The 85,873-nt window shown below is 33.4% G+C and carries 74 protein-coding genes, 4 pseudogenes and 1 riboswitch (1 of these 79 running past the window's edge); of the genes and pseudogenes, 62 read left to right on the top strand and 16 right to left on the bottom strand.

All coding sequences use genetic code 11. The features are described from left to right. Window positions 1-346: 346 nt before the first annotated feature. On the bottom strand, window positions 347-1,042 hold the full coding sequence (locus SLH52_RS06225) for a 5'-methylthioadenosine/adenosylhomocysteine nucleosidase (protein ID WP_320208406.1): 696 nt from the start codon (window positions 1,040-1,042) through the stop codon (window positions 347-349). A gap of 128 nt (window positions 1,043-1,170) precedes the next feature. Between SLH52_RS06225 and SLH52_RS06220 the strand changes: the two genes are divergently transcribed. Then, on the top strand, window positions 1,171-1,632 hold the full coding sequence (locus tag SLH52_RS06220; protein WP_320208421.1) for a DinB family protein: 462 nt from the start codon (window positions 1,171-1,173) through the stop codon (window positions 1,630-1,632). 666 nt (window positions 1,633-2,298) lie between these two features. Here SLH52_RS06220 and aroA read toward each other — a convergent pair. Next, the gene (aroA, locus tag SLH52_RS06215; protein ID WP_320208405.1) at window positions 2,299-3,642 is read right to left on the bottom strand and encodes a 3-phosphoshikimate 1-carboxyvinyltransferase; all 1,344 of its coding nucleotides are present in this window, start codon (window positions 3,640-3,642) and stop codon (window positions 2,299-2,301) included. Window positions 3,643-3,789: 147 nt separating this feature from the next. Here aroA and SLH52_RS06210 point away from each other — a divergent pair, with 147 nt between their 5' ends. Both SLH52_RS06210 and SLH52_RS06205 read left to right on the top strand, forming a co-directional pair. After that, window positions 3,790-4,659, top strand: a complete 870-nt coding sequence (locus SLH52_RS06210) for a LysR family transcriptional regulator (protein WP_320208404.1) — start codon at window positions 3,790-3,792, stop codon at window positions 4,657-4,659. A gap of 838 nt (window positions 4,660-5,497) precedes the next feature. Beyond that, entirely contained in the window at window positions 5,498-6,796 is a 1,299-nt protein-coding gene (locus tag SLH52_RS06205) for an S-layer homology domain-containing protein (protein WP_320208403.1), read from the top strand. Between the two features lie 72 nt (window positions 6,797-6,868). Here SLH52_RS06205 and ald read toward each other — a convergent pair whose 3' ends face one another. Both ald and SLH52_RS06195 read right to left on the bottom strand, forming a co-directional pair. After that, a complete protein-coding gene (ald, locus tag SLH52_RS06200; RefSeq protein WP_320208402.1) occupies window positions 6,869-8,002 on the bottom strand; it encodes an alanine dehydrogenase in 1,134 nt (377 codons plus the stop codon). Between the two features lie 189 nt (window positions 8,003-8,191). Further along, a complete protein-coding gene (locus SLH52_RS06195) occupies window positions 8,192-9,433 on the bottom strand; it encodes a PucR family transcriptional regulator (RefSeq protein ID WP_320208401.1) in 1,242 nt (413 codons plus the stop codon). Between the two features lie 186 nt (window positions 9,434-9,619). On the opposite strand from SLH52_RS06195, the gene SLH52_RS06190 reads away from it, so the two are divergent. Continuing rightward, a complete protein-coding gene (locus SLH52_RS06190) occupies window positions 9,620-10,549 on the top strand; it encodes an alpha/beta hydrolase (RefSeq protein WP_320208400.1) in 930 nt (309 codons plus the stop codon). 328 nt (window positions 10,550-10,877) lie between these two features. On the opposite strand, the gene SLH52_RS06185 is transcribed toward SLH52_RS06190, so the two are convergent. After that, entirely contained in the window at window positions 10,878-11,243 is a 366-nt protein-coding gene (locus SLH52_RS06185) for a VOC family protein (protein WP_320208399.1), read from the bottom strand. 277 nt (window positions 11,244-11,520) lie between these two features. Beyond that, the gene (locus SLH52_RS06180) at window positions 11,521-12,603 is read right to left on the bottom strand and encodes an AI-2E family transporter (protein ID WP_320208398.1); all 1,083 of its coding nucleotides are present in this window, start codon (window positions 12,601-12,603) and stop codon (window positions 11,521-11,523) included. A gap of 467 nt (window positions 12,604-13,070) precedes the next feature. Between SLH52_RS06180 and SLH52_RS06175 the strand changes: the two are divergent. The 19 genes and pseudogenes from SLH52_RS06175 (at window position 13,071) to SLH52_RS06085 (ending at window position 31,629) form a co-directional block, all read left to right on the top strand. Continuing rightward, window positions 13,071-13,881 (top strand): annotated as a pseudogene (locus SLH52_RS06175) (class I SAM-dependent methyltransferase). A gap of 58 nt (window positions 13,882-13,939) precedes the next feature. Next, the gene (locus SLH52_RS06170; RefSeq protein WP_413785492.1) at window positions 13,940-14,482 is read left to right on the top strand and encodes a hypothetical protein; all 543 of its coding nucleotides are present in this window, start codon (window positions 13,940-13,942) and stop codon (window positions 14,480-14,482) included. Window positions 14,483-14,527: 45 nt separating this feature from the next. After that, window positions 14,528-16,090 carry a flotillin family protein gene (locus SLH52_RS06165; RefSeq protein ID WP_320208397.1) on the top strand — a complete coding sequence of 521 codons (1,563 nt, stop codon included), beginning with the start codon at window positions 14,528-14,530 and terminating at the stop codon, window positions 16,088-16,090. 574 nt (window positions 16,091-16,664) lie between these two features. Continuing rightward, a complete protein-coding gene (locus tag SLH52_RS06160; protein WP_320208396.1) occupies window positions 16,665-17,468 on the top strand; it encodes a FixH family protein in 804 nt (267 codons plus the stop codon). A gap of 179 nt (window positions 17,469-17,647) precedes the next feature. Continuing rightward, complete coding sequence (locus SLH52_RS06155; RefSeq protein ID WP_320208395.1) at window positions 17,648-17,854, top strand: hypothetical protein; 207 nt, start codon at window positions 17,648-17,650, stop codon at window positions 17,852-17,854. Next, window positions 17,835-18,149, top strand: coding sequence for a YbjQ family protein (locus SLH52_RS06150; RefSeq protein WP_214483494.1), 315 nt, complete (start codon window positions 17,835-17,837; stop codon window positions 18,147-18,149). Before SLH52_RS06155 ends, SLH52_RS06150 begins: the two co-directional genes overlap by 20 nt. Window positions 18,150-18,518: 369 nt before the next feature. Then, window positions 18,519-18,625: riboswitch (TPP riboswitch) on the top strand. 395 nt (window positions 18,626-19,020) lie between these two features. Continuing rightward, entirely contained in the window at window positions 19,021-19,638 is a 618-nt protein-coding gene (tenI, locus tag SLH52_RS06145; RefSeq protein ID WP_320208394.1) for a thiazole tautomerase TenI, read from the top strand. After that, complete coding sequence (gene thiO / locus SLH52_RS06140; RefSeq protein ID WP_320208393.1) at window positions 19,635-20,744, top strand: glycine oxidase ThiO; 1,110 nt, start codon at window positions 19,635-19,637, stop codon at window positions 20,742-20,744. Before tenI ends, thiO begins: the two co-directional genes overlap by 4 nt. 169 nt (window positions 20,745-20,913) lie before the next feature. Then, a complete protein-coding gene (gene thiS / locus SLH52_RS06135; protein WP_214483497.1) occupies window positions 20,914-21,117 on the top strand; it encodes a sulfur carrier protein ThiS in 204 nt (67 codons plus the stop codon). A 1-nt stretch (window position 21,118) separates the two neighbouring features. Continuing rightward, window positions 21,119-21,886, top strand: a complete 768-nt coding sequence (locus tag SLH52_RS06130; protein WP_320208392.1) for a thiazole synthase — start codon at window positions 21,119-21,121, stop codon at window positions 21,884-21,886. After that, window positions 21,883-22,902, top strand: a complete 1,020-nt coding sequence (locus SLH52_RS06125; protein ID WP_320208391.1) for a thiazole biosynthesis adenylyltransferase ThiF — start codon at window positions 21,883-21,885, stop codon at window positions 22,900-22,902. The genes SLH52_RS06130 and SLH52_RS06125 overlap by 4 nt, the downstream gene beginning before the upstream one ends. Before the next feature lie 290 nt (window positions 22,903-23,192). After that, the gene (thiD, locus tag SLH52_RS06120) at window positions 23,193-23,996 is read left to right on the top strand and encodes a bifunctional hydroxymethylpyrimidine kinase/phosphomethylpyrimidine kinase (protein ID WP_320208390.1); all 804 of its coding nucleotides are present in this window, start codon (window positions 23,193-23,195) and stop codon (window positions 23,994-23,996) included. A gap of 1 nt (window position 23,997) precedes the next feature. Continuing rightward, entirely contained in the window at window positions 23,998-24,654 is a 657-nt protein-coding gene (thiE, locus tag SLH52_RS06115) for a thiamine phosphate synthase (protein ID WP_320208389.1), read from the top strand. Between the two features lie 575 nt (window positions 24,655-25,229). Continuing rightward, on the top strand, window positions 25,230-26,987 hold the full coding sequence (locus SLH52_RS06110) for an ABC transporter ATP-binding protein (protein ID WP_320208388.1): 1,758 nt from the start codon (window positions 25,230-25,232) through the stop codon (window positions 26,985-26,987). After that, on the top strand, window positions 26,984-29,008 hold the full coding sequence (locus tag SLH52_RS06105) for an ABC transporter ATP-binding protein (protein WP_320208387.1): 2,025 nt from the start codon (window positions 26,984-26,986) through the stop codon (window positions 29,006-29,008). Before SLH52_RS06110 ends, SLH52_RS06105 begins: the two co-directional genes overlap by 4 nt. A 116-nt stretch (window positions 29,009-29,124) precedes the next feature. Then, a complete protein-coding gene (locus SLH52_RS06100) occupies window positions 29,125-29,361 on the top strand; it encodes a hypothetical protein (RefSeq protein WP_320208386.1) in 237 nt (78 codons plus the stop codon). Window positions 29,362-29,376: 15 nt separating this feature from the next. Then, a complete protein-coding gene (locus tag SLH52_RS06095) occupies window positions 29,377-30,318 on the top strand; it encodes a phosphotransferase (RefSeq protein WP_320208385.1) in 942 nt (313 codons plus the stop codon). A 250-nt stretch (window positions 30,319-30,568) separates the two neighbouring features. Beyond that, complete coding sequence (locus tag SLH52_RS06090) at window positions 30,569-31,363, top strand: serine hydrolase (protein ID WP_320208384.1); 795 nt, start codon at window positions 30,569-30,571, stop codon at window positions 31,361-31,363. 11 nt (window positions 31,364-31,374) lie between these two features. Beyond that, window positions 31,375-31,629: a hypothetical protein gene (locus SLH52_RS06085; RefSeq protein WP_320208383.1), complete on the top strand. Its 255-nt coding sequence runs from the start codon at window positions 31,375-31,377 to the stop codon at window positions 31,627-31,629. A 351-nt stretch (window positions 31,630-31,980) separates the two neighbouring features. Here the strand turns inward: SLH52_RS06085 and SLH52_RS06080 are convergent, their stop codons facing one another. Continuing rightward, on the bottom strand, window positions 31,981-32,367 hold the full coding sequence (locus SLH52_RS06080; protein ID WP_320208382.1) for a globin: 387 nt from the start codon (window positions 32,365-32,367) through the stop codon (window positions 31,981-31,983). A 579-nt stretch (window positions 32,368-32,946) separates the two neighbouring features. On the opposite strand from SLH52_RS06080, the gene qoxA reads away from it, so the two are divergent. From qoxA to qoxD, 4 genes are read left to right on the top strand one after another with little or no spacing between them, the layout of a single operon-like run. Further along, window positions 32,947-33,939 carry a cytochrome aa3 quinol oxidase subunit II gene (gene qoxA / locus SLH52_RS06075; protein WP_320208381.1) on the top strand — a complete coding sequence of 331 codons (993 nt, stop codon included), beginning with the start codon at window positions 32,947-32,949 and terminating at the stop codon, window positions 33,937-33,939. Further along, window positions 33,929-35,911: a cytochrome aa3 quinol oxidase subunit I gene (qoxB, locus tag SLH52_RS06070; RefSeq protein ID WP_320208380.1), complete on the top strand. Its 1,983-nt coding sequence runs from the start codon at window positions 33,929-33,931 to the stop codon at window positions 35,909-35,911. Before qoxA ends, qoxB begins: the two co-directional genes overlap by 11 nt. Then, the gene (gene qoxC, locus SLH52_RS06065; protein ID WP_214483511.1) at window positions 35,895-36,497 is read left to right on the top strand and encodes a cytochrome aa3 quinol oxidase subunit III; all 603 of its coding nucleotides are present in this window, start codon (window positions 35,895-35,897) and stop codon (window positions 36,495-36,497) included. Before qoxB ends, qoxC begins: the two co-directional genes overlap by 17 nt. 3 nt (window positions 36,498-36,500) lie before the next feature. Continuing rightward, on the top strand, window positions 36,501-36,803 hold the full coding sequence (gene qoxD, locus SLH52_RS06060) for a cytochrome aa3 quinol oxidase subunit IV (protein ID WP_214483512.1): 303 nt from the start codon (window positions 36,501-36,503) through the stop codon (window positions 36,801-36,803). Window positions 36,804-37,157: 354 nt separating this feature from the next. Here qoxD and SLH52_RS06055 read toward each other — a convergent pair whose 3' ends face one another. Continuing rightward, window positions 37,158-37,382: a hypothetical protein gene (locus tag SLH52_RS06055; protein WP_320208379.1), complete on the bottom strand. Its 225-nt coding sequence runs from the start codon at window positions 37,380-37,382 to the stop codon at window positions 37,158-37,160. A gap of 569 nt (window positions 37,383-37,951) precedes the next feature. On the opposite strand from SLH52_RS06055, the gene SLH52_RS06050 reads away from it, so the two are divergent. The 6 genes from SLH52_RS06050 to SLH52_RS06025 all read left to right on the top strand — a co-directional run bounded on the left by SLH52_RS06050 (window position 37,952) and on the right by SLH52_RS06025 (window position 43,007). Then, complete coding sequence (locus SLH52_RS06050; protein WP_320208378.1) at window positions 37,952-38,794, top strand: amino acid ABC transporter substrate-binding protein; 843 nt, start codon at window positions 37,952-37,954, stop codon at window positions 38,792-38,794. Continuing rightward, window positions 38,781-39,482 carry an amino acid ABC transporter permease gene (locus SLH52_RS06045; RefSeq protein ID WP_320208377.1) on the top strand — a complete coding sequence of 234 codons (702 nt, stop codon included), beginning with the start codon at window positions 38,781-38,783 and terminating at the stop codon, window positions 39,480-39,482. The genes SLH52_RS06050 and SLH52_RS06045 overlap by 14 nt, the downstream gene beginning before the upstream one ends. 23 nt (window positions 39,483-39,505) lie before the next feature. After that, window positions 39,506-40,240, top strand: a complete 735-nt coding sequence (locus SLH52_RS06040) for an amino acid ABC transporter ATP-binding protein (RefSeq protein WP_320208376.1) — start codon at window positions 39,506-39,508, stop codon at window positions 40,238-40,240. A gap of 91 nt (window positions 40,241-40,331) precedes the next feature. Next, window positions 40,332-40,754: a universal stress protein gene (locus SLH52_RS06035; RefSeq protein WP_320208375.1), complete on the top strand. Its 423-nt coding sequence runs from the start codon at window positions 40,332-40,334 to the stop codon at window positions 40,752-40,754. Window positions 40,755-41,273: 519 nt separating this feature from the next. Continuing rightward, on the top strand, window positions 41,274-41,429 hold the full coding sequence (locus SLH52_RS06030; protein WP_320208374.1) for a YflJ family protein: 156 nt from the start codon (window positions 41,274-41,276) through the stop codon (window positions 41,427-41,429). Between the two features lie 657 nt (window positions 41,430-42,086). Next, window positions 42,087-43,007, top strand: a complete 921-nt coding sequence (locus SLH52_RS06025) for a cation diffusion facilitator family transporter (RefSeq protein WP_320208373.1) — start codon at window positions 42,087-42,089, stop codon at window positions 43,005-43,007. A gap of 66 nt (window positions 43,008-43,073) precedes the next feature. Here SLH52_RS06025 and SLH52_RS06020 read toward each other — a convergent pair whose 3' ends face one another. Then, window positions 43,074-43,589, bottom strand: coding sequence for an undecaprenyl-diphosphatase (locus SLH52_RS06020; protein WP_320208419.1), 516 nt, complete (start codon window positions 43,587-43,589; stop codon window positions 43,074-43,076). 1,016 nt (window positions 43,590-44,605) lie between these two features. Here SLH52_RS06020 and SLH52_RS06015 point away from each other — a divergent pair. The 3 genes from SLH52_RS06015 (at window position 44,606) to SLH52_RS06005 (ending at window position 46,420) form a co-directional block, all read left to right on the top strand. Then, window positions 44,606-45,901 carry an AimR family lysis-lysogeny pheromone receptor gene (locus SLH52_RS06015; protein ID WP_320208372.1) on the top strand — a complete coding sequence of 432 codons (1,296 nt, stop codon included), beginning with the start codon at window positions 44,606-44,608 and terminating at the stop codon, window positions 45,899-45,901. Then, window positions 45,894-46,082 carry a hypothetical protein gene (locus SLH52_RS06010; RefSeq protein WP_320208371.1) on the top strand — a complete coding sequence of 63 codons (189 nt, stop codon included), beginning with the start codon at window positions 45,894-45,896 and terminating at the stop codon, window positions 46,080-46,082. The genes SLH52_RS06015 and SLH52_RS06010 overlap by 8 nt, the downstream gene beginning before the upstream one ends. Window positions 46,083-46,270: 188 nt before the next feature. Then, window positions 46,271-46,420: a hypothetical protein gene (locus SLH52_RS06005; RefSeq protein WP_320208370.1), complete on the top strand. Its 150-nt coding sequence runs from the start codon at window positions 46,271-46,273 to the stop codon at window positions 46,418-46,420. Between the two features lie 743 nt (window positions 46,421-47,163). On the opposite strand, the gene secA2 is transcribed toward SLH52_RS06005, so the two are convergent. After that, window positions 47,164-49,461: an accessory Sec system translocase SecA2 gene (gene secA2, locus SLH52_RS06000; RefSeq protein WP_320208369.1), complete on the bottom strand. Its 2,298-nt coding sequence runs from the start codon at window positions 49,459-49,461 to the stop codon at window positions 47,164-47,166. Between the two features lie 836 nt (window positions 49,462-50,297). Here secA2 and SLH52_RS05995 point away from each other — a divergent pair. The 14 genes from SLH52_RS05995 (at window position 50,298) to SLH52_RS05930 (ending at window position 64,991) form a co-directional block, all read left to right on the top strand. Then, window positions 50,298-50,753, top strand: coding sequence for an NUDIX hydrolase (locus SLH52_RS05995; protein ID WP_320208368.1), 456 nt, complete (start codon window positions 50,298-50,300; stop codon window positions 50,751-50,753). Between the two features lie 502 nt (window positions 50,754-51,255). Next, the gene (abc-f, locus tag SLH52_RS05990; protein ID WP_320208367.1) at window positions 51,256-52,896 is read left to right on the top strand and encodes a ribosomal protection-like ABC-F family protein; all 1,641 of its coding nucleotides are present in this window, start codon (window positions 51,256-51,258) and stop codon (window positions 52,894-52,896) included. A 557-nt stretch (window positions 52,897-53,453) separates the two neighbouring features. After that, complete coding sequence (locus tag SLH52_RS05985; protein ID WP_320208366.1) at window positions 53,454-53,747, top strand: hypothetical protein; 294 nt, start codon at window positions 53,454-53,456, stop codon at window positions 53,745-53,747. Between the two features lie 410 nt (window positions 53,748-54,157). Then, window positions 54,158-54,523, top strand: coding sequence for a VOC family protein (locus SLH52_RS05980; protein WP_320208365.1), 366 nt, complete (start codon window positions 54,158-54,160; stop codon window positions 54,521-54,523). A gap of 280 nt (window positions 54,524-54,803) precedes the next feature. After that, the gene (locus tag SLH52_RS05975; protein ID WP_320208364.1) at window positions 54,804-55,217 is read left to right on the top strand and encodes a GNAT family N-acetyltransferase; all 414 of its coding nucleotides are present in this window, start codon (window positions 54,804-54,806) and stop codon (window positions 55,215-55,217) included. Between the two features lie 371 nt (window positions 55,218-55,588). Next, entirely contained in the window at window positions 55,589-55,933 is a 345-nt protein-coding gene (locus SLH52_RS05970) for a cell division protein FtsK (RefSeq protein WP_320208363.1), read from the top strand. 1,226 nt (window positions 55,934-57,159) lie between these two features. Continuing rightward, window positions 57,160-57,450 carry a GNAT family N-acetyltransferase gene (locus tag SLH52_RS05965; protein ID WP_320208362.1) on the top strand — a complete coding sequence of 97 codons (291 nt, stop codon included), beginning with the start codon at window positions 57,160-57,162 and terminating at the stop codon, window positions 57,448-57,450. 157 nt (window positions 57,451-57,607) lie between these two features. Continuing rightward, window positions 57,608-58,255 carry a metalloregulator ArsR/SmtB family transcription factor gene (locus tag SLH52_RS05960; protein WP_320208361.1) on the top strand — a complete coding sequence of 216 codons (648 nt, stop codon included), beginning with the start codon at window positions 57,608-57,610 and terminating at the stop codon, window positions 58,253-58,255. 235 nt (window positions 58,256-58,490) lie between these two features. Further along, window positions 58,491-59,792: an MFS transporter gene (locus SLH52_RS05955; RefSeq protein ID WP_320208360.1), complete on the top strand. Its 1,302-nt coding sequence runs from the start codon at window positions 58,491-58,493 to the stop codon at window positions 59,790-59,792. Window positions 59,793-60,832: 1,040 nt separating this feature from the next. Continuing rightward, a complete protein-coding gene (locus SLH52_RS05950) occupies window positions 60,833-61,288 on the top strand; it encodes a GNAT family N-acetyltransferase (protein WP_320208359.1) in 456 nt (151 codons plus the stop codon). A 194-nt stretch (window positions 61,289-61,482) separates the two neighbouring features. Next, window positions 61,483-62,298 (top strand): alpha/beta hydrolase, encoded by an 816-nt coding sequence (locus SLH52_RS05945; RefSeq protein WP_320208358.1) that lies wholly within the window; start codon window positions 61,483-61,485, stop codon window positions 62,296-62,298. Between the two features lie 167 nt (window positions 62,299-62,465). Then, window positions 62,466-62,990: a GNAT family N-acetyltransferase gene (locus SLH52_RS05940; protein WP_320208357.1), complete on the top strand. Its 525-nt coding sequence runs from the start codon at window positions 62,466-62,468 to the stop codon at window positions 62,988-62,990. Between the two features lie 523 nt (window positions 62,991-63,513). Continuing rightward, entirely contained in the window at window positions 63,514-64,740 is a 1,227-nt protein-coding gene (locus SLH52_RS05935) for a multidrug effflux MFS transporter (RefSeq protein ID WP_320208356.1), read from the top strand. Window positions 64,741-64,805: 65 nt separating this feature from the next. Next, complete coding sequence (locus SLH52_RS05930) at window positions 64,806-64,991, top strand: hypothetical protein (RefSeq protein ID WP_320208355.1); 186 nt, start codon at window positions 64,806-64,808, stop codon at window positions 64,989-64,991. A 399-nt stretch (window positions 64,992-65,390) separates the two neighbouring features. Here SLH52_RS05930 and SLH52_RS05925 read toward each other — a convergent pair whose 3' ends face one another. After that, on the bottom strand, window positions 65,391-65,522 hold the full coding sequence (locus tag SLH52_RS05925) for a hypothetical protein (RefSeq protein ID WP_320208354.1): 132 nt from the start codon (window positions 65,520-65,522) through the stop codon (window positions 65,391-65,393). Window positions 65,523-66,444: 922 nt separating this feature from the next. On the opposite strand from SLH52_RS05925, the pseudogene SLH52_RS05920 reads away from it, so the two are divergent. The 7 genes and pseudogenes from SLH52_RS05920 (at window position 66,445) to SLH52_RS05890 (ending at window position 75,286) form a co-directional block, all read left to right on the top strand. Next, a pseudogene (locus SLH52_RS05920) lies at window positions 66,445-68,417 on the top strand (S9 family peptidase). Window positions 68,418-69,291: 874 nt separating this feature from the next. Further along, window positions 69,292-70,065, top strand: a complete 774-nt coding sequence (locus tag SLH52_RS05915) for a GNAT family N-acetyltransferase (RefSeq protein WP_320208353.1) — start codon at window positions 69,292-69,294, stop codon at window positions 70,063-70,065. A 1,086-nt stretch (window positions 70,066-71,151) separates the two neighbouring features. Beyond that, window positions 71,152-71,412: a hypothetical protein gene (locus SLH52_RS05910; protein WP_320208352.1), complete on the top strand. Its 261-nt coding sequence runs from the start codon at window positions 71,152-71,154 to the stop codon at window positions 71,410-71,412. Window positions 71,413-72,051: 639 nt separating this feature from the next. Continuing rightward, window positions 72,052-72,318 (top strand): CD3324 family protein, encoded by a 267-nt coding sequence (locus SLH52_RS05905; protein ID WP_320208351.1) that lies wholly within the window; start codon window positions 72,052-72,054, stop codon window positions 72,316-72,318. 417 nt (window positions 72,319-72,735) lie between these two features. Then, window positions 72,736-73,605: a phosphotransferase gene (locus SLH52_RS05900; RefSeq protein WP_320208350.1), complete on the top strand. Its 870-nt coding sequence runs from the start codon at window positions 72,736-72,738 to the stop codon at window positions 73,603-73,605. Between the two features lie 384 nt (window positions 73,606-73,989). Beyond that, the gene (locus SLH52_RS05895; RefSeq protein ID WP_320208349.1) at window positions 73,990-74,421 is read left to right on the top strand and encodes a hypothetical protein; all 432 of its coding nucleotides are present in this window, start codon (window positions 73,990-73,992) and stop codon (window positions 74,419-74,421) included. 552 nt (window positions 74,422-74,973) lie between these two features. Beyond that, a pseudogene (locus SLH52_RS05890) lies at window positions 74,974-75,286 on the top strand (RNHCP domain-containing protein). A gap of 379 nt (window positions 75,287-75,665) precedes the next feature. Here the strand turns inward: SLH52_RS05890 and SLH52_RS05885 are convergent. Both SLH52_RS05885 and SLH52_RS05880 read right to left on the bottom strand, forming a co-directional pair. Continuing rightward, window positions 75,666-76,556, bottom strand: a complete 891-nt coding sequence (locus SLH52_RS05885; RefSeq protein WP_320208348.1) for a DUF4097 family beta strand repeat-containing protein — start codon at window positions 76,554-76,556, stop codon at window positions 75,666-75,668. 240 nt (window positions 76,557-76,796) lie between these two features. Continuing rightward, window positions 76,797-78,011 (bottom strand): serine hydrolase domain-containing protein, encoded by a 1,215-nt coding sequence (locus SLH52_RS05880; protein WP_320208347.1) that lies wholly within the window; start codon window positions 78,009-78,011, stop codon window positions 76,797-76,799. A 616-nt stretch (window positions 78,012-78,627) separates the two neighbouring features. On the opposite strand from SLH52_RS05880, the gene SLH52_RS05875 reads away from it, so the two are divergent. Together SLH52_RS05875 and SLH52_RS05870 are read left to right on the top strand one after the other, a co-directional pair. Continuing rightward, window positions 78,628-79,575, top strand: a complete 948-nt coding sequence (locus SLH52_RS05875) for an RNA polymerase sigma factor (RefSeq protein ID WP_320208346.1) — start codon at window positions 78,628-78,630, stop codon at window positions 79,573-79,575. A gap of 154 nt (window positions 79,576-79,729) precedes the next feature. Continuing rightward, window positions 79,730-80,563, top strand: coding sequence for a hypothetical protein (locus SLH52_RS05870; RefSeq protein WP_320208345.1), 834 nt, complete (start codon window positions 79,730-79,732; stop codon window positions 80,561-80,563). A gap of 146 nt (window positions 80,564-80,709) precedes the next feature. Here the strand turns inward: SLH52_RS05870 and SLH52_RS05865 are convergent. Further along, a pseudogene (locus SLH52_RS05865) lies at window positions 80,710-81,024 on the bottom strand (HAD family hydrolase); the annotation flags it as partial. Between the two features lie 305 nt (window positions 81,025-81,329). Next, window positions 81,330-82,487 (bottom strand): MFS transporter, encoded by a 1,158-nt coding sequence (locus SLH52_RS05860; RefSeq protein WP_320208344.1) that lies wholly within the window; start codon window positions 82,485-82,487, stop codon window positions 81,330-81,332. Window positions 82,488-82,565: 78 nt separating this feature from the next. Here SLH52_RS05860 and yeiL point away from each other — a divergent pair, with 78 nt between their 5' ends. From yeiL to SLH52_RS05845, 3 genes are all read left to right on the top strand, one after another. Further along, on the top strand, window positions 82,566-83,237 hold the full coding sequence (gene yeiL / locus SLH52_RS05855) for a transcriptional regulator YeiL (RefSeq protein WP_320208343.1): 672 nt from the start codon (window positions 82,566-82,568) through the stop codon (window positions 83,235-83,237). A 270-nt stretch (window positions 83,238-83,507) separates the two neighbouring features. Then, window positions 83,508-84,731, top strand: a complete 1,224-nt coding sequence (locus tag SLH52_RS05850; RefSeq protein WP_320208342.1) for an MFS transporter — start codon at window positions 83,508-83,510, stop codon at window positions 84,729-84,731. 291 nt (window positions 84,732-85,022) lie between these two features. Beyond that, window positions 85,023-85,544 (top strand): YfiT family bacillithiol transferase, encoded by a 522-nt coding sequence (locus SLH52_RS05845; protein WP_320208341.1) that lies wholly within the window; start codon window positions 85,023-85,025, stop codon window positions 85,542-85,544. 194 nt (window positions 85,545-85,738) lie between these two features. On the opposite strand, the gene SLH52_RS05840 is transcribed toward SLH52_RS05845, so the two are convergent. Then, on the bottom strand, window positions 85,739-85,873 hold the final stretch of the coding sequence (locus SLH52_RS05840; protein WP_320208340.1) for a SulP family inorganic anion transporter. 1,317 nt of this gene lie beyond the right edge of the window; the window shows 135 of its 1,452 coding nt (coding positions 1,318-1,452); the start codon falls outside the window, past its right edge; the stop codon is at window positions 85,739-85,741.

Raw genomic sequence — 85,873 nt, 5'->3', positions numbered from 1 at the left:
CGAAGGTGGCTTAATAGCTTGTTTTGTACTCTATTTAAGACAAGGGATGCTCCATCAAATTGTACAATAATTAGTTGGAGAGGTTCACTGAGAGATAGAAAGATGTACAATGCGTCATAATCCCATTTTCTTAGATGAAAATTAGCTTAGTTTTGTTTAAATGTCTGACATTTAAAATTTGACTAATAAATAGGATTTTAACCCTGCTATCATTTTTTTATGTTGTTTTTATTTTGAAAAACAATCAATAAATAACCCACCTATTCAGGTGGGCATAATAATAAATTGGAATGTGATTATTTTAGCCAATGCTAAATTGTAAGTTAAATCAGTATTGTCATGCCAGTTAAATTACTACAGATGATATATTTTTTATCATATTCATTACTATTGTTGAAGACTTTTCTCCTGCAATTTTTTCAAAGGAATCATAAGATAATGAAGCTTGTTCATCAGCATTATCGGATATACATCTAATGATAAGAAATGGGATATCGTTTAAAAAGGCTACATGACCAATTGATGAACCCTCCATTTCTACACAAGCAGGTGAGTATGTATCGATGATTGTTTCTTTTATTTTACTACCTTCAACAAAACATTCTCCGCTAACAATTCGACCTATATGATATGTTGTCGATTTTAGTGAATCACAGGTTGTAATCGCGCAGTCTATTAGTTGTTTATTCGCATAAAATGCTTCTTGGTAAGGGAAAAGATTTTTCATTTGTGAACTTCTCACATCATGATGAGTTACATCTGACGATACAACAATGTCACAAACTTTTATATCATCTCGTAAACTACCAGCCACGCCAGTATTAATTATCGCGTCAATCTCAAACTTATCTATTAAAATCTGTGTACAAGAAGCTGCATTTACTTTGCCTACGCCACAGCGTGTGAGTATAACAGGCTGATGAAAAAGAGTTCCTTCATAAAAAGAAAAGCCTGCAATTTTGTGTTCAAAGAGGATTTCCATTTCATTTTTTATTAGGTCAATCTCAACCTGCATTGCTCCGATTATAGCTATTTTTTTCAATGACTATTCACCTCAGTTTATACTTGACGTATTTACAATATATTAAAGATTGACGTAGGATGCAAAAAATATTTAACTTCATAGATTATAAATTATAGATTGGAGCTATAAGAGTGGAGTCAAATAACATATTTAATTTATTCAAATACAATTGGCAGGTAAGAGATGAATGGTTCAATTGGTGCAAGCAATTAACTGTTGAAGAATTATTATTAGATCGTGTTGGAGGCGTTGGGAGCATTCTTTATACGTTATTTCACATTATCGAAGTTGAGTACAGTTGGATTCGTGCAATTCAAGGTGAAGAGGATAAGGTGATAGAATTTAAAAAATATTATACGCTTGAAAACATTATTTCACTTTCAGATGCTTGTCGCTCTGACATTGAGGGCATTATTGAGAAGAACTCACAATGGTTAGATGATGAACATGTTACCGTGTCGTGGGATAACGAGGAATTTACGAAGATAGAAATTTTAAATCATGTCATTGTTCATGAGATACATCATCTCGGTCAACTATCTGTTTGGGCCAGAGAGCTAAATTTAGTACCTGTTGGCGCACATTACATTGGAAGGGGGCTGAGATAAGCTAGATTTTTCACGGCTACTTAATCAAATCTCACCCCGTTCATTGAACTACTCACCACTTAGCTACGCTTGAAGTGGGAGATTCCTGCGAACACTAGCGTAACTGCAAGTTATTTAGCAGGCTCTACGGGTAGTCCCTACCCTAAAAGCAAAGCTTGTACGTTTACTCACACGCTCCCTACTTTAGCTTGGTTTTCGCAACTTCGGCGAGCGTGGGCGATGGAACGTTGAAGATTTTACGTTGCAGACGAATTCCTACAACAACCTCATATCTTCAGTTTTCAAAGAGCAATCTGTACAAGTATATTCTACCAATAGTTTTGGCTGACACCAACCGACATTCATCTCACACCTACTCATTAGGCTTTGCCCTTCTCATTCCTTGAGGTGAGAGTCTTCTGCCGGAAAAAGATAAAAACGAAAGAACTTTCTGTTCCTAGACTTACTGAATGACTACAGTTGTTTGAGATATTTCCGAACCTTACTATTTAATAATGGCTATTTTCGTAAACTTTTGTTGATTTATTCTCTTAATTTTGACTATCTGATGTAAATTATATAATTTATATAGTTTTTAGAGGAGAAATGGTGCCATATGGGTTTATTTCTATAGCGAAAAACAACTATAAATGTAAAAACAGCCTTTGATAAATACCATTATACGGTCTAGGAAACATCTAATCCTAGCTCTCGTAATAAATCAAAATAAGTTGGACATGTTTTTGAAACACATCCCGGATTATCTATCATTATCCCCTCAACACGAGAACCAATCAGTGATAGAGCCATGGCGACTCTATGGTCATCGTAAGAATGTAATAATGTTGGGGTTGGTTCTCCTGGATAGACAGTTAAACCATCTTCAAATTCTGTCACTTTAATATTTAGTTTTGAAAGAGAAGTACAAATGGCAGTTATTCGATCTGATTCATGATGTCTAATATGAGCTACTTCTTTAATGGTAATTGGTCCGTCAGCAAACGGTGCAATTGCTGCAACGGTTAATGCTTGATCTGACATCTCTTTCATACTTATTTCGAAGCCACCCTTTAACTTCGGTGGTCCTTGTAATTCGATATAATTAGCTCCTTTCGTAACCTTACAGCCCATACGAGCTAATATATCAGTTAATTGAATATCTGGCTGCTTCGTTTGATAATTGATATTTGGTATACGTATTCTGCCGTTAGTTATCGCAGCTAAAGCTAAGAAATAACTTGCTGTAGATACGTCGGGCTCTATATGAATGTGTTGAGCTACATATCTCTTTGGCTCAATTTTTATATGGCTAAGGTTTTTATCATATTGAATTTCTGCACCAAATTCTTTCATTAAATCTAATGTAATATTTACATAGGACTTTTGAACAATGTGATCTAATATTGCTATGTTAACAGTTTCTTTTGCATAAGGTGCTGCTATTAATAAGCCACTAATAAATTGACTTGATAATGCACCTGAAATTGAAATATCTCCTCCTTTCAAGCCTGATCCTTTTACCATTAGAGGATAGTATCCATCTTGTCCCAAGTATTTTATGCTAGCCTCAGTTCGTAATAGCGCATCTATTAATGGCTTTATAGGCCGCTCACTCATTCTTTTGCTAGCATGTATTTCCCAAGATCCTTTATTGGCAATCGCTAACACAGCTGGTAAAAATCTTGCAATGGTGCCAGCAGCGCCGATGTAAAGAGGTTCATTTCTTTCTGACCACGTGCCATTTAATCCTTCGATAGACACTATATCATCATTTATCGAAATACCTACCCCTAAATTACGTAATGTTTCTAGGCACCAATAAGAATCGTCGCTTTTTAGTACACCTGAAATGACAGATTTCCCAGTAGCTAAAGCACTTAAAATCAATGCTCTATTAGTAAAGCTTTTACTACCTGGGATTGTTACTATCCCATTTATGTTACCGATTTTTGGAGAAATCTTTATTACATTTGTGTCTTTTAATGAGGACCAAGGAGATCTAGCCTTCATGTCTATTAATGAGTTCTTCATATTTTGCACTCACCTCATATAATAATATTTTATCTTACACGTATGTCACTTCCCATTTTGTATATTATAATTAACTTCTAGATATAAATATAATTAATGTTATTTATAGCAATCATAGAGGTGATTTATATCATTGAGAATTTAGATTTGTATCGTGTTTTTTATATTACTGCAACAGAAAAAAGTTTTTCACTAGCAGCAAAAAAAATGTTTCTAACACAACCTAGTGTTAGTCATTCAATAAAACAATTAGAGGAGAAGTTAGATACATTGCTGTTTGTAAGGACATCAAAAGGAGTTAGGTTAACAAAAGAAGGGGAAATGTTATTTCATTTTGTAGAGCAAGCCTTTCATTTTATTGAAAAAGGTGAGAAGAAAGTTAATGAGTTAAAAAACTTAATGAGTGGAGAAATAAGTATAGGTAGCAGTGATTCTCTATGTAAACATTATTTACTTCCTCATATTAAAACGTTTACTGAGAAGTATCCACAAGTTCAAATTCAATTAAAACACGGGACGACACCTAACATCATTGAGTTGTTAAAAATAGGGAAAATTGACTTCGGGATTGTCCACTTGCCAATCGAAGATAATCAAGTGGATGTTACTGAGTTCATTAATATCCATAGCTGTTTCGTCGTAAGTTCAAAGTATAAAGAGATATTAAAAACTAAAGTATCATTTAAAGATCTTTCGACTTATCCACTTATTACATTTTCTAAAAACAGTAGTTCTAGGAAGTTTATAGAAGGCTTATTTAAAAAACATGACTTAACTTTTGAACCTGAAATTGAACTGGGGAGTGTAGATTTGCTCATTGAATGTTCCAAAATTGGTCTAGGGGTTGGGTTCGTGACTAAGGAGTTTGTTATGGAAGAGTTAGAACAAAACTTACTTTATGAAGTGAATTTACAGGAAGATATGCCGGTTAGGAAACTTGGCATCGTAACGTTAAAAAATACGCCTATTTCAACCGGCTCTAAAAAATTTATAAAATCGATGAAGTTGAAGGGATAATTAAGAGCAATCATTATAAGAGCATACAATTAAAGTGACAAATGAATGTAGTAGAGGATTGTTTCAACTATCATATAATTACATCGTTTCAGAGTTACTCATGCTATCGATCCTAACGAATTCGTCCTTACAGGGTAACATTAAAATTATGTATTGATGGAGCTAACTACATGGGTGTTAGAGGATGCATAAATCCAAGAGAAGGATGACTCTTTTTTATTAGAGGCATCCTTCTCTTCAAATTTTGCACATGTTAAATAGTTGTAAATTCAATTTGGAGTGCTTGACCATCTGAATATACTCGTAGCCTAAGTCTGTTTCGACTGTTTATGTTACCGAACCTTCTCAACATTCACACTAAACTATAAGGACGTATTTTTTGCGATGACCTAATACTTTTATAAGAGATTTGTAGTGCATATAGAACGATATATTCGTTAAGGGCATCGTAGATGTGCGTGTCACGGCATAAGGCATTTTTGCAACTGTGTAATGAGCAACACCCAGTTTCAAGTTCAAGTATGTTGGATTAGATGATCAACTGTTTAAAAAAACCACCTTAATCGATTGTAACATCACCAATACGTAAACGATTTTTCATCGTAGCAACCATGTCTTCTGTAACTAACTCAAGCGCTTTCGTACCATAGATCAAAACACCCCCATAATTAGATTGGATTCCTATACTGCTTTTGTGAAAATGAATTTGACATTAGAGTTTGTATGCTATTTCCTAAGGAATTCTCAGCATTAACTAAGTGTAATCTTTTATAGCACGTAGCGTATACATGTTAAAGTAAGTTTAGATTAAGAGATAAAAAATTTGAAGGGAGAAAAAATGATCAAATCGTTTAAAAAGAGTTATATTGTATTAATGAGCTTTTTACTCATGTTTGTTGGAGTATTATCTCCAGTATCTGCTGAGGAGTCTCAAGAAACTGTTAATTACATAGCATTGGGAGATTCATTGGCAGCTGGTATTACTCCTAATAAGGAGCTAGGGAATAGTTATGCTGACCTAATTGGTAATCAATTTATTGAAGAAGGTATTATAGACACATTTACGAAAGAATTTAGTTTTCCAGGTTATACTTCACAGGATGTACTAGATAATCTCGAAAATGAATCACTTAAAGAAAAGTTAGCAGAAGCAAATCTTGTTACAATATCTGCTGGTGCGAATGATTTATTACAACTTGTAGAAATTAATACAGATACGAGGGAGATTAGTATAGATCCAGCTGTTGTACCGCCTGCTCTTGCCAGCATTCGTTCAAATATGTCTAATATTATTTCTAAAGTAAATGAGCTAAGCCCTGAAGCTGAGATTTATATTATGGGTTATTATTTTCCTTATCCACATGCTTCGGATGAACAGAAGGCTCAGCTTATAGAACTGAGTAAGACATTAAATGAAACACTTGAATCAATAGTGCAGAATGAAAATGCATTTTTTATACCAGTATTTGATAGCTTTGGGACAGATGCTACACATTTAATTCCTAATCCATTAGACGTACATCCGACTGAAGAAGGGTATCAATTAATGGCTGATGCTTTTTTTGAGTATTATAATTCAGTTGAAGATACACCTCCTAATGCCCCTGAATATGTTGATGTACCAGAAGCTCATTGGGCATATGAAAAGATCATGACATTAGCCAATGCGGGCTTGTTAGTTGGGTTACCTGAAGGTGAGTTTCAGCCTGATAGGGGTGTGACGCGTGCCGAAGCAGCATTTATCCTTGCCAATGCCATTCCACTTACAGAAAATATACCTGCTAACCCTGGGTTTACAGACATTTCAGAAGACCATCCTGCATATTATGCAATCGCCAAACTAACTGAAATGGGGATATTCGTCAAGGCAAATACATTTAATCCTGATGGCACCTTAACAAGGTCACAGATGTCAAAAATCATTACGTTATTGTTTCAGTTAGAAGGAGGTGGTACATCATCGTTTATAGATATTTCGTCTGACCACTGGGCAGCTGATTACATCGACGCACTTGCAACAAACGGTATTGTAGGAGGATATTCAGACGGTACATTTAAACCGAATGGTGATACGACAAGAGCTCAGCTTGCTGTTGTTGTATGTAATACATTACAAGCATTAGATCAATTACCTTAAAACTATTCTTGGCTACTACAAGAGGACGACCTATTAATAAGTCGTCCTCTGTTTTTTTATTAACATCTGTTGTTAAATAGTTGTTAATTCTTTATTGAGTGCTTGATCAACTGAAATGTACTCGTATCCTAAGTCTGTTGCGACTGCTTCATATGTTACTGAACCGTTCGCAACATTCACACCAAGCTTTAAGGACATATTATCTGCGATTGCTTTTCCAACGCCTTTATTAGCGATTTGTAATGCATATGGAACTGTTACATTCGTTAATGCGATCGTAGATGTGCGCGGTACAGCACCAGGCATGTTTGCAACTGCATAGTGGACAACGCCATGTTTCGTATATGTTGGATTATCATGTGTTGTAATATGATCAACTGTTTCAAAAATCCCACCTTGATCAATCGCAACATCAACAATAACAGAACCAGGTTTCATCGTAGCAACCATGTCTTCTGTAACTAGTTTGGGAGCTTTCGCACCAGGGATCAAAACAGCCCCGATAACTAGATCGGATGCCCTTACTGCTTCCGCAATATTTAACGGATTTGACATTAAAGTTTGTATGCTATTTCCGAACAGGTCATCCAATTGGCGAAGACGTTCTGGACTTAAATCAATTATCGTTACATCAGCACCAAGTCCAGCAGCAATTTTTGCCGCATTTGTACCAACTACGCCACCACCTATGACAGTAACTTTTCCGCGTGAAACACCTGGAACTCCACCAAGGAGAATACCTTTTCCGCCTTTCGGTTTTTCTAAGAATTGCGCACCTATTTGTGAGCTCATGCGACCAGCAACCTCACTCATTGGTGTTAATAACGGTAATGTACGATTTACTTCAACTGTTTCATAAGCAATCGCTGTTACTTTTTTATCAACAAGAGCTCGTGCGAGTTCTGGTTCAGCTGCAAGGTGAAGGTATGTGAATAAGATTAAACCTTCGCGAAAGTAATTGTATTCAGATGGCAGTGGTTCTTTGACTTTCATAATCATATCTGCACTGTCCCATACCTTAAGAGCAGAATCAATTATTTGTGCACCAGATGCTTTGTAATCTTCATTTGTGAATCCGCTTCCAACGCCTGCATTCATTTCAACTAATACACTATGCCCAGCATTCGTTAATGCTACAACTCCAGCTGGAGTGATGGCAACACGGTTCTCATTGTTTTTAATCTCCTTAGGTACCCCTATAATCATCCTTTTATCCCCCTTGATAAATGTCACTAAATAACATGATCATATATTTAAGGTTAGTATAAATGTAAAAAAATATTTTTTCTTTGTGTAAAAACAAAAATGTAAAATTGACCATTTGTGGATTTCCACAAATGATATAGGTCTGCCCCTCACTACTTTTAAAACGTTCGAGTATTGAGGGGCAGACCCTTACATTAAGCGGCTTAATTTCATTTCGATATAGAGGGTAAGTTTTTGGTTGGGGTCCTTTAGATTTATACCACCAACCGCTGAAATACGTTTTAATCGGTAAGATAATGTGTTGACGTGAATATGGAGATGTTTTGCTGTTTCATTAATATTCCCGTCAAAATCTAAATAAGCTTCTAATGTCTGAAGTAAATGGTTATTTTGTTGGCGATCATATTCTACAAGCTTGTTTATTGAATGATTCTCAATACCATCCTTACGTTTCTTTTCTAATAAAATATCGAAGTATTGATAGATGCCAATATCCTGGTAACTTAAAATATTATTCATTTCATTAGGATAACGTTCCTTTAGATCAAGTACATTTAACGCTTCTTTATAGCTAGTTTCAACTTTTTCATACTTATCATAGACTTGTCCTGCGCTTCCAATAATATTTGTGACGTTGAAGCGTTCTTTCATTCGTTTTATAAAAAGTTCGATAAAGTTAGTCAGTTCATGTTTTTGCTCGTTGTTCTCTTCTTTAGGTGATGTGAATAATATTAATTTATTATAATCAATAGTGTAAAAAATAATTTTTACCCGTTGTGATGTAGTTAAAATATATGTAATGTTTTTTTCTATATTATGATCAATACTACTTTCAAATTGAAAGACGATGATTGAAAATAATTTAGGAGGATTTAGTTGTAATTGATAGAACTCTTTATCGATTTCATCCTTTGATAACATATGACCAGTTAATAATTTCCAATAAAATTCTTGATAGCCCTCTTTGTTTTGTTGCTTACGAATTTGGAGCTGTAACAGATGATTCTTTGCTAATTGTGCTATTTTTTGTAAATAAACCAAGTCATCTTCAGCTAGGGGATTCTCTACTTCTAATGCCCAAATAAAGCCTAATACTTCTTTGTTTTTGCGAATCGAAATTGCGACACGCGACCCTAAACCGACTTCACTGATACTTTTAACACGCAGCGGTTCGTCCCGTGCTAATAAAGCAGGAATTACACCGTTTTTCCATAGACTGTTAATAATTTTTTCAGGAACTCTTCTTCCAATGATTGTCTTGATTCTTGCAGGGTCTGTTCGTTCATCATGTGTACTATAAGCTATTAATCGGTGGTTAGCATCCTCAATGGTTATAGGGCATTGAAGTACGTCACTTATATGATCAACGAACGATTCCATATCACCTAGTACACCTTTATATGAATGGTTTTTAGAAGAATAACCTGTCATACAATCGCTCCTATTCATAATATTTCTCATTTGATTTCATATGGAAAAGCAGTATGCCTTAAATATAACTAAAGCTAATGAAATATTATGTTATTTGCATATATTTTAATTGATTAGAAGGATTAATTCTATGTGTAGTCAAAATAAAATATAACAAAGTGAAAATTACGCCAAGGGGATGTTATGATGCACGTTGCAACCTTTACTTATTCAGCAACCGATAGTGAGCAGATTTATGCTAAAAAATGGATTCCTGAATTATCCGAGTACCGAAGAGGAATTGTCCAAATTGCACATGGTATGGCAGAACATATCGGTAGGTATGATAAATTTGCTCAAGCACTCGTCAATGAGGGATATATTGTTTATGGTAATGATCATCGAGGTCATGGACATACTGCAAATAATGAAGAGGACATTGGATATTTTGCAGATAGAAACGGCTTTGATTTAGTTGTAGACGACATGTTTCAACTCACTAACCTGATCAAGGAACAGCATGAACAACTGCCAATATTTTTATTTGGTCACAGCATGGGATCGTTTTTATCTAGAAGATTTATACAATTACATGGTGAAGAGATCACCGGTGTAATACTTTCTGGGACAGGCGGAGACCCAGGAATCTTGGGGAAAATTGGGGCGAGATTAGCAAAAAATGAAATGATTAAGAAAGGACGGCGTCATCGTAGCAAGCGGTTAGATAAACTGTCTTTTGGTAGCTATAATAAATCATTTAAACCGAAACGAACTGATTTTGATTGGCTATCACGGAATCAACAAGAAGTAGATAAATATGTCGACGACGCTTTATGTGGTGAAGTATTTACTTCTAGTTTCTTTTATGATTTATTTACAGGCCTTGAGGTCATTCATAAAAGGGAAAATATTTTAAGAATACGAAAAGATTTACCGATATACTTATTTTCGGGTACAAAAGATCCCGTGGGTAATTTTTCGAAAGGTGTATCGAAAGTATATGAAGCGTATAAGGCGGCAGGTATTGAAGACGTTACTTGTAAGTTATATAAAGATGGACGGCACGAAATGTTGAATGAAATAAACCGGGATGAGGTGTATGAAGATATTATTACATGGCTTACAAATCATACTTGAATTAAGTTTTAAGTAGTATCTAAATACCTACTGCAAATAAAGAAGAATACCAAGCTTCTTTACAAGTAGAAAAGGTGTCACGGAACAATGGTTATAAGGGTTTTTTATTACCCTTAGTATGAAAAACACCATTGAATGCGAATACACCTTTAGCAAAAAAAGGTGTATATAGCTAGCTTTGCTTTAATGTTAGCTATCTGCTCTATACGTTTTTCAATCAGGTGGAGTAAGTCTCCACCTGACTTCTTATGTTTCAGCTTTTGGTTAAGAAGCTGGGTTGATGATGAAAAATGACCTTACATTATGAATGCTAATATGTATATCTATATTATTTCTTTTGAATAAGACCTAGACCAATTCCTGTAGGGTCTACTAAATAAGCGAGGTAATACTCATCAAATTCCATCTTATCTCTTACGACCATTGCACCGTTTTCTTTTGCTTTGGAAATAGCATCGTCAATCGCTTCAACTTCAATTTGTATACGTGTTCCGTGAGGATAATCATTTGGGCCTTTTGCAATCCCCCCACTTATTCCTTCATTTGCTTCTTCACTAGTCGAAACAGCGTGATACCCCCATTGTGGTGCAGCAATTTCCCAACCGAATACATTAGCATAAAATGCCTTGGCTTTTTCAGGATCTTGACTATTTAACTCAAATCCAATTACTTTGCCAGTTAGTTTTTTCTTCAAAACCTCACCCCTGTATGAATTCAATAAAGTTTACAGTAGTTCTATAGTGTGTTGGAATTAATAATACCATAAATTTCTAATTTTAAGTTAATTGGGTTTGTTAGTTTTATACTCTTAAAGCATAATTTACTGCTAATTGTACTAAACTAGGTCAGTAAGGTGCTTTTTTGATATGTATAGTAGTTAAAACCAACTATAGATAACATAAATAAGTAGTTCATATTGGAAATGATTAATTATAATCCAACTGAACTACTTAATGTTAAGGTATTTGTTCTTATTTAGATAATCTAGCTTCTACTAAATCTTCAAGCGTAGTTTTTATGACGGCTACAATTGGTACTGCAATGAACATCCCTATTACACCAAATGTACCACCACCGATTATAATAGCTAAAATGATCCATACTGGGCTTAAACCAACCTTATCTCCTAAAATTTTTGGTCCTAAATAGTAACCATCAAATTGCTGAAGTGCAAAGATGAAAATGGCTACCCATAGTGCTTGGATTGGATCACTAAATAATGTAATGATAACAGCTGGTACCATTCCAATAAATGGACCAAAATATGGAATCATATTAGTAATACCTACAATTAAGCTGATTAATAGTGCGTACGGTACATTTAATATTAAAAGACCTATAAAACATAATATTCCTATAATAAGGGAGTCTAACAATTTTCCAACTAGAAACTTTGAGAAAACTTCATCTAAATGACTGAAAAATTGTAGAACAGATTTCGCATAGCGTTCAGAGAGTAATGCTTTAACCAATTTTTTTGCTCCGGCACCAAAAGCCTCTTTGTCTTTTAGCATATAGATCGAAATAATAATTCCTATTAAAATATTGAAAGCTGTGGATGTAAGGGATATTAACCAGTCAGCAAGCTTATTTAAAAACAAACTAGTATATTCTCCAATTTTCAAAAATAGATCATTAGTATATGTATTTACATTTGACGTAATACCGTATTTTTCTAACAGTTCATTCTCAACGATATATTTTGTTATCCATTTGTTTGTATCTTCTATATACTTAGGTAGGTTGCTAATTAGGTTACCTATATTATCAATAATAATTGGCGTTATAAAAGTGAAGATTAAGCCTATAAATGAAAAGAATAACAAATAAACAGTAGTAATACTTATAATGCGGTTTACTTTGAACTTTCCTTCAAAATAATCAACTAGCGCCTTTAATAAATAAGCAATTCCAAAGGCGACAAAAAATGGAGAGAGTAACGATAAAAATGAAGAGACCGTCAGCTTCACCAATTCATAATTATCTACAAATTTCCATAATACTAATGCTGCGAATAAAAACAGCAAATATTGATACCACTTACGATCCTTCAATGCACAAATCTCCCTACAATTATTTTATGTACTTCTATATTAGACTGTTTTATCGCAATAGTCCATTTATCTGCTAAACTACATGTACAAAGTTGTTTTTGCATAAATTGTAACTTTTTACTAAAGTGTAAACACGATTACATTAAGCATTCGTAATATCATTGCTACCATCAAATAAGATGTAAGAATCAAGACTTATCTTACGTTTCGTTTTCAGTTAAATAGAAAAGATCCTTTTATAAACTTAAACAGTGTAAATAATTGAGAATATTTTCGTGCTAATAAATATACTTATTTTACTATTAAAATTCATGCAGTGTTTATTATAAAAATGACAATCGAATACCAGTAAGAAAATGGAACTAAGTTATTAAAGTAACCTAATGTATTCGACTTAAAAAAAGTTAAAGGATTAAAACAGCAACATGACGAATATTATTAAACTTAGTAGAATGGGGGGATACGAAATAAAACAGGATGTAGTTAGTTTCTATAATCAAGTGGCATGGAATGAGAAAGCTTACGAAGCTTGGTCTGCAAGATATGGCACACCGAAAGAGTACGCTTTGCAGTTAAAGAAAAATCCAAAAAATAAAGTATCTCACTACTTAAGATTTATGGGTGATGTAAAAGGTAAAAAGCTAGCAAATTTATTAGGATCTAAAGGTAATAAAGCTGTGTGTTTTGCATTATTAGGCGCTGAAGTAACCGTTGTTGATATTTCAGAAGAAAATAAAAAATATGCAGTAGAGTTGGCACACGAAGCTAATGTGAACATCGAGTACATCGTTTCAGATGTATTAGCAATTCCAGATGAAAAAAAGCTAGCAGAGTACGATTTTATTTTGCTAGAATTAGGAGTGCTGCACTATTTCATTGATATAACCTTTATTTAAGCTTGTCTTCCAATCACTTAAACATGGGGGGAAGTTGATAATTAGAGACTATCACCCAGTCGTATCGAAGTTGATTCAATGAGAAAATAAACTGAAAGCTGCGGGAGATTATTTTCAAGAAGAAGTAATAGACGAAGATGTTGCATATCGGATCTTATTACCTGAAGATCATCGTAATACGTTAAATAAAGTGAAAATTCGCAGGTGGAATATAGGAGAAGTCGTGACAGCTGTCTCACAAGCTGGCTTCATAATAAACTGTTTAGAAGAAGAAAAGGGAATCAAGTGGGCGATGCCATACGATTCAGATGATGGAATTGAAAATAGGATTCCGGGATTATTCACTTTAGTAGCTTCTAAACAAAATATTAAAGAATTTTGAAACTATTCTTGCATAAGATCGTATTATTAATTAGGCAGCCTAAAGAAAGGAGGAAAAAATGATGGAGGTTTTGGGATATCCCTTACAAACTATTTATTTGTATTGTTTAATAGGTGGAGGCATATTAACGGTTATTTATATTTTATTTGGTGATATTCTTGATGGAATATTGGATGTTGATCCCGGAGGATATTTAAATCCATCTTTGTTGTTATCATTTTTCACTATTTTTAGTGCGGCAGGATACTTATTAGAAAGGTTAACTTCCCTTACAAGTATTGTTTCAGCAATTATATCTTTTGTTACGGCTCTTGTTTGTTCAATTATTTTGCATTTATTTGTTTTTGTACCATTAAAGTCAGCTGAAAGTTCAATTACTATATCTGAAGACGATTTAAAGGGGAGAATTGGTAAAGTTATTATTTCAATTCCAAAAGGTGGCTATGGGGAGGTAATTTTGGAAGGTAAGAGTGGCAATATTGCAAAATCTGCACAGAGCTTTGATGAACAGCCGATTGCTTCTGAACAACAAGTCATTATCATTGATGTCAAATCCGGTGTATTACAAGTAGCACCTTATGAGGAAAATTATGAGTTTTAAAAATAAATTTATTGTAAGATAGAGAATAATAGAGGAGGAGATAAAATGAGTGGTCTTAGCACAATATTTATCGTAATAGGAGTTGTAGTGTTATTAATTCTTGCTTTAATTGCTGTATTTGTTAGCAGATACAGAACAGTTGGCCCAGATGAAGCACTAATCGTTACTGGAAGCTACTTAGGGAGCAAAAATGTTAATGTCGATGAAGGTGGCAATAAAATAAAAATAGTCCGTGGTGGAGGTACATTTGTATTACCAGTATTCCAACAATCCGAACCGCTAAGTTTGTTATCTAGTAAACTAGATGTGCAAACACCTGAAGTATATACAGAACAAGGTGTTCCTGTTATGGCAGATGGTACAGCGATTATTAAGATTGGAAGCACAATTGGCGAAATTGCAACAGCAGCAGAGCAGTTTCTTGGGAAAACAAAGGATGCACTTCAAAATGAAGCGCGAGAAGTATTAGAAGGACATCTTCGTTCTATACTAGGATCAATGACTGTAGAAGAAATTTATAAGAATCGGGAAAAATTCTCTCAAGAGGTACAACGGGTAGCATCTCAAGACTTAGCAAAAATGGGTTTAGTTATCGTATCATTTACGATTAAAGATGTGCGCGATAAAAACGGCTACTTAGAATCATTAGGTAAACCTCGTATTGCACAAGTAAAACGTGATGCTGACATCGCGACGGCAGAAGCAGACAAAGAAACACGCATTAAGCGTGCTGAAGCGGATAAAGATGCTCAGAAAGCTGAATTAGAACGTGCAACAGAAATTGCTGAAGCAGAAAAAGAAAATCAAATGAATATTGCTGATTACCGTAGAGAGCAGGATATTGCGAAAGCACGAGCTGACCAAGCGTATCATTTAGAGGAAGCACGTGCTAGACAGGAAGTTACAGAACAACAAATGCAAATTAGAATTATAGAGCGCCAAAAGCAAATTGAGCTTGAAGAAAAAGAAATTACACGTCGAGAAAAGCAATATGATTCTGAGGTGAAAAAGAAAGCAGATGCTGATCGCTATGCTGTTGAGCAGTCAGCAGAAGCGGAAAAAGCTCAACAAATTGCACAAGCAGATGCACAAAAGTACCGTATTGAAGCGATGGCTAGAGCGGAAGCGGAAAAAGTACGAATTGACGGTGTTGCAAAAGCAGATGCAGAACGTGCACAAGGGGAAGCAGAAGCGGAAGTTACACGTCTTAAAGGTCTTGCAGAAGCAGAAGCGAAACAAAAAATTGCTGAAGCATTTGAGTTGTACGGCCAAGCAGCAACACTTGATATGATTATTAGCATGCTTCCACAATATGCGAAGGAAGTTGCAAGTCCATTATCAAATATTGATAAAATCACTGTCGTTGACACAGGTAGTGGAGAAAATGGTGGTGCCAACAAAGTAACAGGCTATGCTACAGATTTGATGTCAACACTACAGGAATCCCTAAAGGCTTCTTCTGGCATCGATGTCAAAGACTTAATTGAGAATTTCTCAGGAAAAGGAAATATAAAAAATAGTTTAGACGAATTAAAAGAAGAATTTGTAAAAGAGCCTATTTTGGTTGAAGGAAAGTCGAAAGATCTAGTGACAAGTGAACAACAATAATATTGATTTGACAGACAAATAAATAATTATAAAAAAAGGAAATTGACATATTATCAACGGTATGTCAATTTCTTTTTTGTCGTGTGTTTATGAATGAGTACATCATGAATCGTTTGTTACATATATACAGAAACTTAACTAGTTGTTCTCACTCTAAAGCAACAGAATTAATATGAACATTTAGAAAAAGTAAATAGATAAGCTGGCTTCTTTATAACAACTTTTGATATAAAGGTAATTTTGAAAGAAAACTATTACAAGTTAACGATCGACTATTTTGTCATCATCAATCTATACTTTGTGTTCAAAATCATGCGTTTGAAGATGTTGTATACTGTTGTCATCGTTTTGTAGAAAAAATACTACTAACTTTAGTTGGAAACTTGTTTATTTCTATGGACGAAACACGACCATCAAAGTTTAAACAAATTCTATTTGTGAAAAAAGAAATACATTTGCGTTAATTTCACAGATCTAACACAATTTTATTGTAAAATGACTGTTAGATATTTTTTACATAATAAAATTGGTAATAATGGACTTATCAATGATAGAAGGGGAGATAAATTAAATAATGAAGAAGTTACTTGTAATGGTTTTAATGTTAATCATTGGGTTAGTTGGTTGCTCTAAAACAGAAGAACCACCTGTACAATTGGAATTGATTGAGGTAGTAATTCAAACGAAGCCAGATATAATTAATCCACAGGATGAAGTTGAAATATCCGCAACAGTAACACAAGGAGAAGGTTTTGTTAATGATGCTGATAGTGTGACTTTTGAAATTAAAAAAATGGGTGAAGAGGAATCAGAGGAAGTAGAAGGAAAGCTCAAAGGAGACGGGGTTTATTTTATTAACAAAACCTTTGCAGAAGCAGGTGTTTATGCTGTTACAGCACACGTTACAGCAAGAGGATTACATACAATGCCCACAGAAGATATAACAGTCGGTTCTGCTGATGTTCAGCAAGAGAGTGAAAGCGTAATGAATAATGACTCAAATGAGAGTATGGATATGAAAGATGAAGATAGTCATGAGAACATGGAAAGTGAATCTAGCGAGCATGAAGAAGCAAATCATGGGGAAGGGCTCAAAATTCATTTTATGTCAATGGATAATGTGAAATTAAATACTGAAGTAGCATTAATCGCTCACCTCCAGGTAGATAATAGCTCATTATCTAAAGCTGAGGTTCAGTTTGAAGTTTGGCAGGACGGACAGGAAAAGCATGATTATATTGACGCTATTGAAGGCAATGCAGGAGAATATAAGGTGCTAAAAACCTTTGAAAAAATCGGTGAATATAATGTGACTGTCCATATGAAAAAAGATGAGCTCCATGACCATATAGAAGAAACAATTCAAGTAATAGAATAACACGTTGAGTAGGCTATAAACGAATGGTTTGTAGCCTTTTCTATTCCCAACTATTTCACCGCTTTAAAACATTGGGGGATTGACACTAAAAATTTATTTGAACTTTTTTATAGGTTTGTGCGTACTATGTTTGATTAGTATTTTATTTGGAGTTTATGGGCTATGAGGTGGTGAACAATTTGATTACAAAAACAAAGTATGTGTTAGTTTTCATTATTGTTTGTTTTCAACTTCTCGGATATGTCTACCTATTTATCAATGTGAAAATAGCTCTACTTCTTTTAGGTAGCGCGTTTGTAATTTTTTTGTTGTTATTCATTTTGTTATTTATTGACCGTTTAAAAGAGAAGAAGGAGGAAGATCAAGATGATCTTAGTAACTACTGATTTTGTCCCAGGGAAAGAGATTAAACAATTAATAGGATTTGTTAGAGGAAATACTGTGCAAACGAAGCACATTGGTAAAGATATCATGGCAGGGCTTAAGACACTTGTTGGAGGAGAAATTAAAGAATATACAGAAGTCATGGATGAGGCTCGGCAGCGAGCGATTAGCAGGATGGTAGAAGATGCGAAAAGTAAAGGGGCGAATGCCATTATATGTTTACGCTTAGAAACCTCTAATGTGATGACAGGTGCATCTGAAATCATAGCATTTGGAACAGCTGTAGTAGTTGAATAGTTTGTTTATTTCGTGAAATATGTTGCTTTTACTATATTAGCACAGTTTCATCAGGGTTTATGAATCTCCTTCGTTATAAAGAGAATTAGGTGCTATGATATTCCTTTTGTGAAAAAGCAGTTATTCAATTAACTGTTGCTTTTCTTAAAATGATCTAAACACAAATATAACTAAATTTCAGGGTATCTCTTTTTCTCGAAAGACTATAAAAAATTCTATACGTTTTAAAAAGCTGAGAGTCATGTTATTCACTTAACTGTCATATATATTAATTGAGAAATCTAGTACATGTGTTATACTATGAAAAGGAATAACTAAAGGCTCTCTTCGGAAACTTTGTAGTGAACTATGAGACAGCCTAACTAAATATATTAACACTAGGGGAGTCTGATTGAAGACTGAGATGGAATCTTGTTTCCAGACCCTTTGAACCTGATCTGGCTGACACCAGCGTAGGGAAGTGGACAACATGTGATAATGACTTTGTCTTCATGCTTAATTTATGAATTAGGTATGAGACATATTATTCATGAATTGGATTAATAACGTCAAATATTCATGCATTCGATACATGTAAACCCACTCTTACGCAAGAGTGGGTTTTTTAGTTGCTTATGTTTATGACTGTTGAAGGCTACATGTACATTTCAATATTGTTATTTTCTTATTTGACGATCGCGTCTTTTGAGATAGGGCACTAATTATAGTATATGGGTAATTCTCAATATCGATGAGCTGTTTGGATTGCTGAGTAAATTTACGTTAGTACATCTCTCATCTTTATATGTGCGACCGTTTATTAGGGAGTAATGTCTAGAGCTGAATAAACTAAGCTCAAATACTTGACTAAATTTATTTACAAGGAGGTCTTATGGCAAACAAAGAGCTACATATTGTTTCAACTGGGATACAATCAATCAACACGTTTGTTTCGATTATTAGTGAGATTCATCCTTTTGCAACTGCTATACACTTACGTGAAAAACAAATGTCAGCGAGAGACTTATATCAAATGATTAATCAACTAATACAACGAAGTGTACCACTTAATAAGATAGTCATAAATGACCGAATTGATGTTGCTTCAGTTGCTGAAGTTGGTGGTGTTCAGCTAGCATATCATAGCTTATCGGTAAGCGATGTGAAAAGGGTATTTCCAAAGCTTCGCATAGGGAAGTCTGTTCATTCATTAGAAGAGGCTGTTGAAGCAGAACTGCAAGGGGCTGATTATGTGATGTATGGTCATATTTATCCTACCTCCTCCAAAAAAGGAGTGATAGCTAAAGGGGTTGATAGTGTCAAAGAATTTAAAAAACAGCTATCGATACCTTTAATCGCCATTGGAGGAATTAAACCAATTCATATTCCTGAACTGATAGATAGAGGAGTAGATGGAGTGGCAGTATTGTCAGGTGTATTATTAGCCCAAACGCCTATAGAAGCAGTAAAAGAATATTCAAAAATGTTATCGAAAGAGATGATTACATGAAGAAAACGTATGATGCCATCGTTATTGGTGGGGGCATAAATGGTGGTTCAATCGCTTATCATCTAGCAAAGCGAGGGCACCATGTGCTGGTCATTGAGAAAGATCAATTAGGTAGTAAATCTTCTGGTGCTGCTGCAGGGATGTTAGCAGCTCAAGCGGAATTAACTGAGGATGGGCCATTGTTTCAATTAGCTAAAAAAAGCAGGAGCATGTTTCCTACAACGATCGAGGAATTAGAAAGCAAATCGAACGTCCATATTGGATATGTGAACAAAGGAATGCTCAAGATTGCAATAAGTGAAGAAGAGGAGCAGCAATTAAAACAAATTATTCAACTGCAAAAAAATATTGGAGAACAAACTGAATATTTAACATCTGAAGAAGTGAGAGCAAATGAACCTTCACTGTCTTCAATTGTCAGAGGAGCTATGAGTATACCTAAAGATGGTCAAGTGTCTGCTTATGATTTAACGATTGCATTTTTTAGGGCAGCAAGGGTGCTAGGAGCTATGATCAAAGAGGAAACGAATGTTTATTCATTAATCATAAAAAACGATAAAATCCAAGGTGTTGTTACAAACGAGGGTGAATTCCATTCCGAAAGGGTTATTGTAGCTAGCGGTGCTTGGACGGACATGGTTATCAAGCAAACTGGGTTGTCATTGCCTAGCTATCCGGTAAAAGGGGAATGTTTATCTGTCAAGACTGACAAACCTTTGTTAACACAAACAATCTTTTCTCACCATTGTTACCTAGTTCCAAAAAAGGGTGGAAGAATAATTATTGGAGCAACAATGTACCCAAATACTTTCAATACGACAGTATCTACGGGTTCCATTTGTAGTCTAATAGAAAAAGCTTCGATCATTTTACCAGAAATCATCAACACTCAATTTGAAAAAGCATGGTCAGGCATTCGTCCTCAAACTCATGATGGTATGCCTTTATTAGGGGAGCATCCACATGTGATGGGCTTAATTATAGCTACAGGGCATTATCGAAATGGGATTTTGTTAGCCCCTATAACTGGCAAAGTTACTGCTGATTTAGTTGAAGGAATCGACCATGATTATGAGTTAATGCAGCATTTTCGAATTGATCGTTAAATGCTTGGTTTTTTAAATGTAGGTTCTTTTTCCGTATGCTTTGTTGTTGAGATATACAGCTAGCTTACGTAAACAGATTGGATGTTGTACGCCAATCAACAACGGTTTTAGAAAATATGAAAATAACAATCTATGATTAGACAATGTTGTTAGAGAAAGGAGTGTGAGAATGAAGTTATTTATTAATGGTGATCGGGTTGATGTACCTGATACTTTAGAAAATATATCAGATGTACTCGCCCACTTCGAGCTTGAGGATAACATTGTTATTGTTGAAATAAACTCTACTATTTTACAAAAGCAGGATCATAAAGATACACAAGTAAATGATAATGACAGAATTGAGATTGTACATTTTGTAGGAGGCGGTTAATATGTTAAAAATTGGACCATATGAATTTTCATCACGTTTATTTTTAGGAACAGGTAAATATTCTAGTTTTGAAGTACAAAAGGATGCTGTTGATGTATCGAATACAGAGGTGTTAACTTTTGCAGTTCGAAGAATGAATATTTATGAAAAAAGTCAACCTAATTTTTTAGAACAGTTAGACGTTAGTAAATATAAGTTATTACCAAATACGGCTGGCGCAGCAACTGCTGAAGAAGCTGTTCGGATTGCAAAGCTAGCAAAAGCTTCTGGTCTTTGTGATATGATAAAAGTAGAAGTAATTGGAGATTCAAAAACGTTGCTACCAGACCCAATAGAAACATTTAAAGCATCTGAACAATTACTTGAGGAAGGCTTTATTGTCTTGCCTTATACGTCTGATGATGTTGTACTAGCAAGAAAATTACAGGAGTTAGGCTGTCATGCAATTATGCCAGGTGCATCACCGATTGGCTCTGGACAAGGTATTATCAATCCGTTAAATTTAAGCTTTATTATTGAACAGGCAACGGTTCCAGTAATCGTAGATGCAGGAATCGGTAGTCCGACAGATGCAAGCTTAGCAATGGAGTTAGGTGCTGACGGCGTATTGTTGAATACAGCAGTATCTGGTGCAAATGACCCGGTTAAGATGGCACAAGCAATGAAGCTGGGGATTGATGCAGGACGGTTAGGTTATGAGGCGGGGCGTATACCAAAAAAACGATATGCTACTGCTAGCAGTCCGATGGAAGGAATGAGCATTGGTTGAGTGAACGTTATTCACGACAACAATTATTTTTACCGATTGGCGAAACAGGTCAACAAAAAATCTCCAACAAGCATGTACTCCTTATAGGGGCTGGAGCATTAGGAACAGGCAATGCTGAAGCCCTCGTACGAGCAGGGGTTGGAAAATTAACAATCGTTGATAGGGATTATGTTGAATGGAGCAATTTACAAAGACAACAACTTTATAGTGAAATAGATGCACAAGAGAGAATACCTAAGGCTGTTGCAGCAAAAAGCCGATTGCAAGCGATAAATTCACATGTGGAAATTAATGCACATGTTGCAGATGTGTCTGTACAAGAAATGGAAGAATTGGTTTTAGGAGTAGATCTCATCCTTGATGCAACGGATAATTTCGATACGAGATTGCTAATAAATGATATTTCGCAAAAATACGAAATTCCGTGGATATATGGTGCTTGTGTTGGGAGCTATGGGATTAGCTATACAATTGTCCCTGGCATCACTCCATGTTTACATTGTTTACTGGAAACAGTCCCTTTAGGAGGGATGACATGTGATACTGCTGGAATAATTAGTCCAGCAGTTCAAATGGTGGTCGCATATCAGACATCTGAAGCTTTAAAGATATTAGTCGAAGACTGGGCTGCATTAAGAAAAAAGCTAGTATCTTTTGATCTTTGGAAAAATCAACATTCAGCAATTAGTGTTGATAGAGTAAAGAAGACTGAATGTTCATCTTGTGGTGAAGGTAGAACCTATCCATTTTTATCTTACGAAAATCAAACGAAATCAGCCATTCTTTGTGGTAGAGATGCGGTACAAATTCGACCACCCAAAAAAATTGATCGAGATTTGGAAAAAGTAGCTGAGCTACTGAAATCTCAAGGTGGTACGGTCGAGCGTAATCCATATTTAGTTGCATTTGAGACAGGTCAACATCGGCTCGTTATTTTTAAAGACGGTCGTGTTCTTGTCCATGGCACAAAGGAAATATCAGAGGCAAGGTCGTTATATCACAAATATTTAGGATGAAAACTTGTAATGAAATGAAGAACGCTCATTGCCAATACAGTTAAACAACATACTGTTTTGCCTTGATTTGCCTTGAGTGTTGTTTTTAGCGATAAGCAAAGCATTGTTACTTCTTTCAAATGAGGATGTATAAACCTCAAATAGCTGCTCTAATTTAGTATCGATAACAAAATTTATGAAATGAGCTAAATAATATAGTGTATGTTCAAAAAGTCCTACTTATCGATGAGCCAAGAAATCATCGTGAGCTAATATCTTTGAACATCCTAGAAAAGTTGGAGATGGAACAAATGAATGTATATAAAGCATTAACCATTGCTGGATCTGATAGCGGAGGTGGAGCTGGGATTCAAGCCGATTTAAAAACATTTCAAGAGCTTGATGTGTTTGGTATGTCTGCTATTACAGCAGTGACCGCACAAAATACTCTCGGTGTTCAAGGGGTCTTCCCATTAACAGTAGAAGCTACGATTCAACAAATAGACTCTATCGCTATCGATTTAGCTCCAGACGCCATAAAAACTGGCATGCTATTTTCAAGTGAATTAATCAAAGCGGTAGCTAATAAAATTTCTGAATATAGATGGCAACATGTAATTGTTGACCCAGTAATGGTTGCAAAGGGTGGTGCCGCCTTGCTTCAAGAAGAAGCGGTTACGACTCTTAAGAAGTACTTAATCCCATTAGCATATGTTATTACTCCGAATATCCCTGAAGCAGAAATAATTGCAGGCATAAAGATAAACAATTTGGATGATCGACAAAACGCTGCAAAAATGATTTATGAACTAGGGGCACAGAATGTAATCATTAAAGGTGGTCATGACGAAGAAGATATTGTTGTAGACCTATTATTTGATGGTGACGAGTTTTATGAGTTTCATAACAAAAGGATAGAAACGAGACATACACATGGAACTGGCTGTACTTTTGCAGCAGCAATTACAGCAGAAATTGCCAAAGGAAAAGCTATTTACGAGGCTATTGAGACTGCAGAAGCTTTTATCCAAGCAGCGATACAGCATGAGTTAGGCATTGGTTCAGGGCATGGACCTACGAATCATTGGGCATTTGACAAGAAAGGAGCTCTTTAAAATGTCTAATAAAAAGGTTCAAGAAATGTTACCACTTTATTTCGTGATGGGTAGTCAAGATTGTTTAGGTGATCCTTGTGTTGTTCTACTGGAAGCAATACGAGGTGGTATCACTGCTTTTCAATACCGTGAAAAAGGTGTTGGCGCAAAAAGTGGGATAGTAAGATATGATCTAGGAATTGAACTTCAAAAGATATGTAAAGATCACAACATCCCTTTTTTCGTTAACGATGATATTGAACTAGCAATTAAGCTTCAAGCAGATGGCGTACATATTGGCCAAGAAGATGAGCCAGTCGAAAATGTACGTAATAAATTAGGCTCGACAATGATATTAGGCGTATCCGCTCATACTGTTGAGCAAGCAAAAGATGCAACTGCAAAAGGAGCCGATTATTTAGGTGTAGGCTCAATCTATCCGACTAATACAAAAGAAGATGCGACAAATGTAAATGGACCTTCGATTATTCAAGAGATGAGGGACAACGACATTTCGGTACCGATTGTTGCAATTGGTGGGATAAAAGCTGGAAAGATACAGCCTATTATTCAAGCTGGTGCAGAGGGTGTTGCAGTCATTACAGCGATTACACACGCAGAGGATAAAATGAGTGCTACAAGCAAATTAATTGAAGAAGTTAGCTCAGCAATGAATTAAATCGTTTACACTATTTGTTGATTCACATATTTTTTAAAAAATAAGAATTGACAGAACAAGCCAGTTAATGATAATCTAGCAAAGTATTAACTTTAACTATTAACAAGGAGGGTTACGAAATGATGAAGAAAATTGTATTCATTACTGATATCAAAGATGTAGACGTGAACAATAACAATAACTTCATAATGAAAAACGTGACCTATCCAATGACGGCTTTTTATAATTAAACTAAGAGAATTTTAATAAAAATCTCAGAAGTTGAAAAACAATTGTTCTCACAAGGTATAGGTCATGGAATTAATCCGTGGTTTGTGCCTTTTTATATTGCTATACAATATAATTGGATAATTAGGGCATATCTGGAATCATTCGGATATGCCCTTTTTATATATAACTATTGTTCAACATAACAGAGCAAAGGTATTTCTGTTAATTGAACACTAAAACAACATACTTAAACAAATTATTGAGGAGGACATGAAATGGAATCGAAACAATCATTGAGAACGATGAATACTGGAGATCTCGAAGGTGGTTAGCGTACAGACAACTAAGAAAAGGAGGATGATCACATGTTTTCAGTTTTATTAAAATTAAAATGGTTTTTTAAGGAAGAATGGAAACGCTACGCAGTGGCAATTACATTATTGTTTATCGTGAATATTTTAGAGGTGATTCCACCTTGGCTAATCGGTGGGGCAATTGATGATATTTTTGTAGGTAGTTTGACTGTACAAAAACTGACTCAATATTTACTGTTGTTATTGGCAATTATGGTTGTTGGATATGTAATGACATATAAATGGATGTACAATTTATTCGGTGGAGCGTTCGTCGTTGAGCGAACGTTACGTTCAAAATTTATGAATCATTTATTAAAGATGACCCCAACATTTTATGAAAAGAAACGCACAGGGGATTTAATGGCTCAGGCTACGAATGATTTAAAAGCCATATCAATCACAGCCGGCTTTGGAATACTTACACTCATAGATTCTTCTGCTTATATGTTGACGATATTATTTACGATGGGCTTTATGATTAGCTGGAAGTTAACTCTTGCGGCAGTGTTACCAATGCCAATCATGGCGATTGCGATGAAAATTTATGGAAAAAAAATCCATGAACGGTTTACGGAAGCTCAGGATTCATTTGGTGATATGAATGACCGTGTGTTGGAATCCATTTCAGGTGTTCGAGTTGTGCGCGCATATGTACAGGAACAAGCTGACCGACAACAATTTGAGTCTCAAACTAACGATGTTTATAAGAAAAATGTAAAAGTTGCAGTCATTGATGCACTTTTTGATCCAACGATAAAAGTATTAGTTGGTATGAGTTATTTAATAGGTCTAGGTTACGGAGCGTATCTTGTCTTTCATAAGGCAATTACATTAGGTGAGCTCGTTTCATTCAACGTTTATTTAGGAATGCTTATATGGCCAATGTTTGCAGTGGGAGAATTAATGAATGTAATGCAACGTGGTAATGCTTCATTAGATCGTGTTAACGAAACACTTTCATACGAAGCAGATGTAATGAACGATAAGCAACCTCGTTCGCTTGAATATCCAGGAGCAATTTCATTTGACAATGTGACATTTAAATATCCTTCTTCAGAGGTTAATAATTTGGAGGGGATATCATTCAAACTATCCCGTGGAGAAACGTTAGGGATTGTTGGTAAAACAGGAAGTGGGAAGACAACGTTAGTAAAACAACTTTTACGTGAATACCCACTTGGTACTGGAAATATTGCTATTTCTGATGTGCCACTTGAGCATATTGATATTGAGCAAATTCAAGGATGGCTCGGTTACGTTCCTCAGGATCACGTGCTGTTCTCTAGAACTGTAAAAGAAAATATCATATTTGGTAAGAAAGACGCAACAGACCAAGAGATTGATAAAGCGATTGATTTAGCTGCTTTCCGTAAAGATTTAGCTCTTATTCCTGAAGGATTAGAAACATTAGTAGGAGAAAAAGGAGTGTCATTGTCAGGGGGACAAAAACAGCGGATTTCTATCTCTCGAGCGCTCGTAGTTAATCCAGAAATACTAATTTTAGACGATTCTCTTTCAGCAGTTGATGCTAAAACAGAAACTAAAATTATTGAGAATATCCAGCAAGAACGAGCTGGCAAAACTACAATTATAACAACACACAGATTGTCTGCTGTACAGCATGCTGACAGAATACTCGTTCTTGAAGATGGAAAAATCACTGAAGAGGGTACCCATTTTGAATTACTACAACAAAATGGATGGTACAAAGAGCAATATGACCGACAGCAACTAGAAGAACATATTGAAGAGGAGGTGGTTGTATGACGATAGGAAAACGCTTATTTAATTATGCTCTTATATACAAAAAAACAATCATCTTTGCACTGCTCATGCTAATGGTTGCTGTTGCAGCTGATTTAGCTGGTCCATTTATTGCAAAGCGGATGATTGATCAGCACATTTTAGGAATTGATAGTTATCCGTGGTATGAAACAGATGAAGGGGAAAACGCTGTATTATATCAAGATACATGGTACAAACGGGAGGATCATTTTTCTGTCGATGATGTAAAAGGAAAAGAGGTCCGCGTCTTACAAGTAGGTAGAGATTATGTGTTTGTTGACCAACCAGTCACGACTCCTGAGGGTGAACGAACATATGAGGACGGCACATTGACCATTACCCGTAGTAATGAAGAGATGAGCTATCCAGCTGTTGAACTAACAAATGATGAGCTATTATCTTTTTACATGCCAGAAGTAGACGATTTATTCAAATTAATTTTAGTGTACTTTGCTTTGCTTGTCGTCGCTTCAATATTCACATATGGGCAAAAGTTTTTTCTAGAAACTTCGGCGAATCGTATTATTAAGAAAATGAGAAACGATGTATTTACACATATTCAAAAACTGCCAATTAAATATTTCGACAGCTTACCAGCTGGAAAAATAGTTTCAAGGATTACTAATGATACTGAAACGATAAAAGAATTATTTGTAACCGTGTTAGCAACATTCGTTACTAGTATCATTTATATTACTGGTATTTATATTGCGTTATTTTTATTAGACGTAAAACTTGCGCTCATTTGTTTAGTGCTTGTTCCAATACTAGTCGTTTGGATAAAATTTTATCGAAAGTATGCGTCAAAATACAACCATATCATACGATCACGCTTAAGTGATATTAATGCAATGATCAATGAATCTATACAAGGAATGACTATTATTCAAGCATTTCGAAGAAAATCTGAAACAAAAGAAGAATTCGAAGAAATTAATAAAGATTATTTCGACAATCAAAATAAGTTACTACGCTTAAATTCTTTAACGTCTCATAATTTAGTTGGCGTACTACGTAATATAGCCTTCGTTGCTTTGATTTGGTATTTTGGTGGCCAATCATTAACAGCGAATTCGGCTATATCCCTAGGTGTGCTATATGCGTTTGTTGATTATTTGAATCGTCTATTCCAGCCGATCACTGGATTAGTAAACCAATTAGCAAATCTTGAGCAAGCATTAGTATCTTCAGAACGAGTGTTTGAACTTCTTGACAAAGATGGCACAGAAGTATGTGAGGATAAAATGCCACGCTATAAAGGTAATGTTACATTTGATAAAGTTTCTTTCGGTTATAAAGAAGGGGAAACAGTTCTCCATGATATTTCCTTTGAGGCGAAGGAAGGAGATACGATTGCTCTCGTAGGTCATACAGGTTCAGGAAAAAGCTCAGTTATGAATCTTCTGTCCCGCTTTTATGATACGAAAGAAGGAAAAATACTCATTGACGGTCAAGATATAAATACTATCCCAGTACAAATGTTAAGGCAGCATATGGCAATCGTTTTACAAGATCCATTTTTGTTTACAGGTACAATAGCTTCTAACGTTAGCTTAAATGATCCAATGATTACTCGTGAACAAGTAGAAAAAGCTTTACAAGATGTTGGGGCGGATCGATTGCTTAAAAACTTACAAAATGGCTATGACGAGAAGGTAATTGAAAAAGGTAGTACGTTATCTACAGGGCAGAGACAGTTAATATCTTTTGCACGTGCACTTGCTTTTGACCCAGCAGTTCTCATTCTTGATGAGGCTACGGCAAATGTAGATACAGAAACCGAAAAGATTATTCAAGACGGGTTAGAAGTGTTGAAAAAAGGACGTACAACATTTATTATCGCTCATCGTCTATCAACGATAAAAAATGCGAATCAAATTTTAGTACTTGATCGAGGACGAATTGTTGAACAAGGTAATCATGATGATCTCATGCAAATGAGAGGCAAATATTATCAGATGTACCAGCTACAACAAGGTAAACAGTCATCTTTAGCAGGATAAACTTTAACTCAATGTCATAGATGACCCATTTAAAACATGTTTTTTACATCGTACGAGAAGTTTTCAATCAAAAACATGTTTTATGGGTCAAAATCGACAAATGGTGGTGAACGACCATGGAGGAAATTGATAAACGTGGTAGATTAGATGAAGAAATGTTTAATTACCGTGTAACAAAGAACAACACAGTTTTTATTAATTGGCATGGAAAACAAGTAAAAACATTAAAAGGTAAAGAAGCAGAAAAAATAATTACTAAGCTTCAGCAAGCGACTAGTAATCATGAAGTTCAATTAATTCTTGCTAAGGTAACAGGAAATTTCAAAAGAGGTAATGAACGTACAATAAATTAGGAAAAGGTGATATAAGTGAATACTCTAGAAACACAAGACTTGTTCAGACAATGGAATGTGGAATGGACAGAGGAAGCTGCTAATTCTATATATAAATATTCTCCTGTATATAAATGTCAGTATCGGGGGCAGGATGTTATTATTAAACGAACGCGAAGAACGATAGATACTGCACAAAAGCTTGCAGAATGGACTACGAGTTTACATTCTAATGGAATAAAAGTGGTTACCCCAGTCAATGTGGAAAATCCATTCATTCAATATAAAGACCATACTTGGACAATGTACCCATTTATTAAAGGTCGTAAATATGATGGTTCTCTTCAAGACATCTATGAAGCAGGAAGATTATTAGGTCAAATTCACAGTAAAGTAGATACGTTTGAATGCGCTCGGTTTGATTGGCTAAATTTTGATGATGAATTTACGAGTGATGTAACGAATGACTTGCAAGAAATCTCCTCTAATTTATTAAAAAACCGTTCTGAGAAAAAAGAGTTTAATATATTAAAAGGTCGCATTGAAGATTTCTTAACAAGTGATTTTTCCCGTTTAAAGAAAAAGACACTACCAATGGTTAATGCAAGCTGGGATTATAAAGCAAGTAATTTAGTGTACGAAACAGATAATCGACCTGTTTTAATTGACCCAGACAATGGGGGAATTGTTCCAAGAATTGTAGACTTAGCATTAGCATTAATTTTATTCCATACAGAGATAGAAACCGCACCTAGCAGGTTGTTTACAGAAGAGGAATGGACTGAATTTAAAAAAGGATATTTTGAATATATTACATTAACGGATGAAGAAACAATGTTATGGGAAGACGTATTGTTATTCGTTTATTTTGATGAAGCGTTGTGGGCAATCGTTGATATGGAAGACGATGAAACTGAGCGACAAAAGCAGTTTATATATTCTTTAACAGCATTTAATCCAGTAAAATACTCACTATAATTTGAAGGTTACTCAACAAGCGATAATAACTACAACCTTAGTAGTTATTATCGCTTCTTTAGGTTAGCCCTTTTTAAGCGCATATGTAAGTAATACGTCTTGCTGGAAAGTTTTATTTTCCTTGCTATATTAATATATATATATGTAATATTATGTAAAGTGCGAGAAGGTGAAGAAATGGAATTAGTTTTTAAAATTCTGGGTTTAGCAGTTATCATATTTCTTGTTATTATGTGCGATAAGGCGCTGGATGTATACACCAAGCACTGATTATGTCTTAAAGTTCCTAGATGAAAATAAAGAAAAATCATCTCTTTATTTAATTCAGAATGGTCAGGTAATAGGGGATATTCGGTCTGGTCAAAGCATGCCTTTAGCTAGTACAGTAAAAACGATTATCGCTATAGAGTATGCGGAACAAGCAGCTGAAGGTTTAGTCAAAACAAATGAAACTGTACAAATTAGTGAGCTAGAAAAATTTTATGTTCCCAATACAGATGGAGGTGCCCACAATGCTTGGCTAGAGCATATGAAAGAACAAGACTTAATGCAAAACGACACTGTTAGTCTTAAAGAAATTGTAAAAGGTATGATACAGTTTAGTTCAAATGCAAATACAGAATTTTTGATGATGAAGCTTGGATTATATCAAATTAATGACCGATTAAAAAAATTAGGACTGGATAATCATGGAGAAATCTATCCATTCGTATCTAGTTTATATATTCCTTACGAAGTGATGGTTAATAACTATGGAGGAATAACAAGCAAAAAAGAGCTCCAACAAGTGAAAGAAACGCTTAAAGAGTTACCTTCAGTAGAGTGGAAAGAGATAGCTAATCAGATACATAGTAAGCTAAAAAGTAATGATGCGAGCATTTATAAACAAAAGCAGATCTTTCAACTTGGCATGATAGTGACTTTGATCGAATGTTTTCAGAGCGGTTTAGTACATCTACAACATTTGACTATGCACATATTATGGAAAAGATTAATAGTCGTGCATATTTTTCACCTGAAGTACAAGAGCAATTACATCCTGTAATGGAAGGATTAATGGAAAATACAGTTAATCAACAATGGTTGAAACATGCAGGGCAAAAAGGTGGTTCAACTTTATATATATTTACAAAAGCGCTATATGCGACTGATAAAAATGGGAATCAAACAGCGCTAGCCATCTTTTTTAATCAATTAAATATCTATGAATCAATTAAACTTTCAAGTAGTTTAAATGAGTTCGAATTATCGGTTTTACGTGACAGTCAATTTAGAGATAGAATTAAAACACTAACAAATAAACTTGAATAGGTTCAAATAATTTTCACATTATTGACATAAAACGTTTGAATTTCCCTGCCAATTGTTATGATAGTTCATGCTAACCTTATTATAAATAGAAGTAAAGTACTTTATGAGCACGTAATAAATATAATTAATGTACATAATGGGGGATCATGATGGAAGAATTATCAGTGACACTATTCATCGCAAGCTTTATGGTGTTAGGGCTACTAATTGGGACTAATATATGGGATTCTTAAGCTGCTACATTGCATAGCAGCTTAATTTTATTATTCAACATTCTTTGAGTATGCTTCTGAGATAGATTTTGCGAAGTATGTGGAGGTTAATTTCCACTTCATTCACAAAAACTCAGGTTTATTCGGTATGTGTATTTATCATTATTGCTGCCACTTGTCTCAGTCGGTCGTAGAACATGTCAGCAGCATGTCCAGTTAACTTCGTTTCCTCAAACGCCTCTTTCATACAATTCAGCCAAGCTTGAGCTCTGACAGGAGTAATTTCAAATGGCAGATGTCGATGCTGCATAGCAGGTGGTCCGAATTCATTACTGTATAGGGTGGGTCCACCTAAAAACTGTGTTAAAAACATTTGTTGCTTTCTTTTTATTTCATTTATATCCCCACTAAACAACGGTTGTAAATCTTTGTTTGCATAAACCTTTGGATAGAATGCATCTACAAGACGTTGAACAGCCTTTTCTCCACCAATTAATTCATAGAGTGAATGCATACCTTTGTTCATAAAATCCACCAACTTTATAAAATACACATCATTGTGTAAGTTTTTTTTTATTCACTTTAATACTATACCAATTGTTAATACGTGATTTAGTGATATGAATCACTACAGAGTATATAAGTTTTAGATGATGAACGCTGATTTTATAAATCATAACGTTTTCACAGTGATTGTTGTTTTCGGTACGAATTTCATCTATAAAAAATGGGTTAGAATATTGCCACAAAGGCTTCGTATCAAGTAGCAACTATCCATTTCACTCTTACAAGAAGAGTCATATCAAGCCGAAGTGGACATTTTTTATTTGCGAAAATAGGCAAGACGGGAAAATTAGAATCGGTAAAATGACTTTAAATATCATGGTGAAATTAAATGTAGTTTCTCCAGTAAATTCCTTGCGTATTTTGTCACAATTACAGACTTAAGTGTTCATAAAATCATGTTATCATTATTTACACAGTGTTAATGTTCTTATTGATATAGATTAGCAAAGTTTGTGAAAAACCGAACAATCGGTTGTGAAGAAATGAACATATTCATGGTATTTTTAGTAAGTATACTTAACTTTTGGGGTGAATTAACATGAAGTTTAACAAGGGACTTGTCTTGTTGTTTTTAACAACTCTCCCAGTGTTGTTTCTAAGTGGTTGTGAAACAAATTTGGTTGTGCTTGATCCACAAGGACCTGCAGCACGAAGTATCGCTAACTTAATTAATCAGTCAATTTTATGGATGCTTTTAATTGTTGTTGTTGTGTTCGGTTTATTTGCTTATATCGTCTGGAAATATCGAGAAAAACCAGACAATATGGATTATGAACCGCCAGAAGAACACGGTAGTACATTGCTAGAGATTATTTGGACCGCTATTCCAGTCCTTATTCTTGTTGCTCTAACAATTCCTACGGTAACTACGCTGTATGACCTTGAAAAAATTCCTGAAGGCTACGAAGATCAAGAGCCAGTTGTCATTCATGTGACATCTGCCGACTGGAAATGGATTTTTAGCTATCCAGAAGATGGAATTGAAACGGTTAATTATGTAAATATTCCAGCTGATAGACCAGTTCACTTTAAATTAACATCAGCTTCAACGATGCAATCATTTTGGGTGCCTGCTTTAGCTGGACAAATATACACAATGAATAAAATGGAAACAGATTTATTTGTTGTAGCGGATAATCCTGGTTCTTTTGAAGGTAGAAATACGAACTTCAATGGACGGGGTTATGCGAAAATGGAATTTGAAGTATTAGCACAGACGCCACAAGACTACGAGGAGTGGAAAAAGGAAGTGCAGGAAACGGCTCCTAAATTAACTGAGGAGGAGTATGAAGAGCTTCTTTTGCCAACACATTTAGGTAGATTAACATATTCTAATACTCACTTAGAGTGGGTTAACCATGCTGATATGGACTCTAAAACGTATACAAATCCTGAATTATATAAGAATCATAGCTATCAAGGAAAGATATTCTCAGAAGAAGACAATTATAAAAACGATTCTACTGACACTCAAAAAGATGATGATATGAACATAGAAGAAACACACGGGGGTGATCAAGGTGGGCATTAAATGGGATGAGTTTTTTATAACTGGTGATCCTTTAATTCTTGGATCACAAATTGCAATTTTACTCACCATGGTTGGAATAATAGGTGTCGTAACCTATTTGAAAAAATGGCGCTGGTTATGGACTGAATGGATCACTACGGTTGACCATAAGCGAATAGGTATTATGTATATTCTTGCCGCAGTACTAATGTTTTTCCGTGGTGGTATGGATGGTCTGTTGATGAAAGTCCAAACATCTAGACCTGAAATGGAATTTTTAGATGCTCAACATTATAACGAAATATTTACAACTCATGGTGTGATCATGATTTTGTTTATGGCTATGCCGTTTTTAATCGGTTTAATGAACGTGATCATTCCTCTCCAAATTGGAGCAAGGGACGTAGCATTTCCACAATTAAATGCTTTAAGTTTCTGGTTATTCTTTAGTGGAGCTATGCTATTTAATATATCATTCGTCATAGGTGGATCACCTGATGCAGGTTGGACATCGTATTTCCCGCTAGCTGGTAAGGAGTTTAGTCCAGGCATCGGTAACAACTATTATGCCATTGCGATTCAAATTGCGGGTATTGGTACTTTAATGACCGGTATCAACTTTATTGTCACGATCCTAAAAATGAGAACAAAAGGCATGACATTGATGAAAATGCCAATGTTTACTTGGACATCTTTCATTACATCAGTCATTATCGTTGCTGCATTTCCTATTTTCACGGTCGCGCTTGGCTTAATGACATTTGACCGTTTGTATGGTACTCACTTCTTTACACTGTCTGCTGGTGGGTCAGATATGTTATGGGCAAATCTATTCTGGCTATGGGGACATCCAGAAGTGTATATTGTAGCATTACCTGCCTTTGGTATATTCTCAGAGGTAATCGCAACCTTCTCAAGAAAATCACTATTTGGCTATAAATCTATGGTAATTTCAATTGTCGGGATAGCATTTTTAAGTATGCTTGTTTGGGTCCATCATTTCTTTACAATGGGTGTCGGAGCAGCAGTTAATTCATTTTTCTCTATCTCAACGATGTTAATTGCTGTACCTACAGGTGTAAAGATATTTAACTGGTTATTTACGATGAGAAAAGGAAGAATTAAATTTACTAATGCGATGTTATGGGCTTTAGCATTTGTGCCAAACTTTGTTATCGGTGGTGTAACTGGAGTTATGCTTGCGATGGCAGCAGCAGATTATCAGTACCATAACACTTTGTTCCTTGTCGCTCATTTCCATTATGTATTAATACCTGGTGTCGTGTTTGCCGTATTTGCAGGTTTATATTATTGGTGGCCTAAAATCTTTGGCTTTAAGCTAAATGAGAGACTAGGAAAATATCATTTCTGGTTATTTGTGATTGGTTTTAACTTAACCTTCTTCCCAATGTTTTTATTAGGATTAGATGGTGCAGTAAGACGCTCATATACTTTTTCAGTAGAATCAGGTTTTGCACCACTGTTCTTAGTTTCAGCGATCGGATCAGCCATACTTGCTATTGGATTTGCTGTATTCTGCTATAACATTTATTGGAGCATACGCCATGCTGATCGCAATGTTTCAAATGATCCGTGGGATGCTAGAACATTAGAATGGGCAACAGCTTCGCCAGCACCATACTATAATTTTGCAAAACTACCAGAAGTAAAATCATTGGACGTTTTTTGGCACATGAAGAAGAACAAAGAAGGACTAGATCTGAAGGATAATGAGATTGAAGAAATTCATATGCCGAGCAATTCAGGGCTTCCATTTTACATGGCTGTTGTTTTCGGTATAGCAGGATTCTTCCTCGTATTTGAATGGCATATTGCTGCAGCAATAGCGGCAGTGGGTATTTTCGCGGGGCTGATTATTCGTTCGTTTGATTATAACGATGGTTATCATATACCTGTAAAAGAAATAAAAGAGACTGAAAAATCTTGGAGAAATAAAGCAGAAGAGGTGAACAATCATGTCAGCAAAGGTTGATACTTCCTTACCACTTGAATATCAAACAGAGCAAGATCGTATGAATATTTTTGGTTTTTGGATTTTCTTAGGTGCTGAGATTGTTTTGTTTGCTACATTGTTTATGGTATACGGTGTTCTGGGGGGACGTACAGCAGGTGGACCAGGACCCGAAGATATTTTTCAAATTAAGGATGTCATGATTGAAACTTTATTGCTATTAACGAGTAGCTTTACTTGCGGATTGGCCATATTTGAAATGAGAAGACAAAACTTAAAAGGCCTGCTTACATGGCTTATTATTACAGTATTACTTGGCGTAGGGTTCGTATATATGGAGATTACTGAATTCATCCATTATGTTAGTGTAGGTGCTACGATGCAAACGAGTGCTTTCTTATCAAGCTTCTTCGTGCTCCTAGGTACACACGGACTCCATGTAACGGTTGGAATCGGCTGGGTGACGATCATTATTATACAGTTACTAAGAAGAGGCTTAACACCTGTTACTGCTAGAAAAACATTCATCATTAGCTTGTACTGGCACTTCTTAGATGTCGTCTGGATTTTTATTTTCACATTTGTGTATTTAAAAGGGATGGTGTGATTTATGGCAAGTAAAACAAATCGTTTTCCTACTGGTCACGTATTAGGTTTCATATCTTCCATCGTACTAACCTTTATAGCTACGGGAGTAGCTCTTAAAACGAACTTATCGTTTAATGTAATTATGTGGATTATCGGTTCTTTAGCAGTTATTCAAGCAGGGCTACAATTGTTCATGTTTATGCATATGACCGAAGGGGAAGATGGGAAGGCTAACATTATTAATATTGGCTATGGAGTTTTTATAGCTGTTGTTATTGTTGTAGGCTCTATTTGGGTGTTGACAGCAGGTCATGCAGCACATTAATGACTAGCCAAATTAGTTAAAGGCTTTTTCATAAGGCTCTTTTACTACTGTTACTAAAATGGACAGTAAGTTGGGTCTTTCTATGAAATCCATCATTCTTAGTACGAAAAGAAACAGCCTTTCATCAACATCATTACTGAATGGCACGGGTCTTCATGACACTAGATTCTAACAATATTAACGTTATAAACATAACGAAAAGGGTCAGATCTTATATTCTATATCGGTATACTAGGTTTGCTACTACCTAGCATGCTTTTCGAGATATAGAGTAAGGTCTGACCCTTTATTATTTGTGAGCATCGTATATGGCTATACGATTCATTACTATCTAAAAATGAATATTAAAAATCATTAAGAGGTACTGCGATCACTTACTGCTTCCATGAGATTTAAACTAAGACCAAACCCGAAAAGGATCATTGAAGATATCATAATGCTAAGCCCTATTGATAATACGTAATCACCTTTGATACCGCTTACAAAAAAACTAAATAAAAAAACAATACAACCTAATATTAATCCAACACTTGTTATTTTTTTCATAAACAATAGTGACTCAAGTGGTTTATTCCTCATATATTTTCATCCCCTTATAAGAATATTCTATCTTTTGTCACAAAATTGTCAAACTTTTTTTAGAAATAAATATGTTAATTCACGAACAAGAACGTAAGGGATATCGAATAAGTGAGTGGAATTGATCTATTAGTACAGCAACGCTTGGTTATATAAATGGTGTATTTCCGTTGGCAATCAAAACCTGCAAACATTTAGTTACTTTCGTGGCAACTTAACGTTAACAATAAGTAAAAAAAATTTTCAAAAAAAGCCTTTTTAATTACTATTTTCACAGCGATTGTTTCTTTTCATACTTAGATATAAGCACGTCTACACCTAACGTTCGTAGCATCTTCTATTTATAAAACCTAGGAGTCCTAATAAAGCTCATCATACTGTCCATATTTAATAAAATAGCAACAAAGTATACGAAAAGATCCTTTGTAAAATAAAAATATTAAACACTGGAAATAATAATATTTGTTTCGAAAAGTCTGTATAATTCAAATCCGTTGACAAAAGATTAAATCTAGCTATACTTAATTAACATATTGTTAAAATCCGATAAAATTACTGGGGGATTAAAAATGAAAAAGCTAATATTAGGATTAACATTCATATTCGGACTAACTCTCGTTCTAGCTGCATGTGGAACAGCTGAACAAAATGAAGGAACGAGTGGAAGTGGAAATACAGAAAATAATGAAGCTACTAATGAAGAAACAACCGACCTTCTACAGAAAATCCAAGAAGATGGCGTATTAAAGATTGGAACAGAGGGAACATACCCTCCATTTACTTTTCATGATGATAGTGGTGAGTTAACAGGTTTTGATGTAGAGATTGCAAAGGAAGTTGCTAAGCGCTTAGAGGTGGAAGCAGAATTTTTAGAAACACAATGGGATGCTATGTTTGAAGGCTTAAATTCAAAAAGATTTGATATGATTGCAAATCAAGTTGGAATTAGAGAGGATCGCTTAGAAAAGTATGATTTCTCTGATCCTTATATTACATCTGCAGCTGTTTTAGTAACGAGTGAAGATAATGATGCAGTAGCTAACTTTGCTGATATTTCTGGGCTGAAGGCAGCGCAATCATTAACTAGTAATTATGCTGATATTGCAAAGGAAAATGGGGCAGAACTTGTAGGAGTTGAAGGATTTAACCAAGCAATTGAACTGATTACATCTAAACGTGTAGACGTAACGATTAACGACAAGCTTTCAGTTCTAGATTTTCAAGTGCAACGTCCTGATGCACCAATCAAAATTGTAGCTACATCTGAAGACGCTGGTGAAAGTGGACTAACATTTAGAAAAGGGAATGAAACACTCGTCGAAGCAGTAAATGAGGCTTTAGCTGAAATGATTGATGATGGTTCGTACGAAAGAATTTCAGTGAAATGGTTTGGTGAAAATGTACTTAAGTAATATTCTAACTAATCCAGAAAGATTAGAGAAAATAGTAGATATCGCTCAAAGTTCCCTTCTCCCATTGGTGAAGGGAGCTTTGGATTCTACGATTCCATTAACACTTTGGTCGTTTTTTTTCGGAATTTTGTTAGCAATCCTTACAGCCTTAGCGAGAATATCTAATATTAGAGTCTTGGAAATTGTAGCTCGAATTTACATTTCGATAATAAGAGGTACACCACTTTTAGTGCAATTATTCATCATCTTTTACGGTTTACCTAATATTGGGATTATTGTTGACCCATTTCCGTCTGCTGTTATTGGCTTTTCATTGAATGTAGGTGCATATTCATCAGAAATCATTCGCGCAGCAATATTATCTATTCCTAAAGGTCAGTGGGAAGCTGGGTATTCGATTGGTATGTCATACTCTAGAGTATTAACAAGAATTGTTTTACCCCAAGCTACAAGAGTATCGATTCCACCATTATCAAATACATTTATTAGTCTTGTAAAAGATACATCACTAGCATCGTTAATCTTGGTAACCGAAATGTTTCGAAGGGCTCAAGAAATTGCTGCAACAAACTACGAGTTTTTACTGCTATACACTGAAGCTGCACTATTATATTGGGTCATTTGTTTTATTCTTTCATTAATTCAAGACAGAGTAGAGCGCAGGCTAGATAGGTATGTAGTGAGATAATACATTAAGAAGGGGCAAAGTAGATGATTTCAATCAGCGGATTATATAAGTCATTCGACCAGTTAGAAGTGTTAAAAGGAATCGATTTAGATATTCCTAAAGGGAAGGTTGTCGTCGTCGTCGGTCCATCGGGATCAGGAAAAACAACACTTTTACGTTGTTTAAATGTACTAGAAACTCCGACTAAGGGTCGTATAACAATAGCTGAGGATACATTAGATTTTTCTAACAAGTTGAAGCAAAAGCAAATAGCTTCTTTTAGAAAAAATACAGGCATGGTATTTCAAAGCTATAATTTGTTTCCGCACAAAACAGCACTTGAAAATGTAATGGAAGGGCCTGTCATTGTAAAAGGGCTTCGGAAGGACAAAGTGAGAAAAACAGCCGAATCTCTCCTAACTAAAGTTGGATTAGCTGATAAGATAGATTATTATCCATTTCAACTGTCTGGCGGGCAGCAACAAAGGGTAGGTATTGCGAGAGCACTCGCGATGGAGCCCAATGTTATGCTTTTTGATGAACCTACTTCTGCATTGGACCCAGAAATTGTTCAAGAAGTCCTTAAGGTGATGAAAGATTTAGCTAGTGAAGGTATGACGATGGTTGTAGTTACTCATGAAATGAGATTTGCAAAAGAGGTTGCCGATAAAGTCATCTTTATGGATGACGGCAAGGTTATCGAATCTGGCAAACCTGAAGAAATATTCAGTAGACCAAAAGAAGAGCGTACTAAACAATTTTTACAACTTATACAATAGAGTGGGAACTAAAAACCTACTCTATTTTCTTTTATTCTATAAGTTGTTCTTATATACTTAACTTATCCATTTGTGAAGGGTTGTGTATATATTGTTTGAAAAAATATTACTAGCTTCTGACGGTTCTGATCACGCAATACGTGCGGCAGAAAAAGCAGCATTTTTAGCAAAAGAAATTGAAGGCGGAACAATTGAGATTTTATATATTGTGGACAATGAGACAGCAAAATCAGACGCGTTAAGAAACATTGAATCTTCCGATATTGAATCAACAAGAAATGAAAGATTACAAGCAACAAAGGATATATGTTATCGGATAATGAACAAGGAAGTAAAGACAACAATGATTCACGGCGAACCTGGACCAAGCATAGTAAAATATGCGAATAATGGCGAGTTTGATCTTGTTGTTATTGGAAGTAGGGGGCTCAATTCATTTCAAGAAATGGTATTAGGAAGTGTGAGCCATAAAGTTGCCAAGCGAGCTAACTGTCCTGTTATGATAGTAAAGTAATAGTTCTTGTTGTAAGCTGTGTTGTTATTGTTACCAAATTAGTAGATCCTCAAGTGTTGTTTTCATAATTTAGTTATCGTTATGCTATGTACTCTAGTTGTGTACGTGTATATTATTACGGTAAAAAACACTGGGAAACAGGGATAAAACAAACTATGCAAGTGATGTGTAAACTAATACTTGATAAGAAAATCTACCTTGAACACTTCCATACATATAATTTTCAAGTAAAGGTGTTCGAGAGTTTACTCCATCTTTTTAATAGGCTCTTTTCCTAAACTGTGTTGCTATTGAAAACAGCAATTAATAATTTCGTGAAATTGACTTCAATTTAAATTAGAAAAGATGCTACGAACACTAGATGTATACGTACTTATATTTTAGAGGGAAATGCAGCAAGCTTTAACAACTGATAGTCTAAAACGACTGAAATAAAATGATAAAAAAATATGATGGTCATTCTCCTGTTCCTTGTTGCATATATATAGGACAAGCGATAAGGAGAAAGGAGAATGATGTATGGCATATCCTGGTTCAAAAGGTTGGTACGTAAAGCAATTGAAAAACATGGGGATAAATATCCATCCGACTGAAATGAGAAGGTTAGAGCTTTATAAGACATCAACCTTACGTAACTTATATTTGGATCAAATAAATAAAACAAAAAATAAATAATATTTCACATCTGCAATGATGTAATCAGTACGTTTTCAACATTAACATGTTATGTGAAGAATGTTTAACCACATCACCTTGTGATGTGGTTGAGCTTTATTTACTCTTTTCTTATAGCGTCTTGTTTTGCATTTTCCCAATAACAGATTTGTGGAATTCTAATGTAAGTGACGTATTCATGGAATAATGTATATGAGACAAAGGAGATAAGTTTCCAATCGATCGTATCGAGCATACGGAATACTCCTTTCAATGTAATAAGAAGCTTATTCATATATATGGTATGAAACTTTGTCTCATACGTGTGTAATAAGATATACTTACTATATGATTTAAACGCTAAAGCTGTATAATAAATCATTGACTTCTAAAGATGAAGACTTTATATTTAATATATGAATAAATGATCATATATTAAATAAGTGTGTAATGAAGTAATAATTGAAAGGCTCTTTTCGTAAACTTTGTTGCTATTGTTATCCAATTAGCACCAAAAAAAAGTGGTTTTACATGGTTAGTCATTGTTGTACAGAAGGAAAGATGCCACGAACTCTCGTTGTGTACGTGTTTGGCTCTTAGTACGAAAAGCAACAATTAATGAGAAAACAGCCAATTGAAAAGAATAATACTAACACAAACTTTTTGGGAGGTAACGCCATGGGACATTCACATGCTCATCATGATCACGGACATAGTCACACGCATAATGTAAATAAAAAGACGTTAAAAATATCTTTTTTTATCATTAGTACGTATATGATTATAGAAGTAATCGGAGGAGTGCTAACAAATAGCTTGGCACTATTATCAGATGCAGGGCATATGTTAAGTGACGCAGCAGCACTAGGGTTAAGCTTTTTGGCAATGAAGTTTGGAGAAAAGCAACCAACATTAGAGAAAACTTTTGGATATAGGCGATTTGAAATATTAGCTGCACTATTAAACGGAGTTACTTTAGTTATTATATCTATTTATATTTTTTGGGAGGCATATAACAGACTTTTGGCACCACCTCATGTAATTAGTAAAGGTATGCTAATTATTTCATCAATTGGACTACTCGTAAATATTATCGTAGCCTTTATTCTTCTAAAAGGGGATACGAGTGACAATCTAAATATCCGAAGTGCATTTTTACACGTGTTAGGGGATTTGTTAGGATCAGTTGGTGCGATCATAGCTGCCTTACTTATCATGTTCTTTGGTTGGAATTTGGCCGATCCAATTGCTAGTGTTGTTGTTGCAATTCTTATCATTATAAGCGCATGGAGGGTAACGAGAGATTCTTTACACATATTAATGGAGGGTAGCCCTCCAGGGGTTGATGTAGGGGATATTAAAGAACAGCTATTGTCTATCTCTCATGTCATTGATGTTCATGACTTACATGTGTGGGCAATAAGCTCCGACTTTTTGTCTTTAAGTTGTCACATTAAAATAGGAGATTGTGATAATTATGAGAGGGTATTGAATGAAGCAACAAAATTATTAAAAGATAAGTACCACATTAACCATACGACGATACAAATTGATCATTTAAATTCAGATTGTTCTACATCAGAAGTGCATTGTAACTAATAATAGCATAAGGAAGATGATTGCATTTTTAAAGCAATCATCTTCTTTTTAAGCTAAGTATATGGCTCAATAACAATTTTTGTACATGAAACGTTTATAAATCCTAGAAGCTTTGTTAACTATAATGCTTGTTAAGCTTCCAATAAATGCACTTCCAATCACATCAGAAAGATAATGATGACCAACCCATACGCGAGAAATACCTGTTAACACTGAAAGACCTAACATGAGACACCCAAGGGTTCGTTCATAGAGGAGGATAGAAGTTGATACGGCAAATACTAAAATAGTATGTTTACTTGGAAACGAAGAATCCTTTTTAGAGGGTATGAGTATTCCTACACGGTTATAAATAAAAGGTCGAGGCTTATAGACAAATAACTTTATTAAAGAGTTCGTAATTAAAGTGATCACAACTGATACAACTGAATTTATAACGATTTTTTTGCTGAAATGATCACGAAACCACAGCACACCAAGTATGAAAATAAATATAAAACGCACGTTATTTGAAATGAAAATCATTAGTATATCCAACAAAGAAGAATGTCTATTACAAGATTTGTTTGTCAAAAAAACCACCTCATTAAGCATATATATTTACTATTCCCTCTAATGAAATATACATGTAATAAAGAGATTTATTATCTTCCATACATTACACAACCAAAACAATTGTATGGTACTTCATATTCTGCTACTTTAACAAAACCATTTTCAGCTACATGGCATTTTACTAATAGGGGAACACAAATCCCATATGTAGGTCCATTGGGGTTGTTTCTGTCTTGATACACACAGCATTTATTATTTTTAAATGGATAGTTTTGAGGTGTTTGATAACGGGGACTTTGCCACCGACTGTTGAACATGCTATTCACCTTTTTCCTCAATGTTTTATTTTTGCGTACAAAAAATTTACAACTAACAATTGTAGTACTTCATTTCAACGAACCTCAACAAATTGTTTTAATTGTAAACAAGCAACCAACTATACACAAAACAGCTTCCTTATAGAATACGATCATTAGGCTAACATAGTGCATAAAAAGACTATGTGAAAGTTTGTTTTTTAATTCATCGGAAAAATCGAATGTTTAACATTGAAATAAATAGGAAGTTTAAAATATACCCCTTGTACCTATTAAGGTTAATAAAAATTCCGTTTATGCTAAAGAAGAAGTTAAGTTAATCGTGGAATTTAACGATCTGAATATTCATCGTATTCAAGTTGGGGTTATACTTCATAATTTACATCTTTTGTAAGATTGACTCCTGGGAAATAAATATATTGATTATATTTTAAGGAAATCAAAGGAAAAACATAAAAACCTTCACTAAATGACATAAAATGGTCTCTCAGCGTAAAATATGACGTTTTCAATGGATTATATGGTGTACTAGAATTATTATATATAGCAAAATTAATATTCTCTTAAGAATAATATGTAATGAATGAATTTTTAACATAAAATTTAAGTACTCAATTATAAACACAGTTAGCTTCATATTCCTTATATAAGCGACGGCTAAGCTAATCTTATCAGTAAAGGATAAGATTAGCTTGTTAAATTTTTGACTTGAGAGGGTGCAATGTTTTGAGTAATACGTTGATTAATGGAGAACTAACGTCTGGTCAAATTTTAAAAGAATTGATGTTAAAGCATCGGATAACACAAGTGAAAATTAGAGAAATGGTCGGTAAAGATAAACATGAGAACGATTTAATAGAAGAAAAGTGGTTAAATAAGTATTTAAACGGGAAAAAAGTTGCTAAGTTTTACTGGGTTTTAGCTTGTGTACGAGCCTTTGATACTCTTGCAGGCACTTTCCATGAAAAACAGATTATGCTAAAATTTATTAAGGAGATAGATGAAAAACCAGAATTGATTATGTCAGCGATGATGTACTGCGACCAAAATAACTATCTTAAGGAACTTAAGAAACTAACGAATATTGCATTAAACTATCAAAATAATCCGAATTTAAAGCGATACGGAACCTTAACTCATATAAATTACAAGCGAAAAATAGAGTTAGAAAAAAGCATGAAAAGTTGGAACGACCCTAGAAATGCTGAAAATAACCATGAAGAACAAAAAAACAAGCTACTAGAATTATGTGATGAAGCTGCAAACTATAAGATACCTGATAGTGATCTAGTTAGTACAGTTTATAAGCGAATACTTATTGCATACATATATCATGATTTACAGTACTTTACTGAATCGCTGAAAGAGCTAGTAGGAGTCGAAGCATTAATTAATGGTATTCAAGACTCCCATTACAAGTCTTTCTCAGAAACTAAGTATTATGTGTTACAACAAACAATAAATTTAAGAAATTGCAATTTTGAGGAAGCTAGAAATTTTTCATATAAACCCTTAGAATTTGCTTTAGATTTAAAAACAAATGCTTATAGCTATGTTACATTGGGATGGACTTGGGCATATATTAATGCTCAAAAAGCAATAGAGTATTTTGAAAAAGCATTAGATATTTATACAAAAATAGGGATGGATAGCGCTGCATTATTAGTAGTTAAAAAAATTCAATTCTTTAAAATTCATGTAAGCATGGACATAAAGATAGAAGAAATAGAACATGAACAAAACAAGGCTTATTGGCTAATAAAACATTCTAGGAATGAAGAAGCTATACATATTCTAGATCAACTTGATAATAAAGAAGGAACTAGAGCCCAACGACTTTGGTTGAGAGGTCTTGCTACTGACGATTCAAAATATCACTGGATGTCGTTAGAACTATATATAAAGCAAGGAGGAGACAGGTTTTTTGGGATGTTACCAAAAGAAGCTCTTCTAAAGCTCGGGCAAGACAAGTATCCTGTAAATGCATTATACTACGCGGAGGTGAAAAGTCTTTATGTTTAAGAAAGTGATATTTTTTACGATGACTTTATGTATAGTTGCTACCTTAGCATTAACTATAAATACTCAAAACGCAAGTGCAGCAAATGGTGAACTTAAAGAAGATTCTTTAATTATCAATATTGATAAACCAAAGGTAAAAATTGTACCATTAAAAGCTGATGAAATACTCCCAGCTGGTTGATAAGTTATTAATTTAATATTTTAGGTTTGAAAGACGTTACTCTTTATAGAGTAACGTCTTTCGTACTTTTACGGGAGTAGGACATTTTTCTATAAGTGCATAGAAAAAAATTACATCCTAAAAATTACTTTAAATAAGCGTAACCAACATGATGTTGGCAAAACCCTATACAGGAGTTGATAATTAATATGGAAAATCCTAAAACTGAAGTACAAAAAAACACTCATATTAATAATGTTCAGGAAGAAAAAAACTCAAAAATCTTATGTGAAATAGACGAAATCTCAAAAAAAGTGATTGAAATAATGGATAAAGATATATGGAAATTTCATAAATGATTCTTTGACTAAAATGAGGTAGCTAGACTCGAAGAGAGCATGTAATAAAACTGAATTAATAGAACAAGCAACGAAGATACTCGGAGCTCACTGTAATGAAATGGTTAGAATGAAGATACTAGTTTCCTTCTAGTATCAACCTAGCTACTCGAAAAACAGGTCAGTTAGAGTTTATTCAATTCACTTGTTTTTAGTAATTATTAGAGTTATATACCTTAAAGTAAAGAATCAAATTATACAGATTAAAGATGATTTAATGAGACAAAAATACCGAGACTAATGATTAGTGAAGTAACTGAAAAGTATCTCCTAGAACATTTATGAGACTTTGCTAATTTAATGATCCTGACCACGAAGGTAGAGCAAATAGAACTTCATTAAGATTAGTGCGAAGAAATTATTGAGAATTTTAAGCTTGTGAAGAACAGTCGGGAATTTTATAAGGACTTATGCTAAGTGGTTTCAAATACCCCGACTGGACTATGTTATCAAGTAAGGAATTAACTGCATAATATGTAACGAAATTAGTGGTATCAAAAATACGTCTTTCTTAGGGAACATTTTTGAAATTCTTAACATTACTATATAAGATTGGTTATTACGGCTCTAGTTAGGTATCAATAGTAACAAAGTTTAAATAATTCCTTATAGTTGTAGATACATTTTTTCTTAACTTTACGACATAGGAAAGGTATTAACTAAACCTAATATTGTCTAAATAAAATGAAGGGTATCCCCCGTATTTATAACAATTTAAATAAAGAGTCTTTTCTAGTAACAAAGTTATCATTTACGATATACGTCCAAGTTGCCGAAGGATGCTTTAAAATTTTCATTTCCATATTAATTTCTTTTTTAGGGACAATAGCATGAAATTGATTCATCATTCCTTGTTCAATCTTATCGGACAACTTATCAAAAGCTGATATGAGCAATTTGTGAAATTCATCTAACGGATTTTTTTTAGCTACACTTTCAAGATGTATCCCCTCCCTAATATATTCAATATAATCCAAATGTTCAGCCCAACACAGATCTATTTGGAGCAATGTAATACGTTTTTCAATGTGATGCATTTTCGTTTTTCCTAATTGTTTACATAGATTTTCATACTTTTCAGGTTCTTTTGTGGAGAATAAATTCCCGACTGCACGATCCAATAAAATATCGTGACGTTTTTTAAGAATTATACAACGTTGTTGTTCAAGAATATCTGAGTACTTATTTAATGTTTTTCGTATCTCGAAATTTTCCCCATCCACTACTCGTTGGATATGATCTATTTTTTGAATCACCTTTGAACTTGTTAAAGGTGTATCTTGTTTTAATGTGCGATGCTTTGGGGGTATTACTTTAGAAATGCCAAAACGGATAAGTAAATCATCTTCTAGACTAATGAAAAATTTTGTAGCACCAGGATCACCTTGTCTACCCGCTCTCCCCCGTAGCTGATTGTCGATTCGACTGCTTTCGTGTAGGTTTGTTCCTATAACATATAGCCCACCAAATCCTACTACCTTTTCATACTCATCAGCACAGCCCCCACCTAACAATATATCAACGCCACGACCTGCCATATTAGTTGAAACTGTAACTGCCCCTAACCTTCCTGCTTGTGAAATAATCTCGGCTTCCAACTCATCATTTTTTGCATTGAGAACATTACACTGTATACCCGTTGCGTTTAAATTAATTGCCAAGTTGTTAGATTCCTCTACACTACTAGTTCCAATTAAAATAGGACGGCCTGTTAGATGAACTGTTTTAATTTCCTTCACCAACGCTTTTTGTTTTGCTTCCTTGTGAGTAAACACACAATGTGGGTAGTCCGTTCTTAAACATGTCTTATGAGATGGAACCGTAATCACTTCTAAATTGTAGATTTCTGTAAATTCATTAATGGATGAATTTGCGGTTGCAGTCATCCCACTTATTTTTGGATATAAATTTAAAAAATTGTGCAAAGTAATTGAACCTAATATTTTTCCACTGGATTGAATATTCAATTCTTCCTTTGCTTCTACTGCAGCTTGTAATCCATCTGGCCAATGTCTTTTATCTGCAATCCTGCCAGTAAGTTCATCGATTAACTCGATCCTACCTCCTCGAATAATGTAATGGATATCTCTTTTTAGTAAAACTTCAGCATGAAGAGCGCAATGGAGTGAGGCCATCGTATCGACGTTTTCATTCCTAAATAAGTTCTCACAGGATAACAATTGTTCTGCTTTTTTTATTCCTAATTCTGTTAAATACACATTTCGTTCATTTTCGTCAGTTGCATAATCTATCCCTTGTTGTAAATTTCTTATGATTGCTGTGAATTGTTTCCGATCTTCCTGTGAAGTAGATTCTTTGTCTGCAATGACAAGAGGAACCCTTGCTTCATCAATAAGAATAGAGTCTGCTTCATCTACTAATGCAAAGTGAAAAGGGCGATGAACTATTGATTTGTTATCATAACAAATGGAATCTTTCAAGTAATCAAAACCTGCTTCTTTAGCGGTCAAGTAAGTAATATCAGCATCATACGCTTCCTTTCTAGCTTTTTTATCCATCCCTTCTTTAATAAAACCAACTGATAAACCTAAATAGTTATAAATAACACCCATCCATTTAGCATCTCTTGTTGCTAAATAGTCATTAAAGGTTAGAATATGTACGCCTTTTCCCAGCAATGCATTTAAATAAGCAGGGAGAACAGCTGCAACTGTTTTACCCTCCCCAGTTTGCATTTCAATAACTTTTCCTTCATGAAGAGCCATCCCTGCTATAAGCTGTTCATCAAAGAGCTGAAATCCCAATACTCGTTTTACTGTTTCGTAAACTAATGCATAGGCTTCAATTAATAATTCTTCAAGAGATGTACCGCTTTTCGCTTGCTGCATTAATGTTAAAGAGCGTTGTTTCATTCGATTTTTTTTCCAGGTTTCGAAACGAAATGTTTTAATCTTTTTTACATTTTCTTTATATTTTCTAAGTTTATGTTTGTTGTAAGCAAAAGTGATTTTATCCAAAACAGAATTAGTATTTTGATTCATCCGAAGAAAACCTCCTAAATATGTAGCTTCTTTAATTAGTGACTTTTATAAGGTTTAAGTTTTTCAGTCCAAATTGTTTACTTTAAATAAAGCTGTTTTGGCATTGATTGTTGTTATACGTTCTATGATGTAAGCACGTATACATCTAAATTTCGTGGCATCTTTTCTTCTATAAAACGATGATTGTTGAGTAAAGCGACATCTTAATTTTCTATTGTAGGAACTATAGTAACAAAGTTTACAAAAAGAGCCTTTGGTAGGACTGTTTTCGAATAGAATGTTGTTTTTCGTACTAAAAATTATACACGTATTCGCCTAAATTTCGTGGCATCTTTTCTTCTATAAAACGATGATTGTTGAGAAAAGCGACATCTTAATTTTATTGTAGGAACTATAGTAACAAAGTTTACGAAAAGAGCCTTTCGTATAGTAATTAGAAACAAACAGGAAATTTATTACTCAAAGTATAAATCAAACGTACAAAAGAGTATGATGATATCATAATAAAACTGAATAGTGTTTCATCATATTTGTTTAAAAAGGATTGATTCTCAGAGGACATTATTCTGTTATTGTTTTTTTCCAAGAGGATGAGGTAGTGAATTTTAGATTTTATAAAAATACACAACATAGAATAATAATAAAATATTTTATCATGATTAGTTTATTTTTACCATTTTAAAACTTCTAGAAATTCAAATTGGAAATGGGATATATTTCTTATTATGAAAAACAACTATAATATGGAAGAAAAGATTGTTTGGAAAAATTTAAATAATTGATGTTAGTGAAGCAGTGTTTAAGAAGAATTTTAGAACAAAAGGGGAATTAATTTCGTGGATATTATAACATTTGGAAAAAAAGAAGCAGGAATAGAATACAATTTAAGACGTGCGGTTTATTGTGTAATCTTCAATAGACACAACAAAAGAGTAGCCATAATTAAAACAGCCGATGGAAATTACTTTCTTCCTGGTGGTGGAATAGAAGGAAACGAGACACATGAGGAATGTTTAAGAAGAGAATCTAAAGAAGAGATGGGAATGGACATTAATATTGGTGCTTTTATAGGATGTGCTAATAGGTATTTTTATTCAACTAATGAATTAAAGTACTTTTTCAGTGAAGGTTATTTTTATATATGTGATATTGGTAAGGAAACAAGTGAACCAATAGAAAAAGACCATTTTCTAGAATGGATTGAACCATCAAAAGCAATTAAGGACTTATTTCATGAACATCAAAGTTGGGCAGTTAATGAAGCTTTGAAGCGATTATATGTAATCTACTAATAGCGCGTTTAAGAAATAATAAGAGCCCATTTCAAATAAAAATAGGTATTCCTCAAATTGAAGTAGTTTCATAGCAATAATGGCCATATCCATTACAATTGACATCACCTCCAAAAATAAGTTAAGTGTTGTAAATCAAGAGAGAAATCATATTTGAAGCATCTAATTCAAACAAACTGGAACTAGTCTAGAAAAAGATAGGCTTCATTGTTTCAAAATTTGCAAATTGTTGAATAACCCTTGGTATAGTGTTAAAATTGTATTTACTATTAAACGAAAGGAATGATGGGTGGACAATGGTTAACTAACCTAACTTTTAGTTTTTGAAATTATATATTTCAAATAATAAAAACTTAGGATTAGTCTGCCCATTTTTCTATATACTAAAGAGCTGTAATGATAAGTAGCTTTTTTGAGTACGGCAAAAATGCTTTTTGACTAATCCTTCCAAAATTATTTGGGAGGATTTTTTATTCTCCCTGAAAAAGAAGGGTGATGTTTTATGTTAGAACTACTGCAGTTACAAAATATAAAAGCTGAAATTGAAGATCATAATATTTTTGAAAATATAAATACGAATGTACAACAAGGGGATATTATCGGAATCATAGGTAAAAACGGTGCTGGTAAATCAACTTTATTACAATTACTGAACGGTGACCTTCCATCAACAAGAGGACATATAAAACACGTACAAAATGATCTTACAATTACTATGATTGAACAAGAAAAAGAGTCTTATTTTCTTGGTGAGGTTACACCCCAAGAGGAAGTGTTATTAAAGAGTTGGAATGTTCCAAACTGTGACTACTTAAGTTTAAGTGGAGGAGAAAAATTAAAAGCACGTCTTGCCAAAGGTCTAGCCAAAAATGCTGACATTTTATTGCTCGATGAACCAACAAACCACTTGGATGAACAGAGTTTGGATTTCCTTATAAGAAAACTTAATAGTTATAAGGGTACTATTATTCTCGTATCACATAATCGTTATTTTTTGGATAAAGTTGTAACAAAAATATGGTCAATTGAAAATCAAACACTTATTAGTCATTGTGGTAACTACACCAGTTTTTTGGAATATCGTGAAAGAGAGCGACTAACTCAACAGCGTGAATATGAGAAACAACAAAAAATGATAAAACGAATAGAAGGTCAAATGAACCAACTAACATCATGGGCAAAGTCTGCTCATGCTCAATCAACAAAACAGGAAGGTTTTAAAGAATATTATCGAGTAAAAGCTAAGCGAATGGATTCACAGGTAAAATCAAAAGAAAGACGTCTTGCAAAAGAACTTGAAAAAATGAAAGTTGAGGCACCTAAGGCTGAGTACCAAATTAATTTTTCATTAATAGCAAGCAATAAAGTCGGGAAGCGGTTCTTAGAAGTAAAAGATTTAGCAAAATCTTTTGAAGGACAAAAGCTTTTTAAAGATGCTAATTTTACCATTCAGCATGGAGAAAAGGTTGCAGTTTTAGGCCCAAATGGTAGTGGAAAAACTACCTTTTTAAATATGATTGCTGGAAAAGAAGTAGTTACTAAAGGAGATATATGGGTTTCTTCAGCAGCAAATATCGGCTATTTAACTCAAGAGGTATTTGACTTGCCTCTTTTTCAAACTCCCAAACAGTTATTCGACAAAGAGTCATTTGCAGAGAGAGGACACGTACGTAATTTAATGAAACATTTAGGGTTCCTTGACCGTCAGTGGACAGAACCGATTGAGAACATGAGTATGGGTGAGCGTGTGAAGTGTAAATTAATGAAATATATTCTAGAAGAAAAAGATGTACTCATCCTAGATGAACCCACGAACCATTTAGATTTGCCTTCTCGTGAACAACTTGAAGAAACATTAGAAATATATAATGGCACTCTATTGGTTGTGTCACATGATCGTTATTTTCTTGATAGAACAACAAACGCTAAACTCGTATTTTCAAATCATACTATTTATAAGCAAATTAATGGGAAAGAATCTTTATACACAAGAGATGATAATGAAGAATTACGTTTAACACTTGATACCGAACGACAAGAAGTTTTAGGGAAGCTTAGCTGTATGGCTCCAAATAACAAAGAGTATGAGGAACTTGATGTTAGATTTAAAGAGCTTACAAAATTAATAAAAGATCTTCAATGATTCGTTGTAGAATCATCTAGCATCATGTTTTAGTTATTCTTTGTGGCGTGTTTCTGTTATAAAAAAGACATTTTTTTTATAAAAAATTTTTGGCTTATATAAACACAGTAGGTATGATTATAGATTACAAACAATTACATTTGTTATAAAATACATGTTGTAATAAGAGAATTTCATTGTAGGTGAGGTCATAAGCTCAAATTGAGAACAATTGGATCAACTGATAATGCGGATTTTAACTGACTTTTTTTGCAAAGGCTTTTATCGTAAACTTTGTTACTATAGTTCCTACAATAGAAAATTAAGGTGTCGCTTTACTCAACAATTATCGTTTTATAGAAGAAAAGAGCCACGAAATCTAGATGTATACGTGAATAAATTTTGTACGAAACTATTTTTTGAATACAGAATATCATTCTAGCTCTTTAATCTTCGCTTGAGAAGAGAATGGGGTATTTTGTCATAGAAATATCTTGTCCCAATAGTTAGTGGCAATATTTAAAGTTATAGTGTTACGAATAGAAAGTATTTCGTAAATAATGAGGGGGAATTTTATAATGAAGATCGCACTAAAACAAATAATTCAGTTAGAAGACGATAGCAAATATGAGAAGATCTACAAGCATTTTAGTTCCAATGTAATCCCCCACAAAGGTGATTTTATTTGTGACCATCTTTATGAAGATGCCTCTGAGAGTGAGATTATAAGGGTAGCAATTAATTATACCTCAAACGTATGCTATGTTACGCTTGCCCCCATTCAGCTTGAGTCAAACGATGTAAAATACTTGAGAGAATATGTAGATGCTGCAATTAGATTTGATTGGGATTGTCCATTAAGGAAGTATTAAGCAATAATATTTTTGTAGTATGTGATTCTATTAGGCTACCAAAGCGGGCTATCAATATCATAGAAGTATATAAAATTTGAAAGGTTTTAAATTACGAAAACCAGGGATGTTTCATCGTTTATTTTGTGGAAGTTTGCTGGATCTGCAAAATGGTTAAATTGTCTAGCTTAGCAATCGTTGTTTTCTTATTCTTATTTTTTATTTCAGTATATAAAGTAATCCATGCTACTGCTTAGTAATTATAAACTGAATAGCCTAATTTCTTTATTTGATATTAAGAAATTAGGCTTTTTTATATTATCATCTCAATTAGAACGTACATTTTGTCCATTTTAATTACGACATAAATTGTCGTTGTTGGATGGTACATTATTGTTATAAGTAAAATATACCATTTAGGGGGAGAATTTATGTTTAAGAAATTAGAATGTGTTGCAATTTATACAGATGATATTCAAAAATCTACCAATTTTTATCTTTCTTTAGGATTAAAACAAAACTGGAAGGTAGAAAGAAAGTTAGATAGTGGTGGAACGTGGACAATCATAGGGTTGAAATTCCCAGAAGAAAATAGTTCAGAGCTTGTTTTACAAAATGATCCAAATATCAATGTCACAGATGTTGAAATTCTAGTAGATGACGTCAATATAACTTATCAAGAACTTAGCAAAAATACAGAGATAACATGGATTAAAAAGCCGTTTTCAACTGAGTCTGGTCATGTTGCTGTAATGGAATCACTTGATAAAAATGTATTTGTGCTAGTTGGAAAATAAGAGGTTGCGATTATTGTGATGAAGCTATATAGAACTGTAATTAGAGACAACATGTTACTAGTTTTTCAGTTCTTTTAGCTAGGTTTTTTTCGTATAATTTATAGCTATCGCACTGAAACTAGAAGCTAAAGATGTCATTTTACCCCACCGTTTTATAGAAGAACAGATTCCAAAAAAATCTAGTTTTTTCATGGTTATTTATTAATACGAAAAAACAATCTAATTGAAAGCAGCCTTTCGAAAAGATAAGAGAAAGCTACATAATTAAGGAGGAAAAACGGTGAAGGTAGCCTTAGGACATATAACAGATGCACCAAAAATCGTGTCATTCTTCAAAAGAAATTTGTGTCGCAATAATAGTGGTATTTATTCTGAAGAATTTTTTTGCCCTCTTGGAATTCAAGCAGCCATATGGAGAAAGCAGCTGATTGTGGCTATAGTAGATAATCAAATAGTAGGCGCTTTTCGATTTTATAGAAAAAAAACATCCAATAGCATTTCGTTATATCAATTTGCTATAAATGAAGATTTTCGGGGGCAAGGGTTGTTGAAGAAGATGTTACGCACTATCAATGATTTACCAATCTATGCATTATGCCCTATCGAATCAAAATTTAATGAATATTATTTTAAATCAGGTTGGCATTTACAAGAACAAAATATTAGTTTTAAAGTTTGGATATTTAAAAACTAAAAACCTTTAGTTTTAGTTAATGACTATGTTCTGTCTAAGTACTACTGAAAGTTCAAAATACATAATTAGATCTAAAACAACATTTTGGACATAAAAAAGTTAAGTGATAGTTCAGTTGTTAGATTTTGGGTCTTAAGTTATACTAGTTTCACATAATACCTCTATGGACATGCCTATTAATGTTTGGGCTGGTGCGTTTATCTAAGTCGTGCCTTTTTTATAGTACTTAACATAGACCAACACAGTTTGTTATTAAAGTAATAGAAGGTTTGGAAATGTGAAATTTTAACATATAACATGTATCATTAATTGCTATATTATGGTTTGTAATTTAAAGTAATGTAATAAGGGAAGAAGTTGGAGGAAAAATTTTGAGTAACTTCAAAAGAACCATTGTATTACTTAATACATTAAAACAAAAAATCTATAAGTATGAAGATGAGGGGTTATCAAGTACTGAACAAGCCTCTATTGAAAAAATTAAGAGGACAAACCCCTATGGATTAATAGTGATGACCTTAGGAGGCATTTCTTTTGCTTTCGGATATAAATTGCTGGTTTTACCTATTGTAACGCTTATGTTCGGTATCATTGCTTATGGTACTTTTGAAAAGGCAAGTGAAGATAACCCTTGGACTTTTTATATAGGGTTAATATTGGCTCTAATTGGTTTGTATATGTATGTGCGAGGATTTGATCATAAACTCATAATATAAAAATATACTGTGTTAACCAATTTTCTTCTTTAATAGATCTAGGAATCCATTATCATTTGAGGACTATGTAAAGAACACAATCAAATGATAATGGATATTAATATTATTATCCTTTGGCAGGAACGGTTTAAGAGATTTACTTGCACTATAACTTTTCAACATTCTATATATTTTATAATACCGTAACTCCTTCGATATTCTAAGAGTATATTTGACCACTTTATTTGCGGTTTAGAAATAGAAAAATCCTCTATTATTGGCTTTTGAATTTTCTTATGAACAGGATCGTTTTTAAAGCTCTAATCGTAAACTTTTTAACTATCGTTCCTATGCTAGAAGATAAAAGCGAGAAGCATACGTGTATATTTAACGTACTAAATACAACAATCTATACGAAATCAGTCTAAATTAATACAAATGGAAGTTTTTGGAATTGTGGGTTGGGATATAAAACTTCTATTATAAACTACGTTTCCTCAAAAATATCATGTTTGTAATGAGGTAAGATACTATGTTTCCAGCTAAGGCAAAGAAAATCATCACCCAGAGCCCGCCTATACCATTATTAATATAGATTCCATCTGGATAAAAATATGAAAGTACTAAAAATGAAGACTGGGTAACACTACCTATTAAAAAAACAAAATATCCTAATAGTACTCGTTTTCTATTCACTGCCACGAGATGTTTCTTTCTGAATAAATACAATATAAAAAATAGCATCGAATTCATAAATATTAAAATAAATATGTAATTATAAAGTAACTCCATAACACACCTCTATACTTATAACTTTCTTTGTAATGTTATCACAGAATTGGAGAAATGCATTGTAGTAAATAATTGAAAGAGTCTACCATATGTTATAAGTTATATTTATTACTAAGGCAAATTAAAGGTAAATCAAAGTAATTATATTGATTGAGTATTTAAGTAGCTATGTGCATACATTTAATTCTCGAAAATTTACAAGTGTTCCTCAAAATTATTCTTTAACTATTAAGGAACCAATAAAAAATTTTATCGTTACTCAATTATAATTTAGATGAAAAGCCTAATCTTTCATAACATATTTTGAAGGATCTGGCTTTTTCATTTTGTGTTCTGTTATATATCTTATCTAAATAAATGTTCTTAAAATCCATGTCTTTAATACGCTAAATCATGGAACTAGGAATAATAATCTAGTAGTATAATTATGGGCATATTAAATGAAGGAGTTTGTTATGGCGATAAAGTGGGTTGAAATTACAGAGGAGAATTTTACAGAATTTGAGAGGGTTTTGGAGCTATATAATCAAGTATTTCCTATTGAAGTGAGAGAACCACAGTATATTTTTTACAGAAGTTTACAATATGCTAAGGAAAGAAGACCGAACAATTATCACTTCTTAGTTGGGATGAAAGAAAATCAACTTGTTTCATTTGCAACAGGACACTATTTTGCAGGCGTAAATTCAGGGTTCATTGTATATATTGTAACTAACCCTCTTATTCAAAGTAAGGGACTAGGTTGATTCGCTAACTTATGAAACAAAAATACATACTTTGATATCTCAATAAAAATATTAAAGTAAGTGTTTTATTGAAAGCAAAATAATTTACAAAGATTAAATTTCCGATTATAATTCAACTATTCAATTAATCTATTGAATAGTTGAAAGGAGATTATTCATGCTTAATGAACGTAATTTAAAAGACATGTTATATCAAGAGTATGCAAGGATAGGGAAAAGTTTATCAAGCCCTAAACGATTGGAAATTCTTGACCTGTTATCTCATGGCCCTAAGTCTGTGGATGCTTTAGCAAAGTGTACAACAATGTCTGTTGCAAATGTATCTCAGCACTTGAAAACTCTGTATAATTCAAAGCTAGTTAAGTTTAAGAAGGAAGGAAACTTCGTTATTTATGAACTAGCTGATGAAGTAATTTCGAATTTTTTAAATTCATTACATGCATTATCAGAGAAGCAATATATGCAAGTACAACAAATTAAAGAAGAGTTTTTAAATAATCAACTTGATATAGAAGGAATAACTCTTTTAGAGCTTAAAGACCGAATGGACAAAGGTGAGGTTTTACTGTTGGATGTAAGACCGAAGGAAGAGTATGAAAAGGCTCATATCCCAGGAGCAGTTTCTTGTCCTATCGAAGAATTGGAAGCTAAACTTGCATCTTTGCCTGCCAATAGTAATGTAGTTGCTTATTGCAGGGGACCTTATTGCTTAATGTCGGCAAAAGCAGTAGAAATCCTTAAGGCAAAAGGTATTAATGCATTTCGATTGGAAGATGGTGTTAGAGAATGGGATCAATTTGTTTAATAATGAAATAAACGCTCCTTTTGGACAAAAGAAACTAAGAAAGCATCGATAGATTCTATATGTGCTAATGTTCCAATAATTCAAGGCATAAAGAAATACCTTTCTTATGGGTGGAGTTGCTGAAAATAAACAAATATCTTCATGTGTACAATCTCTTAAATAGTACATTTGTTAGAAGGATCAAAGTGGGATGGCATTATCAATTTAATGACTAAATACAAGAAGGTGATAATGGGTGTTAAGTAAAGAACAAGATTCGATTGAGAGTTATATAAATTCACCAGAAAAACTTAAAAAATTATATAAACGAGTGTTGTTTGTTGTGAGTCTATCACAAATATTTGGAGGAGCAGGTCTTGCGGCGGGGATTACGGTAGGTGCTCTTTTGGCCCAACAAATGCTCGGAACGGATGCTTATGCTGGAGTTCCTTCAGCTCTAATAACTATAGGTTCAGCAGGAGCAGCTTTAATCGTAGGGAGACTCTCTCAGCGATATGGGCGTCGTACAGGTCTATCGACAGGTTTTATTGTAGGTGGACTCGGATCAATTGGAGTGGTGATTGCTGCCCTAATGAATAATGTTATTCTTTTATTTGCTTGCCTCCTAATTTATGGGGCAGGTACTGCAACAAATTTACAAGCCCGTTATGCAGGGACGGATTTAGCAAACAAAAAACAACGAGCTACTGCAATCAGTACTACAATGGTTATGACAACGTTCGGAGCTGTTGCTGGTCCGAATTTAGTAGAAATAATGGGTGAATTTGCTCTTTTCATTGGTGTTCCAGCTCTTTCAGGTCCTTTTATTTTATCCGCTGCAGCATTCATCTTAGCAGGTCTTGTACTATTTATTATGTTACGTCCTGATCCATTAGAAATTGCAAAAAGGATAGCAGCTTATAAACAAGAAAATGCGCAAGCAAATAATTCGTATTCTCCTAATAAAACTAATAATAAAAGAGGTCTTGCAGTCGGTGCAACGGTTATGGTTCTAACTCAAATTGTAATGATAGCAATTATGACCATGACACCAGTGCATATGAAACATAATGGTCATGGCTTAGCTGCAATCGGCATTGTTATTGGATTTCATATAGGGTCAATGTATTTACCATCACTTATTACAGGGGTACTTGTTGATAAAGTTGGTCGAACAGCAATGAGTATAGCTTCGGGAATTACATTGTTATTCGCTGGCTTATTAGCAGCATTCGCGCCAAGTGATTCAATGATTCTATTAGTTATAGCCCTTTCCTTACTTGGTTTGGGATGGAACTTTGGTTTAATTAGTGGTACTGCTCAAATAGTTGATTCTACTGAGCCATCCACTCGTGCAAAAACACAAGGGACACTTGATGTTTTTATTGCATTAGCAGGAGCTTCTGGCGGTGCTCTTTCGGGTGTGGTAGTGGCTAATACAAGCTTTGTTACATTATCATTGGGTGGAGGATTACTTTCCTTGCTTCTAATACCTGCTGTCATTTGGTCTCGTAGAGGTAAAGTATTAACAAACTCAATAAATCAAAAATCTGTATAAATCGCTAATCTTATTTATTAAATATGTGGTAATAGTAGCGACAAATGAAAAATTAAAGGTACAATTTTTTGTGCTGATACTCATGAATCAAATTTTATCAGTAATTTTATGCAGCTATTTGTCTGTGTAAAGATGTTTTTGGTTTAGCTGGTAATAAAGATAATCATCTTATAGTTTTAAAGGTGTTTATCAAGCATTGTCCAAATTCTTTGTTTATCTTAACTGTAATGAATGCTTTAAGTATAATTAGAAGTATTACTGATGGTGCGTTCGATATTTAATTGAACTAAAATGGATAAATAAACCATTGTAAGTCCTGAAGTTGAAACGATAGATGTCGAAATATACACTTCAGCTTTTACTTTCTGTGACTTGAAAGTGACGGTTTTGTGGTGGAAAATGCATACAACTTGTTCTGCTGGTAATTTTCAAGATAAGCAACTAAATGATATGTAAATAATGATGATTGCACGAGGAAATTAAGGAGAGAAGTGTTGGTTTTTATTCGAACACTTCTCTTATTTTTGTATGACTAATAAGGCAATAAGGCTAAAGTAGGAAGGATAATAGCTATAGCAAGCATTTTTAACATAGAGGGCGAAAAGAGAGAAGTCCCCTAATTTTGTTTAGAATTAATGAATAGTGAGTCATTTCCTTAACCTGTATATATGCTACCTAATATAGATTAACGAAATGATTGATCGACCTCAAAGAAAAATTTGGTGCACTTTTGAAGAAGAGATATATTCTTTAAATAGTTTCTTACACAATATTAATAGTGTAAGTTTTCGGTAAACCGATTTCGGTTACTTTATATAGAAAGATTGGTGATATGGAGAGAAAAAAAGGAAATATTAGTAAAGGAGAATATGGTATAATTGTAAAAGTTTAAAAATTCATTCAATAAAATAAGGGATGACTACTAAGTGAGATATTCAAACAAACTCCAATGTTATTATTATCTCTCAACATAAACGGAGAAGCGCTAATATTAACAAAGACTGATTAACGTTTCTCCTAATTTGAAAGGGGAATTTCTTTTGAATAATGTTAATGTAAGACTTGAACAATTAAATTCGGAAAACTGGTATGAGTGCTGTCGCTTAGAAGTATCAAAGGAACAAGAAAAATATATGGAACCAAATGCAATTTCTATAGCTCAATCAAAGTTTGAACCTACATTAAAACCTTACGGGATCTATTTCGAAGATAAATTAGTAGGTTTCTTAATGTATAATTCTGTAAAAGAAGAACTTGACGGTTATTGGATTTACAGAATAATGATTGATAAGAATTTTCAAGGCAAGGGTATAGGTAAGGAAGCAACTAAGTTAATGATATTAGAGATGGTGAAATTATTGGATGCAAAAAAAATTATTGTAGGTTATAATCCAGAAAATTCGGGAGCTCATCATTTGTATGCAAATTTGGGATTTGTTGATAATGGCGATAGATTTGGAAAAGAGATGGCTGTTATTAAAAATATAACAGATTAAAAGATACTAAAAGGAATAGAACATAGGTTTGTAGCAAATAAGGGTTTTTGATTGATCTAACTCAGAAGCAGAATTTATGCCTATATAAAATTGATGAACTTTATAGTGAGTTACATAAATTTAGTTATATTTTAATTTTTCCATAATATTATTGTATACATGATAATATGTTCGTTTTGGAGGAGTGAAAAAACATGCCAGAGTTAAAAGTTAAGGATGTAAAAGTTCATTATCAAGTATACGGAACTGGAAAACCTATTATTATGATTCATGGCTTTTCTCCAGATATGAGGTTAATGACAGGATGCATGGAACCAGTATTTTTAAAAAGAGAGGGTTACAAAAGAATATATATAGATCTTCCAGGAATGGGGAAAACAAAAGAATATGATGGAGTCAAAAATTCTGATGATATGTTAGATATAGTCATTGAATTTATAGATAATATAATACCAAATGAGTCTTTTTTAGTTGTGGGAGAATCATATGGTGGCTATTTAGCTAAGGGAATTATTCATAAAAGGAAGAAAAAAGTGGACGGAGCTGCATTTATTTGTCCAGTGATTATTCCTGAAGTGAGTGAAAGAACTCTCCCTGATCACTCCATAGTTTATAAAGATAATGAATTTTTAGAGCAACTAGATAAGGATGAAAGAGAAGGTTTTGATTCAGTGTCAGTCATACAGGATGAATATAATTTTAATAGATTTAAAAATGAAATATTAACTGGGTGTAAAATAGCGGATGGACAATTTTTAGCCAAGATAAAGCAACAATATAGTTTTACTTTTGATGCAGGTCAAGATTTGTATGAACTGCCAAGCGTATTTCTTCTTGGAAGGCAAGATTCGATGGTTGGGTTTAAAGATGCACTCGATTTAATTGATAAATTTCCAAGAGCTACTTTTGCAATTTTAGATAAAGCAGGACATAACTTACAAATTGAACAAAAGGCGGTTTTTGATACACATATAATGGATTGGTTAGCTAGAGTAACAGAGAAAAAGTAACAAAGAGGTGTATCTAGTAACTCTTATAATAATATGCTGATCTGCCTCTGCAATTGAAAGGCACCTTTTGGATCGAATGTTGAATTAGCAAGAATTCCATTAAAGGTTGGTAAGTGAAAGAAGGGTTATCACGTAAGACATAACAAATTGAATGGTGGATAATACACGTGGATATATTAATTGAAAAATTAGATGTGACAGATGCGGAAAATTTGTATAAGTTTGAACTACAAAACAGAAATTTTTTCGAAGAAATGGTGCCGGGCAGAGGTGACGACTACTATAAGCCTGATGTATTTAATAGAAGGCATGAAACTTTACTTGAAGAACAAGCTCGAGGGTGTTCATATTTCTACTTAATTAAATCTACAGATCGTTCTATTGTTGGAAGAATAAACCTAGTTGATATTGATAAATCACAAAAAATTGGTCATCTAGGATATAGAGTAGGTCAACGATATACTGGGAAAGGTGTAGCTAAAAAAGCACTACAATTACTATTAGAAACGTTAACAGACCGAGATATAACACAAGTTAAGGCGAAAACAACAACCAATAACATAGCATCTCAAAAAGTTTTAGAGATAAATGGATTTGAGCATACAGAATCCTATGATGAAGAATTTGAAATGAATGGTCAGAAGTTAAAATTTGTTTATTATACATGGACGAATAAAGCTTTATTTTGCTAAACTGAGCCCTTGAAATCACAATACGAGTAAAATATACAGTATTTAGTATGTATTGCCCTCAGGAGATCAAGTAGAATGGATAGCTGATAAGAAGGTTCTCGACCGACTCGTTTCAAAGTGGTAGGGTAGTTTAGAGGTATTTCGACTTTTAATTCCTTCTCTATAATTTGTCAGCTACATTTTGTATATAATGAGTTTTAAGAATATATCCACTTTCTGAAAATGTTTAATGTATTATTAAATCTAAGAAAAAGGTTTAAACCTTTTTCTTTTTAGTATGATCAAGTTTAGTAATATCATATTATTCGGTGTTTCTTTCTCAACAGTTTGTCAAGTAAAGGCTACAAATAAGAAAGTCTGAGGTATTATTTTTTATCTACTAATTGATTTGTTTTCAATTCCAAATAATGTGTTTAAGACACTTGGACAATGATTTGTGTATAATTATGATATAAATAAGTTAGAAGAGAAAAATTCGAATACTATTACTCTAGTCTAAAGAAAAGGTTGGTTTAATTATGTTATGGGAGAATCATTAAAACATTTCATTGATAGCCGTGTAGGAATCTCTAAATCGAAGAGGTTATGGATGGCTATAATTCTAGGAACATTAGCAGGGTTTGGACCGTTATCGATTGATATGTATTTGCCAGCACTTCCTGATATAGCAAAAGACTTTAACGTAAGCCCATCACTAGTTCAACTTAGTCTGACTTTTTTCTTACTTGGTTTAGCATTTGGTCAGCTTTTAGCTGGACCAATTAGTGATGTGCGAGGGCGACGTTTACCATTATTAATTGGCTTAATGACCTATTTTGTTGTTTCCCTTTTATGTGTTTTCAGTCCTTCTATCTGGACATTAATTGTTTTGCGCTTTATTCAAGGGTTGGCAGGTTCAGCGGGTATTGTTATATCAAGGGCGGTTGTTCGGGATTTGTATTCGGGCACAGAACTTACTAAGTTCTATGCATTGCTTGCATTAATCAATGGTATTGCTCCTATTATGGCTCCAGTATTAGGAGCACAGTTATTAAAAATAGTCCCATGGCAAGGTGTATTTATTTTATTAAGTATTATAGGTTTAGTGATGTTTTTTGTCGTCCTATTAGGTTTACCGGAAACCCTTCATGACGATAAGCGGTCAGTTGGGGGAATGAAAAATACCTTTACTACTTTCCGAAATCTTATTTTGGACCGAACCTTCATAGGATTTGCATTAGCTCAAGGGTTTGTCTTCGCTGCTATGTTTGCTTATATATCTGGTTCTCCCTTTGTGGTGCAGAATATTTATGGAGAATCACCACAAATGTTCAGTCTCATCTTTGCAATCAATGGATTAGGTATCATGATTGCTAGTCAGACCACAGGGAAGTTGGCAGGACGAATACATGAGTCAAAGCTTTTTCTTTTTGGATTAGCTACTTCACTATTTGGGGGAATATTATTATTTGTGTTGATTCTCCTACATGCTAAGTTAATTTTCCTGCTAATCCCACTATTTTTTGTCGTATCAAGTGTCGGGATTGTAAGTACATCTGGATTTTCACTAGCTATGCAAAAACAAGGAAAGAATGCAGGAAGTGCAGCAGCCCTATTAGGGGTCATGTCATTAGCTTTAGGTGCATTTGTAGCACCATTAGTTGGGGTAGGAGGGGAACACACAGCTATACCAATGGGAATGGTTATCGTAGGTGCAGGTGCAAGCGCGGCACTTTCCTATTTATTTCTAGTCCCTCGAGGGGAAAGGTAATTATACGCTGATCATCCAATAAAGGGTGTTAGTAAAAGGTGCCTTTGGTGAAAGGAATGTAAATCATGGAGAGATATTTATTTCTTTTTGGAATTATTGTACTAGGATTTAGTGGTATATATTTTGTAATGAACTTTATTGTTGAATACGATGGTGGTGTTCTCATAATGTCAGTGTTAGGAATGTTAAATGCAAGCATTGCAATTGGAGTTTCTGAGATTCTAAGTAAAATAAAGAACATTAAACATTAGGTATGCATAAGAAGGTACTAAAGGCTATTTGGACTACCTTAAGAATAGTTACTGAAGTTTTACGAGATTCTCTACAGAGTGCTTACATTGGATATTTTTTGAAACAGAAGTAGTTAAGTTAATAGTAGAATATAGATATAACAAGCAGAAGCTATACCGTATTCAAGTAGGAGTTATTCCCCATAATATTAGTTCAATTATAGAATTGGAAAAATCTGGTTTTCATAAAGAGGGTATAGCTAAAAATGTAAAGATAAATGGGGTTTGGAAAGATCACCAACAGTTGCCATTATCAACTCAAATGATTAAATAGATCAAGAAGTATTTAAATGAAACATAATAGAAAGTAGGATGAATAAGAGCATGCCATTATTTGACATGCTCTAGTCCTATGTATAACTAAGGCTGAATACAAGGACCATTCGGACCAGCACAAATTGGTGGATTATGGTCAGCACTTGCAACAGATAAACCAGATCCAATTATAGTTAAAGTTAATGCTGTACATACTAACACTTTTTTAATTTTCATACCCTATAACACCTCCTGTTAATAATTACCTAAATTACATATTCTTCATAAAAATTGTAAATCCTTCTAGAATTTTGTATATTTTTCGGAAAAATTAAATTATTTTTATAGAACTCATTGATTATTGAGGTTACCATGCCTGTTCTTTTTTTGTTCGGATTAGAGAAGAAAAGGGTGCCACGAACTCTAGTTGTAAATTCACATCAAACTTCGCCAATATGGGGAACTATCGTATAATTCGAATTCAATAGCAAATTCTAATTTGGAGCCTTAATCTTAATAATGAAAAACTTCCTAAACCAATAGTGATAATATGGTTCTTATATTTCGTAATACTTGTAAGTAGTAATTGTCAATTTGTGATTATTCAAAAAATATAATCGTAAGAACAACTCTGACAAGTATATGTCAGAGTTCATTTGTTATGATCTATGTTAGTTAATCAATCCTTTCGAATTAACAAATTAGTCTTTTCGGGAAGTAATAGTCACCCGGTATTTAAAATGAAATTAATTGTATAAAATAATTCATTGCTGTCCTAAATTAGTTTCAATAAGTGCCACAAACGTTAGCTACAATTAAATCAAACACAGTCTAGGTAAATAACATTTATACTAATTTCTTATATATCATCATTATATTAAAGCACTTATAATTGAAAAACAGGGTGGAGAGGCTATGATTTCAGAATGAGTAAAGGTTGATTTTTCTAATTGTAAATCGTTAGTTAAACAGGGACAGGTAGAGGCTTGACTGATGCAATATATTTTATATACGACTATAGTCATGCTGAAACAAAAGGTGGAAATAGATAAAAACCTTTTGTGGGAGGATGGGAAAATATTGATATAATTTTAAAAATTATTGTTAAGATTAATGCTTAGACCTTTGACAACACCAAAATAGATTAGGGGATATAATAATGAATATTAATGAAAAAACATATCTAAGTATAGAAGAGATTATTTCATTACCAACCATATCAGGTACTAACTTAAGTGATGATGGTAAAAACGTAGCATTTGTCAAGAAGACAACTAACTGGAAGGACAATAATTATAGGAATCATATATGGATATATGAAAAAGATAAGGGGCAGTGTTATCCATTAACAACTAGTGATATAGATAGTACATCCCCATTGTGGTCTCCAAATTCTAGATATATCGCATACCTTAGCCTCGTAGGTGAAGGGGATAATAAGAAAAACCAGATATTTGTTAAGTCAATAGATGGTAATAGTGAATTTCAAATAACTGATGAGAAAGAAGGGGTTAATAAATTCAAATGGGAGCCTACTGGCAAGGGTTTTTATTATGTTGCACATTCAGAAGAATGTGAATCTATCAAGAAACGTAAGGAACTATATGGAGATTTCCAACATATAGGTAAGGAATACCAGAATAATTGTTTATATTACATTGAAATAGAAAAAGAGATTCAAAATGATAAAGATGAACTCAACAATAGTGTTGTTTATCAACTAACTGATGGTAAGGATTTTCATATCCATGAGTTTGATATTTCAAATGATGGGAAAAAGGCAGTTTTAATGACTACACCAAGCCCAAATTTGGGAGATTTTATAGATGGAGATCTATATATACTAGATATTAAACCTAGAGAGCTACAAAAGATGAATATAGATAAGTTATTGAGAGGGAGTATTTGCTTTTCTCCTGATGGCAGCAAAATTTGTTACTCAGCAAGCATAAGAGAGAAGGATTACTATAAGACCCACATACAAGATAGTACAATAGAGATATATGATATTAATACTGGGGAGCTAATTCAACCTTTAACAGATAATGATAGTACTGTTATTCCATTACGGTGGACAGCTAAAGGAATTTTAATTAGATGGCAAGATAGAACTAATTATCTTATTGGGTTGTTATCTGACAATGGCACTGTGGAAATGTTAAGCGAAAAAGTAGATAGTTTTATAATGGAAGCTTCTATAACAAGAGATGGAAATCATATATCATATAATAAGGCTATTACAAATGAAAACTTTGAAATTTATTTAGACAATAAAAAAATAACGAATGAAAATAGCTTTTTCAAAGGAAAGCTTAAAAGTAACAGGGAAGTAATCTCATGGCGAAGTAGTGATGGTCTGGAGATAGAGGGAGTTTTATCAACCCCAGTAGAGTTTGACGCAAATAAAAAATATCCCTTGTTAGTGGTAATCCATGGAGGTCCGGCTTGGGCATCATTTCCAATATTTTCAGACTGTTTTAATGAGAAATATCCTATTGAACAGTTTATCGAAAAAGGTTTTATAGTTTTAGAACCGAACTACAGGGGAAGTTCTGGTTATGGTAATGAATTCTTAAAAGCAAACTATAGAAAATTGGGAATTGGTGACTACGAAGATGTTATATCTGGGGTGGATACACTTATTGACAAAGGGATTGTAGATAAAGATAAAGTAGGAGTTATGGGATGGAGCAACGGGGGATATATATCAGCTTTCTGTTCCACATTTAGTAGTAGATTTAAAGCTAATCAGTTGGAGGTGGAATTACGAACTGGAATACTCAATATGTAAATACAGATATACCTTATTTTTGTAGGATGTATTTAGGAAGTAATCCATGGAATGATCCAGAGATTTATATTAAAGCATCACCAATGACATATACTAAATCAGCCTGTACTCCCACTTTGATCCAACATGGTGAAATGGATGAAAGAGTTCCAACACCAAATGCATATGAACTATATCAAGGGCTAAGGGAGATGGAAGTTGATACAGAGTTAATTATATTTAAAGGAATGGCATATAGTTCTGACCAGCCTGGAATTCACATGGCTATTATGAAGCAAAATTTGATGTGGTTTTCCCACTATATTCTAGGTGAAAGTATGAAAGATTTTAGGCTTTTATGATTAATAAATAGCTATCCTCACAGATAAACATATAGATGAAACAGCCTTCATAAGAAGGCTGTTTTTTAAGGTTCTATACGTAAACTGTTTGAAAATACAACTTACCGTGTGAAAAGGGTGTTTTATTGTAAAAAGTAGTAGTAAAGTGATGATGGCTTAAGCTATTGATTTACACAAGAATGTTTGGTATAGTTTTCTTATTATGGAAAGGAGTGAGAGTGAACAATGACTAATTTAATGAGGATAACCTTGGGAATTAAATGTATTGCCTCTCACTCATGCGGATTTAGAAATTAAGCCTCCATGAAAAGGGCATGGTGTAAGTATGTTTTCGATAAAGAACGTAATGTGAGTCACAAGGTTAATTTATATAACCCTGTGGCTTTTTATTTTTGAATGATAAATTCTTATAATTTAATTTCCTGTTATTCCTCACAAAAGTTAGTCTAATAATTTATATTAGAATCGTTGTATGTGGACGTATTGTGAATATAAGATTGGACGAAAAGAATACCAAGATTTTTGTGTAGGAGTTGATATAATGCTTACTTTACAAAAAGAATAGCCAAAGGAAGAGAATATATTACATAGCTTAATGTAGTTTTACATATATGAGTTTAGTAAATATATTTCTACTATAATCTTAAAACAAGATGGTACTTATATACCTTTTAATTTAGCGAAGTATTGGGCTAATCGTAACTTCCATGCTTACTGTTTAAAATTAGAAGATAGCATTTTGAAGATGGAAAATACATTCAAGAATTTAATACGAGTGGCGAATTCAAGACTTCTAATCTAGTCTAGAAAAATTATAGGACTGATTTGTCGATAAATTTTTTGATGAAATAATATTAGGAAAGAAGGAATTTTAATGATTCATGAAGCAGGTGTCAATGTAAGAGAAAAGTTGTTTCCTATGTTTAAAGATATGGATAGTACCATGGTTCTTTCATGTCTTCAAGGTCATATGGGAACTGTTTGGGTTGATGACCTTGAGAACCCAACTACTGCACAAATTATGGTCGGTATTTTTGTATACTATGCGGGTAACCCATATTCAAAGGGAGCTGAGGAGTTACTTCACAACCTTCCTGAACATATATATGTGATCGTAAATAATGATGAATGGAAAAATCGTATAGAGACTGTTCATAAAGGAGTTTTGAACAAATTTCAACGATATAAATTCAACAAAAATCCTGAAGATCTAAATCGGAGTCACATACATGGTTTTATATCAAAATTACCAGAAGGATATAGATTACAAAAAATAAATTCAACATTGGCAAAAGAACCATCCCTGCATGAAATTTCAGAGGATTTTACAAGTCAGTTTGATTCGATAGATGATTTTATTAATAGAGGTGTAGGATATGCACTTTTATATAATGGACAAGTTGTATGTGGGGCATCATCATATAGTATTTACGATCATGGAATTGAAATTGAAGTTGCTACACATCCTTTGCATAGAAGAAAAGGCTTAGCATCAATAGCAGCATCTGCATTGATTTTAGATTGTCTTGACAACGGGGTGTATCCTAGTTGGGATGCAGCTAACATTGAATCAGTTAATTTAGCACAAAAACTTGGTTACATTTTGAAAGAGTCATATGATACGTATTATATTAATTATAAAAAATAAGCTTGTAGATCTCACTATGTAATTGTAAAACAAACAGTCTACATATTAGGCTGAATATAATCCTATATAATAAAAAGGCGCATTTCTGTAGTAAAACAGAAATGCGCTTTTTTTACCAAGAGAAATGTTAACTGTTCACTTGTGTAATAGCTATTCATATTAATTAACAATAAAGATAATTAGCATGGAAATTTAGTTAGAGTAATTATGATATTAAAGTACATAAAGGCTAGGTCAATTGAGTTTGGCTATAGTTACAAATATTATAAGGCTACATTAGTTAATATAATAGATCAAGAAGTTTAAAACGGCTTTATTATTTGGAGGGTTATTGTACTATTAATTGTGTGTAGTTCCTGATATATCCATCAAAATAATTTTGAAAAACGTCATTCTCTCCATAGTAAATTCTTGAAAAATCGAGTGTGAATTCTTTGAAGGAAAAAGAATCAGAAGAGTTTATTTTATGGTTAGATCCACATAATTATTGTTTTAACACATAAGGAAAATAAAGTAGAATTAAGAAGTTAAACCACAGCCTTTATGAATCAACAACACCCATTCGAATCACCTAATATTAATAACGATAAAATAGATCATGTCATACATAAGTAAGCGGTTTTACCGACTAAATGATGAAAAAGAGAGTAAAAATAATACAACCCCAAAATAAATAATTTTGGGGTTACTTAAACGTTTGCGGAGAAACGTATCTAGTATATGTTCTTTTTAAAAGTAAAAGTACCTCATATTTTGAATGTCCTTATTATATATACTATCTACAAGCATGTAAAGCTTCATTTTAATGCTTAATTAAGTAATTTTTTTCATTATTTTCACTATACAGGTACTTTGCTGATTTTATTATAAACATCCATAGGAGGTTGCTACTAGCTAAAGGTTCTAGACTTTATATATAATATATCCACATCATGGAAATGAAAAAATCTAATAAGCTTGAAGGGAGAGTCGTCGATATCTAATAAATGCCGTAGATTTTAGAACCATAAAACAATTAGTGATTTAATTTGGTGTTACTTTTATGTATTTACAAAGTTAACTAAATAATAGGAGGAAGTTAACAATATGAAAAAATATTACATTGAATTGCCGTACATTGCTGTTTTAAAGGTTGAAGTTAACGCAGAATCAGAGGAAGAAGCACTTGAGAAATTAGCTGAGGCGGATAAAGTGAATATTTTCAGAGGCAAAATTGATGATATTTCTTTTATTGATGAAGATTGGAATTATCATGAACAAGTCACACAAAGAAACATGTCAAATTCAACCCAGTATAATATGTTTATTGAAGAAGTAGAAAAAGGTGATGATGATAAGTTAGTCTGAAAAGAATGTAACATATGGGAACTTACTACCTTTAATGCAAAAGGGAACTATTTCTGTTGAGAAAAGACTAGCAGAAGTTGTTCCTTAGATGACTGACACATCAAGGAACAATTATTAAGTCGGAGACAGTGGTTGGAATAAGCTTAAGAAATGACGTAGGTACTCCATTAAACCTGCTCTATTGATAATAAACTTGAAAAGCTCTTATCGTAAACTTTGGTGCTTTTTTTTACTTGAATTTGAGTCACTAATATGTGTATAGTATGATTTTTTATAGTCTTTAGAGAAGAAAAGATACCCTGAAAGCTAGTTCTATACGTGTTTATTTTTTGTACGAAAAACAACATTCTATACGTAAACAGCCACTTGAAAAGTGTCCTTTTTTATCATTTGTGGCATAATTAGTTTTATATATTATCTAGAAATTTGTATAGAAAAAAGTTTTATGTAGAATGGAGGTATTGTGAATGAAAAGTACTCTTTGGTTTGTAAATGATCTGAGAACCTTATGCAAAGCCTAGTGTCTGAAGGCGATACTTTGCATAAGGTGATATATCAAATCGTCTTAGTTAGAGGATGCCATTTCTGACATGGTTGGTTTTGCACCTTATCATATTTGATAAATAAGGGGCGGCAGAAATGAGTAAATCTACAATAAGAGAAAAAATTCCTAAGGAACTACTTAGAGAGCTTCAAAAATATGTACAAGGTGAAACGATATATGTTCCAAAATCCAAAAAAAATTATCAGAAATGGGGAGCATGTTCTGGTGGAAGAAAGGCAATTAATGATAGGAACAGTTTACTTAAAAGTGAATTTAACAATGGGAAGTCCATTGATCAATTAGCAGATGAATTTTTTCTTTCACAAGCAACTATCAAAAAAATAGTATATTCAAATAAATAGTAATGACAGCACTGATTGTATTTTATATAAATACGATCAGTGTTTTTTTATGGTGACAATACTGCTAGATCGTTTTTGGTATATATATCACCACTTTAAACGATTATCATTAATGTTAATAAATGGCTCTCGTTGCTATATAAAAACATATTGACGTAGTTTAATGGGATTCTCACCGTTTTGAAAGGCGAAAGGATACCAAAGCAACAATCAATGTGAAAACAGCCATTGAAAAATATACATATTGCATTTATGTAGTACGTGAATGTATGGTGAAACAATTAGGTTTTATAGAAAGGTATGGTTTGCATAATGTTTCCTGTAACTTATTCTACACTTTGTGAAAATGAATTAAAAAAGTACATTTCTGTGATGTACGAAGTAACTCCGTTGAAAGTGAACTTTTTTTTAAGGGGTATGAATGATACTTATGTCGTACATACAGCAGATTCTAAGTATGTATTTCGAGTGTACAGAAATGATTGGAGGACTACCAAAGAAGAGATTGCCTTTGAATTAGATCTAGTAATTCATTTAAAAAGTGAAGGAATACCTGTTTCTTACCCAATTACTAGAAAGGATGGAGAATTCATTAATAGACTAAACGCTCCAGAAGGAAATCGTTTCGGAGTATTGTTTAGCTTTGCAGAGGGTGAGGAAAAACCTATTGACAATGAAAAAATAAGTTCCTTATTTGGACAATCCGTAGCAGAACTGCATATGAAATCTGAAAAATTTACTACAACAGAGAAACGCTTCGAACTAAATTTAACCTATCTTATTGATAACCCATTGAAAATAATAAAGAATTCCATGTTACACCGAATAGAGGATTATACTTTTATTGAGGAAATTTCTAGTAAATTAAAAGCTAGTGTCCAGGAGCTTGAAGGTAATGGGCTTGATTGGGGTATTTGTCACGGTGATTTACATGGGAACACAAACATTAGCTTTAAAGAAGATTTTTCTTATACACACTACGATTTTGACCTTTGTGGATATGGATGGAGATCATACGATATAGCAGAATTTAGACTTGCACGTCAGATTCACACAAAAGGTGACAATAAATTGTTAAATAATTTGTGGGATGCTTTTATTCAAGGATACACTTCTGTAAGACCGCTAAGCCAGCATGATTTAGATGCAATCCCGGTGTTTGTTGGAATTAGGCAACTATGGTTAATGGGCTTATGCCTACATGATCTTCATATTGTGGGAAGTATTGATACAGGTGATGGTTACATTAATAAAAAGTTGGAGTATTTCAGGGGTTTCTCTATTTAATAGTTTTAATTTTTTAATTAGCATTACATATTTTGCTGGGTCTTTGTAATATATTCGTAAATCATGATGTAGTTGTTTTTCAACACTATCAACTAAAAAACACATAGAACCTTCCACGATCTAGTGCGTTTCAGCGATTGAAATGCGCTAGATGTGTTTTTAATGAAAAAACATTTATGTTTGAGTGTTGTGAATAGATTCTAGCTATTTATCTCTTTATTACAGCAAATTAAATATCTCTAGTTATTTTAAGAATAATCAGAAAAATGCAGGCTGGATTACATTTTATTTCTTTAAATACAGGTATGCTATATAAAGAATTACTTATTATTGCAGCTGTAGTTTTAATAATGATTATGTAAAAAATTTTAGGAGGGATTTGATATGAAGTTGCCTTTACAAAAAGCTTTAATTGCAGGAAGCATTGGCGGTATCGCCGGAGGGATTGCATTCGGAATCGTAATGCAACTAATGGGGAAATTGCCAATGATTGCATCAATGGTAGGTAGTGACAGTCTAGCTGTAGGCTGGGTCATTCATTTGCTTATTAGTGTAATTTTTGGTGTATCGTTTGGGGGGTTAGCTATAATTGTAAAAAAAATTTGGCTACTTACTGTGCTCTTTACAATTGGTATATGGATTTTAGGTCCATTAGTCATTATGCCATTAATGATGGGAATGGGGACAAATATAGTAAATGCATTTACTCCTGATCAACTTATGAACCTAATGACACATCTATTCTTCTCAGTAGTGGTAGCAATTGTTTATAAATTTACTGTCTCAGAATCGAAGGAAAAGACAGTATCAGCGTAAACATTATATAAAACTTAAACATTCACTTTTCTAACTATTCTAGAGGGGTGAATGTTATTATACTGAATTTATTTAATATAGAAAAGATAGGTCATTTGGCGGAAAGAAATTAAGGGTAGGGAGGATATGTTGAGAGATGAGATCTATATTTATAGTTCATGGTGGTACTATTATATATGAACATAAAATTTAACTTATGTTATAATTCCAATGAATACTCCAAACATAGCGACTAAATGGAGTGATACATTGTTGAGTTATTTTAAAGTATCCAAAAGTGCTATACAGGGGACGAATGCCTAAGTCAGTGATCTAAGTAGAACACCTACTAATGGAAGGTGGAGATGTCCGTCTTACAGTGGTTGATACAAATAAACAAAATCAATCGTGGTCCGGATATTTAGATGAAATATGCTAAATTGAAGTTGGAACTAGAAGTAATCGCTGAATAGAGTTTGGCGGTGAATTGGTCAAGTCGCTTAGAAAGCCTGAAGCTACATCAGTAGTAAAAACAAAACGGAACCCTGCCTCCATAGGTTAAATAATTTAATCTTGGAGGTAGAGCACTTGAGTAGAAAATCAGAAAATACAGCGTTTCAGTGTGAAAATTGTAGAGAACAAGTTACACCATTAACTAATGGTAGTTTTAGAAATCATTGTCCTAACTGTTTGTATTCAACAACCAGGTGATAGGGCAAGTGATTGCTTTGGACTAATGGTACCGATTGGGCTTGATTATTCTAACAAGAAAGGCTATCAAATTGTTCATGAATGTACAAAATGTCTTAAGGTTGGTAAGAATAAAGTTGCCACAGATACACTGCAAGAAGATCAAATAATTAATTATATGAAACTAATAGTTTAATAACATCCTACCTGCTATGTTTGGAGTGTAAATTTTAGTTTGTCATAATACCTTTTCTTCGTTGTTAAGGCTACTTTCACGCAAGTTGTTGCTTTTCATACTAAGATAGAATCATGGTTACATCTTTTACATCTAGTTTTGGTGGTATCTTTTCTACTTTGAATCCTCTTAAGGTTGGGTAAAGCCATATCTACCTCTTCGTATAAAAAGTAATGGCATCTTCACAAAATGACGTGAGGATTAAATCATGTTTTTTGAACCAAAAAACAACATGACAGTGAATCACAAAAAATAGGCCACTAGAATGGCAGCCTATTCTTAAGAACATTAATCATTGTTGGATGAAGGATTCGAGTATATTGACTTCTCTTCACCTCTATTACTGAAGTTTAAAATTACCAGATGTTATATCTACAATTATTTCATGATCTCCAGACCCAATGGTTCCGATAATTCGGTCATTAGATTTTTCTTCATAGTTAATGCCATCTAATTCAACTTTACCATTACCTGAAGTAGCTTTAAAACTTATATATATTGATGATGGGGCTTTTTCGTATTCAATTTTTACATTACCACTTAAAGCATTAGCCGAAATATCACCAGAAGATTCCTCATTGTGTAAAGTAATATTTCCAGATGAACTATGTGCAGTTACATTACCTACTACATTTGTTAAATACATATTACCAGATGCTACTTCAAAGGATGAAGTAATTGCTTGCTGATGATCTACTGTTATATTCCCCGATGCTGTTGATGTGTAAACTTTATCGGCTTGCATGTCTTTCATTTTAATATTTCCTGATGCTGCTGACACGTTCAATTGATTTGTGTTTAATTGTTCAGCATCAATATTTCCTGACGCTGTATTTATTGTTACTGATTCATATACCTTTGTAGGCAAGTAAACTGAAACAGTAGTATCCACGATAGATAAGCCAATATTAAAAAATGTGTTAGGATCTTGAAATTCTACCTTTAACAAATCACCTTGTTCTTCTACATTAAGTTTAAATTTATCCTTCAGTTTTTCACTAACTCTACCATTCACCTCAATGATAAAGCGATCATCGTCAGAAGGCTGAACCTCAATATTAGTTGATGGGAAGTCAATGTCTATTTTCTTGATCTCTTCATTCTTAACTTCTTTTTTTTCAAGTAAATCTACAGTATTAAAGGATAAGCCACCTGTGGCATTTATTGAAACAACTGAACCGATTATTCCAATAAATAATACAACAAATAATCCTACCAACAGCTTTTTCATGCTGTTTCCCTCCTTATATAATATGAGTATTAAATGTACACACAACTTACGTGATTACAATACACCTGATGGAATAGCAATAACTTCTAATTTATTTCTATAAGCAAATATTTATTTTGTTCGTCACTGTTCCTTCTGGTTTAAAAGTTATGAAATCTCTTTTTACGATTGAATGAATTTCTCATAACTTTATTATAAAATCTCTATGTTTTCTATACCTATACTTAATTATTTTTATCATCAATCACCATTAACAATGTTAGTTAAGGTGTTTGTAAGACTACGCATTTTATCCCTATCTAAGTATTCGTTATTACTTAAAATAATTATGACAAGTTCAGTATTAAGCTCACGATAAAAATTTGCTGTAAATCCTGGTAAGTCTCCAGCGTGCTCAACTGTTTTTTCTTGTGTAAACCAACCATAGCCATAGTCATATTCAGACCCATATTCGAAGTTATAAGGGACGTTAGTATGAGGAACATACATCTTAGCTATAGTCTCTTTTTTTAGTAACTTTGCAGAATATAATGCTCTATCCCATGTTACTAAATCATTCATAGTTGTATACAAACCGCTGGAGGAATGGGTCAAGAAATAATCGTATTGAATAGGATAAAAATCATTTTCAGAATTGATTTTTTCATACCCTTGAGCTTTATTTTCTAGCATATCCCAGTTTAGACTGTAACCTGAATTTAACATCGCTAAAGGTTCAAAAATGTTCTTTTCTAAAAATTTATCATATGATTCTCCAGAGGTACGTTCTATGATCAATCCTAAAATTAAATAATTCGAATTGCTATATTCAAATTTTTCACCAGGATTAAAGTTAAGAGGAATGTTTTTGTAAATAGAAATAGCTTCTTCTTCGGTTATCAAATCAGGAATATTTGACCCGAAATTTGTTTCTAAACTCTCAGCAAAAACCGGATGATCTGTACTTACTATTCCAGATGACATCGATAATAAGTGATGAATCGTAACCCCTTCCCATTGAGAAAGGCCAGGTAAATAATCTGTAATTTGATGTTCTAGTTCAAGTAATCCTCTTTCTTCTAGTAATAATATTGCTGCGGCAGTAAATTGTTTAGTCAAAGAGCCTATGATGAATTTCGTATCTAATGTATTTGCGATATTTTGATCAAAGTCAGCCTTACCAAACGTATTAGCGTATATTTCTTCACCTTCCATACCTACATATACAGCTCCTGAAAAATTATAGTATTTTTCAAAGTGAACCATCGCATTATCCAATTTCGTATATACATCTAAGTCGTTTGAATCTTGACTTACTTCTTGTACTTGAGCTGATGCAATATTTTCTTCTGATGAATTCTCAATAAGGTTTTTATTTTCTGTTTTTTCACTTTCTTTTATGGTAGGATTTTCAGCAGAGCACGCACTTATAACAAGTAAAAGACTAATGAACACAATAAACGAGCTTTTTTTCATATGAATCTCCCCTTGTGCTTTTTGTCCACGTGAATTGATTACTTTTCTATCTACGAAATTATCATTATTATTACGGATTTGTATCCTAAAGGTTTCAAATTATTTCTAGGGACATATTGTGGAATAAAGTATTGGAAGGATTAGGAAAGTTCGGTGATGTTTAATGTAACCGTGTATAGAGTAATAAAAGGGTAATCAAGTAAGAGGTCATCAATAATTAACTACAACTCATTACTACACCTCCATTTTAAATACTTAGTAATAATTGTATTATTGTTATAGTGTTCTATATTGATAATACACTAAGCTGATTTTATTGTCAATTTATTACTTTGTTTACTTTTTTAATGCATTGTTGATAACAACGGCTGTGAGTAGAGGTAGGCAAGATGATACATCTAATCATACTTAATCTGTAATAAATCGTGCATTGCGTCATTTTTTTCTTAGGAAGATTGTGGAGCAACGAAAAAGCAATAATATGCTAAAATCAGGATAATCGTGAAGAAATGAACGTAAGCCAAAGAAGCAGGTTCTCAAATACTCTAATATTTTAATTTTAAAAAGTCCGTATGATTAAGGCGTCCTAATTCGTTATATAGAGGAGGTGATTATGATGACAAATTTACAAACTATAGGTGAAGAGACTAAGGACGTATGGGGTATGTATTGGAAGGTTGTTCAGCCCTATCGCAATCAATTATGGAAATATTGTTTAAAGTTAACAGGAACTCCTTGGGATGCAGAGGATTTGCTTCAAGATACACTATTGAAGTCATTTGCATCACTTTCTGCCTTGTCTCATCGACAGCAGAATTTAAAAACAAAATCATATCTTTTTCGTGTTGCTACAAACCATTGGCTTGATCAATGTAGGAGAAATCGACGATTATCAAATGAAGACATTGATGAGAACCATTTAAGTGAAGAATTCATTGATTCTTTGGAAGTAAATGAAGCAATTTTATCGTTGATACATAATCTAACGCCGAGGCAGGCTGTTGTGTTTATATTAATAGAATCTTTTCGTTTCACAGCAAATGAAGTAGCTGAATTATTATCTAGTTCTGAAGGAGCAATTAATGGACTACTCAATCGTGCAAGAAAAAAATTGTATGACATAAGAGAGAGTAACGATACCGGTGGAATTATTAAGGAAGAATCCAATATTAATATTCATTCAGATGCTGTCAAAGAATTTATAGAGGCATATAATCGTAAAGATTTCAAGGGAATTGCCAACATGCTAATTGATCATTCTACATTTAGTTTTGTAGAGATGAACAGCAAGGAATATGGAAAAGAAACTATCCTTAAATATTCACTTAATCCAAATAAAGGAACTAAACTCCAAAGTATTTTAGCAACTAGCACTTACTTGTTTGGCAAACAAACGATAATATTTACTAAGCAAACTACTCAAGGAACAATGTTATTTGATGTGAATACGGTTGAATGGGAAAACGGCAAAGTGGCAAGATGGAGCTGTTATTATTTTTGTAGAGAATTCATGCAGTATATTGCAGAACATTTAGAGTTGCCTCTTGCTCCCATCGAGATGTAGTTGTACACGAAAGCAGCTTTAATTTAAAGGATAACGGAGGGATTGTAATGATTGATATGGACATCTTCGGTTAATAGGAGATACTGAAAAAATATCTTCTATAAGTGGTGTACATTTGAATTTGTATAAATAGAGCACTTTACGGAGGTATTTCATGAAAACGAAATTAATTATGCTAGAAGGTATCCCTGGATCAGGGAAAACGACAACATCCGAGTACATTAGCAAGCTTTTAAATACAAAAGAAATTAACAATGATTTGTATATAGAAGGACATTTAGATCACCCAGCTGATTATGAAGGAATAGCATGTGTGACGGAAAAACAATATAGAAATATTACTAGTAAATATAAAGAACATGCAACTTTAATAGAATCAATTGTTAATAGAGGAGTAAATAATTTATATTTAATTCCTTATTTGAAATATAAGAAATTGATTCCTAATGCACTTTTAAAAGTCGTAGAACAATATGATGTGTATAATCTTCCAAATGAACTATATTGTCAGCTATTGCTTTGCCGTTGGAAAAGTTTTGCAGATAATGCGAAGAAAGAAAGTATGATTTCTATTTTTGATTGTGCATTTTTACAAAACCCTATTAATACATTGCTTGCACGTGACGACTTACCAATATCAGAAATAAAGAGATTCATTGTTGAACTTGCCGATACAATTATGGAACTTAACCCAGTTATTATTTATTATTACCAAGATAATATCGAAGAAAGTGTAAAAAAAATTAAGGCAAAAAGATCTACTGAATGGTTTGAACATGCTGTATGGTATTATACAAAACAACAGTTCGGTCAAAGTAGAAATTTGAACGGATTAGAAGGCGTTATCAATTATTTAGAAGAAAGGAAACAGGTTGAATTAGAAATAATTAATAACTTAACTATAGCTAAATTACTATTAAATAACTCTTCATTTACTTGGGAATCAAGCTATAAACAAATTAGAACATTTATTGAAACAAAGCTTTAAATTTCTGTACAATGAGGACTAACAATAAAAATCCACCTTTTATAGTACTAAATTGACAAAATAGCAACAATGTTTACGAAAAGATCCTTCATTTAAAAGGCAGTAGGTTTGCTACCTTCTGCCTTTTTCTAATAGCTCATGCTAGTCTATTGCTTGACGAATGGTATTTTCGAATTAAAAAATTCAGTGTAATCCGATAAATGATAATCGGATTACACTAATTGATTTTGGAATATGAAAGTTGCAATTCCTAATTCCTTACTGGGCAACAAATCTAATTCTCTGCCACCGATAACTAGATCAATTCCGTGTTTAGTGTGCAAATGACTATAGGATGATGAATTAGGCTTTCGTGGAAATCCATCATCATTTGTAACGATATCTACAAAGTATTTTCCCCAATCATAGTATTGCAGAATTGCTAAAACACTATCTCTACGCTTGTCTTTTATAATATTATTTCATCTTATTTTTCACTAATTTTCATTTTATGACTTAACAACTGAAGAATAGTTAGTTTATGTAAATAATTGATATTCTATATAATGACTCATTAATTGTGAAAACCTTTGGAATTTTAGTTGATTTCAACAACATGAGGAGTTATATGTGACTGTTACTGTTCATTAGAAGAAAGGCGAGTGTCGGAAATAAGTAAAAAAGAAGCACAGACATTAATAATTTTTGTCATTAATTTCTGTACTACTTAGTATTTTCGGACTATCTTAAGATGTATTAACTTGTGTAACAAGCAGTATTGGAGAAGCTAGTTCGTTTTATGTTCCAATTTCCGATAAGAAAACGCAAGTAAGATGGCTGGAATCGTACAGAATAGCATTCCAATAAAAGCGAATGTTGATTCTATTTCGTATAAGTAACCTCCTAAAATTGTAAACGCTGCAGTTCCCCAGCTAAGTGCGAATCCCGAGTAAATACCTTGCGCCATTGGAATCTGTTCATACGGAATATTTTTGTTTAAAAATTTCATAAAAGCATAATGCGCCATTGCAAACGAGAATGCATGCAATATTTGTGAAATACTAAAAATAATAACATTCGGAAAAGCAAATACTATGACCCACCGTATCGATGAACCAAGTGCTGCTAGTGTTAGTAAAGTAGCTACTGAAAATTTGTAAAATCTTTTATCTGCGATAGCAAAGAAAATAATTTCAGCAATTACCGCAATGTTAATAATAAAACCTATTAAATAGTTTGGTGCATGTATTTCTTGTAAAAAAATATAGCCGTAATTGTAATAAGAAGCGTGTGAAGCTTGCAATAATATTACTATGACGAGTACTACAACAAAGTGGCTGTTCCTAAATAACCTTACTATACCTCCTTTTATTGTTTGGGCACTGTGTGATTTTTTTGATAAAACGTTGGGTGTTTGCATAAAGCCGAGGATCATGAAAACAATTACTCCTAATAACATTGCCCATAAAATTACGTTATTCCCCATAAGATCAATAAAGATAGCTACGATTATACCAGCCACTACAAATCCAATAGATCCCCATAGTCTACTTTTCCCGTAATTTTTTAACTCATTATTTTTCATAAGGACGCCAGCTGCACTATCTAATGCGGGCATCAAAGTTGGATAAAAAACATGTAAGAGTAATGATACCACTAGTAAACTAGTGAAAGAACTAGCTGGAATACAAAAGAGGAGAACAATTAATGTGCCGATTGAAGCACCATTTAATATCGTTTTACTACTTAATTTTCCTGATAATAGTGGGAAAACAATTAACGTTGAAATACCTCTTGCAATCAAACTTAAGCTCATTATTAATCCAGTTTGAGAAATTGTCATTCCTTTTATATGGATCATCCACCCTGTCCAGTAAGGGAGGAAAACACCCCATGTCACAAAAAAACTAAAGAACTGTCTGCTCATCCACCGTTGTGTATTCATTTATATCTCTCCTTTGTTTGAATGATATAATGAATATGAATGTAATAATATGAGATATCTCATATTTTGAGGTGGATAATGAGAATTTATAAAGATGAGAAAAGACTACATTATTTAAAAGAGAGCTCTATTGAGGCTTTGTTTTCTTTTCCGATTGACGAATTTATCGAGGTTCATGAATATAAAAGGGATGAATGGATTATCCAAGAAGGCAGCGTGCCGAATTTTTTATTTTATGTCATCGAAGGTAAAGCAAAAATTTATGTAACGCATCAAAACGGAAAAGTCTCTTTATTAAATTTTGTTAGCCCTAAGGAATATATTGGGGAAATGGAATTATTAAATGAGGTTTATTATACAAAAGGAATACAAGCATCTACCAAGACTATTTGTCTTGCACTACCTCTTCATCGCTATCGTAAACAATTACTAGAAGATGTGGTATTTCTACGTGAACTAAGTAAATTATTAAGTTTGAAATCAACAATAATGGCTGCAAAATATTCGCAAAGTTTATCATTCCCACTTGAAAACCGTCTTGCGGAATTTATCTTAAATACCTCTGATAATGGCATATATATGGAGAAACACGTAACTGTTTGTGAATTTTTAGGTGTTTCCTATCGACACTTAATGCATGTACTTGCACAATTTTGCGATAAGGGGCTATTAGTGAAAGAAGGACGTCAATATCGTATAAAACAGCATAACTCACTATATAATCTTGCTGAAATGTTGTGGAATAAGTGATGGTCTCAATTTTTATCTATGATGTGATAAAGGCAATAACTTATTAAATTCTAGTATTTATACTGCTACCAAACAAATAATAGAGTGTAGGTTTTACATATTATTAATGAATATTTTAGTATGAAAAGTAACAATGAGAAAACAATGTTTGACATAAGAATTCTTACTATGAATTTTCGTTAGTATAAAGGTTGTTGATTTACTGTATGTGTAGGATAATATGTGGTAGTTTATTCATTCAATGTAAAGATTTTCATAAGAGGTGAAAGAATGGTTTCATGGAAAAAACCTATCCTTTTATTATCAGGGATAGGAATATCGTATTTAGGGAATTGGATATACTTAATTGCACTTAATATTTCAATATTAGATTTAACAGGATCAGCAGCAGCAGTTGCTGGTTTATATGTTATTCGACCTATCGCGATGTTAATAACTAATACTTGGGCGGGGAGTGTGATTGATAGAATAAACAAAAGAAGGCTTATGATTTTCATTGATATAGTGAGAGGTGCATTAGTATTCTTAATTCCTTTTATTGAATCACTTTGGGCTATTTATTTTATCCTGTTGTTGATAAATATGGTTGGTGCATTTTTTGGTCCAAGCTCAGCTGTATACATAACTAAATTGGTTCCACCTGAAAATCGAAAAAGATTTAACTCGATGATGAGTATGACGAACTCAGGTGCATTTTTGTTAGGTCCAGCAATTGCAGGAGTACTAATCATGTACGTAGGTACAGATTTATGTATTTTCATAAACTCGATTACCTTTATCATTTGTTCGTTATTCATTTATCTTCTTCCTAATGTCGATGAGGACTTATCAAAAATTCGGGAACCGATTCGATTGAAAACGTTAGTGCGTGATTGGAAGGAAGTTAGAGAGTTTGTGATAACAGCGAAGTTTGTTTTTATTGTTTATTTGTTGTTTCAATTTGCAATGTTAATAGGATTTGCTTTGGATTCTCAAGAAGTTACATTTATTAAACAAAATTTAATGTTATCAGATCGAGATTACGGTTTAATTGTAAGTATTACGGGTATTGGTGTATTAGCAGGGTCGTTAATAGCTGCAATTGTAACTAAAAAGGTACCACTAAAATTCTATTTAGGGGGAGGGATACTGTTAACTTCTATAGGGTACCTGTTGTTTTATTCATCCGATAATTTTATAACTGCAACAGCTGCTTTCGTCTTTTTAGGGTTTTTTATGGCGTTTGCAAATGCAGGATACGCAACCTTTTTTCAAAATAGTATTCCAGTTCATATAATGGGGAGATTTGGAAGCATAGCGGAAATGGTACAAGGAATGATTCAAATTGGTTTTACACTCATTTTAGGGGTTCTTGCAGAATGGTTTTCATTACAATTGGTTAGTGTTTTATTTTCAATAGCTGCAATTTTATTTGCTGTCACTCTTTTGATCATCGTATCAATGCCATCCAAATCTACTTATTTCAAAGAAAACATGAATGAAATAGCGGGTTAACTATTCGATCATATGCATGTGACAAGAATCTTAAAGTTGAAATAGTGAAGAGGAAATTGTTGTTATCACCTAATAGGGGATAGTAAATATTCTCATGAGTATCGAGCTAGTAAATTAGTCTATTTGTTATTTCATTACCATTCTTAAGTGGAACGTATAAAAATACTATTTAATAATTTGTCGCGAATATTGATTAATAGTGAACATATTATATAAAGGCTGTTTCACATTAAGTGTAACTTTTCGTACTAAGAGCCTATAAAAATACTGAGGAATTTAGAGGAGGAACGTTTGGTGGATAAGAGATACCCAATTGGACATTTTGAATATAATGGTGAAATTACTGCTGATGTGACTAATGATTGGATAAATGACATTGAAAAGCTACCTCAATTATTACGAGACTCTGTAAGTGGTCTAGATAATCATCAACTTGATACACCTTATCGAACAGGTGGATGGACCGTTAGGCAAGTAGTCCATCATCTTGCTGATAGCCATATGAATGCTTATATACGTTTTAAGTTGGCTCTTACGGAAGATACTCCAGAAATCAGACCATATGAGGAAGGGAAATGGGCGGAGCTTCCTGATTCCAAATTGCCGATTGATATGTCATTATCATTGCTCGAAGCATTACATATACGCTGGACTAAACTACTTAGAAGTCTACAAGCTGCTGATATGGAAAAGACCTTTATCCATCCGGATTCAGGGAAAGTCACTGTCGGTAAGAATATAGGCATCTACGCCTGGCACGGTCGACATCATCTAGCACACATCACTTCGATATCTAGCCGAAAAGGATCATGAATGACTACTTGCGAATGCCTAGCTATTTATATGCTCACATGGTTATAATATGTGCTAATAAATTTATGATGTGGAGAGACAAAGGATACTAAATTACCTAAAATAGAAGCAGTGTTGTTTATATTTCAGTAAAGTCAAAATAAAAAGGAGTAACAAATAATAAGTTATTTGTTACTCCTTTTTTTATCGTTTAATTAATGCCCGGAGGAAGAAGATAATCCTACTTGATTTACGATTGTTTGGCTATCTTCATTTAGACCTGTAATTGTTACTTTTTTGTTTATGTTTTCATATTTTTGCTTTACCTTTGATATGGCAGTAACAGCTGA

Origin of the sequence: Cytobacillus sp. IB215665 (assembly GCF_033963835.1) — a bacterium.
In the GTDB taxonomy this organism is placed as follows: Bacteria; Bacillota; Bacilli; order Bacillales; family SM2101; genus Nanhaiella.
Note: the sequence above shows the minus strand (reverse complement) of the source record. Positions and strands in the feature narration are given on the sequence as shown.

Bases quoted from the DNA above. Each gene is read 5' to 3' on its own strand.
- aroA (WP_320208405.1), bottom strand. From the start codon at position 3,642: ATGAAGAACTCATTAATAGACATGAAGGCTAGATCTCCTTGGTCCTCA.
- SLH52_RS06205 (WP_320208403.1), top strand. From the start codon at position 5,498: ATGATCAAATCGTTTAAAAAGAGTTATATTGTATTAATGAGCTTTTTA.
- ald (WP_320208402.1), bottom strand. From the start codon at position 8,002: ATGATTATAGGGGTACCTAAGGAGATTAAAAACAATGAGAACCGTGTT.
- SLH52_RS06195 (WP_320208401.1), bottom strand. From the start codon at position 9,433: ATGACAGGTTATTCTTCTAAAAACCATTCATATAAAGGTGTACTAGGT.
- SLH52_RS06190 (WP_320208400.1), top strand. From the start codon at position 9,620: ATGCACGTTGCAACCTTTACTTATTCAGCAACCGATAGTGAGCAGATT.
- SLH52_RS06170 (WP_413785492.1), top strand. From the start codon at position 13,940: ATGATGGAGGTTTTGGGATATCCCTTACAAACTATTTATTTGTATTGT.
- SLH52_RS06165 (WP_320208397.1), top strand. From the start codon at position 14,528: ATGAGTGGTCTTAGCACAATATTTATCGTAATAGGAGTTGTAGTGTTA.
- SLH52_RS06160 (WP_320208396.1), top strand. From the start codon at position 16,665: ATGAAGAAGTTACTTGTAATGGTTTTAATGTTAATCATTGGGTTAGTT.
- SLH52_RS06150 (WP_214483494.1), top strand. From the start codon at position 17,835: ATGATCTTAGTAACTACTGATTTTGTCCCAGGGAAAGAGATTAAACAA.
- tenI (WP_320208394.1), top strand. From the start codon at position 19,021: ATGGCAAACAAAGAGCTACATATTGTTTCAACTGGGATACAATCAATC.
- thiO (WP_320208393.1), top strand. From the start codon at position 19,635: ATGAAGAAAACGTATGATGCCATCGTTATTGGTGGGGGCATAAATGGT.
- thiS (WP_214483497.1), top strand. From the start codon at position 20,914: ATGAAGTTATTTATTAATGGTGATCGGGTTGATGTACCTGATACTTTA.
- SLH52_RS06130 (WP_320208392.1), top strand. From the start codon at position 21,119: ATGTTAAAAATTGGACCATATGAATTTTCATCACGTTTATTTTTAGGA.
- thiD (WP_320208390.1), top strand. From the start codon at position 23,193: ATGAATGTATATAAAGCATTAACCATTGCTGGATCTGATAGCGGAGGT.
- thiE (WP_320208389.1), top strand. From the start codon at position 23,998: ATGTCTAATAAAAAGGTTCAAGAAATGTTACCACTTTATTTCGTGATG.
- SLH52_RS06110 (WP_320208388.1), top strand. From the start codon at position 25,230: ATGTTTTCAGTTTTATTAAAATTAAAATGGTTTTTTAAGGAAGAATGG.
- SLH52_RS06105 (WP_320208387.1), top strand. From the start codon at position 26,984: ATGACGATAGGAAAACGCTTATTTAATTATGCTCTTATATACAAAAAA.
- SLH52_RS06100 (WP_320208386.1), top strand. From the start codon at position 29,125: ATGGAGGAAATTGATAAACGTGGTAGATTAGATGAAGAAATGTTTAAT.
- SLH52_RS06090 (WP_320208384.1), top strand. From the start codon at position 30,569: ATGTATACACCAAGCACTGATTATGTCTTAAAGTTCCTAGATGAAAAT.
- SLH52_RS06085 (WP_320208383.1), top strand. From the start codon at position 31,375: ATGGAAAATACAGTTAATCAACAATGGTTGAAACATGCAGGGCAAAAA.
- SLH52_RS06080 (WP_320208382.1), bottom strand. From the start codon at position 32,367: ATGAACAAAGGTATGCATTCACTCTATGAATTAATTGGTGGAGAAAAG.
- qoxA (WP_320208381.1), top strand. From the start codon at position 32,947: ATGAAGTTTAACAAGGGACTTGTCTTGTTGTTTTTAACAACTCTCCCA.
- qoxC (WP_214483511.1), top strand. From the start codon at position 35,895: ATGTCAGCAAAGGTTGATACTTCCTTACCACTTGAATATCAAACAGAG.
- qoxD (WP_214483512.1), top strand. From the start codon at position 36,501: ATGGCAAGTAAAACAAATCGTTTTCCTACTGGTCACGTATTAGGTTTC.
- SLH52_RS06055 (WP_320208379.1), bottom strand. From the start codon at position 37,382: ATGAGGAATAAACCACTTGAGTCACTATTGTTTATGAAAAAAATAACA.
- SLH52_RS06050 (WP_320208378.1), top strand. From the start codon at position 37,952: ATGAAAAAGCTAATATTAGGATTAACATTCATATTCGGACTAACTCTC.
- SLH52_RS06045 (WP_320208377.1), top strand. From the start codon at position 38,781: ATGTACTTAAGTAATATTCTAACTAATCCAGAAAGATTAGAGAAAATA.
- SLH52_RS06040 (WP_320208376.1), top strand. From the start codon at position 39,506: ATGATTTCAATCAGCGGATTATATAAGTCATTCGACCAGTTAGAAGTG.
- SLH52_RS06030 (WP_320208374.1), top strand. From the start codon at position 41,274: ATGGCATATCCTGGTTCAAAAGGTTGGTACGTAAAGCAATTGAAAAAC.
- SLH52_RS06025 (WP_320208373.1), top strand. From the start codon at position 42,087: ATGGGACATTCACATGCTCATCATGATCACGGACATAGTCACACGCAT.
- SLH52_RS06010 (WP_320208371.1), top strand. From the start codon at position 45,894: ATGTTTAAGAAAGTGATATTTTTTACGATGACTTTATGTATAGTTGCT.
- SLH52_RS06005 (WP_320208370.1), top strand. From the start codon at position 46,271: ATGGAAAATCCTAAAACTGAAGTACAAAAAAACACTCATATTAATAAT.
- secA2 (WP_320208369.1), bottom strand. From the start codon at position 49,461: ATGAATCAAAATACTAATTCTGTTTTGGATAAAATCACTTTTGCTTAC.
- abc-f (WP_320208367.1), top strand. From the start codon at position 51,256: ATGTTAGAACTACTGCAGTTACAAAATATAAAAGCTGAAATTGAAGAT.
- SLH52_RS05985 (WP_320208366.1), top strand. From the start codon at position 53,454: ATGAAGATCGCACTAAAACAAATAATTCAGTTAGAAGACGATAGCAAA.
- SLH52_RS05980 (WP_320208365.1), top strand. From the start codon at position 54,158: ATGTTTAAGAAATTAGAATGTGTTGCAATTTATACAGATGATATTCAA.
- SLH52_RS05965 (WP_320208362.1), top strand. From the start codon at position 57,160: ATGGCGATAAAGTGGGTTGAAATTACAGAGGAGAATTTTACAGAATTT.
- SLH52_RS05960 (WP_320208361.1), top strand. From the start codon at position 57,608: ATGCTTAATGAACGTAATTTAAAAGACATGTTATATCAAGAGTATGCA.
- SLH52_RS05945 (WP_320208358.1), top strand. From the start codon at position 61,483: ATGCCAGAGTTAAAAGTTAAGGATGTAAAAGTTCATTATCAAGTATAC.
- SLH52_RS05935 (WP_320208356.1), top strand. From the start codon at position 63,514: ATGGGAGAATCATTAAAACATTTCATTGATAGCCGTGTAGGAATCTCT.
- SLH52_RS05930 (WP_320208355.1), top strand. From the start codon at position 64,806: ATGGAGAGATATTTATTTCTTTTTGGAATTATTGTACTAGGATTTAGT.
- SLH52_RS05925 (WP_320208354.1), bottom strand. From the start codon at position 65,522: ATGAAAATTAAAAAAGTGTTAGTATGTACAGCATTAACTTTAACTATA.
- SLH52_RS05915 (WP_320208353.1), top strand. From the start codon at position 69,292: ATGATTCATGAAGCAGGTGTCAATGTAAGAGAAAAGTTGTTTCCTATG.
- SLH52_RS05910 (WP_320208352.1), top strand. From the start codon at position 71,152: ATGAAAAAATATTACATTGAATTGCCGTACATTGCTGTTTTAAAGGTT.
- SLH52_RS05905 (WP_320208351.1), top strand. From the start codon at position 72,052: ATGAGTAAATCTACAATAAGAGAAAAAATTCCTAAGGAACTACTTAGA.
- SLH52_RS05900 (WP_320208350.1), top strand. From the start codon at position 72,736: ATGAATGATACTTATGTCGTACATACAGCAGATTCTAAGTATGTATTT.
- SLH52_RS05895 (WP_320208349.1), top strand. From the start codon at position 73,990: ATGAAGTTGCCTTTACAAAAAGCTTTAATTGCAGGAAGCATTGGCGGT.
- SLH52_RS05885 (WP_320208348.1), bottom strand. From the start codon at position 76,556: ATGAAAAAGCTGTTGGTAGGATTATTTGTTGTATTATTTATTGGAATA.
- SLH52_RS05880 (WP_320208347.1), bottom strand. From the start codon at position 78,011: ATGAAAAAAAGCTCGTTTATTGTGTTCATTAGTCTTTTACTTGTTATA.
- SLH52_RS05875 (WP_320208346.1), top strand. From the start codon at position 78,628: ATGACAAATTTACAAACTATAGGTGAAGAGACTAAGGACGTATGGGGT.
- SLH52_RS05870 (WP_320208345.1), top strand. From the start codon at position 79,730: ATGAAAACGAAATTAATTATGCTAGAAGGTATCCCTGGATCAGGGAAA.
- SLH52_RS05860 (WP_320208344.1), bottom strand. From the start codon at position 82,487: ATGAATACACAACGGTGGATGAGCAGACAGTTCTTTAGTTTTTTTGTG.
- yeiL (WP_320208343.1), top strand. From the start codon at position 82,566: ATGAGAATTTATAAAGATGAGAAAAGACTACATTATTTAAAAGAGAGC.
- SLH52_RS05850 (WP_320208342.1), top strand. From the start codon at position 83,508: ATGGTTTCATGGAAAAAACCTATCCTTTTATTATCAGGGATAGGAATA.